The 115,343-nt window shown below is 49.3% G+C and carries 90 protein-coding genes and 3 pseudogenes (2 of these 93 cut by a window edge); 70 read left to right on the plus strand and 23 right to left on the minus strand.

Annotation, left to right across the window (positions count from 1 at the left end; genetic code table 11):
- The 9 genes from BM200_RS09135 to BM200_RS09170 all read left to right on the plus strand — a co-directional run.
- A protein-coding gene (locus tag BM200_RS09135; RefSeq protein WP_091184199.1) for a TVP38/TMEM64 family protein crosses the window boundary here: on the plus strand, positions 1-68 show its 3' end. It extends 544 nt beyond the left edge of the window; 68 of the gene's 612 nt are visible here — the last part of the coding sequence; its start codon lies off the left edge, out of view; it ends in the stop codon at positions 66-68.
- 481 nt (positions 69-549) lie between these two features.
- Entirely contained in the window at positions 550-1,116 is a 567-nt protein-coding gene (locus tag BM200_RS09140) for a 3'-5' exonuclease (RefSeq protein ID WP_175532805.1), read from the plus strand.
- 181 nt (positions 1,117-1,297) lie between these two features.
- Positions 1,298-1,894 (plus strand): hypothetical protein, encoded by a 597-nt coding sequence (locus BM200_RS09145; RefSeq protein ID WP_091184205.1) that lies wholly within the window; start codon positions 1,298-1,300, stop codon positions 1,892-1,894.
- Between the two features lie 887 nt (positions 1,895-2,781).
- Entirely contained in the window at positions 2,782-3,450 is a 669-nt protein-coding gene (locus BM200_RS09150) for a Type 1 glutamine amidotransferase-like domain-containing protein (RefSeq protein WP_091184208.1), read from the plus strand.
- Between the two features lie 338 nt (positions 3,451-3,788).
- Complete coding sequence (locus tag BM200_RS29655; protein WP_139230768.1) at positions 3,789-4,082, plus strand: hypothetical protein; 294 nt, start codon at positions 3,789-3,791, stop codon at positions 4,080-4,082.
- Between the two features lie 125 nt (positions 4,083-4,207).
- Entirely contained in the window at positions 4,208-4,363 is a 156-nt protein-coding gene (locus BM200_RS29955) for a hypothetical protein (RefSeq protein ID WP_175532806.1), read from the plus strand.
- A 78-nt stretch (positions 4,364-4,441) separates the two neighbouring features.
- Positions 4,442-5,029 carry a histidine phosphatase family protein gene (locus BM200_RS09160; protein ID WP_091184213.1) on the plus strand — a complete coding sequence of 196 codons (588 nt, stop codon included), beginning with the start codon at positions 4,442-4,444 and terminating at the stop codon, positions 5,027-5,029.
- Positions 5,030-5,139: 110 nt separating this feature from the next.
- Positions 5,140-5,847, plus strand: coding sequence for a stalk domain-containing protein (locus BM200_RS09165; protein ID WP_091184218.1), 708 nt, complete (start codon positions 5,140-5,142; stop codon positions 5,845-5,847).
- 460 nt (positions 5,848-6,307) lie between these two features.
- A complete protein-coding gene (locus BM200_RS09170; protein WP_091184222.1) occupies positions 6,308-7,198 on the plus strand; it encodes an aldo/keto reductase in 891 nt (296 codons plus the stop codon).
- Positions 7,199-7,439: 241 nt separating this feature from the next.
- Here the strand turns inward: BM200_RS09170 and BM200_RS09175 are convergent, their stop codons facing one another.
- Together BM200_RS09175 and BM200_RS09180 are read right to left on the minus strand one after the other, a co-directional pair.
- Positions 7,440-7,916: a GyrI-like domain-containing protein gene (locus tag BM200_RS09175; protein WP_091184224.1), complete on the minus strand. Its 477-nt coding sequence runs from the start codon at positions 7,914-7,916 to the stop codon at positions 7,440-7,442.
- A 27-nt stretch (positions 7,917-7,943) separates the two neighbouring features.
- Positions 7,944-8,423, minus strand: a complete 480-nt coding sequence (locus BM200_RS09180) for a hypothetical protein (RefSeq protein ID WP_091184227.1) — start codon at positions 8,421-8,423, stop codon at positions 7,944-7,946.
- A 91-nt stretch (positions 8,424-8,514) separates the two neighbouring features.
- On the opposite strand from BM200_RS09180, the gene BM200_RS09185 reads away from it, so the two are divergent.
- Positions 8,515-9,483: a helix-turn-helix transcriptional regulator gene (locus tag BM200_RS09185; protein ID WP_281248358.1), complete on the plus strand. Its 969-nt coding sequence runs from the start codon at positions 8,515-8,517 to the stop codon at positions 9,481-9,483.
- A gap of 22 nt (positions 9,484-9,505) precedes the next feature.
- Here BM200_RS09185 and BM200_RS09190 read toward each other — a convergent pair whose 3' ends face one another.
- Positions 9,506-9,931 (minus strand): hypothetical protein, encoded by a 426-nt coding sequence (locus BM200_RS09190; RefSeq protein ID WP_091184232.1) that lies wholly within the window; start codon positions 9,929-9,931, stop codon positions 9,506-9,508.
- Between the two features lie 201 nt (positions 9,932-10,132).
- On the opposite strand from BM200_RS09190, the gene BM200_RS09195 reads away from it, so the two are divergent.
- Entirely contained in the window at positions 10,133-10,492 is a 360-nt protein-coding gene (locus BM200_RS09195) for a hypothetical protein (RefSeq protein ID WP_091184233.1), read from the plus strand.
- A 422-nt stretch (positions 10,493-10,914) separates the two neighbouring features.
- On the opposite strand, the gene BM200_RS30805 is transcribed toward BM200_RS09195, so the two are convergent.
- The 3 genes and pseudogenes from BM200_RS30805 to BM200_RS30810 all read right to left on the minus strand — a co-directional run.
- On the minus strand, positions 10,915-11,127 hold the full coding sequence (locus BM200_RS30805) for a LysR substrate-binding domain-containing protein (protein WP_091184236.1): 213 nt from the start codon (positions 11,125-11,127) through the stop codon (positions 10,915-10,917).
- Between the two features lie 5 nt (positions 11,128-11,132).
- Entirely contained in the window at positions 11,133-11,543 is a 411-nt protein-coding gene (locus BM200_RS09205; protein ID WP_139230769.1) for a LysR family transcriptional regulator, read from the minus strand.
- A gap of 6 nt (positions 11,544-11,549) precedes the next feature.
- Positions 11,550-11,660 (minus strand): annotated as a pseudogene (locus tag BM200_RS30810) (LysR family transcriptional regulator); the annotation flags it as partial.
- Here BM200_RS30810 and BM200_RS30815 point away from each other — a divergent pair.
- Positions 11,659-11,952: an alpha/beta fold hydrolase gene (locus BM200_RS30815; protein ID WP_091184240.1), complete on the plus strand. Its 294-nt coding sequence runs from the start codon at positions 11,659-11,661 to the stop codon at positions 11,950-11,952. The pseudogene BM200_RS30810 and the gene BM200_RS30815 overlap by 2 nt on opposite strands.
- A 721-nt stretch (positions 11,953-12,673) precedes the next feature.
- Here the strand turns inward: BM200_RS30815 and BM200_RS09220 are convergent.
- Positions 12,674-17,977: an S-layer homology domain-containing protein gene (locus BM200_RS09220; protein WP_175532807.1), complete on the minus strand. Its 5,304-nt coding sequence runs from the start codon at positions 17,975-17,977 to the stop codon at positions 12,674-12,676.
- Positions 17,978-18,710: 733 nt separating this feature from the next.
- Between BM200_RS09220 and BM200_RS09225 the strand changes: the two genes are divergently transcribed.
- The 4 genes and pseudogenes from BM200_RS09225 to BM200_RS09240 all read left to right on the plus strand — a co-directional run bounded on the left by BM200_RS09225 (position 18,711) and on the right by BM200_RS09240 (position 24,489).
- Complete coding sequence (locus tag BM200_RS09225) at positions 18,711-19,448, plus strand: collagen-like protein (protein ID WP_245772958.1); 738 nt, start codon at positions 18,711-18,713, stop codon at positions 19,446-19,448.
- Between the two features lie 598 nt (positions 19,449-20,046).
- A pseudogene (locus tag BM200_RS29660) lies at positions 20,047-20,190 on the plus strand (AraC family transcriptional regulator); the annotation flags it as partial.
- 141 nt (positions 20,191-20,331) lie between these two features.
- Entirely contained in the window at positions 20,332-21,381 is a 1,050-nt protein-coding gene (locus BM200_RS09235; RefSeq protein WP_175532808.1) for a LacI family DNA-binding transcriptional regulator, read from the plus strand.
- Between the two features lie 174 nt (positions 21,382-21,555).
- A complete protein-coding gene (locus tag BM200_RS09240) occupies positions 21,556-24,489 on the plus strand; it encodes a DUF4832 domain-containing protein (RefSeq protein ID WP_091184253.1) in 2,934 nt (977 codons plus the stop codon).
- 133 nt (positions 24,490-24,622) lie between these two features.
- Here the strand turns inward: BM200_RS09240 and BM200_RS09245 are convergent, their stop codons facing one another.
- Both BM200_RS09245 and BM200_RS09250 read right to left on the minus strand, forming a co-directional pair.
- Positions 24,623-25,915 (minus strand): Gfo/Idh/MocA family protein, encoded by a 1,293-nt coding sequence (locus BM200_RS09245; RefSeq protein ID WP_091184255.1) that lies wholly within the window; start codon positions 25,913-25,915, stop codon positions 24,623-24,625.
- 26 nt (positions 25,916-25,941) lie between these two features.
- Complete coding sequence (locus BM200_RS09250) at positions 25,942-27,477, minus strand: glycoside hydrolase family 31 protein (protein ID WP_091184258.1); 1,536 nt, start codon at positions 27,475-27,477, stop codon at positions 25,942-25,944.
- Between the two features lie 235 nt (positions 27,478-27,712).
- On the opposite strand from BM200_RS09250, the gene BM200_RS09255 reads away from it, so the two are divergent.
- The 10 genes from BM200_RS09255 to BM200_RS09300 all read left to right on the plus strand — a co-directional run bounded on the left by BM200_RS09255 (position 27,713) and on the right by BM200_RS09300 (position 45,908).
- Complete coding sequence (locus tag BM200_RS09255; protein ID WP_091184259.1) at positions 27,713-29,047, plus strand: ABC transporter substrate-binding protein; 1,335 nt, start codon at positions 27,713-27,715, stop codon at positions 29,045-29,047.
- A gap of 73 nt (positions 29,048-29,120) precedes the next feature.
- Positions 29,121-29,996 carry a carbohydrate ABC transporter permease gene (locus BM200_RS09260; RefSeq protein ID WP_245772960.1) on the plus strand — a complete coding sequence of 292 codons (876 nt, stop codon included), beginning with the start codon at positions 29,121-29,123 and terminating at the stop codon, positions 29,994-29,996.
- A gap of 20 nt (positions 29,997-30,016) precedes the next feature.
- On the plus strand, positions 30,017-30,847 hold the full coding sequence (locus tag BM200_RS09265; protein ID WP_091184264.1) for a carbohydrate ABC transporter permease: 831 nt from the start codon (positions 30,017-30,019) through the stop codon (positions 30,845-30,847).
- A 118-nt stretch (positions 30,848-30,965) separates the two neighbouring features.
- Positions 30,966-37,331 carry an S-layer homology domain-containing protein gene (locus BM200_RS09270; RefSeq protein ID WP_175532809.1) on the plus strand — a complete coding sequence of 2,122 codons (6,366 nt, stop codon included), beginning with the start codon at positions 30,966-30,968 and terminating at the stop codon, positions 37,329-37,331.
- A 109-nt stretch (positions 37,332-37,440) separates the two neighbouring features.
- Positions 37,441-38,994, plus strand: coding sequence for an ABC transporter substrate-binding protein (locus BM200_RS09275; protein WP_091184269.1), 1,554 nt, complete (start codon positions 37,441-37,443; stop codon positions 38,992-38,994).
- 14 nt (positions 38,995-39,008) lie between these two features.
- Positions 39,009-40,721 (plus strand): sensor histidine kinase, encoded by a 1,713-nt coding sequence (locus BM200_RS09280; RefSeq protein ID WP_091184271.1) that lies wholly within the window; start codon positions 39,009-39,011, stop codon positions 40,719-40,721.
- An 88-nt stretch (positions 40,722-40,809) separates the two neighbouring features.
- On the plus strand, positions 40,810-42,423 hold the full coding sequence (locus BM200_RS09285; protein WP_175532810.1) for a response regulator transcription factor: 1,614 nt from the start codon (positions 40,810-40,812) through the stop codon (positions 42,421-42,423).
- 46 nt (positions 42,424-42,469) lie between these two features.
- Complete coding sequence (locus BM200_RS09290) at positions 42,470-43,321, plus strand: acyltransferase domain-containing protein (RefSeq protein ID WP_091184277.1); 852 nt, start codon at positions 42,470-42,472, stop codon at positions 43,319-43,321.
- A 63-nt stretch (positions 43,322-43,384) separates the two neighbouring features.
- Positions 43,385-44,242, plus strand: a complete 858-nt coding sequence (locus BM200_RS09295; protein ID WP_091184279.1) for a sugar phosphate isomerase/epimerase family protein — start codon at positions 43,385-43,387, stop codon at positions 44,240-44,242.
- 196 nt (positions 44,243-44,438) lie between these two features.
- Positions 44,439-45,908 carry a PAS domain-containing sensor histidine kinase gene (locus BM200_RS09300; RefSeq protein ID WP_091184282.1) on the plus strand — a complete coding sequence of 490 codons (1,470 nt, stop codon included), beginning with the start codon at positions 44,439-44,441 and terminating at the stop codon, positions 45,906-45,908.
- On the opposite strand, the gene BM200_RS09305 is transcribed toward BM200_RS09300, so the two are convergent.
- The 4 genes from BM200_RS09305 to BM200_RS09320 form a co-directional block, all read right to left on the minus strand.
- Positions 45,886-46,692 (minus strand): cytochrome c oxidase assembly protein, encoded by an 807-nt coding sequence (locus BM200_RS09305; RefSeq protein WP_091184283.1) that lies wholly within the window; start codon positions 46,690-46,692, stop codon positions 45,886-45,888. The genes BM200_RS09300 and BM200_RS09305 overlap by 23 nt on opposite strands.
- Positions 46,679-47,179 carry a DUF2243 domain-containing protein gene (locus BM200_RS09310; protein WP_091184286.1) on the minus strand — a complete coding sequence of 167 codons (501 nt, stop codon included), beginning with the start codon at positions 47,177-47,179 and terminating at the stop codon, positions 46,679-46,681. Before BM200_RS09310 ends, BM200_RS09305 begins: the two co-directional genes overlap by 14 nt.
- Positions 47,180-47,246: 67 nt before the next feature.
- Positions 47,247-47,450, minus strand: a complete 204-nt coding sequence (locus tag BM200_RS09315) for a hypothetical protein (RefSeq protein WP_245772961.1) — start codon at positions 47,448-47,450, stop codon at positions 47,247-47,249.
- A 95-nt stretch (positions 47,451-47,545) separates the two neighbouring features.
- On the minus strand, positions 47,546-49,219 hold the full coding sequence (locus BM200_RS09320) for a ribonuclease J (protein ID WP_091184290.1): 1,674 nt from the start codon (positions 49,217-49,219) through the stop codon (positions 47,546-47,548).
- A 157-nt stretch (positions 49,220-49,376) separates the two neighbouring features.
- Here BM200_RS09320 and BM200_RS09325 point away from each other — a divergent pair, with 157 nt between their 5' ends.
- Both BM200_RS09325 and BM200_RS09330 read left to right on the plus strand, forming a co-directional pair.
- Positions 49,377-50,213 carry an SPL family radical SAM protein gene (locus BM200_RS09325; RefSeq protein WP_091184291.1) on the plus strand — a complete coding sequence of 279 codons (837 nt, stop codon included), beginning with the start codon at positions 49,377-49,379 and terminating at the stop codon, positions 50,211-50,213.
- A 421-nt stretch (positions 50,214-50,634) separates the two neighbouring features.
- Complete coding sequence (locus BM200_RS09330; RefSeq protein ID WP_091184294.1) at positions 50,635-51,294, plus strand: SGNH/GDSL hydrolase family protein; 660 nt, start codon at positions 50,635-50,637, stop codon at positions 51,292-51,294.
- Between the two features lie 49 nt (positions 51,295-51,343).
- Here BM200_RS09330 and BM200_RS09335 read toward each other — a convergent pair whose 3' ends face one another.
- The 4 genes from BM200_RS09335 to BM200_RS09350 all read right to left on the minus strand — a co-directional run bounded on the left by BM200_RS09335 (position 51,344) and on the right by BM200_RS09350 (position 55,999).
- Positions 51,344-53,725, minus strand: a complete 2,382-nt coding sequence (locus tag BM200_RS09335; RefSeq protein WP_091184295.1) for an MMPL family transporter — start codon at positions 53,723-53,725, stop codon at positions 51,344-51,346.
- Between the two features lie 49 nt (positions 53,726-53,774).
- A complete protein-coding gene (locus BM200_RS09340) occupies positions 53,775-54,389 on the minus strand; it encodes a TetR/AcrR family transcriptional regulator (RefSeq protein WP_245772962.1) in 615 nt (204 codons plus the stop codon).
- A gap of 234 nt (positions 54,390-54,623) precedes the next feature.
- On the minus strand, positions 54,624-55,427 hold the full coding sequence (locus BM200_RS09345) for an alpha/beta hydrolase (RefSeq protein ID WP_175532811.1): 804 nt from the start codon (positions 55,425-55,427) through the stop codon (positions 54,624-54,626).
- A 254-nt stretch (positions 55,428-55,681) separates the two neighbouring features.
- Positions 55,682-55,999, minus strand: a complete 318-nt coding sequence (locus tag BM200_RS09350) for a cupin domain-containing protein (RefSeq protein WP_091184304.1) — start codon at positions 55,997-55,999, stop codon at positions 55,682-55,684.
- A gap of 203 nt (positions 56,000-56,202) precedes the next feature.
- Between BM200_RS09350 and BM200_RS09355 the strand changes: the two genes are divergently transcribed.
- The 6 genes from BM200_RS09355 (at position 56,203) to BM200_RS29960 (ending at position 62,013) form a co-directional block, all read left to right on the plus strand.
- A complete protein-coding gene (locus BM200_RS09355) occupies positions 56,203-56,700 on the plus strand; it encodes a TRAP transporter small permease (protein WP_091184306.1) in 498 nt (165 codons plus the stop codon).
- The gene (locus tag BM200_RS09360) at positions 56,700-57,995 is read left to right on the plus strand and encodes a TRAP transporter large permease (protein WP_091184308.1); all 1,296 of its coding nucleotides are present in this window, start codon (positions 56,700-56,702) and stop codon (positions 57,993-57,995) included. Before BM200_RS09355 ends, BM200_RS09360 begins: the two co-directional genes overlap by 1 nt.
- 101 nt (positions 57,996-58,096) lie before the next feature.
- Positions 58,097-59,125 carry a TRAP transporter substrate-binding protein gene (locus BM200_RS09365; RefSeq protein WP_091184311.1) on the plus strand — a complete coding sequence of 343 codons (1,029 nt, stop codon included), beginning with the start codon at positions 58,097-58,099 and terminating at the stop codon, positions 59,123-59,125.
- 78 nt (positions 59,126-59,203) lie between these two features.
- Positions 59,204-61,042 carry a sensor histidine kinase gene (locus tag BM200_RS09370; protein ID WP_091184313.1) on the plus strand — a complete coding sequence of 613 codons (1,839 nt, stop codon included), beginning with the start codon at positions 59,204-59,206 and terminating at the stop codon, positions 61,040-61,042.
- On the plus strand, positions 61,023-61,787 hold the full coding sequence (locus tag BM200_RS09375; RefSeq protein WP_091184315.1) for a response regulator transcription factor: 765 nt from the start codon (positions 61,023-61,025) through the stop codon (positions 61,785-61,787). The genes BM200_RS09370 and BM200_RS09375 overlap by 20 nt, the downstream gene beginning before the upstream one ends.
- A 124-nt stretch (positions 61,788-61,911) precedes the next feature.
- On the plus strand, positions 61,912-62,013 hold the full coding sequence (locus BM200_RS29960; RefSeq protein WP_175532812.1) for a hypothetical protein: 102 nt from the start codon (positions 61,912-61,914) through the stop codon (positions 62,011-62,013).
- Here the strand turns inward: BM200_RS29960 and BM200_RS09380 are convergent.
- Positions 61,994-63,412 carry a family 43 glycosylhydrolase gene (locus BM200_RS09380; protein WP_483869916.1) on the minus strand — a complete coding sequence of 473 codons (1,419 nt, stop codon included), beginning with the start codon at positions 63,410-63,412 and terminating at the stop codon, positions 61,994-61,996. The genes BM200_RS29960 and BM200_RS09380 overlap by 20 nt on opposite strands.
- A gap of 321 nt (positions 63,413-63,733) precedes the next feature.
- On the opposite strand from BM200_RS09380, the gene BM200_RS09385 reads away from it, so the two are divergent.
- The 26 genes and pseudogenes from BM200_RS09385 to BM200_RS09510 all read left to right on the plus strand — a co-directional run bounded on the left by BM200_RS09385 (position 63,734) and on the right by BM200_RS09510 (position 95,474).
- On the plus strand, positions 63,734-64,867 hold the full coding sequence (locus BM200_RS09385) for a glycoside hydrolase family 88 protein (protein ID WP_091186213.1): 1,134 nt from the start codon (positions 63,734-63,736) through the stop codon (positions 64,865-64,867).
- Positions 64,868-64,938: 71 nt separating this feature from the next.
- Positions 64,939-66,669, plus strand: coding sequence for a sensor histidine kinase (locus BM200_RS09390; protein WP_091184320.1), 1,731 nt, complete (start codon positions 64,939-64,941; stop codon positions 66,667-66,669).
- Positions 66,662-68,260, plus strand: coding sequence for a response regulator transcription factor (locus BM200_RS09395; protein ID WP_091184323.1), 1,599 nt, complete (start codon positions 66,662-66,664; stop codon positions 68,258-68,260). Before BM200_RS09390 ends, BM200_RS09395 begins: the two co-directional genes overlap by 8 nt.
- 503 nt (positions 68,261-68,763) lie before the next feature.
- Complete coding sequence (locus BM200_RS09400) at positions 68,764-69,696, plus strand: carbohydrate ABC transporter permease (protein ID WP_091184326.1); 933 nt, start codon at positions 68,764-68,766, stop codon at positions 69,694-69,696.
- A gap of 75 nt (positions 69,697-69,771) precedes the next feature.
- Positions 69,772-70,542 carry a carbohydrate ABC transporter permease gene (locus BM200_RS09405; protein WP_245773006.1) on the plus strand — a complete coding sequence of 257 codons (771 nt, stop codon included), beginning with the start codon at positions 69,772-69,774 and terminating at the stop codon, positions 70,540-70,542.
- Between the two features lie 107 nt (positions 70,543-70,649).
- Positions 70,650-72,029 (plus strand): ABC transporter substrate-binding protein, encoded by a 1,380-nt coding sequence (locus BM200_RS09410; RefSeq protein WP_091184330.1) that lies wholly within the window; start codon positions 70,650-70,652, stop codon positions 72,027-72,029.
- 91 nt (positions 72,030-72,120) lie between these two features.
- Entirely contained in the window at positions 72,121-73,938 is a 1,818-nt protein-coding gene (locus BM200_RS09415; RefSeq protein WP_091184333.1) for a glycoside hydrolase family 35 protein, read from the plus strand.
- Between the two features lie 175 nt (positions 73,939-74,113).
- Positions 74,114-75,358: an alpha-L-fucosidase gene (locus tag BM200_RS09420; protein WP_091184336.1), complete on the plus strand. Its 1,245-nt coding sequence runs from the start codon at positions 74,114-74,116 to the stop codon at positions 75,356-75,358.
- A gap of 344 nt (positions 75,359-75,702) precedes the next feature.
- Positions 75,703-76,587: a LysR family transcriptional regulator gene (locus tag BM200_RS09425; protein WP_091184338.1), complete on the plus strand. Its 885-nt coding sequence runs from the start codon at positions 75,703-75,705 to the stop codon at positions 76,585-76,587.
- A gap of 126 nt (positions 76,588-76,713) precedes the next feature.
- Positions 76,714-77,247 (plus strand): GNAT family N-acetyltransferase, encoded by a 534-nt coding sequence (locus BM200_RS09430; protein ID WP_091184340.1) that lies wholly within the window; start codon positions 76,714-76,716, stop codon positions 77,245-77,247.
- Positions 77,248-77,308: 61 nt separating this feature from the next.
- Positions 77,309-78,178, plus strand: coding sequence for a transporter substrate-binding domain-containing protein (locus BM200_RS09435; protein ID WP_091184341.1), 870 nt, complete (start codon positions 77,309-77,311; stop codon positions 78,176-78,178).
- Between the two features lie 39 nt (positions 78,179-78,217).
- On the plus strand, positions 78,218-79,018 hold the full coding sequence (locus BM200_RS09440) for an amino acid ABC transporter permease (protein WP_091184343.1): 801 nt from the start codon (positions 78,218-78,220) through the stop codon (positions 79,016-79,018).
- Complete coding sequence (locus tag BM200_RS09445; RefSeq protein ID WP_091184345.1) at positions 79,008-79,718, plus strand: amino acid ABC transporter permease; 711 nt, start codon at positions 79,008-79,010, stop codon at positions 79,716-79,718. The genes BM200_RS09440 and BM200_RS09445 overlap by 11 nt, the downstream gene beginning before the upstream one ends.
- The gene (locus BM200_RS09450) at positions 79,715-80,467 is read left to right on the plus strand and encodes an amino acid ABC transporter ATP-binding protein (RefSeq protein ID WP_091184348.1); all 753 of its coding nucleotides are present in this window, start codon (positions 79,715-79,717) and stop codon (positions 80,465-80,467) included. Before BM200_RS09445 ends, BM200_RS09450 begins: the two co-directional genes overlap by 4 nt.
- A gap of 47 nt (positions 80,468-80,514) precedes the next feature.
- A complete protein-coding gene (locus BM200_RS09455; protein ID WP_091184350.1) occupies positions 80,515-81,525 on the plus strand; it encodes an LLM class flavin-dependent oxidoreductase in 1,011 nt (336 codons plus the stop codon).
- Positions 81,526-81,549: 24 nt separating this feature from the next.
- Entirely contained in the window at positions 81,550-82,719 is a 1,170-nt protein-coding gene (locus BM200_RS09460; protein WP_091184352.1) for an amidohydrolase, read from the plus strand.
- Between the two features lie 32 nt (positions 82,720-82,751).
- Complete coding sequence (locus tag BM200_RS09465; RefSeq protein WP_091184355.1) at positions 82,752-83,246, plus strand: DinB family protein; 495 nt, start codon at positions 82,752-82,754, stop codon at positions 83,244-83,246.
- Positions 83,246-84,574, plus strand: coding sequence for an LLM class flavin-dependent oxidoreductase (locus tag BM200_RS09470; protein ID WP_091184357.1), 1,329 nt, complete (start codon positions 83,246-83,248; stop codon positions 84,572-84,574). The genes BM200_RS09465 and BM200_RS09470 overlap by 1 nt, the downstream gene beginning before the upstream one ends.
- 32 nt (positions 84,575-84,606) lie before the next feature.
- A complete protein-coding gene (locus tag BM200_RS09475; protein ID WP_175532814.1) occupies positions 84,607-85,800 on the plus strand; it encodes a M20 metallopeptidase family protein in 1,194 nt (397 codons plus the stop codon).
- Between the two features lie 213 nt (positions 85,801-86,013).
- On the plus strand, positions 86,014-87,357 hold the full coding sequence (locus BM200_RS09480; RefSeq protein ID WP_091184361.1) for an LLM class flavin-dependent oxidoreductase: 1,344 nt from the start codon (positions 86,014-86,016) through the stop codon (positions 87,355-87,357).
- A gap of 18 nt (positions 87,358-87,375) precedes the next feature.
- On the plus strand, positions 87,376-89,046 hold the full coding sequence (locus tag BM200_RS09485; protein ID WP_091184363.1) for an ABC transporter substrate-binding protein: 1,671 nt from the start codon (positions 87,376-87,378) through the stop codon (positions 89,044-89,046).
- Positions 89,047-89,067: 21 nt separating this feature from the next.
- The gene (locus BM200_RS09490; RefSeq protein WP_091184364.1) at positions 89,068-89,988 is read left to right on the plus strand and encodes an ABC transporter permease; all 921 of its coding nucleotides are present in this window, start codon (positions 89,068-89,070) and stop codon (positions 89,986-89,988) included.
- 29 nt (positions 89,989-90,017) lie between these two features.
- Positions 90,018-90,905: an ABC transporter permease gene (locus tag BM200_RS09495; protein WP_091184367.1), complete on the plus strand. Its 888-nt coding sequence runs from the start codon at positions 90,018-90,020 to the stop codon at positions 90,903-90,905.
- Between the two features lie 15 nt (positions 90,906-90,920).
- A complete protein-coding gene (locus tag BM200_RS09500; RefSeq protein ID WP_091184368.1) occupies positions 90,921-92,957 on the plus strand; it encodes an ABC transporter ATP-binding protein in 2,037 nt (678 codons plus the stop codon).
- Positions 92,936-94,420: a DHA2 family efflux MFS transporter permease subunit gene (locus BM200_RS09505; protein ID WP_245772963.1), complete on the plus strand. Its 1,485-nt coding sequence runs from the start codon at positions 92,936-92,938 to the stop codon at positions 94,418-94,420. Before BM200_RS09500 ends, BM200_RS09505 begins: the two co-directional genes overlap by 22 nt.
- A pseudogene (locus BM200_RS09510) lies at positions 94,417-95,474 on the plus strand (LLM class flavin-dependent oxidoreductase). Before BM200_RS09505 ends, BM200_RS09510 begins: the two are co-directional and overlap by 4 nt.
- An 87-nt stretch (positions 95,475-95,561) precedes the next feature.
- Here BM200_RS09510 and BM200_RS09515 read toward each other — a convergent pair.
- Positions 95,562-96,602, minus strand: a complete 1,041-nt coding sequence (locus tag BM200_RS09515; protein ID WP_091184373.1) for a LacI family DNA-binding transcriptional regulator — start codon at positions 96,600-96,602, stop codon at positions 95,562-95,564.
- Positions 96,603-97,081: 479 nt separating this feature from the next.
- On the opposite strand from BM200_RS09515, the gene BM200_RS09520 reads away from it, so the two are divergent.
- The 6 genes from BM200_RS09520 to BM200_RS09545 all read left to right on the plus strand — a co-directional run bounded on the left by BM200_RS09520 (position 97,082) and on the right by BM200_RS09545 (position 107,013).
- The gene (locus BM200_RS09520; RefSeq protein ID WP_091184375.1) at positions 97,082-98,023 is read left to right on the plus strand and encodes an ABC transporter permease; all 942 of its coding nucleotides are present in this window, start codon (positions 97,082-97,084) and stop codon (positions 98,021-98,023) included.
- 16 nt (positions 98,024-98,039) lie between these two features.
- On the plus strand, positions 98,040-98,921 hold the full coding sequence (locus tag BM200_RS09525) for a carbohydrate ABC transporter permease (RefSeq protein ID WP_091184377.1): 882 nt from the start codon (positions 98,040-98,042) through the stop codon (positions 98,919-98,921).
- A gap of 76 nt (positions 98,922-98,997) precedes the next feature.
- Entirely contained in the window at positions 98,998-100,611 is a 1,614-nt protein-coding gene (locus tag BM200_RS09530; RefSeq protein WP_091184379.1) for an ABC transporter substrate-binding protein, read from the plus strand.
- 109 nt (positions 100,612-100,720) lie between these two features.
- Entirely contained in the window at positions 100,721-102,199 is a 1,479-nt protein-coding gene (locus tag BM200_RS09535) for a glycoside hydrolase family 32 protein (protein ID WP_091184381.1), read from the plus strand.
- A gap of 15 nt (positions 102,200-102,214) precedes the next feature.
- Positions 102,215-103,114, plus strand: a complete 900-nt coding sequence (locus BM200_RS09540) for an ROK family protein (RefSeq protein WP_091184383.1) — start codon at positions 102,215-102,217, stop codon at positions 103,112-103,114.
- A 137-nt stretch (positions 103,115-103,251) separates the two neighbouring features.
- Positions 103,252-107,013 carry a GH32 C-terminal domain-containing protein gene (locus tag BM200_RS09545; RefSeq protein ID WP_091186216.1) on the plus strand — a complete coding sequence of 1,254 codons (3,762 nt, stop codon included), beginning with the start codon at positions 103,252-103,254 and terminating at the stop codon, positions 107,011-107,013.
- A gap of 61 nt (positions 107,014-107,074) precedes the next feature.
- Here the strand turns inward: BM200_RS09545 and BM200_RS09550 are convergent, their stop codons facing one another.
- Entirely contained in the window at positions 107,075-107,878 is an 804-nt protein-coding gene (locus BM200_RS09550) for a phytanoyl-CoA dioxygenase family protein (RefSeq protein ID WP_091184385.1), read from the minus strand.
- A 177-nt stretch (positions 107,879-108,055) separates the two neighbouring features.
- Here BM200_RS09550 and BM200_RS09555 point away from each other — a divergent pair, with 177 nt between their 5' ends.
- A complete protein-coding gene (locus tag BM200_RS09555) occupies positions 108,056-108,853 on the plus strand; it encodes an AraC family transcriptional regulator (RefSeq protein WP_245772964.1) in 798 nt (265 codons plus the stop codon).
- On the opposite strand, the gene BM200_RS09560 is transcribed toward BM200_RS09555, so the two are convergent.
- Positions 108,837-109,523, minus strand: coding sequence for a helix-turn-helix transcriptional regulator (locus BM200_RS09560; RefSeq protein WP_245772965.1), 687 nt, complete (start codon positions 109,521-109,523; stop codon positions 108,837-108,839). The genes BM200_RS09555 and BM200_RS09560 overlap by 17 nt on opposite strands.
- 236 nt (positions 109,524-109,759) lie before the next feature.
- Here BM200_RS09560 and BM200_RS09565 point away from each other — a divergent pair, with 236 nt between their 5' ends.
- Together BM200_RS09565 and BM200_RS09570 are read left to right on the plus strand one after the other, a co-directional pair.
- The gene (locus BM200_RS09565) at positions 109,760-110,059 is read left to right on the plus strand and encodes a DUF6171 family protein (RefSeq protein WP_091184390.1); all 300 of its coding nucleotides are present in this window, start codon (positions 109,760-109,762) and stop codon (positions 110,057-110,059) included.
- Positions 110,060-110,140: 81 nt separating this feature from the next.
- Positions 110,141-111,619: an alpha-N-arabinofuranosidase gene (locus BM200_RS09570; protein WP_091184392.1), complete on the plus strand. Its 1,479-nt coding sequence runs from the start codon at positions 110,141-110,143 to the stop codon at positions 111,617-111,619.
- 678 nt (positions 111,620-112,297) lie between these two features.
- Here BM200_RS09570 and BM200_RS09575 read toward each other — a convergent pair.
- Together BM200_RS09575 and BM200_RS09580 are read right to left on the minus strand one after the other, a co-directional pair.
- Positions 112,298-113,455: a Gfo/Idh/MocA family protein gene (locus tag BM200_RS09575; RefSeq protein WP_091184395.1), complete on the minus strand. Its 1,158-nt coding sequence runs from the start codon at positions 113,453-113,455 to the stop codon at positions 112,298-112,300.
- 14 nt (positions 113,456-113,469) lie between these two features.
- Positions 113,470-114,543, minus strand: coding sequence for a Gfo/Idh/MocA family protein (locus BM200_RS09580; RefSeq protein WP_091184398.1), 1,074 nt, complete (start codon positions 114,541-114,543; stop codon positions 113,470-113,472).
- Between the two features lie 124 nt (positions 114,544-114,667).
- Here BM200_RS09580 and BM200_RS09585 point away from each other — a divergent pair, with 124 nt between their 5' ends.
- Positions 114,668-115,343, plus strand: the 5' portion of a protein-coding gene (locus BM200_RS09585) for an AraC family transcriptional regulator (protein WP_091184401.1). Its footprint extends 161 nt past the window's final position; 676 of the gene's 837 nt are visible here — the first part of the coding sequence; it begins with the start codon at positions 114,668-114,670; its stop codon lies off the right edge, out of view.

Here is a 115,343-nt window from a genome sequence, read left to right on the forward strand (position 1 = left end):
CGGTCGCTCTATATTTAGGATTTCTTCTACTGGTTTATGTTATATATGTCCGACGAATACGTGCTTAAGATTTTGAAATTGATGCAACAATCATGTCTCTATTGGTCTGAACGTTACTGGTAAGCAAGTTGGTTCCAGTGAAGAAGAGATAGGCAACACAAACTACTTGAGAGAAATTCTGCAAGTTCGTAGATCGGGTTTCGCTTGAAAAGTTGAAGAATACCAACGGCTGACTTGAATAAAATATGCAAAAGAATGCAAAGGAGAGGACTTAAGATGAATGAACCTTTAAAAATCTACACGATACCGACCTGAAGTGATTGCAACTATGCCAAACGCTACTATAGTAGGCAAACAAGTGAAAATATAATAGCTGCAAAAGAGCATTTTGAAAATGACGCAACGGATTTAATATTATAAATCAACCATCGAGCTATCATGATTGATCCATCCTAGTTAATAGATCACGTTTTCCACTAACCCATAAGCCCAAAATAATAAAAAAGACTATCCAGACCCACCAATATATTATTGATTCGAAAAATGTCTATGATAAAGGCCATTGAGTTTGCAAGACAAAAAAGTTATAAGGAAGCAATTCATGAGATAAGCAAGCAATTGAACACAGACGACTGCCAAAGGCAAGCCATCTTGATTATTCAGCAAATGTTAAATGCATATACGGAATATAGCAGTAGCTCAATTATGGATTTCTATGAATTAATAAAAACCACAACTTCATTTCAATTACCTAGGTTCCAAAGTAGAAGTGATGGTCCAACGTTAGCCGAATCTTTTTATAGGGGTACTAAATACTCTGATCTAGCTCTACTTATCAAGAATCAAGAAAAAGTAGGATGCGATCGAACTATTCACCAAGCAAAGGGCAGCGAGTTCAAAAATGTATTAGTCGTTGTAAAACCAAAACCTAATACAAACTATGATGAGAATAGAGATTTGGGTTTCTTGCTGAACCCAGATATAAACAATGAAGAGCACAGAGTTTATTATGTAGCTGTAAGTCGAGCTCAAGAGAATCTTTATCTTTATATTCCGAGCCTATCAGTAACTGCTGCGGGCAGGTTGGACGGGGTTTGTGAAATTAAGTATTTATAAGGTTACTCTCATTTATAAGCAGCTACTTTAGTGAAATGAATAAGGATAACTTTGATGGATGGAATAAAAATAAAGTTGTAGAGTGACTAGGGAGTAAAGGTTGAAGGACTTCATGAATTAAATTTTATGTCGTGGCAATCCAAGCACTACCGACAAAAATTAAACTAAAGGAGCTATGAACTTGACAGCTTTGTCTTTTATCTTTTCTACTTTAGGTATTATTGTCACATTAGTAGGTTCATTAGAAGCCGCTATGGGTTTTATTGGGACAAGAAATAAGGATTTGTTCGGACAAGCGAGTACATATTGGTCATTTAATCCTGAGTTATATGAGTCTCTTGTACAACAACGTGACAAAACAATCGGAGGATTTGTATTAATCTTTTTAGGTACAATACTTCAGTTACTATCTGTTACTGTTAACGGCAAAATCACTGTCAATATTGATAGGGCCTATTATCTGATATTATTGATTATATCGTCGATCGTTATTTTTTTAATTACTGAACTCGTAATTAAGCTAGTTTCAAATCGAAATATTAATTTGTTCTTAGTACCGCGTTATTATAAAGAGTATCGAGCTAATGTAGAAGCACTAAAAGGTGCTACTGAAGAAATCTCAATAAAAAGTAAAAAAGCAAATATAGAGAACTATCTTAATAAATTAGGTAAGAGATTAAGAGTTAATAAAGACAAATACTTCGAAGATCCAAATAAGTTTGAAGTAGAAGTGATTAGAAGGGCAAATAATTATCCAAGTGAATTTAAAGAGGAGTGAAGAATAACTCGAATCGTCACTCTGATGTTAATACGGTATTGTGGATGGATATTTGATGAAATAACTTTACTCGGTTATTCCATTGTGACTTCCATGCACAGATGTTTGAAAAACAGCAATAGCTGTGGCCTCAATCGGACGTATTAATAATCTCAACTCTTCATGTTGAGATATTTGAGTCGATTAGGAGAAGAACTAACATTACCAGACTATTATTAACAGCAGCTGATTACTTGTCAGCTGCTGTTCTATTATGCTAACGGGCGTTTAGTGCAACTTAAAACTTAAGAGTAAATGTGGTATGTATAAGAAGGGGTGTTTAGTTGTCAGTTGTATAAAAAGACTGCCGTTTCTCAACTAAAGTGCATGTTCATTGTTACTATCAGGATAAAGGGGAGTATCTGGTTTATAACTGTTAAATCAACAAAAAGTCTTCTTTTATAGAAGAAATTGTCTAGTTTATTCTTGTAAAACACGCGGTTTTTGGAGCTATTCTGTCTCGTTTATAACCGTTACCCACAAGATTAGTGATGATGAATGAGTAAAGGTTATAGTTGAGACACATTACGGGATAAAGTGAAACAATTTTCAATACAGGTTTGAGACAATTCAGAGAACCAGTAGTGGCAGAAAGCCTTGTTACTACTGGTATTTTTTGTTTTTGTGTATAAGTGTCATGTGACTATGGCGTAACTTGTTCCGAAGTAACAAACTGCGATTTTTAAGCGCGTATCAATCTTGGAAAAGTAAAGTTTTAAGACTGAAAAATATAGAGGGAGGATAATTCAATCATTTTATCGAACACCTAGGCAATGGGGGGAATTACGACACTTTGAAAAGTTTAAAGGAATAAACGGCAAACGCACACAACGACAAGGAGTGAAGTTATGAAATTATTGCTTACATCTGCAGGCATTAATAACAAAAGCATTCACGACGCGCTAGTTGACATGCTGGGCAAGCCGATCGCCGACTCCAATGCCCTATGCATCCCCACCGCGATGTACGGACACCCCTGGGTCGGCCCCGGCGTTAAAGCCTGGGAGTTCATCAGCGGGAATTCCGAGAATCACATGGTCGAACTGGGCTGGAAGTCCGTCGGCGTGCTGGAGCTCACAGCGCTGCCAAGCATCAACAAAGACCGCTGGGTGCCGCTGGTTCGGGAGACGGACGTCTTACTGGTAGGGGGCGGGGACGCTCTCTACCTGTGCCACTGGATGCGGCAGTCCGGACTGGCAGACCTCTTGCCGTCGCTGCAGGCCGTTTATGTGGGAATGAGCGCCGGGAGTATGGTGATGGCACCAAACATTGGGGAATTCTTCGTTGGCTGGACTCCACCTACCGGTGGTGATGAAACGCTGAGTCTGGTTGATTTTGCAATATTTCCGCATCTGGACCACGAGATGCTGCCAGGTAACACCATGGCTGCTGCAGAGAGATGGGCCGCTGGGATGCGAGGGCCGACGTATGCGATTGATGATCAGACCGCCATCAAAGTAATCGACGAAGCAGTCGAAGTTGTTTCCGAAGGGAATTGGAAACATTTTTTGACCTGATTAACTCCGATATGCAGTTAACGGGGGAACAATAGATCAGCTACACGAAAGCAGCCGGAGTATCACGTTCGGCTGCTTCTTTGTTGAACTGAAGGGCAAGATAGTTCCAATATGTGGCAAGATAATGCAAAGACTGATTGATGTGGTTGTTTGGACCTTAATGATTACATCTCGGTTAAAGGAGAGGATACCAATATTTAAGTTTTTAAAGGTTTTGTTTTTATTAACTTTATCATTGTTGATAATTACTGGATATAGTTCTGAACAATCATACAAAACTCCTGAACAAGCATTCGCATCATCAAATATTGAATCCAAAATGGATAATGGGGTCAGGGATGGTTGAAAAGAGTACCGAACCATCAATTTCTTTTTCATGGGCTAATCTAGACCAAATGAAAAAAGCAGGAAAAGGGTACCTTTTATTCTGGGGAAGCGTAAACAACGAAGAGATAGATAGATTACACATCACTTATAATAATGATTGGGATCTTAATGAAGATGCTTTATTTTTTGATTCGGATCTTGGCTTTAGAATTTGGTATGTTGTTTCAACAAATTATTACGGAACAGTACCAGGAATTAAAGCAACGGGCTATGATAAAGAAGGGAAAATTGTATTTCAGAATTAAAATCTACTCATTCTTATTTAAGTTATATATCCTTACTGTTACGCTAACGGGCACGATAGCACAATAAATATCTTTGATGAAGCTGCCAGCACGATCGACAGCCGATCCGGGAATTCATCGGTCTCATGGATCTCGATCAGATCGCGACAACCCGGTTAATTACACAGCCTGCCGGCGAGATCCTGCAGGCTGTTCAGCTAACGAGAACTATAGCTCAACCAATAAAGCTGCAGCAGATTGGAGGATCTGTTGCAGCTTTTGTTGAAGTAAAGGGCAGGTAGCTGAATGAATTCGCTCGTGAATATCACGTTATACGAAATCACAATAAAATAATAAGTTAGCAACTCAAGGAGGATTATATGAAGACCGTCATCTATATGGTTAGGCATGCCGAATCACCATACACTGAAGGAACCGAAAGAACAAGAGGACTCACCATTAAAGGCAAGGGGGATGTTGAAAAAGTTACAGAGATTCTTAAAAAGGAAGAAATAGATGTTATTATATCTAGCCCGTATAACCGAGCAATCCTGAGTGTTGAGGGATTGGCACAATACTTAGGATTAGATATCAAAACATTTGAAGACCTCAGGGAAAGGTATTTTGCTGGAGAAATTATTGATAATGCTGAGTTAATGTCAGCTATTAATGAGAAATTTTATGATTTTGAATATTCTTTACCGGGTGGTGAGTCTAATTTTGATTGCCAGAATAGATCGATGTCCGTGTTGAAAAACATATTAAAAGAACACTCTGGGAAAAAAATAGCTATTGGAACACATGGACTTGTAATGACTTTAATGATGAATTATTTTGATTCAAGTTATGGTTTGGATTTTTTAAATCAATTAAAGAAACCAGATATATATAAATTGATTTTTGAAGATTTAGAATTGAAAGAAGTAATAAGACTGTGGGATGAGGATTTTGGATTAAACTACCACTGAGTCTATGTCAATCCAGACTTACAGTTTTTAACTTCCAATGTGTAAGTATAGGTGCTAATATTTATAAAACAATTAATTTCTCGCTTAATTGTGAAATTATGGAGGTTTAAATGAAGAAAACAGTATTAGTATGTGTAAGTGTAATGAGTGGCGCTTTAATGATTGGTCCAATGAGTTCTTATGGCGCAAATGATGATTATGATGCATATGGTGGAGTAAACGGTTTGCTTTCTGAGGGTAGATTATATGCCCCTCTCCGTAGTATGGCGACGAATAATCTATTCCGATACGATGAACAACTTGATAAATATCTTGAAGTGAAAATAAATTGGAATCAGAAGACAAAAACTGCTTCATTAACTAAGGGCGGGAAGACTTTTAATGCTACTGTTGGTAATGGAGTATTGTTGAGAAATGGTGCGGTGTATGTACAATTTAGAGCTTTAAGTAACTTCTTCTATCCGAACGACTATATCAAATGGGATACATCTACTTTGACAGGAAATTCTGAGCACATTACGGTTTATGCTCGTCCATTGACAGATAATCAAGCATTGACTCTTGCAACAAATGCGATGTCCAATAAGAAACACTGGATTCAATTTCATAAAAATAACGTAGAAATAGGTCTTCCTGAGTCAGAGTATATTCAATGGAATAAAAGTCTTACTAAATTTAAAGCGGTCTTTAATTCAAATGGGATTGTTGGCGATTATGACTATAGCTATGGAATTGGAGCTGAGATGACTAAGAAGGTTAATGATTGGACTATTACTTCATTTAATTATTTCGATAGTACAAGAATATATTATCCTTAATCATCACCTGATCAACCGCTAGCCCGGTCATTAGTGGATAGGCGTTAAAAAAGGAACACTTCTTCATTGATGGTGATGTCCTTACTCGATTACGTGATAATATTTGGTTAAATCGTGAAGCGCATGTACAAGAGAGCCGTATGGGAAAGCATCCCTACGGCTCTTTAATTTTTGGCTTTGTTATACCGTGTGATGTTGATTTTCCTATTAAGCTAACGGGCAGGTTAGTAACAAAATGTTACCTGATGATTAAAACCGCCCGATCTCATATTGGCAATCAAGTTCACTCGAAGGGGTATACTTAGCTAATGAAGAAATCACTAACCTTTCGACAGGTCACTGGCGAAAGTGCATATGTTTGTGTCGCATGGACTATACGGAAAGGCTTTCGCCGGCATGCATGGATGCAATCGATGCGATGATGCCATATCATCGAGACTTATATAAGAGGAGAATAACAATGACAACAATGTTTAATGAGTTTCCACTTACGGTTACAATCGGCGGTGAGTTGACCGTAAACAGGATCGGGTACGGTGCGATGCAGCTGACCGGACCGAAGGTCTGGGGCGAATACCCTGACCGTAATAAAGGGATCGCGTTGCTACGTGAGGTGATCAACCAGGGAGTCAATTTCATTGATACTGCCGATGTATACGGCCCGCACTCCAACGAGGAGCTAATCCGCGAGGCTCTGCACCCTTATCCGGAGAACTTGGTGATCGCCACCAAGGGCGGCTTCGTTCGGGGCGGTCCCGATTACACCGACATGAGTGCCGTAGGAAACCGGTATTACATACGTCAATGTGCGTACATGAGCATGCGGCGTTTGGGTATCGACCACATCGACCTCTACTATTTGCACACACCGACGATGACCGACGTGCCTTTCGAGGAGATCATCGATACACTTGCAGGAATGCGAAAGGAAGGTCTAATCAGGCAAATAGGCCTGTCCAACATCAGTGCAGACCAGCTTCGGATTGCAATGAGCATCACCGAGATCGCCGCTGTCACGGCGCATTACAATATCGGTATCCGGCTTGGAGCAGAGTTGATCAAGGCGGCAGACAAGGCCGGAATCGTCTTCTCGCCGTGGCACCCGGCTGCCGTGCCGTCAGGCGAGGAAGGCAAAAGGTTCCGCGACGTTCTGAACCCCATTGCGGAGAAATATCGCGCCACAATCCAGCAAACCGCTCTAGCTTGGCAGCTGCATCGTTCGCCTCGGATGCTGCCAATCCCCGGGACGACTAGCATCGATCACCTCAAGGAGAATCTCGTTGCTGCAAGCCTCTGCTTGTTGCCGGAAGAGGTAAATGCGATCACCAGGCTTGTCCCTGAAGACGAATGAGGGGTTAAGCTCTCATTTGTTGGTGCTTCAAATAACACTATGTCACGCATCGGTCGGCTATTCGCCCTTGGTTCGGGTCGTTAAGCTAACGGGAACTTTAGCTCAATAAGACAGCACGGCAGCTCACACGTGATGAGCTGCCGTTTTCTCAACTAAGGCAAACTTAATAGTTGAACGTATTCATTTATGTGACTATGAGGATGCAGTGTAATTAAGCAAACGGACAGTAAATTGGCGAAAGTTATTTTTTAACCACAGGTACCCAAAATTCGCCGTAGAAAGTGCCCTCGCCGTTATCTTTGCGATAGGTGGCATTTGGACCGCCGATATAAGCATAATCCGTGATCTGGGATAAGACTTCGCCAAAAGCAAGGTATGTCAACTGATCAAACAAAGTTTCCTTGTCGCCATTTCCCGCGACCACGATGTACTCGCTCTCCGGAAACTCGATAATGCGCGTTGCGTCTGCCACTGACTTTCCAGCTTCCACCGCGAAATAATTCCACGGCTTGCCTTGATAAACCTCGTTCACTGACCATTCGCGCTCATCTTTTGCAGCGTCTTTGAGCTTAGTAAATCGCCCGTCAGCCTTGAGCCTGCCCCAAAACTCGGCTTTTTCCTTTTGCAGAGCTGTCATGTCTTGAAAATTGGACTGGATTGAAAAACCGTAAGCGGTCAATGTGAATGATTTTTTGTGTTCAATTGTGTATTCTGCCATGTGGGCTCCTTTCAAATTACACTAAGATTAGTCTTCAATTTTTTTTGCGCGAAGCCACATTTCACCGTAGAATTCACCGTTTTCAGCTGCTTTGACGAAGGTTGAGTTACCAGGACCTACATATTTGTAGTCTGTAATTTCTTGCAGCATGCCGCCGAAAACTTTGCCTGTGATTTCATCGGCAAGGCTGTCTTTATCAGCGCCTGTGCCAGGCACAACGAGGTAGTCGCCAGCGAGGAATTCGAGGACGACCGCGTCTTCCACATTAAAATCACCCATCACGCCGAAGCCGCGCCAAGCCTTGCCATCGATCACATAATTGATTTGATATTGTTGCCCGTCAGCCAGAGCGAGAAGTTCAGCAAGCTTGCCATTTTCAGTGATTTCAGCCTTTTTCGCTGCCGTTTTTGCTGCATTGCCTGCCCAGTCGTTGAAGTCCTCAAATGATACACCGAAAGCCGTCATTTTGTAGTTTTCCGAGATCGTTTTGATTGAGTAGTTAGACATTTTGTTCTCTCCTTCGTGGATTTACTTTTACAAGATTGATTCTATTTGCCGAATGTATCAAAAAATGATACTTTTTTGATACAATAAAATCATGAAGAAAACAGAACGAGTAAACCTAATCATGCGCTACATCAATAACCGCGCACATTTTACGATTGCCGAGATTCAGAGGGAGTTCAAGATTTCCCGTGCGACGGCGATCCGCGACATTAACGAGATTCAGGCGATGGGTTTTCCACTGACGACCGAGCTGGGGCGTGGTGGAGGTTACCATGTCCTACAAAATCAGTATTTGCCCGCAGCACGTTTCACGCCAGATGAGCTGAAGGCGATATTTATCAGTTTTATCGCTTCGAAAAATTCACAGCTGCCTTATCTGCAAAATCGCCGCTCCATCACTGAAAAACTCATCGGCATCGCGTCGCAAACGCAGCAAGACGAGCTAATCGAGCTGAATAATATTTTGCTTTTCGAAAATACCAATCCTGCTAATCCGAATCTTTTGGAGCTCGATGATACAGCGCCTCCGGAACTAAACCAGTTGATTTCTCTTGCTGTGCGAGATAAGCATTTACGCATGACCTATGAGCCGAGTCCTGGCTGGCCACAGTTACTGGACGTTTTTTTGCTTCATATTTTTAACTCGAACGCCCAGTGGCTGGTCGAGGTTTATGATTTTGATACGGATGAGTTTCGTTATTTGCCTGTTGATTTGCTGCGGGATTCTGCCATTTCTGAGCATGAGATGAAGTACTCTGAGCAAGAGATTTTAAACAAAAAACGGATTGGTGCACGTCAGTCCAATCTTGTCGTGAAGCTTGATACGACTGGGATTCAACGCTTTAAACGCATGCACCCGCCGGGGATTATTTTGTCCTTTACTGGAATGTTTCAATCGAGCGGGATTTTTAATGTTCAGTTGGATGTGACCGATGTTGAGGCGCTGTCTTATTACGCGGATTGGCTTTTGTTTTTGGGGAAAGGAGTCGTGTTTGAGCGTATTCCTGAAGAGCTGCGCTTGATTTTGGAGGATCGTTTAACCAATTTAAGATTTTCTTGAATGAGCAAAAAGAAAACAAGAATTAATAAGCAACCGCCAAATGACTAGATGCTAATAACTCTTGCCGTTCTAATCTTTCCACCTCATCATCATGTAAAGCTGCTCGACGCTTTAGGAGTTCATATGTCTCGCTCCACTCGTCAGGGTATCTTGTTCGTTGAATTCGCTTATTCAGTTCTCCAAGGGCATGCTCTACGTTATTTCTAAATTGTTTCCATATCATCTTAGCTTTGTAATAGTCACCATTATTACGATTAGCATTTACTACGTCATAACAGAGCTTGTCTTTCTTGGATATCTCCATACTAATTTCATCAACTTTAAAAAGAATTTCTCTTTTGAGTTTGGCGTCATTCTCTATAGTTGCGATCATTTCGGCCATAATAGCAATGATATTTTGATTATTTTGAGCTGAGTGATTAATACTTTTAGCGAGTTGGGTAGTCATAGATTTTTCCCTCCTAGTAACGGGGAGCGTTTTATAAGGTGCTATTACCATTCTGGTTTTATATCATACTGTTCGTTAGAAGGGGCTTTTTTTAGTCACTAAGCAAGTGATTAAGAATAATTACATTTCTGGATTTCGTTGTGTTACTCAATAAAGGGGAGATAGTTTGTTATAAAAAGAGACCATTCTGCAAAACGAGAAATGGAATGGGCCAAGGGGGGAAGAGGAAAAGTCATTCGGTATAAAGAATTCCAACCAGGTCAAGGAGCTTGGGCATTATCGTACTTATTGACTGGCAGAGTTAATGAATATGCCGGAAGGGTATTGGCAAACGAGACTGTAGTTATACCTCAATGGTTAGAGTTAAATAGTGTGTATATTGGTGAAGGGTTACCTTATAATCAAAGGTTTGGAATACGCGATAAAACAATTCGACAACAACTGATGGCTGGCGATGGTAGTTACACTGTTGAGGAAATTGTTGAGCTATTAGACTTAGCTCCTTCTAGATTAGATCGAACAATTAAACATATAAGTAACGAAGATGGAATGCGTCTGTAGGGATTGGTTTGGCTCACCAAAGAGTTATTTATTGTTTTCCTTGGTTTGATAGTCATTTTAAACACATTAATCGAGTAAGGCTGAGACATTGTTCAAGTGTATTAAAAACGCACCAGACCATCACAATTATTCCGTCAGACGATCCATCATATTTAGAAAATATTGCTGATGAATTCATATTTCTTTAGGCATCACAAACATCAGGAGAAGACTTCGATAACAATGTATAATTAGCCTTTCTGGATGGAGATAATATTGAAGTCAATTGTTCTGCCGAAGAACGTTGACGTGAAGATATGGACGGTAGACATTCACAAATGTCTACCGTCTTTTCTTTGATATTGGGTGCTAAGATGATTTCCTTGTCTTGTCTAAACGAACGGGCAGGATAGCTTAACATGAAGACTAATTTCATCTGACATTCATTCAATGGGATACCTTTCGCGTATGAATTCAAGAAATATATTCGAAACGGGGGTAAGTCTCTTATCTTTTTTCCAAACTACTCCAATCGAAAGGTCGCATTTCGGTTCATTCACCTTTAACCAGACTAACGGATGATTTTGAAGTCCTAACGTTTTTGGCAACAAGGCGACTCCAAATCCAGCAGAAACCAGGCCGGCAACCGTATCCAACTCATCTACCTGAAATACGGTTTCGGTTGAATCTGCGTTGTTTCGAACAACTTATTGATTGTGAAGCTTAGTCCGCAGGATGATTTTAACCCGATATAAGGCTCCTCCTGCAGTTCTTCCAAACTTATGCTGCTTTTGCTAACCAGTGTCATTAACTCGTGATTGGAACTCTGATGCAATTCGAATCTGACGTCAGCGTATCGTTCCCGGAATGAACCGAGCAAGGATGGAATGAGCTTGGCTCCGAGCATATGAAGGAAACACAGAGAGATTATTCCCGTCGAAGGATTGATTAAATTCGCAATCTCTTGCTTGCTCTTCTCAATTTGCATGACAACAAGCTTGGCCCGTTCCAAAAAAAGGCGTCCATATCGATTCAAAACCAAGTTGCGGCCGCTGCGTTCAAATAAAGTCACGCCTAACTCTTTCTCCAGAGCTGCGATGGAACGACTTAAAGCAGGCTGAGTTAGGGATAGTTCTTCCGCAGCAGCTGCATGTCGAGGAGTCCGGCAATGCTCATGGCCTGCCTTTATTCATGGTGGATCGCAGAGTCACTTATGTTGGAATAAGCAGATTTATTCTGAGCTCGCTTCGGATTTTCGGTTGGTCACTATGGATTTGCGGGGTCATGGTCTTTCGGAGAAACCAAAAAACGGGTATGATGATGCGCAGTTATGGGCGGATGATATTTACGCCATCATTCAGGAGTTGAATTTAATACAGCCGATATTAATCGGTTGGTCGTCGCGGGAATTCCAATTCTCGATTATATCCGTGTTTATGGAGAGAAAGATATTGGGGGCATCTGTTTTGTCGGGGCTATAACCCGGCTAGGCAGGGAAGCTTCTATGGTTTATTTGGGTGGCGCCACGCTGCAGTTTTCAACAAGTTTTTTTTCAGATGAACCGATGATAAGAGTAAATGCACTAGATCAGTGGTTGAAGCAATGTGTTCATCACAAAGAGCTATCACAAGAGGAGCATTATTTCTTTCTCGGATGTAATGTAGTCGTTCCGGCTTATGTTCATCAAGGAATCTTCACCAGGCAAGTGACGAATGACGATCTGTTAGCATCCCTTACCAAGCCAGTCCTAGTAGCACAAGGAATGCACGATCGAACAGTCAATCTTGGAGTCGGGCAGCGAATCGCTGGAATAACTGGGATACGTTAGCTGGTGACGTTCTCAACCAGTCGAAACATCCATACTTGCAGGCGCTGCTGTCCGCTGTTCCAACTCCTGATCCCGAAGTTGCCAGGGCGATGTCGGAGCGGCCGCTGCGCAGTCTTGGAGATGCCAAGCGCCGCAGGGAGAAGAGATGAAGGAATGTAACCTCAAGCTGCAAACTGTACCGTATACTTTCCCATACATGATTTGCAAGTTAGTTCCAATATGTGTATCCCGAGTTTTTGAAGTCAGGCATAGAGGAGAGTGTGGTTAGTGGTTAATGAAAGAAGGCCATCCATTAGAGGATGGCCTTCAAACTGCTGATATGAGCGCACCAGAACATCGCCTTTTGACTCGCGATAATTAGGTCACGGGCTTTATTACTTTTCCATCATTTGAAGCAGATCTGCCAGTACCTTCGCTGTCTCGCCCCTTGTCGTGTTGTTGGAAGGCGCAAAGAGATTGTTCGGCATGCCGTGAATAATACCGGCACGTTGTGCTTTCTTGACTGCATCGATAGCGTAAACGGAAATTTTTGCTTCGTCGCCGAAAGGCGCTGGCATATCCGCTGAATTCTCCAGCTTGTAGCCGAGCAAATCCGTCATACGCACCAGGATGACAGCCATTTGTTCGCGCGTAATATTTTTGTTCGGCGCGAATGTTGCATCGTTCATTCCGAGCACGATTCCGTTCTTGTTCGCCCAGGCGACATAAGGCGCATACCATGCGTTTGCGCTGACGTCGGCAAATGTGCTGCTTGTGTAAGCTGACACGTCCGCTTTGGCAACGCCTGCAATCAGTTTCACGAACTCGCCTCTTGTGATCGCTTTATTCGGCATGAACTCATGCTCGCTGACACCTTGAACGATGTCTTTGTGAGCCAGGTAGTAAATGGACGATTTTGCCCAGTGGCTGTTGGAATCCGTAAAGTCGACCAATTTCTGCGTTGTCAGCACGTACTCCGCAGCTTCGGACGAAGTGAACGGGATGGATACGCGGCCGTCCTCGTCCACCGTGAACTCGCCTTGCAGCACCGGTGTTTTGTCCGCGGCGTGAATGGCGTACAAGAATACTTTCTTATTCTCGTAGTTGTCGCCTGCGTTCACTTGCAGCGTCATTTTGCCCGGCAGAGTGCCTTGATGGTTCAAAGCAAGGCCCAATGCGACCTGCTCCGGATTCACCTGTACAGGTGTCGCTACCTTGCCGATTGATGCTTGAGGAGTAAGCTTCACGCCTAGATCAAGCGAATCCGCGATGGCAGGATTCGTGATGTCTTCAGCGCGAACCGTCCATTGATAATTGCTGCCGACGAATGTCATCGTTTTACCTTGCGCTTTGCTCAATTTCTGGAACACATCGGCAGGAACCGCACTGTTCTTCGACAAATCATAGGTTTCGTCGTCAGTTGATGGATTACCCGGAATGGAACCGGTGCTTTCCCGAACCACCGTTAGAGCGGCGACAGCCTGCAAACCGCCGAATTTGGCCGTGATTTCTTCTTCGCCTGCGTTCACGCCTGTCAGTCTTCCTTCTTCATCTGCCTCCACGTTGCCGTTCTTAAACGTGAATGCTACGTCTTTCGGATTCAGCGCATAGACGGCGCCGTAAGCGTCGGTCGCTTTGATCGTCGGAATGAAGGTATGGCCGACTTTGACGACAGAGTCAACAAGCAGTTCCAGTTTGACCGGCTTCACACCTGCCGGATCAACTGTTTCGACCGCGACGGTGTTGCTCTTGCCGCCTGAGGTTCCCGTGATTGCGGCCGTTCCTAGTGCATGGAAAGTCACAACGCCGTTTTTATCCACGCTTGCGATTTTCTCATCGCTGGAGCTCCATGCGATATTGACAAGCTCATGCGTGTTCAGCTGAGCCACATACTGGCTCGGATATACCCTGAAGTCCCCGTATAGATCCATTTGAACCTGGGACCCGACGATGGCCTTCATTTTGCCGGAAAGAATCGCATCGTTTTTAACATAAACGCTTGATAACAACGGATCGAAGCCGTAATTCATTTTTCCGTTCGCAACCGATATGGTACCATTGCCCAGCAAATCCCCATCCGTGTGAGAGACGTAGGTTTTATTTGCCGCGTTGCCGCCGATAAAGTATTTAACACCGTCTACATCCCAAGATTGCAGCGTATGCAGATGTCCGAACAACGTGAAGACTTCCACGTTCTGATGCTGCTTCTTGTAGTTGCCCAAGATGGACTCCATTTTGGCTACGTCTTCAGGGTTCATCTCGTGCGCGGTGCCGAACGTATCTCTCGAGACGACATGGCTGACGACAAGCACGTTTGGCTTCGTGTTCTTAGCAAGCACTTCCTCCAGATAATGAAATTCCGTAGAGTCGGATTCGGTAATGCTCTGAATAAAGGCGCTATTCAGGAAAATGATTTGCATATCCCCGAATTCAAATTGCATTGTCGGGGAGCCGAAGGTTTTAAAATAAATGTCCAAGGTGTTCTTAAACGCTTCGTGATTGCCGGCCAGTACGAAGAAAGGCTTCGCTCCAAACCATTTCGTGGACTCGGCCGCACTGTCATACTGCGCCTGAGACCCGTCATCGACAATATCGCCTGTGTGAATAATGAGCGACGAGTCGCTTGCTGCAGCCCGTTTAAAGATCGGCTCGGCAAAAGGCGACAAGTGCGTATCCGGAATGACCGAAATGCTGAAGTTATCGGTGTCTTTCGGCTGCGCGATCGAAGCGATGTTCAGTTCATCCGAATACGCAGGCATCTTATTGCCCGCATTGTCTGTCGCATTGATGGTCAGCGTATACTTGCCGTCCGGCAGATTGCTTTGAGGTTCAGCATAGCCCCAACCGGTATTCGCATCGTAGTAGACGGGCAGAACGATGTCGTTAAGCTTGACCGAAATATTTTCGCTCGCCACTTTCGACTTCTCGTCGAGCAGGTTGAACGTTACCCGGGGCTCCGGAATCTTGACTGTCACATCGGAAGTCGGCGTCACCTTCGTGATTGTCGGTGCGTCCGTGTCCGGCGTCAGGTCGACATGATACGTTTTATCGATCCATGGAACCGATTGGTTGGAGGCCAGGTCATAAGCTTCTACAAAAACGTTGTAATCGCCTGCGGCTAAATTCTCGAGTTTGAAGCTGAGCAGGCCTGTTGTTTCATCGAACGTGTACGCCTGATCCGTATTGTTGACCTTGACCGTGATTCGGTCACGATTGACCCCGGACAGCTTGTCTTTGATGACAGTTGAGAAATTGATTGTATTGCTGTACACATTGCTCGACGAAGGGGTGGTTTCCGTAAATTCAGGACCGCTGAAATCCGTCACTTCATCGGTGTATAGGAACTTCATATCGTCGAAATAAATCGAACCCGTGTAAGGCGCCTTCGATTTGTCCGTTTCAACCGAGTACAGATAGTTCAGTCTAATCGGCAGCTGCCAGCCCTGAGGAATGGCTACCTCAACATACTTCCAGCCGACCCAGTTGACGTCCTGGGTTTCGCTTGTCAGGTCCACTGTCTTGTTGGCATTGCTGCCGTCTTTGAAAATCGCTCTAAGCCAAGGTGCTTTGCCGTCTCCGTATACCCAAACTCCGAATTTCTTCGGATAAACGTCGGTTTTATATGTGGAGTCCATTTGCGCGGCGAGTTCGTCCGGCCATTTGCTTCCCGTGTACCAGTGCGGAATCCAGTTTAAGGTTCCGTTCAATTGTTTGGTCCAAAGGGAAAAATCATAGTCCAATTTAAAGCTGTTCTTACCCGAATGCTTGATGTCCGAGGAAAGGCTCAGCATCGTGCTGTTTCCGGCGCTTCCCGCATACTGGTTGACATTGCCGTAGCCGTAACCGCCGAGGTTATAGCCCTCGATCGGATAAGTTTCAAAATCGTCGATGACCTGTTCCTTCAGCCCGACCGAGATGGAAGCCGTAATGGTCTGGCTGCCGATCGTCGCCGTCAGCGTTCCGGAGCCGTGCTCCGCAGTTGCCGTAACAAGGCCGCTCTCGCTAACCGTCCCGATATTTCCTGTTAAGGTCCACGCGGCCTGCGAAGGATCCACGATCACCTTGCCGCCGGAGGCATCAAAAGCGATAAATTCAAATTGGCGCGTTTCGTCCTTCTTCATGACCACGCTGGTGTTGGCCGTAAAAGCGATCGAAGCGAACGAATCCACGACATTCACTTTCGCGCTGCCCTTGACGCCGTTAACGACGGCTGTCACTTCACCGCTACCCGGTTCCTTTGGCGCGGTATAGTGTCCTTTTTCATCGATGGTGCCAAGCGTCGTTTCCCATGTTACCGGATTGGCGGCGTTATCGATGATGTTTCCGAACTCATCCGTTACCCGATAGGAGAAATCGTATCCGGAGCCTTGATAAAGCGTAACGTTCTTATCCACGACCACGTTGCCGACATTGCCAGTCCTGGTTGCGGTGCTGGCGAACAGCAAAGAACTCGTGACCACCCGCGAACTGTTATCACTCGGATGGTTGACGGTAACCGGACGATCGCCGCCTGCTTTGCGGACAATCATCTCGGTCGAGCCGCCGCCGTCCAGGTTCAGCGCATTTATGGCTCCGTTATCTACCAAATATTTGGCGAGATCGGGAAGCGAGGTACCGATACTGTCGTTGAACGCCGTGCTCGGCTTGTCGACCGTCACGACAATAAGGCTTCCGTCCGCTCGGATGCCGAGTGCCGTCCGTGCATTGGGACCTGTCGTGAACGCAGTTTTGTCGGGCATCTCATCAGCCGTCAGCGCGCGCCCGTCACGTACAAGCCACGTGTTGAAGGCAACGGACGTTGCGAGGTTATTGTTGAGCGTCCCGTCAACGAATGAGTCATAGCGGAAATTCACTTCGTCTCCCTTTGCCATCGCTTCGATCGCGGCCTTCTTGTCCCCGTAACCCGCCAATGCGACATACCCTTCGGGAATTTCAAAGCCGTCGGCCGTATAAATGTTCTCAACCGAACCGCTATACTCTTGACCGGGAATAACGCCGGTGAAATTGTCGACGCGAACCAATGCAAATGCGGCATTTCCTTGGGCGTCTCCGTAGAAGTGCGTCAGTTTATGATCTCTTGTAATGTCGGCCGTATCGATGACAAACGCGTTGGACACGCCTTGATTTCGATTGAACAAGTCAACGTCATAATCCGTTTGATTTACTGTTACCGAACCTTCCACATGCAGAGGGCTAATTCCGGGCTTCTTGTCTTGGTTCATATAGAAGCTGGTGCGGTAGGAACCGGATTTCTCGTCCGGTCCCTGGCTCGTAATAAGCTCCCCATCCTTCAGCATCATGCCGAGCGGCATCCCCGTGCTCATATCGTACATATCGGCGTTGACGCCTGCTACAATCTGATTGCCTTTCAAAATCTCCCGCTGCGCTTGATCGCCGATCGTTTCCATAGCATTAACGGTATCCGCCGCCTTGCCGGAAAGGATGGTCGTATAGCTGTCGGCAGGATTGATCTCCAGCTTATTCACTCTCATGCGATTGCCGGTATTGTAATAATTGCTAATATCTTCTTCGGTATATTGAATGCCGCTGGATATTTTCTCATTCGTTAAAACATGCATATTGTCTGTTGGCGCAGATTCAGCTCGTACAGCTACAGAACCAAAGGTCAAATTGAAGGCAGCTGTAACGGTTAAAGCAATCGCCGTTGTGATCTTGTACTTGTTGATTAAATTTCCCACAGGGTCCATCATCCTTACTTTGTTTATTTGTCGTGACTTGATTGTTTCGTGACTCCACTCCTGACATTAGTACGATTCATTTTGTATACGCTGGTGAATTCTCCCTCTCTATGTAAATTCCTAAACCAAGCAATTCTATCAATACTTTGTCAAGGGGATGTCAAAATCATATTAAGTTCTCATGTTACACAGGTTCCCATAAAAATTTCATAGTCAAATAGATAGCCAAGTAGGAAGGAGGGCGAGAATAATAATATGCTGGGAAAATAAGGAGGAGGTTGGGTGGTGGGGGATCAGCTAACTGGGAACATTAGTCCAAAACAAAAACCGGCAGCAGATCAGTGATCCGCTGCCGGTTTTTGTTGAAGTAAAGGGAGTTGAATTAAAACGAACAATCCTATCATTAACCCATTTTTCTATAAATAGTTTTTAGTCTAGCCAATAGCTGGCTATTAGTCCATGCTGATGAAAAACAACTCGCGTACACTGTACAATCTTTATAGGAGGTGTCGTGTTGAGTCCCGCTATAAAAAAACGGTGCAAAAAGAAACCCATTATTGTATGCCATCCAAAGGGCAAAAAAAAGAAACGTCATCCGCATAAGAAGCATGTTTGTATAAAGTGCCCCCCGCTAAACGGACAGGAATTATTAAGAGGACTTGGGGGAGCAATTGCAGAGGCTGGGCCTCAAGGACTTGCAGGAGCGCTTGGACCTCAAGGATTAACAGGCCTTGTGGGAGCAATCGGCGCACTTGGTCCTGAAGGACTTGCAGGAGCACTTGGACCCCAAGGAGCAGCAGGCCTTGCAGGAGCGATTGGCGCGCTTGGACCCCAAGGACTCGCAGGAGCACTTGGAACCCAAGGAGTAGCAGGCCTTGTAGGAGCGATTGGTTCACTTGGACCTGAAGGACTTGCAGGAGCACTTGGACCCCAAGGATTAGCGGGGCTTGCAGGAGCAATTGGCGCAGCTGGAGTGACGGGTCTAACAGGAGCAACGGGACCAGCGGGACCAGCGGGACCAGCGGGACCTGCAGGGCCGACAGGCGGAGTATTAGGCTTTGCGGACTTCTTTGCCTTGATGCCTCCTGACAATGCAGCAACTGTGGCTCCTAATACGGACGTTAGTTTTCCGCAAGATGGCCCAATTAGCGGGACAGCAATTACCCGTTTAAATGCGAGCTCATTTAACTTGGCTGCAATTGGCACATATCAGGTTTTGTTTCAGGTAAACGTAAACGAAGCGGGTCAATTGCTTTTAACGCTAAATGGCGCTGACCTAGCTTATACGGTGGTTGGGCGTGCAACAGGAACATCTCAAATAGTAGGAATGGCGCTTGTGCAAACAACGGTCATTAATTCAGTACTCACAGTTCGAAATCCTGCAGGTAATGCCGCGGCACTCACAATTACTCCATTAGCTGGAGGGACCAGGTCGGATTCCGCACATCTTGTTATTATGCAGATCGCATAGAGGGTAAAAATCTATAATGGCTTAGTTTTTGGACGCATCCTCCGTATACACCTTATAGAAGGGGAGATGGGATGCTCTCTATCTGACATAGAGAGTATCCCTGTTAGATATTTAGCTGGAAAAGGTACATAAATTAGATTGATGAATACAAAGAGTTTAGTGAGTACATGACTGACGGCAGCTGGATTAACCAGTTGCTTTTTTTTTATGGGAGTAACGAGGCACACCGTAACCTTCGAACGGAAGGAGGCGTATAAAAGGAAAACATATGAATGGCGAAGAAGTCGAAGAAAGGGTGCAGAGCTTTGTCGAATAGAGCAAAGAGATTTCTTAAGTTATTTGCCAAAAATCTTAAAGAAGCCAAGGGACCAGGTCAATATAGCGCTAATGGGATTACGGTTATTTGTGTTCATTGTAATTACAATAGATTTGAAAAGGTTATGCACAGTTAAATACGGCTTTGTTGAGTTTCCTTAACCTTGATTTTGCTAATCGTTCAGTGAATCTATTAACTTGCGACCGTTGTGGTTATGTTCATTGGTTTAATAAAGAAATCACGAGAGTATATGACTGAATGGTAACATAGGCACCAGGGCTCGGTGTTTTATTGTCGGGGAAGGGAACGGTCTGGATGGACCGCTTCACTTTCGAAGTTGTTGATGAGCGTGTACCCACAACCAATTTGGAATTGACAACCGATCTGCTCGACGAGCCGATGAACCTCTCGTTTGAGGAAATTTAAAAAGAGAGGATGATGTTAATAGGGGTCTGTACCTTTTAGAGGTACAGACTTTTTGTTGTTTTAAAGGAAATAGCTGGATTACAAGTGAGCTGCGGCGCATGATTGACTGGATACAATAATAAACGATATAATTTCCTTGTTGTGCAAAAATTTTCTCAAGAATGGGAGGGAGCTCATATCAAACTTAAAGAAATTGCAAAAAAAGCAAATGTCTCAATTAGCACCGTCTCCAGAATCATTAACAACCAGGGCAACTTCAGCGAGGAAACCCGCAGAAAAGTATTGGATATTGCGAATGAACATTTAAAGCCGGGGACCGCTCCCTCCAAGCTCGTAGGCATATCCTATAATATAGTCGTGATCGTACCGGGCGATAATGACTTCTTCGATAATGACCCGTCTACCTCTGCGGACTTGAATCACTTAAAGGATGAATTTGAAGCATACGGTCATCAGATTCATATTGTGAAGCATTACACGGACTTGCAGTCCTCTCCGGCCTATAAGCTATTGGGCGAGGAAAAAGTGGACGCAGCGATCATATTTGACCCGTTTGTTGGCGATAAGATGTTTGAAGAATTTAATAGACTCGGAATTCCGTATGTGTTTACGAATGGAAGAACCTATAAGACCGGTCAGAACTATATTGACTACGATAACCGAAAAGGCGCTTATGAGGTTATTCGGTATCTGCATGGTTTGGGGCATCGGCAAATCGGGATGATTGCGGGGCCGAAGAATCATCTGGTTAATTTAAACCGGCTGGACGGCTGCAAAGACGCGTTTCGTGATTTGGAAATGCCGTGGAGCGACACCAATGTTGTAATGGGTGCATTCGATCCCGCGCATGGTTATGAGTCAGCGAAACAATTGATGAGCGATCAGTCGTCTGTAACGGCGATTTTCGCCTTTAACGATATCATTGCTTATGGGGCTATGAAGGCATTGGCTGAGATGAACCTCCGTATTCCCAAGGACGTCTCCTTGGTGGGTTTTGATGATTTAAAGCTATCGGAATTCATGGTTCCGCCATTAACGACCGTTCGACGGTTTAGATATGATATTAGCTCAATCATCGTAAAAGTGCTGACGGAATGGATAACGAACAAGAATATTTCAGAGGTATACATTAGTCTTAAGACCGAGATCATAGAGCGGGAATCATGCTCAAAAGTGGCGAACAAGCTGTAACATGCTCTCTCCCGAATGAACCAAATAGCCGTTCTCAGATCATTCGCTGATCTGGGGACGGCTATTTGCGTTTTCAGTGATTGACGAAGTAATCGATGGTAGAATATACTAAGAACGCAAAATAGTTGCGCAACTTATTTGCATAAATTTTCACTACTCGAGGAGGGATGATTGATGAAGGGCATTTATTCAAGTCCATTTGTGAAAGCGTTTACGGTACTGTTGTCATTCGTGTTACTGACAGGAGGTTCATTTGCACTGCCGTTTCCTGGCAAAGCGTCGGCAGCGGTTGGTCCAATCACTGCGAATTTAACGGAAACACAAGAGGCGTTCAAAAATCCTCTAAAGGGATTTAGGCCTACTCGCTTTATGAATGACACAGGGTTTTCCAATCATGAATACGGTACTGTGTTTAAGCACTACATCAAATACACCGATTTGGAGAATGCGGCGTCCGACTCCGTCCAGAAGATTAAGGATTGGAGCAATACGGCGTGGGCTGGGATTGAAAGTCAGAATAAAAAGGTCATCCCTCGCGTATTCATCGTCTACCCGAACGGAGGAGAGTATTGGCCGCAAGGCGTTCCTCATGGAGACGTGACTACACAATGGACGACGGAAACATTGAAAAGCCGTCTGACGGCTTTCATCCAGAAGCTTGGTCAAGCTTGGGATAATGACCCGAGAGTCGCCTATATCGAGTTAGGTTTGTGGGGGAATTGGGGAGAGCATCATATTTGGCCGGATAAGCTTGCCGACGGGACTGACCGGATGCCGCTCACCTTCCAGACCGCGTTAGGCGACGCTGCTTCGCAAGCTTTCCAAAACAAGAAAGTACAGGTGAGGTATCCCGATACCTTCCAAAATTACAACTTCGGATTCCTGTGGGATTCATTCGCATTAATCGATGACCTGTCAGGCGGGGAAGGCATTGTTGCAAGAAATGTCTGGAGAACGCAGGTTAACGGAGGCGAGGTTGCCTACGATTGGGGACAGAAGCAAATTCAGCCGGGTGATTCTCCCAATGACACGTTAAGCGATCCGAACCATCGGAACTATGTCATCGACTGGATCAAAAAAACACATACAACAAGTCTCGGATGGATTGATCTGTACGATGCGGGCAATTCCGCCGTTTCGCAAGGAGCCGCTTTAATGCAGAAGGAATTCGGCTATCGATTCGTCATCAACCAGGCTACATATTCCGGCAGCGTGCAGCCAGGGGGGGCGATGAACGTGTCCTTTTCCGTTGTGAACAAAGGGGCGGCGCCGTTCTATTATAACTGGCCTGTGGAAGCCAGCTTGCTGAGAAGCGATCGTACGGTTGCCTGGAAAGGCATTTTCAACGGCGTGGATATACGGAACTGGATGCCGGGTGACGATTGGAACGCCGCGACGCGTCAATACAATCAAGCGCCTGCCGTTCAACAAGTCTCCGGTGCATTTACCATTCCATCCAATATGCCGGCGGGAACATATACTTTGGCACTTTCCATTCTGGACCCTTACGGTTATAAGCCAAGCGCCAGATTTGCCAATACGAATTATTATACAGGCGGCAGAACTCCGGTTGGTAAAGTGGGCATCGGTATGGATCCCGCTGACCAGAACATCGGGCCTTTCGATCAGCTGAAGCCGGATAATACGCTTTCGTATAACCTGACCCAAACGCCATATGACGGCGGCTATAGCGGCGGAGGAAGCGCGGATACTCAAGCGCCAACGGTTCCAGGGAATCTGGCAGTAAGCGGGACGACTTCAAGCAGTGTCAGTCTGACATGGTCGGCTTCAACCGACAACGTAGGTGTGACCAGTTATGATATTTACCGCGGAGGCGCACTCGCAGGTTCCGCAAACGGCAATACCTTTACGGATACCGGCCTAAGCCCCAATACGAGTTACAGCTACGCAGTCAGAGCCAAGGATGGAGCGGGGAACGTATCCGGCGCAAGCAGCTCTGTTAGTGCGACCACTAACGCTTCCGGCGGAGGCGGTACTTTGACGGCCTATGAAGCAGAGGCTGCTGCGAATACGCGGACTGGGGCAGCGATTATTTCCTCGTGCAGTACCTGTTCAGGAGGCTCGAAAGTGGGGTATGTCGGGAACAATGACGGCACTTTGCAATTCAACGGAATAAGTGCGTCGGCAGCAGGAACGTATACGATGACCGTGTCTTACCTCAGCGGCGAGGCTCGTTCCGCTCAAATACGAGTGAACGGTGGATCGCCTTCTACACTCAACATGCCGAGCACGGGAAGCTGGACCGCAATTGGCACCGCTACGGCGCAAGTACAGCTGAATGCAGGCAATAACACCATCCATTTCTCTAATCCGACGGGATGGGCACCTGACTTTGACCGCATTCAGATTAGCGGCGGCGGTAGCAGCGGTGATACGCAAGCGCCAACGACCCCAACCAATCTGAGCGTGCCTGGAAAAACATCGAGCAGCGTCAGCTTAGCATGGACCGCTTCGACGGACAATGTCGGCGTTACGCAGTATGTCATCTACAGAAACGGAAATCAAGCGGGCACGTCAGCTTCAACCAGCTTCACGGATACCGGATTAAATGCCAACACGGCATATACGTATACGGTGAAAGCGAGAGACGCAGCGGGTAATCTGTCGGCGGCCAGCGCAGCGGTTAATGTAACGACAAATGCCGGAGGCGGAACCAATGTCTTGCTGGTGGATAACTTCGACAACTCGCCAAGCTGGCCGGGAAGCAACGATCTTGGCAAATGGTCAGGCGCAAACAGTTTCCTGAACAATGCAGGCGTAATTGACTCAGGGGCATTGAAGCTGGAGTACAACAACAACGGATGGTTAGGCACGGATATTACCCAAAACATCGGCGGTTACTCGAAGATGGTGATTCGCATCAAAGGCGCAAATGGCGGCGAGCAGAATCATATCCAGCTTACGCTCGGCGGAGTGACCCAGACACTGGCGGATTTCAGCGGGGATGCGATTACAACAAGCTACAAGGATGTGGATATCGATTTGGTGTCAAAAGGGGTAGATCGTACCACCCCTGGCCAATTGACGATGACATTTTGGCACGGAGGCAACAGCTCCGTCTGGATAGACGAGATTCGTTTCGAATAATACAGGGCAAACATGAAAAGAGAGGCAGCATTATGCGGCCTCTCTTTTTAGCTGATTTTAGTGGAGTAAATCCAACGTAATGGAGTTGCAATCGACATAGTCCCTATCATTTAGGCGAATCCGGAATAATCCCTTATTTTACTGCAGTATCGCTTAGAGAGGATGATGCAAGAGATTGACGGAACAGCTTCATGTCTACAACGGCGCCGCCATTCAGCCTGGATTCCTCGGCAGCGAAGGCCATGAGATGACTTTCCAGAGAGGCTTGCGCTGAGGTTAAGGTATCGATATAACGTTCATTCCGGAGGTCGGACAGAAATTGCCGCATGATCCCGTCGTCGCCGCCTTGATGTCCGCTTTGGCCGGTTGGAATTTGAATGACAGACTGCGTGCCGGTTGAGAACTCAAACAGATCGATACGGCCGCTTAACAAATCGCCGCGAATTTCTCCTTTGGTCCCCATCACCTGGACGATACGATTAATATCACGCGTAAACCCGCTCATGCTGAACATAACGGTAACGCCATTTTCGAATTCCATATTTACCGTTTGATGATCCACGACATTATTATCCGTCCGATAGACGCATTTGCCATAGGGACCTCCCAGTATGGCGTTCATTCGATTCGTTTCGGTAGGCGGATCCGCTATGAGTGCTGCAAAATGATTGGATTCAATGTCCTGCATATAAAATCGTAAGGCCGAATAAGGACAGACAGATTCAACTGCGCAGCCATCCGTACATCGGTCAGTCGAGCCCGCGGGCGCATTGTCGATCCGGAAATGGCTTAACGAACCAAAGGAACTGACCTTTGTGCAGTCTGCATCCACAATCCAGCGGATCAGATCCATGTCGTGGCAAGACTTGGCTAATATCATTGGACTTGATAGAGCATCGTTCCGCCAATTGCCTCGAACAAAGCTATGGGCGTAGTGGAGGTAACCGACGTTTTCATTATGTTGAATGGACATGACGTCTCCGATAGAACCGTCACTGATGAGCTGCTTCATTTTTTGCCAAAAAGGGGTGTATCTCGAAACGTGACAGATCGAGAGCAAACGCCCTTCTTCGCGAGCGACTTTCTCCATTTCGACGCATTCATCAGGGCTGTTGGACATCGGTTTTTCAAGTAAGACATGATACCCCTTACGGAGTGCGGCAACCGTAGGCTCGTAATGCATCTGATCCTGCGTGCAGATAAGGAGCGCATCACAGAGCTTGGGCTCGTTCAAAAGCTCTTCCCATGTGGAATAGAGCTGCTCTGAAGTCAGGTTTAAGGCATCCGCAAATCTTTGTCTTCTCTCTTCGTTTGGTTCGGCAACGGCGACCACTTCTACCTCGCGGGGAAACCTCTGAACATACGGCATATAGGACAAGAAACCTCGTGCTCCTGCTCCTATTACAGCTAATTTGATTGTTTTCATAGGCTTTGATCTCCTCAAAGTAAGGATTATATTTTTCGATACCATGGCAAGCGAGAAAGAGGCGCCTGAACTTCAAGCTGGATAGGGCCTTCGACTACGCTTTCGTCATCTCCGAGCCATCGGCCTTCCGGGAATTGGATCATGCGAGCCGTCTGTCCTTTGGCCAACACCGGGGCCACAAGAATAGAGTCGCCAACCATGAATTGATCCTGAATTGTATGATAGCCTTGGCGCGGAAAAACAAATTCCATGCTGCGCATGATAGGAAGACCGGTTTCCGCTGCTTCGCTTGCAAGCTCGGAGAGCAGTGGGCCTAACTTCGTTCTGATCTGGACGGCGTCCATGCACCAGGACAATTCCTCGCCGTTTAATACTCGCCAAGGCGCCATGGAAAACTGCATGGCAGGAAATAGTGCCGAACCTTGCACATAACGAACAAATAGTTCGGAATCAAAACGGAATTCCGGTGAATTGATGTCTCCATCGAGCCCTCCGCCAATCATATCCGGGCAATTATACGCATAGCCCATGAGGCCTTGAGCAATCGCATTAGGAATCAATCCCCCAAGTCCAGTCGCATCCCAGGCATGCGCTTTATCGCGTTGCCGCTGGATGAGCGCTTGCCCTCCAAGCTTCCAACACATGCGCAATTCGCTGAGGGAGTATCCGATGCCGAGTCGAGCGTATGATTCGCAATCTTCCATGGGAAGGACGGGACGCGACCATGCGACTTCCTGCGAAACGTCATTTAGCAGGCCGGGCAGTATGGGTTCTCCCGCGTCAAGCTTGAATCCGTCAACTCCGTAATCTTGGGTCAGCCTGTCCAGCTGCTGCTTGAACCAAGCGGCTCCTTCCCCGCTTGTATAGTCGACAACCGCGCTATAGCCATTCCACCATCTCCGCAGGACAGGTGCTCCATCCGCATGCTTCATTAAGAGGCCCTTGCCGAGTAATTGCCGGAACGTGATACTGTCGGGACTCACATACGGGCATACCCAGAGCATGATTTTAAACCCTAACTCGTGCAGAGTCTCTATCATCCCGGCGGGATCGGGGAATCGATGCTTGTTAAAGTCCCACGTTCCGTAGTCTTGCATCCAGTTATCGTCAATGATTAACACGCCTGGGGGGAAGCCGTGCTCAATAATAGAATTCGCATAATTAAGAAGTTTGTCCTGTGTCGGTTCGTAAAACATCTCTACCCATGTGCAATATTGAGGCGCCATAAAAGCCAGCTTGTCGGGCGTAACGCCGGAAGGCGCGAAATGGTTGCTGCAGGCATGGCGGTAAGCGCCTTGAAGGGTAACATGGCCTTCTTCGATCGCGAGCTTTTGTTTATGATCGATAGTAAGGTAGCCATCATTAAAGGTGAAGGCAAACGGCTCCTCGCACCAAATATATCTTCCCCTATTAGAAAGCAATAAGGGGGCAGCTTGATTATCATCCGTCAAACGCAAATCGCGCGAATGCGGCCGATCGCCAAACGGCATAAGATGTCCTTCATTTATAACGCCTCCCCACCAGAATTCTCCTGGCTCTCTTTGCAATACAGTGATCGTCATCGCAGACACTCCCAATCTGTGTTATGAAATAATTTGCGCAATTATTTATTGATATTATGGATGAATCCGTATTCGAATGCAAACCTTTTTTCATCTTAATAATTAGGCATAAAATCTTAAAAAAGAGGCATTTAAAGCGGTTGTACAAATCGATTAAACTTAACGTGTAAAGAGGCAGAACGGTTTGCAGTTTACGCAAATTTTTGCCTAAACAAATTCATTAGGGGGATGTCAAATGGTGAAAAGAAACAAATTTTCATTCACGCTAGCGCTTGTCATGATGGTTCTGTCCTTAGTAACGGCTGCATGCAGCAGCAACTCGAACAACACGCCGAATAACAAACCGGACAACAGTGCAAGCAGCAATGCCGGGGAAGCGACTGAAGCACCCAAAAAGAACGTAACGCTTACCTATGCCATTTGGGATAAAATTCAGCAGCCGGCAATGGAAGCCATTGCTACAGAGTTTACGGCACAAAATCCCAATATTAAGGTGAAGGTCGAAGTTATTCCGTGGGGCGATTATTGGACAAAAATGTCCGCTGCTGCTCCTGCCGGAACGCTGCCTGATGTTTTCTGGATGCACGGAGGTCAATTCGTCACCTATGCAACGGGCAAATTCATCGAGCCGATCACAAGCAAGGTTGAGGCCGGAGAGATTGATCTGAATAATTATGCAGCGAACCTTGCTTCCATTTATACGCTGAACGGCGAGAACTATGGCATCCCTAAGGATTTTGACACGATCGGCTTGGCCTACAACAAAGAGCTGTTCGATCAAGCGGGCATTCCTTATCCGGACGACACTTGGACTTATGCAAAGCTGGCCGAGGTTGCCAAGCAGCTGAGCCAGCCTGACAAAGGCATCTATGGATTTGGAGCAAAGATGGATACGCAAACCGGCTATTGGAACGATATTTTGGCTAACGGCGGTAAAATTATTTCCGATGATATGAGCAAGTCGGGGTACGATGATCCGGCTTCCATCGAAGCTTTGCAAGCCCGTTATCAAATGACGGTTGACGGCGCTTCTCCAACTCATCAACAAATGACGGATATGGAAGCAACAGAGATGTTCAAATCCGGCAAATTAGCGATGATCTTCGACGGATCATGGCGGATCAGCGATATTGATAGCAGCGACATTATTAAGGGGAAATGGGATTGGGCGAAATTGCCTATGGGCAAGGCGAAAAGAGCCAATATCATTAACGGCCTCGGCAACGTGATGTCTGCAAGCGGTAAAAACAAGGAAGAAGCTTGGCAGTTCCTGAAATTCCTGGGATCCCAAAAAGCAGCTGAAATTACGGCGGAAATGGGTGCCGCTATCCCGGCATTCAACGGCACGCAGGACGCATGGCTGACGTCGAGACCGCATTTGAATCTGAAAGTATTCACCGAACAAGTTGCGGATGCAACACCGTATCCAAGCGGTTCGATGGCGTATCCGGTATGGTTCGCGAAAGAGCCTGAGATTATGTCCCAGGTATGGGGCGGAGCCCTCTCGGTGGAAGAAGGCGCGAAGAAAGTCGCTGAGATGATGAATCAAGCAATCGCGGATACGAAATAAGCGTACTGAACAAAGGTAAGAGATTCAGGAGACGTTCCTAGCGATTAGGAACGTCTCGAATGAATAGGGAGTGGTGAAATTGAATTCCAGAAGCAGATATGTGTGGGCCTATTTCATGATTGCGCCAACTCTCATAGGCACATTGGTTTTCTGGGGTTGGCCGGTTGTTCAATCGATTTTGCTGGGATTCCAGCATTCTTCAAATTTCGGAACCGTTAACCATTGGGTTGGATTTGATAACTATGTCAAGTTAGTCCATGACGAAGAGTTTTGGCAGAATTTACGCAATACCCTGCTTTATGTGGCTATGTTTGTGCCTGTTACGCTGGTGCTCTCTACCTTGTTTGCCGTCCTGCTAAATACGAAGATTAAAGGGGTTTCCCTTTATCGTGTTATTTTTTTCTTGCCTCAAGTGACCATGCCCGCCGCGGCAGCGATGGTATGGGTTGTCTTATTCGCCCAGGACTTCGGACTTATCAACCATTTATTGGGGACGCGTATGGCATGGCTGTCTAATGGCCATTATGCCATGCTCGTGCTCGTTATCGTTGGCGTGTGGGGGGCAATCGGCATGAATATGCTGCTGATTCTCGCAGGCTTGCAAGGGATACCGAAATCCCTTTATGAAGCGGCGGATATTGACGGCGCCAAGAGATTTAACAAGTTTAGATTCATTACGATTCCCATGTTAACGCCAACCCTGTTTTTCACAAGCATCATTCTATTAATTGGAGCTACGCAAATCTTCGACTCTATCTATCTGATTATCGGAAAGACGAATGTTGCGCTTCCGTCGGTTCGCTCGCTTGTTTATGCCTATTACCAGAACAGCTTCATTTATAATGATCGCAATTATGGCGCTGCCATTATCAATGTATTGCTGGTGATTAACCTTGCGCTGACAGGCATCCAATTTGCATTTCAGAAAAAATGGGTCTACTACGACTAAGGAAGGGGGAAGACCTAAATATGCACAGCTTATCGCCTAAGAAGATCAACCTGGTTGTTCATATCATTCTTATTATCAGCGCCATCGCCATGCTCGTTCCATTTGTATGGATGGTACTGACTTCGCTGAAGACAACGACGGAAGCTACGCAAATTCCAATCCGTTATTTTCCGGATGCCCCCAGCTTAAGAGGATATATTGAGGCGATCAAGCAATCGGAGTTTCCGCATTATTACCTGAATACGGTTATATCAGCGGTAATGAAGACCGTATTTCCGGTTATTTTTAGTTCGATGGCGGCGTATGCCTTTGCCCGGATACGGTTTCCGGGAAGCTCTCTGCTCTTTATCTTGATTCTCTCGGTCATGATGGTGCCAAATCCCGTTTTCTATACGCCGCAATACATGATGATGAGTGAATTGGGACTCGTTAATACCGTTACCGCGCTTTGGATTGCCTCGTTAATCAGCCCTTTTGCTACTTTTCTTCTAAGACAATTTTTTATGGGTATATCCAAGGAATTGGAAGAAGCATCCGTTCTGGATGGCTGCAATCCGTTTCAAATTTATTGGCATATCATGCTTCCTTTAGTCAGGTCGGCTTTGGTAGCCATTGTTATTATTCAACTGCAATGGGCATGGAATGAGCTGCAATGGCCGCTTATTATTAATAGCTCTCCAGAGAAGATGACCTTGTCATCAGGCATAGCGACGCTAGTATCCATGTTTGGGACCGATTACCCGGTGTTAATGGCAGGTGCCTTTATGGCTGTCGTTCCGATGATTATCCTCTTCTTTATATTCCAAAAACAATTTATTGAAGGCATCGCCTTCAGCGCGACAAAAGGATAAAAGGCATCCGGACTTCTTCGAGTCCGGATTAACCTGTTTTTCTCACTGGATGTTGGCCATAGGCAGAAAAGTAAACCTCTTATTGACAGCGCTTTCAAATAGGAAGAGGAGGATTTTGATGAAGCTATTTTCCGTGCACGATATTGGGAAGACATCATTCAAAGTTATGCTCATTGTAAGCTTGTTATTGGGCACGCTCTTTGGGAATGCCGCGAGCAAAGTAAGTGCGGATCCGAACCCGGCGCGCGTACCTGCTAATCCGTATCCCAGCCCAGCGGTGGATAGTGCTCTAACCAAGCATGATCTGACCTATGCCCCAAGCCCGCTGGACAATCCGCTGAAAGGATTCGCGCCGTTCTATCCGTGGGAAACGGAGACTTCCTTCCCGCACAGCTTGGAATGGTATTATGTCCCGCTGAAAGCGGTGATGAATGGCCCGAATTCCTATACATTCGATGCTGGTCTTGAGCCGGCGCTAAATGCCATTGCGGCAAGAGGGAATCAGGCGGCGATTAGAGTCTATCTTGAGTATCCGGGAAAAGAGGATGCCATACCGGCGTTTATTCACGATAGCAGCGTTGCCATGCGTCATAACGATACCTTTAACCAAGATGAGCCTGATTATGACGATCCATTAATGGTAACGTATTTGACAAACTTTATTAGAGCTTTCGGAGCAGAGTATGACGGAGATCCGCGCATTGGATTTATTCATATGGGCCTCGTTGGTTTATGGGGGGAGTGGCATACTTACCCTTACGATGAAGATGCTGCAGACGGATTGCCGAACTACATGCCGAGTACGGAAACGATCGGGAAGCTTTTCACCGAATATGATGCGGCCTTCGATTACACGAAGATTGAAGTCCGATATCCCGGCCTGCCTGGCGCATCGGAGTACAACATGGGCTATCATGATGACTCCTTCGGATATAAGGAAGGCGATCCGCTGCAAAGCGTGACGCAGCCGGAGAGCATGGGCGGAGCCTATTATTCGTTCTTGACCAAGATGCTGGAAGCCGGTTCGGAGAACAAATGGATAACGGAATCGGTTGGCGGAGAAGTGCGTCCGGAAATTCAGAGCAATTTCTTTACCGGCGGCGCTAATGTGGATGACGCCATGGATGATATTGAATTGACTCATGCGACGTGGATGATCAACCAAGGCGGTATCAGCAACTATCATGCTAATGACGCTGCCGTTGCCGCGGGCGTGAGAAAGATGGGCTACGATCTGAATGTGAAGAGCGCCTATTATAATGATATTGCTCAAGGTGACCCGCTTAAGGTTGGCGTAACCATTCAGAATAACGGCGTTGCTCCCTTCACTTATCCTTGGAAGGTAGAACTGGGAGTAAAGAATGCATCAGGAAAGCTTGTGAAAGAGTGGGATACAACCTGGGATATGACAAAGGTAATGCCTTTGGAGATCAGAACGTATCCGGAATGGAATGTATCTGGTGATCCGAAATATGTTCCATTCGGTGAACCCTATTATTTCGATACGACTATTGCTGCTCCGGACTTGAATGACGGTTACTACTATTTAGTGATGAAAGTCGTTAATCCGTTAGAGGAAATGAGCAGCAAGGCGAAAAGAGTAGGATTTGCGAATACGGATCAAGACAGCGAAGGTTGGCTGAATTTGGGGTCAGTGCGGATAGGGGATTGCGCTTCACCTTGCTTGGAGCCTCCAACTTCGCCGCCGGCCCCGCCAAAGCGCCTGCTTGTGGATGATTACGACGGGACTCCAGCCTGGTCCGGAAGCACTCAAAATGATCTGAACCAATGGACGGGATCAAGCAATTTTGCAAATGGGAGCGGCGCTGGTGTTGTAGAAGACGGCGCATTAACGCTGCAGGTTCAGAATATGTCACGGATGGAGACCAATATCGGAAGAAATCTTGCAGATACGAGCAAACTGGTCATTCGGGTGAAAGGGGCCGCCGGAGGCGAAGAGAATCAGGTCAATGTCAGTATTGGCGGCGTGACGAAAACACTTGGTCAATTCAGCGGCGATACGATAACGACAAGCTATAAAGATCTCGTAATCGACTTGCCTGCTCAAGGAGTAGATCTATCGCAAACGATCTGGAGCATTGCGATCTCGCAAGCTGCTTGGGGGACTACAGGAACGATCTCTATCGATGAAATCTACTTTACGGATAAAGTTGAATCAGATACGGATCCTGGTACGGATCCAGGCACTGATCCTGGTTCAGGTTCAGACAAACCGGGGCTCATAGACGATTTCGAATCCTATGCGGATAACGCTTCTCTTGGGCAAGCATGGACGGAAGCGTGGTCCGACAAGCCGGGCTCCGTTACGAGAGTGCTTGGCCAATCGAGCGGAAGCAAGGGCCTAAAGCTTTCGACTGCAATTGCCGATTCAGAGTGGTCGAATATTATCCATTCCATTCCTTCAGGCAAGAGAGATTGGTCCAAGTATGACGGACTAAGCTTCTGGGTGGACAATACAACAAACGACAATAAAAATTTCAGCTTGAATGTCGCGCTTCAAACGCCTGCAGCCAAAGGCGAGTTTGGGTTAAAAGAAGGCGGGTCAGCTTTAACGATCTCACCTGATGGAAGCTGGCACCCTGCGGCATTTAACGGAAGCTCGCTTAATGTGCCCGCGGGTTTCAAAGGCGTTGTGAAAATCGCTTGGGATCAATTCGTTCAATCCGCATGGCAGTGCGACGGTGTTCAGGCAGAATGCGCAGCGGCGCTTGATTCAAGCGAAGTAACCGGGCTTCAGTTCGGATACCCGCCAGCGGGCTATAGTCATAACGTCATCACCATCGATGACATTATGCTCTACCGGGCAGATAAAATATTGGACGATTTCGAATCGTATGCGGACGATGCTGCTTTGCACAATATTTGGCGGATAGACTGGGAATCCGGAGAGCCGTCTACGCTTCGAACGATTGACCAAGTGAACTTCTCGAATGGCAGTCAATCGATGAAATTTTCCGTGTCCCCTCCTCCGGGCCAATCGGCATCCGATTGGGTAAACATTAAACGCATGGCATTTAACGGGACAGATAAGGATTGGTCCGCATTTGACGGACTCACATTCTGGGTCAACAATATATCGCCAAGCAGCAAAGCTATGGACCTGAATATCTCGCTGGTAACAGATGCGCCTAAAGGTGAGTTCTCCTTGAAACAAGGAGGAAACGTACAGCTCTACGATGCGGAAGACGGCTGGAAGTCAACCACCCTTGGCGGAGGCTCCCTATCTATCGCTGCAGGTTACAAAGGAATGGTTCGAATTCCTTGGAGCGCATTCGTCCAGTCGGCATGGCAAGGCTGCAATGCTTGCGACGCCGAGTTCGACTCGAGCAAGGTTCTTCAAATTCAATTCGGCTTTGGACCAAAAAATCAATCTGACAATGTTCTCAGCATCGACCAGATTGGCCTCTATGCACTAGCCGGCAGAACAAGCGGATCAGGAGGAGGCCCAACAACAGATCCTGTTGACCACCCGGCTCCGCCAGCTTGGGCATCACCAGCAGGAACGCAGGCACTTGCGTATCAAAATGCTCCTGTAGATAATCCGTTGAAAGGCTTCCTGCCTTTCTACGATGCAGCTGAGGAAGCTTATTTTACAGAAGGCGATGATTGGCGAGACCGGCCGACACAGCTGCCTTACAGCTTGGAGTTCTTCTACCTTCCGCTTAATAAACTGATGAACAACCTGAATGACTTTAATTGGACGGAGCTGGACAAACGGCTTGACGCAGTAGCGTCCAGAGGCAATCATGCCGTATTTAGGGTCTATCTGGATTATCCGAATAAGCCTTCGGGTATACCGCAGTTCCTAATCGATGAAGGGCTTGAGACGTATGCCTATTCGGAATACAACAATGGTAAGGATGCCACGAGCTTAGCGCCGAATTATAATGACGAGCGTTTAATGGGAGCCTTAGACAATTTCATTGGGGCGCTTGGAGCGCGATATGACGGCGATCCTCGCATCGGATCTTTGATGATCGGATTGATTGGCTTCTGGGGGGAATGGCATACCTATCCTTATGACGGGAATATCAAATCGCCAAACCTGATGCCGTCCGATGCTAATCTGAAGCGGGTTCTTACCGCTATGGACGATGCGTTTAACGAAACGCAGCTCGTGTTGCGATATCCGATGGACAACAGCATCTTAAAAACCAAAAATTTCGATGTCGGCTATCATGATGATTCCTTTGCTTTCCAGACGCTTCCGCCAAGCCTCGGAGGGCAGGGCTGGCACTTCTGGGGAAGAGTCAACGACGCAGGGGTAACGGATTTCTGGAAAACGAACAGCATGGGCGGAGAGATGAGACCGGAAATTCAAGTGAAGATGTGGAACAATGATCCGCCAGTATACAATGAACCATCGACGCCAATCGAGGGTGCCCAAGGTGAAGATTACTACACAAGTCTGGGCTTGACCCATGCATCCTGGTTAATTGCGCAAGGAATATTCCAAACTCCGCTGGAGTCCGCGGCATTAGCAAGAGCTACGGAAGGATCACGCAGCATGGGCTATGAATATTATGTGCCCGCTGCCTATCTGGATGCATCGGATGGAAGCTTGAAGGTAGGAGTAGAGCTTGAGAACAAAGGAGTAGCGCCGTTCTACTACAACTGGAAGGTAGAGCTTGCTGCCAAATCAGAAGATGGCATTGTAAAAGTATGGGAACCGGGTTGGGATCTGAAAGACGTTCTTCCTAATACGAATGGATTCGATAACAATAAGCTGTTTGAATCCACTAGCAATCCGGAATTAAGCAATGGAAGTTATCAAATAGTAATGCGTTATGTGAATCCGTTAGAGCAAATCAATGCGGACGCCAAGAAATTCCGCTTCGCTAATGCGGAGCAGAATAGTGACGGTTGGCTGAGTCTGGGTCGTGTAGACGTATCGAACAGTGCTGCCGAGGCCCCAATAAGGGTTACGGGTTTAACGGCGAATACGGCCGGCCAGATACAATTGTCCCCAGACTCCAGCGCCCAAGTTAATGTTTCAGTCGTTCCTGCAGATGCTAGCAATACTAGAGTAGTGTGGTCTTCGGCTAACCATAAAGTTGCCTATGTATCTGCCACTGGCCTGGTCAAGGCTGTTGGCGTCGGCAGTACCGTTATTACGGCTAAGTCGTCTGACGGCAATGTGGAAAAGCAATTTCAGGTGACGGTTGCGTCTGGTTCAACTTCGAATCCGTCCACTGGGGGCACTACTTCTGAACCAGCTCCAGAGTTTACGGAGAACGGAATCAAGCTGGGACAAAATGCGGTAACGATTACTCCGTCAACAAATGGCGTAACCGAAGCAACCATTGACTCGAAGAAGCTTCAAGATGCCTTCCGTGCTCTTCACAACCATTCAAAATCGAATTCCGTTATTATCGAATTGAAAAATAACGGCGGAAGCGTGAAGGTCAATGTGCCGTCATCTGCACTTGCGGGGAATGAGCTGCTGGATGCATCAATCCTTGTACAGACGGATTTCGGAAGCTATAAGGTTCCTGTCCAAGCTTTAGGCCTCACAGCATTAGCGCAAAAGCTGGGCGCAAGCCCTGAAGAGATGACGATAAGTATCGTCATCGACAAAGTTGCAGGCCGTACGTCGGATCTGTTGGCTGAACAGGCAAGTAAAGAAGGGCTGACCTTGCTTGCCCCTGCCCTGGATTACAAAATTTTTGCTCAAGCAAACGGACAGTCAATCGAAATAACCAGCTTCGGCAGCACCTACGTCGAGAGATCAGTTAGGGTGCCGGGAACCATTGATCAAGCGAACACGACCGCACTTCTATTCGACCCGGATACAGGGACATTCACCTTTGTTCCATCGGTACTTCAGGATAACGGGGGACATTCCGAAGTTGTAATCAAACGAAATGGGAACAGCATTTATGCGGTGGTATCTAGCTCGGGCAGCAAAACGTTCGCTGATCTGAAAGGCCACTGGGCAAAATCGGATATCGAGCTGCTGGCCTCCAAGCGGATTATAAACGGTACCGCGCCTAACCGCTTCTCACCGGACAAAGCGATTACTCGCGCAGAGTTCACGGCCCTGCTTGTTCGCTCCCTTGGACTCCGTACTCCGGCTACGTCCGCCGCTTTTAGCGACGTAGCCATGGGGGACTGGTTCGCTGACGCGATTGCAACAGCGGTTGATGCGGGAATCATTAACGGCTATACGGATGGTTCATTTAAACCAAATGAACGAATCACCCGTGAACAAATGGCCGTTATGTTAGCCAGAGCTCTGAACTATGTGAACAAATCGGTTCAAGTAAATGAAAATGTTCTAGGCAGCTATACGGATAAAGGCTCGATTAGCGCTTGGGCTAAATCTTCGATAGCGGAATTGCTAACTGCTCAAATAATGAAAGGGAAATCGGAAACGACAATCGATCCCGCTGCGATTGCAAGCCGAGCTGAAGCCGCTGTTATGATCAAACGGTTCTTGCAGTTTGTGCAATTTATGAACTAAATATTGGAATGAATAATGGAGCACATGAGGTTAGCATGCATGTGCTCCTGTTCTATGACGGAAGCGTATTCACGTTAATAGAATTAGTGTAGACTAGCAGGGAGACTCTATGGTGAAGGGGAAGCGTTATAAAATGAAGCCTGCTGCTGTTATTGGTACGGTTGCGATACTTCTCGTATTTCTTGCGTACATCTTATTTAACCACTATTTTGGCCCAGGCCTATCAGGTACGCAAGGGTCCCATAATGCCGATACATCGGATAACAAAGGAGAAGACAAGCCAGAAACATTTGTCACGTTAAAAGTGATCATGCCAGGCGACCAATCGGCTCGCATGGGCGACTTCGTTGAGAACGAACTGAACGACCGGCTGAAGAAAGATTTGAATATGAATCTTGAACTGACGTATATCCCATGGTCGAACTACCAACAAAAACTGGAGCTCGCCTTATCCACGGGAGAAGATTACGATTTGTTCTGGTACGGCGCACCGTTTGTCTCTGTCTATTACACCAAAGGTTATATTCAACCATTAGATGAGCTTCTGGTCCAATACGGACAGGATCTTATTCAACATATACCCGATGAGAATTTCAAGCAGAACCGAATTGACGAGAAGCTTTGGGCGATACCGTCTCAAGCCTTTACGTCCGCCGGGAAATTCTCCTCTGTCATGGTCCGCCAGGATTTGCTGGAGAAGGTCGGCATGACAGACATCAAGACAATCGCCGATTTAGAACGGTTTTATCAAAGCATGCACGCGATAGATCCTAGTTATTACGGTTATTTGGAAACCGATCGCGGGCATGAATTGTTGTGGCGCGAATTAACGGATCGAAACTATTCTTCATTGGACGAGCGAATGTTATTTATGGTGGATGAGGATTCCGGAGAGATATTAAGCTATGTGGAATCTGACTTATACAAAAAAGTAGCTCAATTACGCGAGTCATGGGTGAATATGGGGATGATTGACAAGAATCTTGTAGGCAATCCTGCTGCAAAGATTGATCAGGAGAATGCGGGCAAGCTCCTTTTCCGTGTAGGTGCGGTCTCCAGAGCGATGGAAAATCTGCAAACGGCGCGGAATGCCGATCCGAATGCGAGACTCCGCGAGTATTATCTTGCAAAGGAGAAGCCAAAGTATATTACCACTCCAAGCAATGAAGCCTTTATGATTACTTCCGCATCGGAAAATCCCGAACGCGCGATGATGTTTATGAATTGGATTCTGCATAGCAAAGAAAATTACAATTTTATTATTTATGGGGTAGAGGGAAAGGATTACGAACTGGACAACGGTAAAATCAAGCAATTGACCAATGATCAGCTGATGTACGAATGGATGTGGCGGAACAAGGACTATTTTATCGCGCCTGCCCGTGTAGAAGATGACATTATCGTTGATATGCTTAAGAACGACGAGAATTCTCGCATTTCCAAACTATTCGGTTTTCATTTCAACGAGGCTCCGGTTAAGAATGAAATTGCGCAAGTCATGGCGGTCTATAAGGAAAAATTCGAGCCTATCACTTTTGGATTGGCCAGTTATGATCCATATTATGAGGATGCCATCGCAGCTCTCAAGAAGGCAGGCTTTGACATTGTTTTTTCCGAATTGAAAAAGCAGTTCTCGAAATTCCAACTCCAGGCCCGAGGTTGAGAGGACGATCGATCATGAGCAGATTTAACATATTCACCAAGTTGATAGCGACTTTGTTAATTTTACTTATCCCGATCCTGCTCCTGTTTGCCGTGTCCAATCGAACAAGCACGGATGTATTGACGGACGAGATTATTAAGGTGAAGCGATATCAAATTGAAACGTTCGCCAATCAATTGGATGAGTTGTTTTTCCGGCTGGATACCTATAAGAAAATGCTGTACGAAAGCACGGATGTGCGAAATTTAGCCTATCCTGATTTGCTTGACGATGTCTTAGGCAAATATCGAATCAATCGAACCGTTTCTGAAGAAATCAATCGGCTTGCCGGTTATGGCGATTGGAAAGCGGTGATTGCCGTTCTCTATCCTAAGACCGGAATCGTCATCAAAAGCAACTCCAGCCTGAATGCGCTTCCGAAAGAACTTCCCTCACAAGATACCTTTTGGCAATACTATTCCGATTCCAATGAGGAATACTTCATGGAAGTACTGTCCTACCCCGAGAATTCATTGGAGTCAGGCGAGGCGCATATGCGAGTCGTGCTTAAATTCGGCGTCGGGGCGCTTCGAAGCGCCTTATCCGAATTTAAAGCGAATGGTTCGGGGGATCCGTTTCTATACCATCCTGGAGCAGACCCTATTTATAATTACTCGGTTAATGTGAAGCAAATTGACGAATTTCTACCCCGGCTTAAGGGGATTGATCCCTCGAAAGAAAGCGGATATATGTTGCTTAAATCCGACAAAACGAAGTATCAGGTTCATTATCAAAAACTGGAATCATTAGGCTGGTATCTTGTTGACTACGTACCAATCAGTCATATTATGGCGCCAATCAGCCGGAACCAGACCATGTTTTATGTCATAAGCGGCATGCTTCTGTTTATGGGGGCTTATCTTGCCTTTGTGATGTATCGCAATATTCAGATTCCCTTCCGGAAAATGATCCGGAACATGAATTTGATCGAAAAAGGGATTTATTCCGTACGGATGACAGACAAGCCCAAAGGGGAATACCGGTTTCTTTATGACCGATTTAACTCCATGGCGTCAAAAATAGAAGAACTGATTGTGGATGTGTATAAAGAACAGCTTCGGTCGAAGGATGCGACGCTCAAACAGCTGCAATCGCAGATTAACCCGCACTTTCTGTACAACACGCTTGCTTATATCAAGAGCATGATTGAGCTGGGTGAAAACAAAGCCGCCATTTCAATGACCATGAATTTGAGCAAATATTACCGATATACGACCAAGACGGGAAACAAGATGGTAGGGCTGAGAGAGGAACTGGACTTAATTCATTTCTATTTGGAAATCCATTGCATGCTCAGAGACGACTTTGAATTTCATATCGAGATCGAGCCGCAGATGGAGGATCTCGAAGTTCCAAGGTTAATTGTACAGCCGCTTGTCGAGAATGTGATTCTGCATTCATTCAACAATCATTCGGAATACGGAATGATTCAAATAAGGTGCTGGAGTGAAGATGGGATGAACCATGTGGCCGTTGAGGATACGGGCACTGGAGTGGATTATTCCATGATCGAGTCGATCCGAAAGAAGATCTATTCGAGCAGTGAAGAGATAGAATCCGGGCTAAAAAATGTTCATCAACGTCTGCGGTTAATGTACGGCGGCGACTCAGGCTTACAGCTTAGTCAATCCCATTTAGGGGGACTTTGCGTCCAATTAAGTTGGAGCAGTAAGGAAAGTGTATCCTGATCGAAGCCGAATGCTTTCGAGGTAAGAATCATCACACACAGCCTGAATATGGCTGTAAGGGTGACAATTCTTTTTAGGGGGAATGAATGTGTACGAAATATTGATCGTGGACGATCACACACACCTGGTTGACAGTCTGGCGATCGGACTGCCGTGGGAGCAAATGGGGATCTCCAATGTTTATAAAGCCTATTCCGGCGAAGAGGCTCTGGAGCTGTTGAATTACCGTTCCGTTGATATTGTCGTAACGGATATCCATATGAACGGAATGACCGGGCTTGAATTGATCGCCCGAATAAACGAGAAATGGAAAAACACGAAGGCGGTTATTATAACCGGCTATGATGAATTTCAATATGCGAGAGAAGCGCTTCAACAGCAGGTATGCGATTATCTGCTCAAGCCGGTATCAAACGAGGAACTGGAGCAAACCCTTCGCAATATTATTGAACGGATTACGGAAGAAGGAAACGAGCTCTTAAATCAGCAGAAATTTGTTTACCGTTTTCGGGAAAGCTTGCCCAAATTAAGAGAGATGTTCTTGTTTGACTTAATATCCGGCAAAAATTACCCCCTGTCAGATTTGAAGGATAAGATCCATTTATATGGGCTTCCCTTTTCTGTTGACAGGGAGGCCATCCTCTTATGCATGAGAGTGGAGGAGGATTATTCGAATACGGATCTTTATAGTCTCTCGTTGATCGAATATGCCATGTTTAACATTGTAGAAGAAGTTTTCACGAATAAATTTAATGTGATGTATTGTAAAGATTCGCATGATTACCTGATTTTCCTGGTGCAACCCAATCAAGCAGAACCATCGGGCAAAGACAGCTCTGCTTCGATAGAAGATTTGGCAAGACTCTCCCAACATCAAATCAAATTGTATTTAAAGTCGAAAGTTTCCATTGTACTGAGCAATTCGGGAGGATTCCCAAAAGACATCATGCCGATGTATCACTCAGCTTTATCGATCTATACCGATTATATCGGCTATCAGACGGAAAGTTTTTTTCATGTGGCGCAAACAAAGGAAGTTTTCGACATTCAGCCGCTTGCGGAGCTTTATCGTTCCCAAACGTTTATGGAGTTAATTGATTTCGAGCAGTGGACGGCATTTGAGAGCAAGCTGAACCGGATATTTGATGAGCTGGAAGGCGCAGGCAGCGGAGCCCGCGAATACGGGGTTGAAATCTACGTCACCTTGCTGCAAGCATACTCCTATTATTTGCACAAGAAAGGGAAACGGATCTTTGAGGTGTTTGGAAGAGATATCGAGAAGATGTTGAAAATTGATGCCAGTTGGAGCGTGGAGCCGTTAAAAGAATGGGCCTTCGGCAGCTATGTTCAAATCAAAGCTTACAGCGACAGACGTTCGGACAATATACGATCTGACTTAATGGAACGAATCCGCCGATTCATACAAAACAACATCATCGACATAACCCTTCAAACGGTAGCCGACCATGTCAATCTGCATCCTGTCTATGTATCCAACCTATTCAAGCAGGAGGCAGGAGAAAATTTCTCGAACTATGTGCTTCGCCTGCGAATGGAGAAAGCGGTTCAATTGCTCAAGCACAAGGATCTGAGGATCAGTCAAATCGCGCATGAAGTCGGCTATCAGAAGCCGCAGTATTTCATTAAGTTGTTTAAAACCCAATACGGGATGACGCCTCAAGAGTTCAAGAACAGCTTGTAGTGCGGACATGCGGGGACAGAAACAAGTCTGGAGGAGTAATCTATTTATGCATTTAAATGAGTTTTGTAAAGGAATTCAATTAGGAGAGGAAGCCAGCCGAATCATTTTTGATTTCCGCCTAGAAGAAGAGGAATATGCGAAGTTAAAACAGCATTTTCAAACGGACCGCCATTCGTTCTTCCGTTATGTTACGGGAGCAGCGGGATACAGGCAAATGCTGTTGTATCTTTTTGCGAGATTTGCTGTGGATGCTTATGAAGAATACCGGATTCGGGGTATTGAAGATCAGATATATTTCGATACCTTCAAGGATATCCGGATTTGGAGCGAGGTCTGCTACCGGGATTACGGCGAGTATGGCATAGAAGAGTACAACTGGCTTCAGGAGCATGTCAGGCTCCAATTATTTCGTTTGGGGAGACTGCAGTTTCAACCCGTGGCATTTGACGGAGAGAACTTGAAGGCAGGAGAATACTCGGTGGAAAAGCATCAGCTCGTGCTGAATATTCACATTCCGGAGGGGGAACCTTTAACTCCGCAAGAGGTGTCTCATTCTTTCCTTTTAGCCAGGAAGTTTTTCAGGGGAATTCCCGCTGTTTATATTTGCCGCTCTTGGCTGCTATACCCCGGTCTAAATAAGGTATTGAAGGCGGAGTCGAATATCCTGAGGTTCCAGCAGCTATTCCGTATTTATGAAGTGGATGAAGAATCAAGGGAAGCGGAGCAAAGAATTTTTAATCGGCTGGAGACAAGTCCGGATAAATACGGGGAAGAAACGAGCTTGCGGCGAGCAGCAAAAGCCCTATTAAGCAATAGCGGAACACTTGGGAGCGGATGCGGCGTCCATATACCGTGCCTGACAACGACAGGAGATTGGCCGGATGCGGCGACTATTTAATCGTGCTATTATTTAATAGACATTTCCATTAATGAGTCAGCCACACTGGGAGGAGATTCAGCAATGAAATTTGGGGTAAGCACTTATAGCTATTATCAAGCGTTGCAATCAGGGGAGATGGACGTTCTTGGTGTCATTGATACCGTAGCGGAAATAGGCGGGGAGCATGTCGAGATTGTTCCGCTTGGTTTTAATTTGACCGAAAACCCGCAATTGATCGAAGATGTTCGCCGCAGAGCGGAAGAGAAGGGCATTATCCTCTCGAATTACCTGATTGGCGCGAATTTTGCCGGCAAGAGTGAAGCGGAATACGAGCGGGAGATCGAACGCGTAAAACGGGAAGTGGATATCGCGGCGAAGCTTGGCGTCTTATTGATGCGTCACGATGTTGCTTCGTCACCTGACACCTCAATTCGTCATTTCAATAACGAGCTGCCCAAGCTGGCCGAGGCTTGCCGCCGAATCGCGGACTACGCGGCTGCGAAGGGCATTACGACTAGCGTGGAGAACCATGGCTATTTTCTGCAGGCAAGCGACCGCGTGCAGACACTCATCCATGCAACGGACCGGACGAACTTCAGAACAACTCTGGATATAGGCAACTTTCTTTGCGTTGACGAGAATCCGGCCTCTGGCGTTTCGAATAACATAGCATACGCTTCAATGGTACATATTAAAGATTTCTATGTGCGTCATCCCGAAAGCAACCTGGGAGAGGGCTGGTTCCGTTCCGCCAATGGCAATTATTTGCGGGGGGCTATCGTTGGTCATGGGGATATCGACATGCGGCGCGTGCTTGGCATCGTTAAGCAATCGGGCTATGACGGCTATATTTCCGTCGAGTTCGAGGGTCTGGAGCCTTGCCGATTTGCCGTGCAGCAGGGCCTCAACCAATTGAAAAAGATTTGGGGAACACTTTAAATTTCAGACTTCGAATAATGGAAGATAACCTTTTCAACAAAGAAACAAGCTGGCTTTCGGTATTATACCGGAGCCAGCTTGTTTCGTTTGCTCTGCCATTAGCCGGCTAGGTAAATTTGTTTTCCGCTATTCCATTTTTAAGTAGAAGTGTATAATCACTACTATAAAATATAGACCGGGAATGTAGGGGGAAACCATGTTATCACTTAGAGATCGCTTTAAACACGAGCTTTTTGTGAATCAGAATAGCGAGCTGACTCAGCTGATGTTAAACCGCATTTTGAATATGAAATCGGAATTCGTCTGTATTACAACTTTCCATGACGGCGAATTTGTTTATGCCAATGATCCGGTTTTTCAACGGTTAGGTTATGGTGATGACGAGCTGTTTGAGCTGGATGTCTTTGACTTGGGAATCTGGACAAATGTGGACCAGAGAGAGAAGATTACATCTGCTTTGCTGGACGGAGGAATCATTCAGGATTTGGAGATTGACGTTAAAGACAAGAACAATAATGTCGTAACCTGCGTGCTGAATCTGGAACTGATACACATCCTGGATATGCCATGCATACTCATTGCCGGAAGAGACATCACAATCGTTAAAGCTATGGAAAGAAATAAATATGAGGAAATGAAAGAAGAGCTGCTGCAGACCATCCGTTTGGTTAACGGCTTTGTTGTACAAATGAAGATGAGAGAAGACGGCGAGCTTTATTACGTCCTGGCCGAAGGGAGAATGGCAGAAGAGATCGGATATACCACCGCAAACAGCTATGGCAAAACGGTTCGGGAAATTTTCCCCCATCTCTACGAGAAGGAAGGAAAATATTACGATCAAATTCTCCAAGGCGAAACGATCAGTTTTGAAACCGAGATGTATGGGAGAAGTCTGTTTAAGACCCTTAGTCCTTATTACAATCAAGGAAACGTTACGGGAATCATAGCAACTGCAGTAGATATATCCGAGCGCAAAAACATGGAAAAGATGCTGCGCTTATCGGAGATGAATGCCGCACTCGGCGAACTGGCTGTCGGGGTGGCGCATGAAATACGTAATCCTCTGACGGGTATTAGAGGCTTTGTCCATCTCATCGGGGAAACCTTGAGAAGAAACGGTATCGTGAAAGAGCAGGAATATGTGAGCTTGATTTTAACGGAGTTGTCCCGGATCAATGAACTGGTCAGCGAGATGTTATGGCTTCGCAAGCCCAAAGAGAGCAGTATGGAACGGATAGACATGACGAAGTTAATTCATGATATTCTCCCGCTCATTCAAGTGGATACGAATATGAAAAATATTCATTTGGATACTTACGGGATTGCTCATAGTAAATCGGTTATAGCCAATATGTCTCTGTTAAAGCAGGTCATTCTTAATCTGTGTAAAAATAGCATTGAAGCCATGGAGACAGGAGGAACGCTGGTCCTGGGTCTTAGAGAAGGGCATCAGTCGGTGACCATCTTTGTACAAGACTCCGGCCCCGGAATCTCCGCTGAAGTGATGGACAAGCTGTTTACTCCATTTTTCACGACGAAACAGACCGGTAATGGCCTTGGCCTATTCATTTCCAAGCAAATTATCGTTGAAATGGGCGGGGAATTGGCGATTTGCTCCACTTCAACAGGCACAGTAGCGTCCGTCACTTTTCCGGGGGAAATATAGGAGTGTTCAATTGGCCGATTCGGGGTTTGGCTGCTCTAAACCATTGCAAACAAAGGATGCAGACAAGAGCAATATCCATGACATCTCCGCCATAATACATAAGCAAACCAGCGGTTTCGGCTTGAGTTAACGGAACTCCATGAGGCGGGTAAGCATAGATGTGCTTGGAAAGAATGCCATGGCTTGCGGAAGCCATTACGAATACGGCTGCCCGAAGCAAGAAAGGGACCCGGTGGCGGATCGGATCGATATAGATCAATGATATTGTAAACAGATAGCCTGCCAAGAAAATATGAATATGCACGATCAGATAGATAGGGATACTCTCGTGCATAAGAGAGAACAGATCAGTCATGTATAAGCACCAAAGCCCTCCCATATGAAGGGATGATGCAACAACGGGATGGGTTAATAGGCGCGATAGCCAGCTCCCGAGAAATCTTGAAAACCGTCTTGCCGCAGGTGGGGCAAGTGTTCGCAGTAAGAGGGTCATCGGCGCAGCCATCGCCATAAGCAATGGTGCCAGCATTCCCAATAGCATATGGACAGCCATGTGAGCTTCGAAATGGACATGGGCACGATTGGCCAGGGGACCGGATACGCAAATTGTCGCCATAAGAGATCCCAAAGTCCAGCAAAGTGTGCGGCTGATCGGCCACGGCTTGTGATACCGATTGGATAGCCTTGCAGCAAGGATATACAAGACCAAAGCGAGCACAAACGGAAAGGCCAGAAACAGCTGGGGTATGATCCCGCCGATTGGATGAACGTTATTCGTGGTCATAGGTGGAGGCTTCTCCATGCTCGTGTCTGCCGCGCGAACGAACCGCAAGAAATAGACCGTTTAATATCATTAAACAGGCCGCTATATTCCAAATCAGATCATAGATAAATACATGGTCTACATAACGAATTTGGTGCAGCCGCATCAGCTTGTGCTGGATGGTTCCGTCGTATAGTTGAAAAAAACCTGCCCCGAGCTGGACCCCTCCGCACCATCTGCTAAGCAATAGGGCATGTTTTCTTCGGAGATCAGCCAGAATAAACAGTCCGCCAATAGTCGCGATCCAGCTAAAAGCATGAAACAATCCATCCGAGGCGAGTCCAATATCCGTTGTAGACTTGTCGTAAAAATGGTGCCAATGCAAGAGTTGATGGAAAACCGTCTCGTCTATAAAGGCAACCATGCCAAGTCCAAATAAAATGCCTGACCATAGATTACGGCTTTTGTAAGGGATATCCTTGGACCTCTGTTTTGTGCGATTACTCATCTGGTTCCCCCTTTGATGGTTTTAAAAAATCCGCGGGGTCCGCGGATTTTTCATGTTCTTATTCAACTTACTCGCTTTGCGTTTCGACGATTTCTTCCAGAACAGAGGAGTGCTCGTGGCTGGCTGCAAGAACCTCTTGATCCGTCTGGTTAGTGCCTTGCATCGCTTCGGCAGCTTCTGCTTGGCGATTTAATTGCTTTTCCACTTGTCCAATTCCATGTGCACCTTGATGGCCGCGGCTGCTTGTCAATTGTCTCTCCACCTTCCTCATTGTCATACCGCCGACAGGATCATCGGCCTAGGGTAGTATATCCAAGAACTCCCTTTTTCATCAGGCAGGGCAGGATGATCTTGGTATGGCCGCCGCTAGACCAGAATGATGATGGGCAGAATCATGGGTCTTCGCTTCGTCTTGGCATACAAGAATTTCCCGACCGATTCCTTAATGCTTTGCTTATAGAGATTCCAAGGCTTATGGAGATTGTTATCCTGAAGCTGTTCCATTTCGTTTAACGTAATCCGGTGGACTTCCTCCATTAAACCTTCCGATTCTTTCACAAATACAAATCCGCGGGAGATAATATCCGGTCCCGATACGATTTTATTGTCCGATTTTCCAACCGTAATAACGATGATTAGAATCCCGTCCGCAGACAGCACCTTGCGATCGCGCAAGACGACATTTCCTACATCGCCTATTCCTAGACCGTCGACGTACGTGTCGCCATTGGATACCTTTCTTTCCTGTAAAGCCTCCGACCCGGCGAAATCCACAACGTCTCCATTGTTCAGGATATAAATATTGCTCGCATTGACCCCGACGGATTCGGCTAACTGACGGTGCAGATGAAGCATACGGTATTCGCCGTGAATGGGAATAAAATATTGAGGCTTCATTAAAGTGAGCATCAGCTTCAGCTCTTCCTGACTGGCGTGGCCGGATACATGCATTCCCGTACTTGAGCCTGGGCCGTAGATGACGCTTGCCTTCCTCTCGAACAGATTATCCACGATACGCGCCACATTGCGTTCGTTCCCCGGAATAGGGGAAGAGGCAAAAATAACGGTATCGCCCGGGTGGACGGCAAGCTGCCGGTGATTGCCGCTGGCAATACGTCCTAACGCAGCCATTGGCTCTCCTTGACTGCCTGTACACATAACGGTGATTTCGTTTCTCTTATATTTGTTCACATCCGCGATATCTACCAGCATCGTCTGAGGCATATTCAGATAGCCCAATGTGGAGGCAATGTCAACAACGTTGACCATGCTTCTGCCGGCTAAAGCGATTTTCCGATCCGTTTTGGCCGCGGCGTCTATAATTTGCTGAAGCCTATGGACATTGGAGGCGAAGGTTGTGATATAAATCATCCCTTCCGCATTGTAGAAGGCTTCCTGAATGTTAGCTCCGACCAGACGCTCGGAAGGAGTAAATCCCGGACGCTCTGCATTGGTACTCTCGGACAAGAGGGCTAATACGCCGTTTTTCCCGATTTCCGCCATTTTGTGAATATCGGCATACTGGTTATTGACCGGAGTCAGATCAAACTTGAAATCTCCGGTATGAACTACCGTCCCTTGAGGCGTGTGGAAAACAACCCCGAGGCAATCCGGAATACTATGATTGGTGCTGAAAAAGCTGATCGGCACGCTGCCCAAGGTGATCTCGGACTGTGAATCAATCTGGTGAAGAGTTGTCGTGCCAAGCAATCCATGCTCCTTCAGCTTTCCCTTTATTAAGCCGAGCGTTAACCTCGTTGCATAGATTGGCATATTCAACTGCTTGATCACGTAAGGGATTCCGCCTATATGATCCTCATGACCATGCGTAACAACGAGCCCTCTTACTTTGTCCTCATTTTCAATGAGATAACTGATATCCGGTATGATGACATCGATGCCTAACAAGCTTTCATCCGGAAACTTTGAACCGCAGTCTACAACAATAAGATCATCACCGCATTGAATGACGTACATGTTTTTCCCGATTTCGTTAACCCCGCCAAGCGGGATAATTGATAATTTATGATTTGTTGTCATGAACCATCCGCCAATCCATTTTTGTTATTTTTTCCTTGTTCCGTTGGTTTTCCCGTTCCTAAGGCCCATTATTCTTGGCGAGAATTGATTAATAGGCGAAGTTTAGGTATGATATAGGAACAAATGTTCCTATTATTATTGAAGAGAGGGGATTGCCATGGTCATCGAAATCAGAGATATCGTATCCAAGAGCATCCTAAGCGAAGCCAAGGGATACTTGGATATAGGCTTTACCCATTCCCTTAATCCATATAGCGGATGTGCGTTTGCCTGCAAATATTGCTACGTCAGAGAGATGCCCATTCAGAAATTCAAGCAAATCCCATGGGGAGAATGGGTAGATATCAAATCAAATGCGGCGGATATATACCGGAAGGAAGTAATCAAGCTTCGCCGGAAGAACAAGCCGATTCATATCTTTATGTCCTCGGCAACAGATCCTTATCAGCCCATCGAGCGGGAAGCGGGAATTACCCGGCGGATTTTGCAGGAAATGCTGGAGTATCCTCCCGATCTGATTCAAATTCAGACGCGAAGCCCGCTTATATTGAAGGATCTGGACATTATCGCGGAGCTTAAGGACAAATGCGAGGTTCTAGTATCGATGACGATAGAGACGGATCGTGAAGATATGAAGCAGCTGTTCGCCCCTTATGCGCCAGGCATCAAGCTGCGTTTGAAGGCGCTGAGAGACGTTCATGATGCCGGAATTATGACGCAGGCTGCTATCTCTCCCGTGCTGCCGTTTACGCCTGATTTTCCGAAGACACTCGAGGGGATAGCTGATCGGATCTGGATTGATACGCTTAGCATCGGAGATGGCTCAATGGGGAAAAGGTCGAAGCGGCTGGGGATGCCCCAGCTGTTTGATGATCATGATCTTACGGATTGGTACCGGAGTGATATTCATGTGCGGGTGGAGACGTATTTCCGCTCCTTCTACCCGACAGAGATGATTCATGTGTCGAAGAGCGAGGCATTTCCACTCCGCTAGCAGAGAAGAAGAGACCGCCTCATAAGGGATTCACTTGCTAAAGAAACGGTCAAGGAGCGGCTTCTTTTCGGTTTGTCCTTAAGGGGTTTGATTGACAGGTTAATGGCAAAACGGAGCATTTTAATGATTCTGGAGAAGCGATAGCGTTCGCTTTTGTGAAGGGATTCCAACCCTACCTCGTTAATTCAAGGAATCCCTGAGCAATGGCGATTGGAAGAACATTAAAATGCGTAGTTTGCTATATAACCCGAACAGGGGTGTCCCATTGTCATTTTCATGGTACACCTTTTTGTGTATCCCGATAGAAAGAAGTCTGCTATTATGCATTGAAAAAGGCAGAACCTGCCATTAAACTAGGAGTTGATATGGACGGAATGAATCAAAAAGCACAGGTTGTTTTATAAGAGGGGGAGGAAGACCAATGTTGTTGGGACAAGAAGCGAAGCTGGTCATGATTGGAGATTCCATTACGGATTGCGAACGGGCAAGACCTAGAGGTGAAGGGCTGTTCGGAGCTATTGGCAAAGGTTACGTTTCGCTGGTAGATGCCCTGCTGACGGCGACATATCCGGAGCTCGGCATTCGCGTTGTGAACATGGGGTCAAGCGGCAATAACGTTCGCGACCTGGAGGAACGCTGGCAGACGGATGTGCTGGATCTGAAGCCGGACTGGCTGTCGATTATGATTGGCACTAACGATGTCTGGAGGCAATATGATATGCCGGCTCAAACCGAGCAGCATGTCTATATAGAAGAATATGAAGAAAAACTGGAGTCGCTTGTGAAGCGCACGCGGCCACAGCTGCAAGGACTGGTGTTAATGACGCCATTTTATATTGAGCCCAATGAGGCAGATCCGATGCGCAGCACGATGGATCAATACGGCGAGGTCGTCAAGCGGATTGCTTCCAAGTACGACGCCAGGTTTGTTGATACGCAAGCAGCGTTTAACCGGGTTCTCGCTCATATTTATCCGGCAACACTGGCATGGGACCGGGTTCATCCGAATATGTCGGGACATGCGGTTCTCGCTCGAGCTTTCCTGCAAGTGATAGAATACGATTACAACCGCGGCTTGTAAATAGGGAAAGGGACCACTGACAGCAGTGGTCCCTTCTTTGTCTAACGGCTTAGTGAGCCCGACTAGGTTTAGCCTTAATGTCTTTATTATCTTTTGCGCTTGTAGACTTGTTAAGCTCGGCAATCAGCTTGTCGCCTTCGACGTCGAGGTTCGGCAAGATGCGGTCGAGCCATTTTGGCATACCCCATGCTTTGTCGCCAAAGACAGCCATAATGGCCGGAACAAGCGCCATGCGAACGAAGAAGGCATCGATCAGAATACCGATGGTAAGGGCAAAGCCGATCTGCTTCAGCATAATATCTTCCGTCAGGATAAAGCCGGCGAAGACGGAGACCATGATGACGGCAGCTGCCACAACGACGCGGCTTGCTTGCTTGTATCCATCGATAACACTCGAAGTTCCTTTATGCCCGTGCACGTAAGCTTCCCGCATGGAGCTGACAAGGAATACTTGATAGTCCATTGCAAGACCGTACAGAATGCCGGATACCATAATCGGCATAAAGCTGAGAAGCGGGCCGCCGGTATCAAAGCCAAACAAGTCATGCAGCCAGCCCCATTGGAAGACCGCCGTTGTAACACCGAAGGTAGCGAGAATACTAAGCAGGAAGCCAATCGTAGCTTTCACCGGAACGATAATCGACCGGAAGACGAGCAGCAGAATGATCAGCGACAGGATGAGAATGATGCCGATATAGATCGGGAACACCTCGGCCAGCTTCGCGGACATGTCAATGTTGATCGCGGTGAAGCCGGTCACGCCTAGCGTCACTTTATTGTTTTGCGAGATGCTGGAGTCATGATCACGAAGCTCCTGAACGAGATTGTTTGTTGCTTCGTCCGTTGGACCAGACTTCGGAATGACACTAATGATGCCGATGTCCCCGGTTTGGTTAATCCCCATTGGAGAAACGACCGCGACATCGTCATGCTGCTGGATATCCTGTACAAGCTTGCCCAGCAATTCTGGCGTAACTTTGTCGGAAGAGTTCGCAGGTTCAGCAACCAGAAGCAACGGAGAGTTAAAGCCTTCCCCAAAGCCAGCCGAGATGGCGTCATAACTTTGTCTTGCTGCCGTATCCAGGTTCGCCGTGTCGCCGGAAGGCATGCCAAGCTTCATATCGGCAGCAGGAATGGCTGCTGTACCAAGGATTACGATAACACCAAGAATCACGAGCCAGCGGCGTTTCACCACTCCGTTCGCCCAGCGGTGTGCCGTTCCTTGACGGGCTACCTTCTCTTGCTCTTTGTTTTTCTGACGTGCTTTGTCCGAGCAGATTCGCTCTCCTACAAGACCAAGCAGTGCCGGCAGCAGCGTCAGCGCTACCAGGACGTTAATGAAGACACTCGCTGCAGCGACCAGCGCCATCGCAGTCAAGAAATCAATATTCATAACAACCATGCCGCATAATGCGATAATAACGGTTAGTCCGGCGAAGAATACCGCACTGCCGGCAGTGCCGACCGCTCTGCTCGCCGCTTCGCGTGCGCTTAAACCTTGATCCATGATCATGCGGCGCTGACGGTTCACGATAAATAGGGAATAGTCGATGCCGACTGCCAAACCAACCATCATGGCAAGAGCTGGAGTGATATCGGTCATCGGAATGAATTTGGAGAGGGAATAAGCGCCCCCTACACTAATGCCTACACCAAGAAGTGCCGTCACAAGCGGAAGACCGGCTGCAACAACAGAGCCAAGCGTAATAAAGAGAACGACCGCTGCAACCACAATGCCGATGCCTTCGGTAGCGCCTATTGCGGGCTTGCCAACAAGCGTGTCGCTTGGCAATGCTTTAATCCCCAAGTTTGCTTGCTCAACAGCCGTAACGTCATCAACGACCGAGTCAATAACCTCTTGCGGCAGCGACATCTGCTGAACGGTGAACTGGAATTGGAACAAGGCTACGTTGCCGTCGGACGAGATCATAACGCCAGGCACCGGATTGCCATCCACGATCAGAGGACCATATGGAGCCTGCTGAGCTGCAGATGTCTGATCCGTGTTTGCGCCTTGTGCGTCTTGTGTGTCTTGTGCGCCGCCGGCAGCAGCTCCGGATTGAGCAGCGTCAGTAGCTGTTGCACCAGCCGCCGCAGCTATTTCAGCCGGATTAATGACATAGTCAATGCCATACACATCATTGATCGATTTCATAACGGCGGCTATGCGTTCCGGGGTATCCAGACGTTCGCCTTGAGGAGCCGTGAACACAACGCTCGCTTGCCCGCCGGATGCTTCAGGCAGTTCTTTGGCCAACTGGTCTAATACCTTTTGCGCTTCGGTGCCTTTAATCTTCATCTCAGAGCTGGTGTGAATGCCATTAATGCCAATCAAGGCACCAACAATACCGAGAATAGCGACCCAGGCGATGATGAAATGCCAGGGCTTGTTATAAGCGGTTTTGCCTATTTTGTACAGGAAAGTAGACATAACAGTAAGTTTCTCCTTTTATATAGGGGATAATATGGCAGTACTGCAATCAGAAACCGTTCTTTAAGTAACCGAACATTTCGTCTAAATATTGATCCAGAGGGATGGAATCCGGCGACTCCTCGCTTGCCTGACCGGGGAACAGGATGTTGCTGCTGCCATACATCATGGGAAGCGCAGCGCCATATGCGGCGCCAACGAGCAGCTGGATGTATCCTTTCGGATAATGTTCCTCGAATAGATCAAACAGTAATTGCTGGGCAAGCCCTTGATGGCTGTGAAGAGCGCTAAGGATATAAGGCGCGAGCGTAGAATGCTTCTCGGAGAGCTTGACGAGATCACGCGTTTTTTTGAACAGTCCAGCGGTAAGCTCCATCCTGACCAGATGCTCCATGACTTCTAGCGGGGTGGAGTTTTCCGGCAGATTCTCGAACAGATGCTGAACCTCATCCACATTATTGAACGCAGAGGCGCCCATTACAACCGCTTCCTCCTTACAGGAGAAATGGTTCGCAAACGTTCTTCTCGAATATCCCGCACGCTGTACAACATCCTCAACAACAAAGCCATCCAGTCCAAGTTCCATCGCCAGATCAAACGCGGCTTCGGCCAGTGCATTTGCCGTTGCCTCTCTTTTGACATCACGCAAGCTTTGTTTGTTCATGGTTCTTCGGCCGTATGCCTTCACCTCGATTCTATTAGCTGTATTTATTATATTATTGCCCAATGGGCAATAATGCACAATGGGAAGAGTTTGACGGTTTTGTGGCAGAATGGAACCCGGGTCATCCGATCGAAGCCGATGTACTATTCTTGTTGCGAACGCCCTGTTTATGTGATGACCAACAACATTCAATAAAACGAAAGACCAGGGAATCGTTTTCCCTGGTCTTTCCCGTTACTCCACACCAAACCCGATTGAATCGAGCCACTCCACGCATAAGTTGAACCAATGGGCGCAGTGCGGATTAGGCGTATTCACTTCGGTGTTGCACATGGACAGCCCGTGCTGTCCTTTATTAAAGATATGGCATTCGAAAGGTACCTGATGTTTGCGCAGAGCGCTGATTAGGAGCAAGGCATTCTCGACTGTTACAGCAGGATCATCCTCCGTGTGCCAGATGAAGGTCGGAGGCGTTTCGCTGTTCACCCGCTTGTCGATTGAGAAGAATTCGGCCGCCGCATCATCCTCGTGAGAACCGCTCAGGTTATAGAACGAACCCCGATGCGCGAATTCGCCGGAGGAGATGACGGGATACCCCAAGATTATGGCATTAGGCTTCCCAATATCCCGGGTGCGGTTCAACCGCTCCATTAGCGCGGGTTCATTCCACATGGTTCCTGTTGATGCCGCCAGATGTCCGCCTGCCGAGAAGCCGCATACCGCAATTTTATCCTCTGCAATACGCCACTCCTCTGCACGTTCCTTAAAAAGTCGAATGGACTCGAACGCTTCGATCATGGGCTGCATATCCCTTGCGTCTTCCCCGCAGGAATATCGCAGAACAGCCGCGTGATAGCCGGCATTGTAGAAGGCAATGGCAACCGGTTCTGCTTCCCGTTCGGATACGATTCCGTACCCTCCCCCTGGAGTTATCAAAATAATGGGACGTGCTTTGTCACTCAATTCCATAATGTCATGAAGATAGACGGTAAGAGCAGCCTTTTTGCCGTGCTCAAGTTTAATCGTTTCCAGCTTCATTATGATCATGTCCTCCTGATATCGGATCTTGAATCGATAACAACACTCTCCAAGTTTAGCGCATAATCAGGCTGGCTTCTCGCTCGATTTTGTGCATTTTAAGAGGACCTAAGCAGATTTTGTCCTAAGCTAGATAAGCCCGATTCCGGCTATGAACAGGATTCCGAACGCCGTAGGATAAGGGGCTCCCGAGACTTTCTCGGCAGTCTGAGAGAGAGGGTGCCCGACATGGGCACCCTCTCTATTTCTGCAAACTAACGCTTCAGCAAATCCTCGCGCACCGGCGTGAACACATCGAGCAGTACCGATGCTTCCAGCGCGGTTACCCCATGCCTCGCTTCGCTCGGAATGCAGATGGTATCGCCTGCAGCGAGCACGGTTTCCACGCCGTTGATGCGGAAAGCGATCCTTCCCTTCATGCAATAGCTCATCTGTTCATGCGGATGGCTGTGCTCATAGCCTTCAGCCCCCGGTTCAAAATGCACCTCCATCATCATCAGGCTGTCGCCTGCCTGCTTGATGCACCGGGTAACGCCCGGCTCCGCATTTTCCCATACTCCGATATTACTCATAGCCTGTTCACTCTCCCTAACCTTGATGTCTTCATGCCCATACGTGAAGTGTAGCGCAGTTTGCCTCGTCTTGGCAGTGCTAATCAGAAGGAACTAAAAAAACCACAAAAAATTATAAAATTACTCAAATACGGCTCACCGGCTCACACCGCTACAATAAAAGCGCAGGCCATCGTGCCTTACAAACCGTAGGGGGAGGATAAATGAAAACGCTTAAAAAAATTGCGCTGGCTATCGACACTGTGCTGGAATCCATTACGCTGATCGGTCTATTGACGATGATCATAGTCGTAACGGTGCAAGTGTTCACCCGCAAGGTGTTCAGCTTTGTATTTCACAGCTCGGAAGAAATTACGATGCTGCTGATGGTCTGGTTTTCGTTCCTCGGCATCGCATTTGGCTTCCGGGAGCATCTGCATATGGGGATTGATTCTTTTACATCCAAGCTGCCGAAGGCTGTTAACCTCGTACTGGATAAATTGATAGGCTTAACGATCTTTGCCTTTGGCGTGTACCTCATCTATTACGGCTGGGACTTTACGAAGCTGATGAGCGAATCCGAGCTTCCGGCAACCGGCTGGCCGAATAGTCTCTTGTATCTTGTCATGCCAATTACCGGCGTGTTGGTCTGCATCTACGCGATTCTTCAATTAATAGGAATCGACACCAGAAGGCACCGGCAAATAGGAGGGCATGAATAATGGACAGCACGGCAATTGCCACATGTATTCTGGCGGGGAGCTTTATCCTGTTCGTCCTGCTGAGATTTCCGATTGCGCTTGGTCTGGCAGGCTCCTCGATTCTCACTTTACTGTATCTGAAGGTGCCGCTCGCGACCGTCGGGCAGACGATGATTCAAGGCATGAACTCGTACTCCCTCTTAACGATCCCGTTCTTTATTCTGGCCGGGCAGATCATGAGCGAGGGGAAAATGGCGCTGCGCCTCATTAATCTGGCTCAGCTATTTGTGGGAGGCATCCGCGGCGGGCTGGCTATGGTGAATTGCGTGGCCTGCATGTTTTTTGGCAATATATCCGGCTCGGCGATCGCGGACGTGTCCTCCATCGGATCGGTTATGATCCCGTCAATGAAGAAGAAGGGATACGATACCGATTATTCGGTGGGGGTCACCGTATCCTCAGCCATTCAAGGCGTTGTTGTTCCTCCCAGCCATAATCTCGTATTGTATTCCCTTGCGGCAGGCGGAGGGATCTCGATTACAAGCCTGTTCCTTGCAGGAATTGTACCCGGCATTCTGATGTGTATTTCGCTAATGGCAACCAGCTACGTCTTCGCTGTAAAACGCGGGTATGAGAAGGGGGACCCCGTATCCCGCAAAGATATTCCGCGTATTCTGCGCGACGGCTTTATGTCGCTGCTCACGGCGGTTATTATCCTTGGCGGCATCTTTTCCGGCTGGTTTACCGCAACGGAGAGCGGAGCGATCGCTTGTCTTTATGCATTTGTGCTGACGTTCTTTATATACCGCGATATTCCGCTCAAGCGAATGACCGTGATATTAAAAAGAACGTTCCGGACCGTATCGATGGTATTGTTCCTGATCGCGGCCTCCGCTGCGTTCAGCTGGGTGCTTGCTTATTTGCAGGTACCGGGCATGATTACCGATTGGATGCTTACCATCTCGGATAATCCGATTCTGATCCTGCTTATCATTAACGTTGTCCTGCTGCTGCTTGGCGCGCCGATGGATATGGCGCCGCTCATCCTGATTATGACGCCAATTCTTCTGCCTGTTGTGACGTCTATCGGGATGGACCCGGTTCATTTCGGCATTATCCTTATGCTGAACCTTGGCATCGGCCTGCTTACCCCTCCGGTTGGTACCGTATTGTTCGTAGGCGCGGCAATTGGCAACATCTCTATCTCGCAGGCGACCAAAGCGATGATGCCGTTTTTCTACGTGTTATGTATCGTCCTTCTCATCCTGACCTATATACCGGGAATTGTCATGTGGCTGCCGAATTTGGTCCAGTAGCGGCTTGCAGTTGGAATGATTTACATGAAGTAAATCATGTATGCGCTTTCCATGAGGGAAAGGCGTATCGTATAATTCAAAAATAGAGGAGCGATTATGTCATGAACAAACGTACATGGGGATCCGTTCTCGCCGTATCCATGCTTGCCATTATACTTGCTGGCTGCAGTTCCAATACGAAAGAAACGATTGACAGCACGAATGCGGGAGCCAGCGCCTCCGAAGGACCCAAGTATACGTTCCGCCTGGCGGATACGCATCCGGAGGGTTATCCGACGGTAGTTGGCGACCGGAAGTTTGCGGAGCTCGTGAATGAAAAGTCTGGGGGCCGAATCAAAGTGGAGGTATTCCCAGCCTCCCAGCTTGGTGAAGAAAAGGCCGTTATCGAGCAGGTTCAGCTTGGCGCCATTGAGCTTACCCGTGTCAGCACAGGCGCGATGGGCGGCTTTAATAAGGAATATGAAGTATTTAGTCTTCCGTATATTTTCAACAGCGACGAGCATCTGTGGAAGTTCCTCGAGAGCGACAAGGGTTCAGCTCTGCTCGACAGCCTGGAATCCTCCCGTATGAAGGGCCTTGCGTATTACAGCTCCGGCGCCCGTAATTTCTATTCGACGAAGCCTCTTGCCGGCATCGCGGATATGAAGGGGCTGAAGGTACGCGTTATTCAAAATAAAGTGAATATCGATCTGATGGAAGCGCTTGGAGCGAATGCAACGCCGATGGCTTACGGTGAAGTGTTTGGCGCTTTGCAGACCGGAGTTATTGATGCAGCAGAGAACAATTATCCGAGCTATGATACGTCGAACCACTACCAGCAGGCTAAAAACCTGATTTTGGATCAGCATCAGCGCGTTCCGGAAGTGCTTCTAATCAGCAAGATTACTTGGGATAAGCTTTCGGATGCGGATAAAAAGATCATTAGCGAAGCGGCGCAGGAGTCGGTAGCGACGCAGCGCGCGGAATGGGACCGGTTCGAGAAGCAATCGGAGGAGAAGATTAAAGCAGCCGGCGTCACGATTACCGAAGTGACGGATTTCACCCCTTGGAGAGAAGCGGTGAAGCCGGTTATTGAGAAGTACCGCGCGGATTACAGCGATATTCTGGACGCGATCAAGAAAGCCGAATAACAAGTGAAGCGAGGCTGACTCCCGGTTTCCTTCTGCTCGGACGGATTTGGCGACGCGTCAATTCAGGGGGAACCGGTTATGCGCCTCAAACAATCCTATCGCTTCGGGCAAGCGCTGTTTAAAATACTGTTTTTGAAGGATCGGCCGCTGTCCGTTAAGCTGCTCGTATTTTTGGCCCTGCTTGTAGTTGTGCCCTTAACCGTTGTTGGACTGATCTCCTACAGCAACTCGTCGGCAAGCCTGAAGGACGCCGCCAGCCGCAGCAGCTGGCAAATTATCGAGCAGGTGAAATCGCATATCGAGTACTACATCCGTGATTTCGAGATTGACTCCATCAAGCTGCTGAATCAGCCGGAGATGAAGAGTATCGTCATGACGGGCAGTCCGGATGAAATCCAGAAGGCCCGTCCCTCTATTGTGCAGCTGTTTAAGGATGTCGCTTATTCCCGGCCTGACATCTCCCGCATCACCTTGCTGCTGGAGAACAGGGCTATATTTGATTCCGGCAGCGATACCGATATGCGTTATGCTGCTCAGCTGGAGCGAGAGCCTTGGTACGATACCGTTCCGATGAACGGAGATATCAAGCTGATCAGCCGTCTGTCCAGCCGAAGCGGAAGGGATTCGGAGCCGGTCATCTCGATTGTGAAGCGAATTATTGATTCCCGGACACTGGAGCCTGTCGGCATGCTGATCATGGACATTAACTTCAAGCGGATTCAGGAAATCGCCTATAACGTTACCGTTGGCCGTTCCGGCTATATGGCGATTCTGGATGAAAAGGGGCTGTACATCTATCATCCGGATCCATCCATGATTGGCCAAAAGGCGGATTTCCGTTACACCGACTGGATGCTGCGGCAGGACGACGGTTATTTCCAGAGCGGAAAAGGACCGTTTTACACGTTTAACCGCTCCTCCTATTTGAATTGGCATCTGGTAACCATCATGCCTAATGAAGAGTTGAACCGGGGCGTTGCTTATATCGGACGCACGATCTGGCTTGCCGTGCTGATTACGCTGCTGATGGCGTATTTGCTGGCGGTTGGCTTTGCGGCCAGTATTGTTGCTCCAATTCGCAAGCTTCAGTTTTTCATGAAGCGGGTGAAGGACGGCAATTTCTCGGAGCGGGCAAAGGTTGAATCCAAGGACGAAATCGGTATTCTCACGAATGACTTCAATCAGATGGTCGAGAAGGTGGAGCAGTTGATGAAGGAGGTCTATACCGCCAAGCTGCGGGAGGCTGATCTGTCGCTCAGGCAGAAGGAATCGGAGCTTAAAGTGCTGCAATCGCAGGTGAACCCGCATTTTCTGTATAATTCGCTGGAAACGGTGAGGGGCATGGCGCTTGAGCATGGCATTACGGATATTTCCAAGCTGGTCACCTCCCTTGCAAAGATGCTCCGCTATAATCTGGGGCATGCATCCCCGGTTGTAACGCTTCGCGAAGAGCTTGCGATCTGCAGTATGTATCTGGGCATTCAGAAGTACCGTTTTGAGGATAAGCTGCATTTCCGGTTTGAGGTGCCCGATGAGGCGCTCGAGCAATACATTCCGAAGTTCTCGCTGCAGCCGCTGGTGGAAAATTGCGTCATTCATGGCACAGAAACGGGTACTTCCAGAGTGACGATTACGATATCCGCTATGTTAAACGGCTCTGATTATACGGTTATGGTGGAGGATTCGGGCTCCGGAATAGAAGCCGATCATTTGCGGCATATCGAGCGCGATTTGCGGGAAAAGGAGCTGTCGACCGACGGCGCGCATATCGGCATTATTAATGTCCACCGCCGCATCATGCATCTGTGCGGGGAGCGGTACGGCTTAAGGCTCGCCAGTAAATCCGGGAAAGGGACTACCGTTACGATAACTTTGCCGCTGAAGGAGGAAGGCAGTCATGACGCGATCTCCGTATAGCGTACTAGTGGTGGAAGACGAGCGCTGGGTAAGGGTCGTTCTGCGGGAGGTGCTCCGGGAGACGGGGCTTCCTTTTCAGATTGTGCAGGAATGCACGAACGGTCTGGAAGCATTGGATTGGCTGCAGGGAAATACAACGGACATTGTGCTGGCGGATGTGAAGATGCCTGTGATGGACGGTGTTTCCTTTATCGAGCAGCTTGCCGGATTAACGAATAGCCCTTCCGTTGTCTTTATAAGCGGTTATGATGATTTCCAGGCGGCGCGCAAGGCGCTGCGCTGCGGGGTTATTGATTATCTAATGAAGCCGGTTGAAGCCGAAGAGCTGGCGGAGACGCTTGGCAAATGGATGAAGGAGCAAGAGCGGAAGAAAGAAACAGACCGGAGCACCGCCGCTCTATGTACGGAGGAAGGACATGGCGAGATTATGGAGCGGGTGCTCCGGCTCATTCATGAACGTCCCGGGCATGTCAGCTTGGCAGGAATTGCAGCCCAGGTTCATATGAATGCCAGCTACTTAAGCCAATACTTCAAGCAGCATACAGGTCGCAACTTTACGGATTACGTGGCGGGGCTGCGGCTCGAAGAAGCGAAGATGCTGGTTGCCCGCACCTCGCTGCGCATCTCGGAAATCGCGGAAAGGCTGGGGTACAGCGATATCGCCTATTTCAGCAGCACGTTCAAGAAAACAACCGGCAAAAGCCCGCTCGATTTCCGCAGGCAGGAGCAAGTGCTGCGGCATTAACAACTTCCGGCGTCTGAAAGCCCGGCGTTCCTTCGGGGACGCCGGGCTTTGGTGCGGAAATGAGATCATTCGCCGGAATAAAGTCTATTGTCTCTACCTGGAGTGGGCGGAGGGCACGTATCCGATGCCGCACGGAGTCATCCATGTCCGGCATAAGCGTGCGGTGGATGGAAGCATCCGCACGGAATATACCGTCCCAGCCGGTGTTAGCTGCCCAGCACTTTAACCTCCCATAGGGTTGGGGTATACCAGTTGCCCGGATTATTCCAGAGCACGGCGTTAACGAGCTGAATTCTTATATACCGCGCTGTAATGTTAAGGGTGTCGGTTGTGAAGCCGTACGTTTTATTCGACGTCCGGTCAATGGTCGTGTAGCTGGTGCCGTTGGTGCTGTATTCGATTTTATACTGGTGATAGCCCTCTGAGCCTTTTACCATATACCAGGAAATATCAATCTCCCTGACATTCTTGGAGGAGCCCAGATCGACCTGCCACCAGGAAGGCCAGGTAGCGGCGGATGCCTTCCAGCTTGTTTGGTAGTTGCCGTCATTGGCGTTGCTCGGCGCGTAGCCGGAGGCGGATGAGCTGGCGGTTGCTGTCTTGCCCTGCGACAGATTGGTCAGCGTGGAAGGATAGGTGATGCTGCCGGTGGCCGCATCCAGATTCCAGCTGCTGTACCATTCCAGAGAGGCCGTGCCGCTTGAGCCGTTTAAGGTTAACGGCAGCCAGATATACCTGGAATCTCCAAGCGCGCTCGAATTCCACCTGTCTGCCATATACAGATACGAGGTCGCGGACGTTCCTTGAATTGGCAGAATAAACGTTGATTGTGAAGCAAAGGTTGACGGGTTCCCTAACGGCGCAACGGCCGTCCATGGACCGGCCATCGAGGTGGCCGTCGAATATCCGCCCTGATTCGGATACCAGCCGGATGCCTGCGAGGTAATGAGGAAGTATTTGCCGCCTTGCTTCACAACGGCCGGAGCCTCTCTGTAGCCGTTATCCGAATACCAGGTTTTGAAGGAAGCGACGCTGAGATAATCGGAGCTGAGCTGGAAAATTGCCATCGTGTCATTGGCCCCGCCATTTTTGTTGGAAGCGGAGACGAGGTAGGCGGTTCCGTCATCATCCTTGAAAACGGTCATATCCCTGGATTCATAATTCATCGGCCGGAAGCTGCCGTGATATGTATAGCTTCCGCAGACGGAGCTGCTCGACGCAACGGCTACACGGCCGAGGCTGTAATCCGTGCCATTTTCATAATGCATCCACATGACGTATTTGCCGGTCGAGGAGTTATAAATGATTTTCGGGCGTTCAACTTTGCTTGAGGCAAGCTCTGCCGCGGATGTATTCTTGAGCGGATAGCTGACCCATGCCCAATTTTTCAGGTCAGTCGAGGAATAGCACACGACATTCGAAAAATTATGCGAGTTGTTCAGCCTATCCTCGCCAATCCAGTAATAGGTGGAGCCGGCTTTAATAATGCTTCCTCCGTGGGCTTGAATGGTGCCTCCGGTTGTATCGTACCATACCGGTCCATTCGTAATGTTAACGCTTGCAGCATGACTCGCGTTAGGCAGCGCCGCAACAAACAGGGCTAACAGTAAAGCCACACTGACCATAAGCTTGGATAATCGGCTAACTTGACTCATCTTTTAACAGCCTCCGCTCTCATCGGTTTTGTTCCTATCGGTTGCACAAGAATCATGAAACCCGTTTCATCACTCCCTTCAGCTGGTCAAGACGGTTTGCTGCACGCCGGCCGACTGTACTATGTTTACAAGCGCTTTCACGGAATATGACTAGTTCATTGGGAGTGTTTTCAGGAATCGAATATGGCGGAAAAAGGTCAAAATTTTACACATGCCAGGCAAAAGTTGTCGCTCTTCCGGCGCCATCATTCGATTACGATGGGAGAAAGCCAGACGAAAGGGCGAGTAGATATGTGGAAGATAGCGATAGAAGAGGCAATCGCCACCATAACGCGCAATATGAATAGATTCGGAGAGGCCTACCCTCATGTAGGGGATGGCGGTCATTATACGTTAATAGAGAATAACGATTGGACCAACGGATTTTGGAGCGGGCTGCTGTGGCTGGGCTATGAGTATTCGGGAGAAGAGAGATTAAGTGAGGCGGCAAGGAAGACAACAGCATGCTTCCGCCGGAGGCTGGAGGACAATGTCGTTCTGGATCATCATGATATCGGCTTCCTCTACTCGTTATCCGCCAAGGCGCAATGGATCGTGGAAAAAGACGAATCCGCCAAGCGGCTTGCCTTGCAGGCGGCCGATAGAATGATGAAGCGTTGGCGGGAGCCGGGAGGCTTTTTCCAGGCATGGGGTCAAAAAGGGGATCCCGTGGAGGGCGGTAGGATCATCATCGACTGCCTGCTGAATCTGCCGCTTCTCTATTGGGCCTCTGAGCAGACGGGGAGTCCAGTCTACCGGGAGGCTGCCAAGGCACAGGCGGAGAAAAGCAGAAGGTATCTCGTAAGAGGGGATGACAGCTCCTATCATACGTTTTTCTTCAACCAGCTGACCGGGGAACCGGTTGGCGGCGCAACCCATCAGGGATATAGCAACGGCTCCACCTGGTCGCGCGGGCAGGCGTGGGGGATTTACGGCTTTGCGTTGTCGTACCGTTATACCCGTGATTCGCTGTTTCTCGAAACATCAAAAAGGATGGCGGTTTACTTCCTGCAGCATCTGCCGGAAGACGGCGTCGCTTATTGGGATTTTCATCTGCCGCCGGGGCAGCAGTTGTACAGGGACAGCTCGGCCTCCGCTATTGCCGCTGCGGGCCTTGTGGAGTTATTGTCGCATCTGGACGAACAGGATGCTTTGTATTCCTGTTTGCAGAGCGGCTTAATACGTTCGATGAAAGCACTGGTGCAGCATTATTCGACGATTGGCGATAAGGACGCGGAAGGTCTTCTGAAGCATGGCTCCTATCATGTGCGGGGCGGGCAGGCGCCGGATGATTATATGATTTGGGGAGACTACTTCTACCTGGAAGCTTTGCTTCGGCTTGAGAGAGGAATAAGCGGCTATTGGCATGAGAGGGAACGGAGCTAGCCAATCATTGGAGATGTTCCCGCTTAAGGGATACTGATACAATGAAGGTATATCGTATGGGGAGAACTGCCATGACGAGATTGACCTACTACCGAAGAATCCAACTGTCCTTTCTCTTATTTATTATTTTTCCGATTCTCGCCGTTTCCGTTATTTCATATACGCTATTAAAACAAAACATGATAGAGAAGTTTCAGATCAGCAACAGCAGCATGCTTAACGTTATTGTCGGGGAAATTGACCGGACGATCGACGATGTGACCTTCGCTTCGCATTATATTGTGAATGATAACGAATTACGGGCTTCCCTCAACCTGTTTGCGGATACGGGCAGGCTTAATACGTATACCGACTATACGCGGTTTATGCGGATCAAGGACAGCTTTTCGCTCATCACGTCAAAGCCGCTGAACAACAGCATTCATATGTATCTGGTTAATCGCGCGAACTTTATTTTGTCGCCGGATTCGGAGAATTTGGCGGCGATCAACAGCAAGCTGGTGCCGCTCCTTAAGAACGTGAATGCTTCGAAGCCGATCGTTCTGCAGTACCTTGGCCTCCTGCAGGATAGTCCGGATGAAGAGGGCACCTATTATCTTGCCAGAGTTATTGGCGATGGCGGCGGCAAGCCCTATACGGCTGTTCTGCTTGTTGGCATTGAGGCCTCTTATTTCGAAAAGCTGCTGGAGAGAGTCGAATTCGGGCAGATTGCCCTGTTTGACGGGGACGGCAAGCGGATTGCCGGCAGCCCGGATGTCGTACTCCAATCAGGAAGCAAGTCAGAATCGGATTTCCGGTCGCAGATTACGCTCGACAAGAGCGATTGGAAGCTCGCCTATGAGACCTCCGAGGATTCGCTTTTTGGCCAAATCTCACGAGCCTTTTATATCGGTATCGGGCTTGTTCTGGTCTTTACGCTGCTGTTTTCGATTATTTCGCTCTTCTTTGCCAGAAGACTGCATAGTCCGATTCAAAAGCTGCAGCGGGTCGCCCGCCAGTTCGCCTTGGGCAACCGCGATATGCGGCTTGAGGTGAAAGGCAAGGACGATATTGCGGAGCTCAGCCATTCCTTCAACCAGATGCTCGATGAGATCGAGGTGCTCATTACCAACATTGAGCAGGAGCAGGAGCAAAAGCGCGTGATGGAGCTTGAGGCGCTTTTTATGCAGATCCGTCCGCATTTTCTGATCAATACTCTTAATTCGATCAAATGCAGTCTTATTCTTAGCAAGGACCAAGTGCATAGCGGCATTGTCGACTCGTTAATGAATCTGCTGCGGGCCTATCTGAAGGTTAATACGCCATCCTCGCTGGAGGAAGAGTGCCGGCTGCTTGGTTATTACGTCGATATAATGAAGGTCCGAAGCGAAATGCCGCTATCCATTGAAGCCCGCATCGAACCGGAGCTGAAGAGCTTTATTGTGCCGAAGCTGGTTCTTCAGCCTATAGTCGAGAATGCGATTGTGCACGGTCTGGACGAGAAAGACGAGCTTCATATCGTTGTTCATGCTTACCGGGAGCAAGGCCGTATTTATATGACCATCGAAGACGATGGCTGCGGCATGGACGAAGAGCAGCTTGCCTGGCTAAACAGGCAATTAAACGCTTCCCCGGACATAGACCCGGACGCGGAGGATTATGTCCCTTACGAGCGGGTAGGGCTGAGGAACGTCATTCAGCGTCTCAAGCTGACGTACGGCTCCGCGGAGATGAAGCTGCGCTCCAATGCCGCAGGCGGCATTACCGTTATTTTGGCTATTCCGATTCCAAGTCCGTCCGGACAGGAGGTATCCCATGTATAAAGTCATGCTGATTGATGATGATGTCCCGATGCTTAAAGTGCTGCAGCAGATGATTGAATGGGAGCAGCTTGATTTGCATGTGGCCGGAAGCACGTTCTCGAGCGTAAAGGCACTGCATCTGTTCAAGGAGACGATGCCGGATATCGTCATTACGGATATCGGGCTGCCGAAGAAGAACGGAATCGAGCTGGCCGCGGAATTTGTGTCAATAAAGCCGGGCGTGAGAATTATATTTCTGACCTGCCACGAGGAATTTCATTATGCCCAGCAGGCGGTGAAGCTGGATGCCGACGATTATTTGATCAAGGATCAATTGACGGCCGACCAGTTGGAGGAGAGCCTTCGCAAATCGGTTACCCGTCTGAAGGGACGGAAGACGGAAGAAGGCGCGGGTTCCGATGCCTATAGCATCGAGCTGCAAAAACGCGCGTTATTCCAGATGATTATGGACGGGACGGATCTGGAAAAGACGCGTGCTTATGCGTCCCGCATTGGGATCGAGTGGCCGTATGCGTGCTTTATGATGGGGATGATTCATCTTCGTTATTCGGATTACGAGCTGCTCTATAACCGGAGCAACATTCCGCTGATCCGTTACGCGATTTACAATATTGCCCTGGAAATTGCCCAGTCCTATAAAGGGATTACGCCGTTTATCGATCAGGAGCATTTTATGGTGCTGTACAATTACCGCCAGAACCTGGCGGGGAATGATCAGGCGTATCTGCATTCGTATTTGGACGAGCTGCTTCGTCAAGTGACGGCCTACCTTAGGCTTACGCTGCAGGCCGTTCTCGTCACCGACAAGCTTGTCCTGCAGGCGGCCGGTTCCGTCTACCAGCAGATTAGGAGCGGCAAGCCGGAATTTTACCGGATAGGCCAGGTGGCCGCGGCTTCGTCCTCGCAGCTGCTCGGCCAGCTCTTTTACCCGTTACCGCAGGACTTTAACGCGGCATTCCGCGGCGGGCTTGAGCGCACTATTCTGGAGAAGAATGCCGAGGAGATGCGCGGCGTATTGCTCCGCTTCGGACAGGAAGCGGCAAACCGCAGGATCGAGCCGGAGGAATGGACGGAGGCGCTTGTCCAACTGCTTCGCGAAGCCGAAATCCTGTTTCCGCGGAGAAAAGCGGAAGAGGATGTCTACTCTTATATCGGCGCGGCAAGAACGATGGAGGACGCGCTGGAGCTGGCGATTGGCCGGCTGGAGCGTCTCGCCCAGGAGCAGTCTGGCCATGCCGGAGGCTCCGCCAAATCGCGGGAGCCGCGGCTTCAGGTCATTCAAGCCTTTATCGACAATCATCTTTCGGACAACATCACGTCTATCGATATCGCGCAGTACCTGTATTTGAACCCGAGCTACTTCTCCCGTTATTTCAAGCGTCTGACGGGGCTTAGCTTCACGGACTATGTGCACCAGTACAAAATGAAGATCGCCGCCAACATGCTGAAGAGCTCCGGCCAGACGCTCGAGACGCTTGCCGTTGGGCTTGGTTATTCCGACCGCGCGTATTTCTCGAAGGTGTTCAAGAAGTATATCGGCTTCACACCAAGCCAGTTCAAGCAAAAGCATCAGCTGGTCCGCAAACTCTAATGTCACTAACAATAGTATTAACTGATCGGTAACCCCTCTTTCTAAAATGCCGCTCCTAGCAGCGGCATTTTGCATGCTTGGGTCATTTCTGGTTTTTACGTTGCAGCGTCATACAGCATAATGCCGCCTATTGACCTAGTAACACGAATTATGTTGTATTTTTTGCAGTATATTTCTCTCAAAACTGCCTAACAAGCCCAATTCAGTCCATTATGCTGCATTTCGTACATCGTACGCACCCGAAGTGCACGATTTGAGCGTATTAGGGTGTAATTTATGCAATGTAGGTTGAGTGGGAGGGGCTGATAAGAGTAGTCTAGCCAATACCCAAGCCATTGCTTGATCCGGAAAAGGCCGTGCCTAGAGCGCGGCTTTTTCACGTAACCGGCACTTATCTCGCCCTCAAAAAGGTCAAAATCCTCCCTGTATCGGGTCAGAATACTTCGCTTACAAACCGGCTAGATCCATTATTATGATCTCAACATAAGAGTTGAGGTGATTGTATGGAAGTCGTCAAACAAACGGCGGGCACCGGCCATGCGGCTGCAGCCAAGAAAAGATTTTGGACGCCGTCACGCAGAGAGGCGCTGGTCGGCTGGTTATTCCTCATTCCCGAAATTGTCGGGATGCTGCTGTTAAACGTCTTTGCCTTAGGGTTCTCCTTATATTTGAGCTTCTCCAAATGGGACATGTTGTCCGGCCTTCCCGGTATCGAATGGATCGGGCTTGGCAACTACAAGGAGCTGTTCCATGATCCGGCCATTCTGGAGGCGCTGAAAAACAATCTGCTGTACACCGTCATGACGGTGCCGATTCCAATCGCGATTGCGCTGGTGCTGGCCGTTGTTATCAACAACAGCGTTTTTCTGAAAAGCTACTTCAAGGTTGTTTTCTTTATCCCGTACATCTCGTCGATCATCGCGATTGCCGCGGTATGGAGCGCCTTGCTGCATCCGTCCCTCGGCCCGATTAACCAGCTGTTGATGCAGCTTGGCATAGACTCGCCGCCCAAATGGCTGGTGGATCCGAAGACCTCGCTGCTCTCCATCGCGATCATCGGCACATGGGCGAGCCTGGGTTACACGATTATCATTTATACGGCCGGTCTGACCAACATCTCGAACGAGATTTACGAGGCTTCCGAGATTGACGGAGCGTCTCCGCTGAAGAAGTTTTTCCGGATTACGGTGCCTCTGCTGCGTCCAACGACCTTTTTCCTTGCGATTACGATGCTGATCGGCTCATTTAAGGTGTTTGACATCATCTCGTATCTAACGGAGGGCGGTCCTAACAATTCGTCTACCGTACTGGTGTACCGGATCTACGAAGAAGGCTTCCGCAATTATGATATGGGCTATGCCTCGGCGATCTCCTGGCTGCTCTTCGCCATTATCGGCATCATTACGGCGGCGACGTGGAAGCTTGGGAAGGAATAAGAAAAGGAGGGATTACCTGTGACAACAAAGCTGTCAAAAAGCATCATTACTGTCTTGCTGGGAGCATTCTCTCTGATGTTCCTGACCCCGCTGGTCTGGATGGTCTCGTCTGCCCTGAAGTTCGAGAAGGATGTCATGCGCTTCCCAATCCAGTGGATTCCGGAGAAAATCAACGTAATCTACAACTTCAAATCGGTCTGGATGGGGCGCGTTCCGTTTTACGATTTCTACTGGAACTCCCTGAAGGTTGCCATCATCACAACGGTTATTACGCTGCTGATCTCGTCGATGTCGGCTTACGCGCTGACGAAGCTGCGCTTCCGTGGACGTCACATGATCTTTCTGGCGATGCTGTCCTTTATGATCATTCCGGATCAAGCGACGCTGATCCCTCGGTTTCTCATCATCCGCTGGCTGGGGCTTTACGATACGCATGCCGCGATTATTCTGATGAGCATGTTCTCGATCTACTTCACGTTCCTGCTGCGGCAGTTCATGTCCGATATCAGCGATGAATATTTGGAGGCGGCGCGCATCGACGGGGCTGGACATCTGCGGACGTTCTTCTCGATTATGATTCCGCTCTGCCGGCCGGTGCTGGCGACAGTGGCGATCATCAAGTTCATCTGGACCTGGAACGATTACCAGAATCCGCTTATTTTCCTCCTGAGCAAAAAGCTGTACACCATTCCGCTGGGCATTACGCTGTTCCGGGATGATTACACGAATAACTATGCGATTATGATGATGGCAGCATTGTCGGCGATTATCCCCCTTCTGGCTATCTTCATTATCATGCAGAAGCAGGTCATTAACGGGATTGCGCTAGGCGGCGTGAAAGGGTAAGGTAGTCAAAAAAGTACTCGTTACACCTCAAAATTATACACTTGGCAAAATGGGACGATCGTTATACTGGGTGTGTAGTCATTATAAAGTTCTAGGGGGAAGCAGAAATGAAACAAGCAAAACGCAAGTTTACGGCGGTGGCAGGCTTGCTGCTGGCCGGCACGGTTGCGCTCAGCGCATGCGGAGGCAACAACTCGGCGAATTCGGGTAGCGAAGGCTCATCCGGATCAGGCAAGTCGGAACCCGTAACGATTAAGTATTACAACTGGGATAACGAAGCCCAAGCGGTGACAACCGACGCGATGCTGGACAAATTCATGACGGAGAATCCGGATATTAAAGTCGAGCATGTCGTGCTGGTACCGGGCGATTCCGTTGAAATGCTGAAAAAGCTGGACTTCCTGATCTCGTCGGGCGAGGCGGTTGACGTTGTAGCCATGCCGAGCCTTGGGGCAGTCTATGAACGTGCGACAAGAGGAGCGCTTGCTCCGTTGAACGATTTCTATAAACAAGAAAATCTGGTGCCGGAAGACGAGTATTATGTAAACCCTAAAATTGACGGCAACTATTACGGCATGCAGCTGACTTCAAGCTTCAACTACGTGCTGCTGAATAAGGATGCGCTCGATGAAGCGGGCCTGCCGGTTCCAACCTACGGCTGGACCTGGGATGACTATCGCGACTATGCCAAGAAGCTGACCAAAGGCGAAGGCGTGGACAAGCGCTACGGTACGTACTTCCATACGTGGGAGCTGTACATGAACGCGCCGGCTCAGACGGTGATGAAGGATCCGTTCCGTTACGAAGACGGCTCAACGATCCTGTCCGACCCTTCTTACAAATACTTCTTCCAGCTCCGCAAGGATATGGAGAACGTCGACAAATCGGCCAAGCCTTATGCCGATGTGCTTGCAGCCAAGCTGAATTACCGGACGGAATTCTTTAACGAGCAGGCAGCGATGATTCTGACGGGCAGCTTTACGATTCCGGATGTAGGCAACCAGGAGCAGTACCCGCATACGTTCAAGACGGCATTTGCACCCGTACCTCTGCCTCCAAAAGGCGCCGAGCCGAAGGATTACGAAGGAGGCAAATATTTCACAAGCGGAAACTCGGTTGTTATGGGGGAGAACTCCAAGCATAAAGATGCTTCGTTTAAGCTGATGCGCTTCATGACAACTTCGGATTTCGACAAGCGCACCGAGTTCTCCGGCTGGAAAAAGGCGGACAACAAAGCGATGCTGGACCGCATCATTGGCGAGAACAAAGAGCTGTACGACGTGGATTCGCTGCAAAGCACGCTGTTTGGCGACGACATCAAATACCTGGACGCCTCCAGCGTCATAACGGTATCGACATCCGAACTGACCAAGGTTATCGACGACGGCTTCAGCAAGTTTATGCTAAGCAACGAATCGATCGACGATGTGCAGAAGTGGATGGTTGATCAAGCAACGAAAATAATTAATGAGAAAGAAAGCAAATAATCGCTCATAAGCTAACGGAAGAGAGCTTCGGAGACAACCTACCGGTTGCTCCGGGGTTTTCTTTCTTTACTGGGCAAGTGGAGGGATCGAAGTGAGCCGGTTAACGTGGAAGGATCAAAAGTATTGGCTGGACGGCGAGGAGGTCCTGATTTTATCTGGGGCGATTCATTACTTCCGGGTTGTCCCGGAGTATTGGGAGGACAGGCTGCTGAAGCTGAAGGCGTGCGGCTTCAATACGGTGGAGACATACATTCCTTGGAACCTGCACGAGCCCCGGGAGGGAAGCTTCCGCTTCGACGGGATTGCGGATGTCGTCCAGTTTATTAAGGCGGCAGGCAAGCTTGGTCTGCATGTGATTGTCCGTCCGAGCCCTTATATTTGCGCGGAGTGGGAGTTTGGGGGACTGCCTGCCTGGCTGCTGAAATCGTCCATGGGACTGCGCTGCATGGATAACGAATACTTGGAAAAAGTCGACCGCTACTATGACGAGCTGATTCCGCGCCTGCTGCCGCTGCTGGATTCGCAGGGTGGTCCCGTCATCGCTATGCAGGTTGAGAATGAATATGGAAGCTATGGCAATGACACTGCTTATTTGGCTTACTTGCGGGATGGCTTGATCCGACGGGGAGTCGACTGTCTGCTGTTCACCTCGGACGGCCCAACGGACGAGATGCTGCTAGGCGGCACGGTAGAGGGACTGCATGCAACGGTTAACTTCGGTTCGCGGGTAGAGGAGTCCTTCGGGAAATACCGGGAGTACCGGCAGGACGAGCCGCTCATGGTGATGGAGTACTGGCTTGGCTGGTTCGACCATTGGCGGAAGCCGCATCATGTACGGGATGCAGCGGACGTTGCACAGGTATTGGACGAAATGCTGCAGCAAGGGGCATCCGTAAATCTGTACATGTTCCATGGCGGGACGAACTTCGGTTATTACAGCGGAGCCAACTACGGCGAGCATTATGAACCAACGATAACAAGCTATGATTACGATGCGCCTCTTACGGAGTGGGGGGACGTAACCGACAAATACAAAGCCATTCGCGGCGTGCTCGAAAAGCATGGCATACCGGAAGGAGCACCGTTCCCCGCTCCGATTCCTAAGAAAGCGTACGGCAAAGTCGCTTTGACGCAGCGGGGGGAATTGCTGGATCAGCTCGAGCAGGTATCCGCTGGACAGATACAATCCGTCAGTATCCGGCCTATGGAGCATTTCGATCAGGCGTATGGTTTTATTTTGTATTCGACGCAGGTTAAAGGGCCAAGAACCAGACAAAAGCTGCATCTTCGCGAGGTGCGCGACCGAGCTCAGGTATTCCTGGACGGCAAGTTGATTGGCGTCGTGGAGCGGTGGAATCCGCAGCCAATCGAGATCTCGATTCCAAGAGAAGGGGCAAGACTGGACGTGCTCGTTGAAAATATGGGCCGCGTCAATTATGGGCCTTATCTGCGCGATCATAAAGGAATAACCGAAGGCATTCTGATCGATAACCAGTTCCAGTCGAACTGGACAGTTACCTTGCTGCCGCTTGAGTCTGAGCAGATCGCTCGGATCCAATATGGAGCCGTGCAGGAGCGGGAGCTAGCCAAGCAGCCTGATGGACGTCCGGCCTTTTATCGGGGATTTGTTGATGTTGACGAGCCTGCGGATACGTTCCTCCGGTTTGACGGCTGGCAAAAGGGAATCGCCTGGATCAACGGCTTCCAGCTTGGCCGGTATTGGGAAGCGGGACCGCAGCGCGCGTTATATGTGCCGGGTCCGTTGCTGCGCAAAGGGGAAAACGAAATTATTATATTCGAGCTGCATGGCATAAACGGACTTCCCGAAGTAACGTTAACGGACGTACCCGACCTTGGTGAGACGGCTGCGGTTGACGAGCAGGTGTTGAACTTTGTGCAGGAAGAATAGGCAGAGAGCGGGCAGCATCCAAGCCTGATCGGAAGCCCTGATGCTTAGTCGCTAGAATCATTACGAAATCTTGAATTGAGGCCGAAGAACGGCTTGTTAATTAGGATGAAGCTAAGATTCTAAACAGCTGGCACCAGCTGTAATCTATTCGATGTTGAGAGGACGGAACAGGATCATGCATTCTTTTTTAAATAGACCCCTTCCAACAGAGCATCAGCTACTGTGGCAGGACTTCGAGCTTGGATTTTTTTGTCATTTCGGGATGAATACGTTCTGTGATCAAGAATGGGGTGACGGGAGTGATTCGCCTCGTATATTTAACCCAACAGAGCTGGATGCCCGCCAGTGGGTACGTACAGCCAAGCGAGCGGGCTTCCGATATTTCGTGTTGACTGCAAAGCATCACGACGGCTTTTGCTTATGGCCAACGTTGACAACGGATTATTCTGTTGCTTCCAGTCCCTGGAAGGAAGGCGATGGCGATGTCGTGAAGGAATGCGCTGAGGCATGCCGTGAGGAAGGAATCGGATTCGGACTATACTTATCGCCATGGGACCGTCATGAGCCTTGTTATTCGGATAAAGCAGCCTATGATGACTTCTATCTGCGGCAATTGGAAGAGCTTATAACCGGTTATGGACCGCTAGTAGAAATATGGTTCGACGGAGCGGGCTCTGAGGGCAGAGAGTATGACTGGAGCCGGATTATGAGCCTGGTCAAGCAGCATCAGCCCGGTGCCATGATTTTTAATATGGGAGCACCTACAATTCGGTGGGTTGGCAACGAGGACGGAGTGGCACCGTATCCATCATGGAATACGGCGGAATCGGCAAGAGTCAGCATGTTCAGTGATGCCTCCTTAAACTGGCTGCCTGAGACTCCAGGCTGGGTTCCGGCGGAATGTGACGTGCCAATTCGTAAAGATCGCTGGTTCTGGCATCCCGATGAGGAAGGACTTCTGCTGTCCCTGGATAGTCTGATGGATATTTATTATCGTTCCGTCGGCCATGGCGCGACTCTTCTACTGAATGTGGCGCCGGACAATCGCGGGCTTCTGCCAGATGCTGACGTTGAGCGGGTAATTGCGTTCGGTGATGAGATTAGCCGCAGGTTGGGCAAGGCCCTTGCACAAACCGTAGATCAAGAAGGCCAATTCATTATTCTTGGACTTGAGCCAAATACGGTTGTAGAGCATGTAGTAATCATGGAGGACATTCGATACGGAGAATGTGTGCGAGCCTATGTAATAGAGGCATGGTACAGTGGGGAATGGAATGAGATTATTCGAGGCAGCGCGATCGGGCATAAGAAGATTGATCGTATCGCACCTTCTTCAATAGATGGTTTGCGTTTACGAATATTAGAATCTGACGATAAACCCAAAATAAGATCGTTTGCAGTATATGGAAGCAACGAATGACCGGTTATTAGGATGAACCTTGTGTATTCCATGCTCGTCCTCCACAAGAAAATCGCGAAATTGCCCACAATTTGCTGAAGAAAGCTGCAAAGGATCAAAATCGAAAAATAGCGTTGCAGGGCTAGCCCTTTGCAACGCTATTTTTTATGAGAATTAATTCTTATTTTACTGATGCGAGCCGTTTCTCCAGCGAGCAAACCCCTTAGTGAGCGGCCTCTTTTGACGTTAACTTGAAGTTTTTTACAATCCCGCTATTCCCTAAATCCGATTAATCCTATAAGATAAAATTAATTTAATTTCAAGTATAGATAAAGTCTATCGATAAGGTCGCGGAGGGATTACCTATGAATATTGAGAACATCGAAGCTTTTGTGTATGTCAATCATTACGGCAGCTTTAATAAAGCGGCGGAGGTGCTCTTCCTCTCCCAGCCATCCGTTACCGCCCGCATTCAGACGCTGGAGAGGGAGCTCGACTGCCGGCTGTTCGACCGGCTTGGCAAGCAAATTATGCTGACGGAGAAGGGCAAGCAGTTCCTGCCGTATGCTCAGCAGATTCTTCAAACGATTCAAAAAGGCCGTCTCCATCTGCAGGAGAAGGGAGCCCGTCCTCAGGAGCTTCGGATCGGAAGCACCGTATCGGTCTCCAATTATCTAATTCCCGATCTGCTGCCGAGATTACATCGGTTATTCCCCCGATTAACCTTCAAATTAACGACGGCTCCTTCGGATGATCTGGTCAAAAAGCTGCTCGACCGGGAGATCGATCTCGCTTTTGTAAGAAAGCTTGTTCATCCATCCTTACAGTCGTTTTCCTACTATGAAGATCCTATCCGCCTCTATGTCTATGAAGGACATCCCTTCGCCGAGGAAGGGCGGGTGTCGATCGATGTCATCCGTGATCAGCCGCTGGTTTTCTTCGAATGCGGCTCGCTCGACTGGCTGCGGCTTCACCGCGTATTCGAGCATTTGGAGCAGCCTCCCCATATCGTTTTTCATGCGGATAATTCCGAAACGGCCAAGAAGCTGGTGCTGCAGAAAGCCGGCATCTGTTTCCTTCCGGGCTTATGCGCGAAGGAGGAAGTAAGCAAGGGCAGGCTCATTCCGATCGAGATTGAAGAGACGAAAGGGATATCTCTGCAGACGAATCTGGTTGCGCTGACCGGAGAGAATGAAGAGTTTATTCAAGCGTTGCTGCCAAAGAACAATTTAAGCTTTTACAGCATTTAGATTAATCAATCGATCAATAGAGAAAGTCTATTAGCGCGGGTAGGCGGATAGATGATACATTTATATCATCTTAATCCTTACTAAGTTTATAGGAATTATATTATTAGAGTGATGAGGGGTGTAACTATGAGTGAATTGTTTAGGCAAGCCGGTGTGGAAGATGCAGAGCGTCTGCGCGAAGTAACCTATGAAGCCTATTCGCTCATTCGGGAGCTGGAGCTGAAATGGCCGGCGGCGAATGCCGATCTGGATCAAATACGGGACAACATTACACAGAATGAATGTTACGTGCTGGAGGCGGACGGCATCATCGTAGCGACCATTACGTTGTCGAAGACCGATGAGGTCAAGGCGATTACGGACCTGCCGTTTATTAAATGGTTTGCTGTCCATCCAAGCGAGCAGGGCAAAGGGTACGGAGATAAGCTGCTCAACTGGGTCGAGAATACGATCATTCGCGACAAGGAAGGCGCACCTGCCGTGACGCTTGGAACCGCCGAGAAGCATCCATGGCTGCTGCCGATGTACCAGCGCAGAGGCTATGAGAGCATCCGATCCTTCGATGCGGGCAATGGCGACGGACCGATGCATCTGCTCCGCAAGATTGTAAACCCAGAGCTGTTCGAGCAAGTAAACGGAGAACAAGCGGCAGCACAGTAAGCCCGGCAAAATCGGGGGGAAGACCTACAAATAATCGATGAAAAGACGGGGGTATCTCAATATGAAGAAAAAAGTGTTAGTCTTTACAGCTGCATTATCGTTAGTTCTGGTGGCAGCAGGCTGCGGCTCGAACAATAAATCGGACAATACGCAAGCGCAAAACGGCAATAAAGCCGCTGCGAATGCTTCCGCTTCCAGCAATGCCGGCGGCGAGGTGAAAAAGGTTGTCATCGGTACAGGTACCGGCTTCCCGCAAGTATGCTTTATCGACGAGAACGGCAAGCTGACAGGCTTTGATGTCGAGCTTATTAAGGAAATCGACAATCGCCTGCCGCAATATGAATTCGACATTCAAACGATGGAATTCTCGAACCTGCTTTTAAGCCTGGAGACAAACAAAATCGATCTTGTTGCGCATGAAATGGAGAAAAATCCGGAACGCGAAGCGAAATACCTGTTCAATACAGAGCCTTATGCGCACTGGAGAAATAAAATTATTGTCCCGCAAGACAACAACACCATCCACTCCCTTGATGATCTGGCAGGCAAGAAGGTGCTGGTTGGCGCAACAAGCGCACAAGCGCAAATCCTTGAGAACTACAACAAAGATCATGACAAAAAAATCAACATCGTGTACCAGAACGGTGCAGCCAATGATACGGTCAGCCAACTTACGACCGGCCGCGTAGACGCTACTTTAGCAGCAGACTTTACGTTGTCGCTGATTGATCCGCAAACCAAGCTGAAGACAACCGGCGATGACCTGTCAGAGGCGGATATCCTGTTCGTGCTTCGCAAGGGCGATCCGGCAAGCCAAGAGCTGTCCGATGCGGTGGACGTTGCTCTGAAGGAGCTTAAAGCAGACGGCACGCTTGGCAAATTGAGCACGGAATGGCTGGGCGGCGACTTTACGGCTGACAGCTCCAAATAGACTTGTGATTTAGAGAGTATTGAGAGGTGAGACCGCAGGATGGAGTATGGCTTCGATATTAATTATGTCTTCGATTTTATTCCCAAGCTGCTGAGTACGCTGAATATTACCCTGTTAATCGTGGCAGGAGCTATTGGGCTCGGACTGATCATCGGATTCCTGGTAGCACTTCCCCGCCTTTACAACGTACCGGTGCTTCGGAATGTATCGATGGTATACGTTTCCTTCTTCCGGGGTACCCCGATTCTCATTCAGCTGTTTCTGTTCTATTACGGGCTTCCGGAAATTCTGAAGCTTGTCTCTGTCGATATTTCGAAGGTTCCCGTCATTTATTTCGTTATTTTAACGTTTGGTCTTAATGTTGCTGCTTATGTATCGGAGACGATCCGGGCAGCTGTACAGGCGGTTAACCGGGGGCAGGTGGAAGCCGCTTATGCCGTTGGCATGACCGGGTACCAGGCCTTTACCCGGATCGTGCTGCCGCAGGCGGTCGCGATTGCGATTCCGGTATTCGCCAATCTCGTTATTGCGATGCTGAAGGATACTTCGCTTGCCTTTACGCTAGGCGTAATGGAGATGACGGGCAAGGCTCAAACGCTTGGCTCCCTATCCCAGCATTTTATCGAAACCTATATTGCTCTGGCCCTTATCTATCTCGTTATGAGCATTGCGCTGGAACGGCTCATGCTTGCAGCAGAGCGCCGCTTATCCCGCCATCTGCGCCGGGATTCCAATGAGAAGAACCGGTTCTTTACCAGAAAACGCAAACGGCTCACCTTGGGTCGCCTGACCGGTGAACTCAAGCTGGACAACAAGGAGGTGCCTCGCTATGAAGCTTGATCCTTCCTTTATATGGACCGCGTTTCTGCAGCTATGGTCAGCTGTTCCGACTACGCTGCTCATAACGCTGGTATCCGTATCTGTCGGATTTGTAATCGGTACTATAACGGCACTTGCCCGGATTTACCGGATTCCGGTGCTGTCCCAGCTGTCGAGCGGTTATGTGACCTTTATCCGCGGAACACCGATGCTGACGCATCTGCTTCTTATTTATTTTGGTCTGCCGATGCTTGTAGACGGCCTTTCGACGCATTACGGTCTTGGGTGGAATTCCGCCAAGATCCCGATGATCGGCTTCGCTTACATTTCATTCTCCATTACGGCCGGCGCCTATTTGTCCGAGGTTGTCCGCTCCGGCTTGCTTGCGGTTGACCGCGGACAGATGGAGGCAGCCTGGTCGGTTGGCATGACAACGCCGCAGGCGCTTCGCCGGATTGTGTTTCCTCAAGCATTGGCGGCAAGCCTGCCGAATCTGTCGAACTCGGTCATCGGTATGCTGCACGGCTCGACGCTTGCTTTTACCGTGTCGGTTGTTGACCTGAACGCCAAGGCGCAGATCGTGGCTTCAACGAATTGGAAGTTCTTTGAATCCTACGTGGCTGCGGCTTTAATCTTCTGGGGATTAACGATCCTGATTGAACGTTTTACCGGCCTTATTGAGAAAAGAATCCGCGTGTACAGCAAGGGAGGGGTAGCATGATCAAGCTAAGCGGTATCCGCAAGTCGTTTGGACGCCATGAAGTGCTTCAAGGCATTGATCTTACCGTTAATAAAGGCGAAGTCGTTGCCATTCTGGGGCCAAGCGGCTCCGGCAAAACAACGCTTCTGCGCTGCATTAATTATTTGGAGAAGCCAAGCGATGGAGAGATCCGGATCGGCGATTTCTCCCTTGACGTGAGGCATGCGGGTAAAAAAGATATCTATGCGCTGCGCCAGCGCTCGGCCATGGTCTTCCAGCAATACAATCTGTTCAGCCACAAAACGGCACTCGAGAATGTAATCGAAGGGCTGATTGTAGTGAAGAAGGTAGGCAAGGAAGAGGCGCGCAAACGCGGCATCGAGCTGCTCGAGAAAGTTGGCCTCGGCGCTAAGCTGGACGCTTATCCGAGCCAGCTGTCGGGCGGCCAGCAGCAGCGTGTCGGCATTGCGAGGGCGCTTGCGCTTGAGCCTGAAGTGATTTTGTTCGATGAGCCAACATCCGCTCTGGACCCTGAACTGGTAGGCGAAGTGCTGGCGGTTATCCGCCGAATTGCCAAGGAAGGCATTACGATGATTATCGTCACCCATGAGATGGGCTTTGCTCAGGATGTAGCGAATCATGTGGTGTTTATGGACGGCGGGGTTATCGTCGAAGAAGGGGATCCAGCCGAGCTGTTCGGCAATCCGAAGGAAGAGCGGACCAAGCAGTTCCTGAAGCGTTTTACATCGGAATACAGCTATTCGATCTAGTAGTCGGGCCTATCCGGACTTTTAATTCTTTTTAGGAGGTAAACGGCATGTCCATTACAATAAGCATTTTGGATCAAAGTCCGGTCTATCCGGGCGAGACCACAACAGAGGCATTCGCTCATACGGTAGCTCTGGCACAAAAAGCAGAAGCGCTTGGCTTCCGCCGGTTCTGGGTATCGGAGCATCATGATTCCGAGTATGTAGCGGGCTCTTCGCCTGAAGTTCTGATCTCCTATTTGCTTGCACGCACGAATCAAATCCGCATTGGCTCCGGCGGTATTATGCTGCAGCATTACAGCCCTTATAAGGTAGCGGAGAACTTTCATGTTCTCGCATCGCTTGCCCCTGGCCGGGTTGATCTTGGCGTAGGGCGTGCCCCGGGCGGACTGCCGCGCAGTACGCAGGCGCTTCAGCGTAACCTCGTAAACCAGCAGTCGCTTACGGACAAAATCATTGAGCTTCGCGGCTACGTGGATGGACGCACCGATGAGGAAGGACCGCTTGCCGGACTGAAGGCGACGCCGATCCCGGCTGTTGCACCGGAGCTGCATGTGCTGGGTGCTTCTGCTGACAGCGCAGAGCTGGCTGCAAGCCTTGGCCTGCCTTATGTATTCTCCCTCTTTATCGGAGGAGACGAGCAGGCGGCTATTGATTCGGTTATTAAATACAAGAATGCCTTTAATTATGAATTTGGATCTGCCCCGCAAGCGATTCTGGCACTCTCTGCAATCGTCGCGGATACGGATGAAGAAGCGGTCAGCCTGATTCCTCCGCAAAAGCTGGTGAAAGTGCATTTGGCCAGCGGGCGCAAGGTCACCCTTGGCACGGTTGAGCAGGCGGAAGCCTATGGCCAGCAAGCCGGCGAGCCGTACACGATTGAAGAGAAAGAGCCGCTTATCGCAGCAGGCTCGAAGGAAAAGGTGCGCAGCAAGCTGCTTGCCCTGCAGGAAGCTGCAGGGGTAGATGAGTTTATTGTAACAACCAATATTACGCCGTTCGAGAAACGGATCCGCTCTTATGAGCTGCTGAGCGAGGCGTTTGCCGAGGTAACGGCTTAACCGTTTGGCGCAGGAGGTGGACAAATGAGTAACGAAACAAGGACCCGCAGCGCTGCTGCGCTGTCAGGCCGTTTGACCGATATCCGCAGGGAGCTGCACCGGAATCCGGAGCTGTCCCATGAGGAGTTTGAAACAACCATTCGAATCCGGAATTGGCTTGAAGCAGCCGGTATCCGGATCGCGAGCTACGCTCTGAAGACAGGCGTCATCGCGGAGATCGGAGCGGGCAAACCCGTTATTGCGCTTCGGGCTGATATCGATGCGCTGCCGATTCAGGAGGAGACGGGCCTGCCGTTTGCTTCGGCTGCCCCGGGCAAGATGCATGCCTGCGGACATGATTTCCATACGGCAGCGATTATCGGAGCCGCTTACTTATTGAAGGAACGCGAGCATGAGCTTAAAGGCACTATCCGGCTGATCTTCCAGCCGGCAGAAGAGAAAGCGAAGGGCGCGCGGCAAGTTATTGCCAGTGGGGCATTAGAAGGTGTGCAGGCGATATTCGGCCTCCATAATAAGCCGGATCTGCCCGTTGGCACCATTGGCATTAAAGGCGGTCCGCTTATGGCGGCTGCCGACGGTTTTGTTGTAGAAGTAGCAGGGCACGGCTCTCATGCGGCCGTTCCGGAAGCCGGTAATGATCCGGTTGTAACGGCATCCCATATCGTGACCGCGCTGCAGTCGATTGTCAGTCGTAATGTAGGAGCGCTCGACAGTGCCGTTATCAGCGTGACGAAGCTGAACAGCGGTACCGCATGGAATGTCATACCGGAGAAGGCTGTGCTTGAAGGCACCATTCGCACTTTTGATCCGGACGTCCGCCGCCGGGTGCGTGAACGGTTTGATCAGGTAACAGCGGGTGTTGCCGCCGCTTTTGACACAACGGCAGTTGTCCGCTGGATTGAAGGTCCTCCTCCGGTTCATAACGATGAAGGACTGGCTGAGCTGGCCTGGCAGGAAGCCGAGCAATTGGAGCTGCTTCCGGTCAATCCTGTACCTTCGCTGGCAGGAGAAGACTTTGCGGCTTACCAGCAGCTGGTGCCGGGGCTGTTCGTCTTTATAGGAACGGACGGACCAAGAGAGTGGCATCACCCTGCATTTGATCTTGATGAACGCGCGCTGCCGGTGGCAGCTGATTTCTTTGCCGGAACGGCTATTCGGGCACTTGAACAATTTGCGGCTGAGGAACCGGTCTAGTACCGGGAAGCCCATAACATGGAGGGATTCGAATGAGTGCAATCGATATTCAAGCCTACCTGGATACGCATCTGGAGCTGACTCAGGCGATCGCAGGATTAGATGATGTTCAGCTGAAATGGAAAGAAACCGAAGCGAAATGGAGCGTAACCGAGGTGCTCTCTCATTTGGCCGATCACAATATTGTCGTGTCCTTCCGCATTCGTGACATCCTAGCGGATACGAAAGCCCAGCTTCCTGCTTTTAATCAAGACCTTTGGGTGTCAGGTCAGCATTCCAATGACGGCAATGCATCCGATATTTTGAACGCGTTCTGGGCGCTGCTGCAGTACAACGGCCTGCTGTTTGGCCGGCTGAGCGAGCAGGATCTGGATAAGACGGGCATTAACTTCAAGGGCGAAACAGTCCGTGTCCGTGACATTATTCAAGGCTTCACGAAGCATGTCCATCATCATCTGGGGCAGATCGACAGGATCAAAACAGCTTACCAAGCGCACAGCAAGGTAGCTCAAGGAGGCAATGTATAATGGCGGCACGCAAACAATTAAAGCTGGGCGCGATGCTTCATGGCGTCGGCAGCAGCACATCGCTTTGGAGACATCCGGAGATTCCATCCGATGCAAGCGTGAACTTCGAGCTTTACAAATCATGGGTGGAGAAAGCCGAGGCAGGCAAGTTTGACTTGGCGTTTATTGCGGATGGTCTGTATATTAATGAAAAATCGATTCCGCATTTCCTGAATCGCTTCGAGCCGATCACCATTCTAAGCGCGCTGGCCGCAGTCAGCAAGCGTATCGGTCTTGTTGGCACGCTGTCCACTTCGTACAGCGAGCCATTTACGGTTGCGCGCCAGTTCGGTTCGCTTGATGTGATCAGCGGCGGCCGTGCCGGCTGGAATATCGTTACTTCCCCGCTTGAAGGCTCCGCTCTGAACTACGGCAAGAAGGAGCATCCGGATCATGACAAGCGTTACCGGATCGCGACGGAATATCTGGAAGTGACGCGCGGCCTCTGGGATTCCTGGGAGGATGATGCTTTTGTCCGCGACAAAGAGTCCGGCGTATTCTTTGATCCGGCCAAGATGCATGCGCTGAATCATGAAGGCGAGTTCTTCTCGGTGAAAGGCCCTCTTAACATTGCCCGCTCGAAGCAGGGGCATCCGGTTATCTTTCAGGCGGGAGCATCCGAAGTTGGCAAGGATTATGCGGCGAAGCATGCGGATGCGATCTTCACCGGCCATGATTCGGTTGAAGACGCGGCCGCGTTCTATCAGGACGTGAAGCGCCGTGCGGCGGCATTCGGTCGTAACCCGGACAATGTTCTGGTCTTCCCGGGCATCGGTCCGATTATCGGCAGCACGGAGGAAGAGGCGGAGCGCAAATATCAGGAGGTTGTGGACCTCGTATCGGCGGAAAATGCGCTCATCTACATGGGACGATTCTTCGAGCATCATGACTTCTCCCAATACGATCTGGACGCGCCGTTCCCTGAGCTGGGAGATCTCGGCCGCAACAGCTTCCAAAGCGGTACGGACAAGATCAAAGCGAATGCGAAGGAGAAAGGTCTGACGCTCCGTCAGGTGGCCTTGCAGGTTGCAACACCCCGTCCGATCTTCATCGGTACACCGGAACAAGTAGCAGGCCGGGTACAGGAATGGTTCGAAGCCGGTGCCGCAGACGGATTTATGGTGGGTTCCTCGGTGCCGCACGGGCTTGAGGATTTTATTGAACAGGTTGTTCCGATTCTGCAGGAGCGCGGTTTGTTCCGCACGGAGTATGAAGGTGATACGCTGCGCGGCAATCTTGGCTTGCCGATTCCGGCTAACCGTTATGCGAAAGCGGCTGAGCACGTTTGAGCCTGAGTACAAATAAGGAAGCAATAGCTGAGATGCTGGCGTATGCAGGCTCGCTGCATGAGGAGCTTGTCGCGATTCGCCGCGACCTGCACCGCCATCCGGAGCTGCTGTACGATACCGATCGTACAGCGGCATTGGTCGCACGGCTGCTGCAAGAATGGGGGATCGACGTCCAAACAGGCGTCGGCCCCCATTTTGGCAAAGGTGTAGTTGGGGTGCTTCGCGGCGGACTGGAGGGCGACCGGTCGATCCTGCTGCGGGCGGATATGGACGCTCTACCCATTACGGAATTAAATGATATTGATTATAAATCCGAGATCGATGGTGTCATGCATGCCTGCGGCCATGATGCCCATACCGCTATGCTGCTTGGCGCTGCTAAGACGCTTTCGGCCTATCGGGACCACTTCGCCGGTGAAATCCGGTTTGTCTTCCAGCCTGCCGAGGAAGGGGCAATGCGAAGTCCGCTTGACGGACGCCTGCTCTCCGGCGGGAGGGATATGATCGAGGCGGGAATACTTAATGGCGTTGACCGCTGTTATGCCCTGCATGTATGGCCGGAGCTTGATGCGGGAACCATCGGCATCCATCCGCATTATGCGATGGCGGCCTCTTCCCATTTCCACGTGACGTTTCATGGGACAAACGGGCATCACAGCTCGCCTCATCTTGCGGCGGATGCCATTCAGATGACGGCAGCCTATATTGCCGGAGTGAATGGCATGATGGCGAACGGTATTGATCCGCTGGAGCAGGCTGTACTAGCATTTGGAACCGTGCGTGCTGGCACGGTGATTAATGCAATTGCCGAACAGAGTGTCATTACCGGGACATTCCGTGCCTTCAGCAAGCAGACGGTTGCTGCCATTACGGCAGGTCTGGAAAGACATGCACAAGCGGTGTCTCTTTCCTACGGCGGCTTCTACAATATTGCCCTTCGCGAGGGGATTGCCGTCGTGAATGACAGCGATGCGGTTGAAGAGGTTGTCCGCGCGGGTGCAGCCGTGTTAGGAGAAGAGAATGTGCTGAGGCAGCCTACGCCAAGCCTGGCTGGTGAGGATTTCGGCTGGTACTTGGACCAAGTGCCGGGAGCCTTTATTTTGCTCGGCTGTCGTAATGAATCGCGTGGATTTCAAGATGGACTGCATCGTCCCAAGTTCAATCTGGATGAAGCGATTCTGGTTCATGGAACCAGACTGCTTGTTCAGCTTGCTGCCGGATCATAGAGATGGGGAAACACCGATCGCCATTGGCTTTTGGTGTTTTATTGCTTTTATAGCTTAACCCATAGATGATTACTAACTGTCGATAGAAGACATTTATATGATATTGTGCAGCCGGAAGCCGGGTGTTAGAGTATTGCCAAGATTAATCCCTATTAAACAAATGGGATAAACGTAATTTTGAGACAAACAAATTTGGATAAGGGTGGAGTGTATATGTCGAAGAAAAGAGCGCTGAAATTGGGAGCTATTATTCATGGTGTTGGAGGAAGCAGCTCAGGCTGGAGACATCCCGATATTCCGGCGGATGCAAGCGTCAATATCGGCTTCTATAAGCAGCAGGCTCTTAAGGCAGAAGAAGGCAAGTTCGATTTCCTCTTTATTGCAGACGGTCTGTACATTACGGAAAAATCCATCCCTCACTTCTTGAACCGCTTCGAGCCTATTACGATTCTGTCGGCACTTGGCGCCGTTACATCCAACATAGGCCTTGTGGGAACCTTATCGACTTCGTATAGCGAGCCGTTTACGGTAGCACGTCAATTCTCGTCCATCGATCATATCAGCGGCGGCCGCGCAGGCTGGAATGTCGTTACTTCCCCGCTTGAAGGCAGTGCGCTTAATTTTGGAGGCAAACCGCATCCCGAGCATAGCGAGCGTTACCGGATTGCAGAGGAATATTTGGAGGTCGCGAAGGGCCTTTGGGATTCCTGGGAGGACGACGCTTTTGTCCGTGATAAAGAAAGCGGTGTGTTCTTCGATCCCGAGAAGCTGCACCGGCTGAATCACCAAGGCGAGTTCTTCTCCGTGCAAGGACCGCTCAATATCGCAAGATCGAAGCAGGGCCAGCCTGTTGTCTTCCAGGCAGGATCATCTGAAAGCGGACGTAATCTTGCCGCTAAGACAGCGGATGCCGTATTTACGGGCCCGGAATCGATCGAGGATGCGAAAGAGTTCTACCGCGATGTGAAGCGGCGTATCGCAGACAATGGCCGGAATCCGGAGCATACGCTTATTTTCCCGGGCATCGGACCTATTATCGGACGCACGCAGGAAGAGGCGGAAGAGAAGTACCGTCAGATTGCGGATCTGGTGACGATCGAAAAGGCGCTCGACCACCTGGGAAGATTTTTCGAGCATCATGACTTCTCGCAATATGAGCTGGATGCACCGTTCCCGGATCTTGGCGATTTCGGCTCCAACAGCTTCCGCAGCACAACCGACCGGATCAAGCGCCGCGCCAAGGAGCAAGGGCTTACGCTTCGCGAAGTCGCTCTGCAAGCGGCTACTCCGCGCAATGCTTTTATCGGAACGCCGGAATTTGTAGCCGATAAGGTACAGGAGTGGTTTGAAGAGGAAGCGGCGGACGGGTTCATTATTGCATCGGCTACACCACGCGGGTTGGATGATTTTGTCGAGCTGGTTGTACCGATTCTGCAGGAGCGCGGGTTGTACCGTACCGAGTATGAAGCAGATACGCTTCGCGGCAATCTTGGCATTCCGGTTCCGGAGAACCGTTATACAGCAGCTCGCAAACAAGCCGGCGTTACTGTTAACTAACCCATTAGGAGAGATACCATGAATAGAAGCAGATTCGTAAGAAGACCATTCCAAACTTCGACTGCCTTGCTGCTGGTACTAACACTGTTGCTGTCAGCATGCGCGTCGAATAAGGGAAGCAACAATAACAGTGGTCAGCCAGCAGCGCAGCAATCTGATGCGCCAGCTGCAACGGAAATCAAGCAAGGGGGAGTGCTCACTTACGCGCTGGCCACTTCGCCGGATTCGCTTGATCCTCACCGCAGCGGGCTCGCTGTTGCCGTGCGCGTCATTCGTACGATCTATGATTCGCTGGTTGTACAGCTGCCGGACAATTCCATCAAGCCTTGGCTTGCCACCTCATGGGCAATCTCGGATGACGGATTGAGCTATACCTTCAAGCTTCGTCAGGACGTGAAGTTCCAGGACGGTACCCCGTTTAATGCAGAAGCGGTCAAATATAACTTCGACCGTATTCTGGATCCGGCTACGAAAGCGGCCAATGCGGCTGCCTTGCTCGCACCGTACCAGTCGTCGGAAGTCATTGACGAGTACACGGTTAAGCTGAACCTGGCTACTCCGTCACGCGCTTTCCTTGGCAATCTGAGCCAGGCGCTGCTTGGTATCGTATCCCCGACGGCGGCGAAGAAGGACGGTGACCAGTTTGGTCTGAATCCGGTGGGTACGGGACCATTCAAGTTTGTGAAATGGGAACAAAATGCGGAAATCCAGGTGGCGAAAAACGCTGACTATAACTGGGCGCCGGAGCTTGTAACGAATACCGGTGCGCCTTATCTGGACGGTATTATCTTTAAGATTGTGCCGGAAGAAGCCACCAGGATCGGCAGCGTGCAAAGCGGCCAGGTATTGGCGGCAGAGACGGTTCCTCCGCAAAATATCGTTGCCTTAAAAGGCGATTCAAAAGTTCAGCTGCTTGAAGCCAATACGGTTGGTCTGCCTTATACGCTGTTCTTCAATCAGGAGCATGCGCCTTGGAACGATGTAAAAGCCAGACAGGCGGTACAGCTGGCCGTTGATGTCGACAGTATTGTGAAGACCTTGTATCTGGGTACATATGACCGTGCATGGTCGCCGCTTACACCGGGCACCTTCGGCTATGATCCAACGCTTGAGAATGGCGTGAAGCCTGATCTGGAGAAGGCGGGAGCGCTGCTTGACGAGATTGGCTGGGTAAAAGGGGCGGACGGCATCCGGGAGAAGGATGGCAAGAAGCTTACCTTGCATTACGTGGACGGAACGCCAAACCGCGAGAAGCGCAACGATATTGCGGTTATTATCCAGCAGCAGCTGAAGGCGCTTGGCATTGCCGTTGAAGTGGAGATTACGAAGGATGTCCGGACGGTTGTCTACACAAACGGCGATTATGATCTTTATGGCAACAGCCAGGTGAACTCCGATCCAAACGCGCTGTATCCGTTCTATCACACAACCGATCCGAAAGCCCAAAAGTCGCTCACTCGTTTATCCAATCCGGAGATCGACAAGCTGCTTGAGCAAGGACGCGTAGAGACGGATGATACCAAACGCGCGGACATTTATAAGCAAATTCAGCATTATATTATCGACCAGGCTGTCATTCTTCCGATTTACGTATTCCCGTATACGGTAGCAGCGGATAAATCCGTGCAAGGACTCGTGTTTGATTCGCTTGGGTACCCGTTGTTTAACGGAGTCTCGATTAGTTCTTAAATCTAAGGGAGGCGGCTCGCCATGTTTATAGTCGGACGTATTCTCTCCTCCTTGCTAGTCATTGCGGGCAGCTTGGTGCTAGTATTCGCGATTCTGTATGTGCTCCCCGGCGACCCGACGGACAACATGATTGATCCGTCGGTTGCCACAGCCGAACAGATAGCAAATCTGAAGCAACAGCTTGGTGTTGATCAGCCCTTCTATATTCAGTTCACCCGGTATATAAGCGATATGGTGCGGGGAGATTTCGGGAACTCTCTACTGAATTCCGAGCCGGTATTGGATAAAATACTGGAGCATTTCCCCGCAACCCTGGCGCTGACGGCGGCAAGCGCGCTGGTCTCGATTACGATCGGCCTTGTCCTCGGCGTTCTGTCCGCTATTCACCGTAATGGCCCTATTGATTTTATTGCCCGCCTCGTCGGATTGTTCGGCATCTCGATGCCGACCTTCTGGTCGGGCATTCTGCTTATTGTGCTGTTCAGTCTGCAGCTCGGCTGGTTTCCTGCTATGGGCTCTGACGGATGGAAGACGATTGTGCTTCCGGCGCTCACGCTTGGCATAGTTGGGGCTGGCTTTATTGTAAGGATGGTGCGGAGCAGCATGCTGGACATTATCGATGAGCATTTTATGCTGACGCTGCGTTCCAAGGGATTATCCGAGCGGGCTGTTATGTATAAGCATGCACTGCGCAACGCGCTGATCCCCGCGGTGACGATGATTGGCATGCTGATTGGAGAGATGCTGGCGGGCACGGTTGTTATCGAGACCGTATTCTCCCGCCAAGGTATTGGACGGATTATCGGAGATGCGTTAATGGCGAAGGATTTGCCGGTTGTGCAGGGCGTTATCTTTATCACCGCAGTGATCTATGTCCTGGTGAACCTGCTGGTCGACTTGTCCTATTCGGTTATCGATCCGAGAGTAAGGCGCTCTGCGTGAAGAGAAAAGGAGAAAGGAGCTGAGAACCTATGCGTGAAGCGGCTACGGCAAGTACGATCTGGTACAAACGAAACCGCGCTGCGGCAATCCGTTTCAAAAGACTGTCGGCGAACAATCTGTTTCTGATCGCAGCGGCTGCAGTTATCTTGTTTATCGCTGCCTGCGCGGTTGTACCGTCCTTCATCGCACCCTATTCCCCTACCGAGATGTTAACGGACAGCATTATGCAGCCGCCTAGTGCTGCGCATGTGTTCGGGACGGACTATTTTGGCCGGGATATATTCAGCGTTGTTGTATATGGCAGCAGAGATTCCCTGTTTATCGGTTTCGCTTCCGTTCTTGTCGGTGGGCTGGCAGGCGGAGCTATTGGCGCTTTGTCCGGTTATGCGGGAGGCTGGATTGACGCGGTGCTGATGCGCTTCAACGACATTCTGATGACAATCCCGGGCATTCTGCTTGCGCTGGCTATCGCGGGCGCGCTTGGCAAAAGTCTGTTTAACATTGTGCTGGCCGTGGCCGTAGCCTCGATACCGGGTTATGCGCGTATTATGCGTTCCCAGATTATGAGTATAAAAGGGCGGACGTTTATTCTGGCCTCACAGGCGGCCGGCGCTTCACCGCTCCATATTTTCTGGAAGCATGTACTGCCAAACTCCCTTTCACCGCTTCTTGTTATGGCGACTATCGGCATAGGGACGTCGATTCTTACCGGTTCGGGTCTTAGCTTCCTTGGTCTTGGCGTTCTGAAGGAAGTGCCGGATTGGGGAACCTTGCTGTCTCAGGGACGCGGTTATTTGACGGTTGCCTGGTGGATCTGTACCTTTCCGGGTCTTGCTATCACGATGTTTGTACTGGCTGTTAATATGATCGGCGACAGGCTGAGAGATCGTCTTGATCCGAAGAGAAGCGCGAGATAGGAAGGGGGAACCGTATTGGAAGCTTTGTTAGATATCCAGGAGCTGTCTGTTGGTTTCCGGACGAAAAACGGCCTGCTGGAGGCCATTACGAATATATCCTTCTCGATACAGCCTGGTGAAACGGTATGTCTCGTTGGCGAGTCCGGCAGCGGCAAGACGGTTACTTCCAAGGCTATTATGCGGCTGATCGATTACGAGAACGGCTCGATCACCCGCGGAAGCATAGTCCTGCGGGGACGGGATATTGCAACGCTGCCTGAAGCAGAGCTGCGGCAATTACGCGGGAAACGGGTGGCCATGGTCTTCCAGGAACCAATGGCTGCGTTTGACCCCGTCTTCACGATCGGGCAGCAAATTGTCGAGACGATTATGCAGCATGAGCGAGTCAGCCGGCGTGAAGCATGGGACCGGGGGATAGAGCTGCTCAGCCGCGTTGGGATACCGGAGCCTGCGATCCGCATGAAGCAATATCCCGGCGAGCTGTCCGGCGGCATGCTTCAGCGGGCCATGATTGCGATGGCGCTCTCCTGCAGTCCGGAACTGCTCATCGCCGATGAGCCAACAACGGCCCTGGATGTGACCATTCAGGCTCAAATCCTGAAGCTGCTCCAGGAATTACAGCAGGAGCTTGGGATGTCTATTCTCCTTATTACTCATGATCTTGGCATAGCCGCCGAGATGGCGGATCGTATTGTCGTTATGTATGCCGGCCGGATCGTCGAGCAGGGTACAGCGGCAGAGCTGTTTGCGAGGCCGCGTCATCCGTATACGAGAGGACTGCTGCAATCAATTCCGCCACTGGACAGTGTAAGGGGAGAACGGTTGTATGCGATTCAGGGGTCTATTCCCTCATTAGCAGCGCTGCCGGTCGGCTGTTTGTTTCATCCCCGCTGCGAGTATGCGACGGAGCGCTGCAAGGAGGAAGCACCTCCGCTCGTTGAAAGCAGCGGCAGCGGCGTGGCCTGTTGGCATGAGGAGCGGGTTGCCGCTGCAGTTGTTAAGGCAAGTCATTCTAACTCTATTCGAGTTCGAGTGGAGGAGCTGCTTGAAGGGAATTCAGTCGATGCTGCCTCCCGCAAGGACAGCGAGATTCTATTTGAAGCAGAGCATCTGCATAAATATTATCCGGTGAAGCGTAAAAGCTTTACCGCTCCACGTACGTTCATCCGGGCGGTAGACGATGTTTCGTTCTCCATTCGGAGAAACGAAACGTTTGGTCTCGTAGGCGAATCGGGCAGCGGCAAATCTACGCTTGGCAGGATTCTTTTACAGATGGAGCAGGCTACTTCGGGGAAGGTGCTGTTTCAGGGCAAGGATTTGACCGGACTTAACGGCCCGCAGCTTCGTCCGTTAAGGAGGGATATGCAGGTCATCTTCCAGGATCCGTACGGCTCCTTGAACCCGAGATGGACGATTGGCGACAGCATTGCAGAGCCGCTTAAGGTGCATGGCGAATGGTCCGCCAATGAGCGCCGGACACGCGTAGAGGAGCTGCTGCAGCTGGTTGGCCTGGATCCGTCGAGCTCCGGCAAATACCCGCATGAGTTCTCCGGCGGCCAGCGGCAGCGCATCGGCATTGCCCGGGCAATTGCGCTGAGCCCAAGCTTTATTCTTGCCGATGAGGCGGTATCCGCCCTTGATGTGTCGGTTCAGGCGCAAATCGTAAATTTGCTTCAGGAGCTCCAGCAGAAGCTTGGGCTGACTTATTTGTTCATCGCGCATGGCTTACAGATTGTAAGACATATTTCGGACCGGATCGGCGTTATGTATCTAGGCAAGCTTGTTGAAATTGCACCTAGTGATGAATTGTTCCGCCAGCCTGCTCACCCTTACACGAAGCTGCTAATTGAATCCATTCCGCAGCCCGTTCCGGGTCAGCATAGCAGCTCTGCCTTTATCCAAGGCGAAATACCGTCGCCGGCCAATCCGCCAAGCGGCTGCCGGTTCCACCCCCGTTGCCCGTTCGCAACGGAAAGATGCAGGAAGGAGCAGCCGGAGCTTCGCCCATTGGGCGAGGATCGTTTTGCGGCTTGCCACTATACTCTTATATGAAGCAAATGGAGCAGCAGGAGCCGGCGGCTTCCTATCCGGCGTTCTGGCCGGTGCTGGCAGCTATATTTATAGGTTCCTTTGTCGGGATGTATCATGTTGTTTCCCTTAACGTATCACTCCCCGGATTTATCCGGATATTTGACACAGAGCTGCAGACAGTCCAGTGGATGATGACGGGTTTTACCCTGGCCAGCGGCATTGTAATTCCAATAAGCGGTTATGCCATGGAAAGGTTCGGCTGCAAGCGGGTGTTTCTATTCGCAATCGGCGGAATTACAATCAGCTCGTTTCTATGTGCTCAGTCTTGGAATATTGAGGCACTAATTGCCTTTCGTATTATACAGGGATTATTCTGCGGGCTTATCCAGCCGGTGTCGCTCGCTTTAATTTACCGGTCGATCCGGGTGGAGAAGCAATCCTTTGCCCTTAGCGTATGGTCATTCTCCACGGTGCTGGGGACGGCCATCGGCCCGTCGCTCAGCGGCTGGCTGCAAAGCTTTGACTGGCATCTTATTTTCCTGATTACCGTACCGGTTGGAATCGTAGCGTGGATTGTAGGTACGGTTGTGCTTCCAAAGGATTTGGCCAACGTTTCCGCGAGATTGGATTGGCCCGGATTGCTGCTCGCAACGGCGGGAAGCCTTGCGCTTCTTCTGCTGTTCGGTAATATGAACGTTTGGGGCTGGGACAGCTTGCTGACCTGGACCATGCTGGTAGCCGGAGTTGGCTGCTTTGTTCTCTTTGTTTGGCAGGAGCGCCGCAGCGATCATCCTCTATTGCAGCTTCGGCTGCTGCTTAACCCGAGGTTCGCATTAAGTCTTATGGCATCGCTTATCTTATCGTTTGGCCTCTATTCGGTGGTTTATTTCATGCCTTTGTTATTAGTCGAGATGAAAGGCTTATCTCCGTTCCGGGTTGGTCTTTTGTTCCTTCCCGCAGCGGGATGCTTAACGGTCGCCACGTTTGCCGCGGGCAGGTGGTATAACAGAGTCGGACCGGCAAAGCTCATTATGATCGGCTGTTCGATCTTGGTCGTAAGCACCTATTATTTCAGCCGGATGCCGCCGGAGACCAGTCTGGTTGCCATTATGATCTGGCTTGCCGTCCGCAATACCGGCACGGGTCTTGCCTCAACGCCTGCAACTAATGCGAGCATGTCGTCTGTTCCGCAGGAGTGGATCGGACATGCGTCGGCTTTGCTGAATTGGTTAAGACAGGTGTTCAGTGCAATGGCGCTAGGGGTATGTACCTCGATGTTTTACTGGCGGATGGGGATACATCAGGCGGAAGCAGGCGGCGTAGGAGAGGGAACTAGCCAATACCGCCTTGCTTACATGCATAGCATTCATGATGTTTTTCTCGTATCAAGCATCATAGTGGCCTGTGCAATTCCAATTGCGCTGCTGCTTGGCAGACGAATGACGGCGTCGCTAACGACACCGAAGGAGAGTGAAAGCTTATGAAATTTATATGGTTCAGCCTGGTTATGAATTTGATGAATCCGGTGACCGGCGAACGGTTTACAACAAGCGAGAAGATTGAAAATATAATCAAGCAGGCGGAACTTACGGAGAGGCTGGGCTTTGACGGATATGGGATCGGGGAGCGGCATGGAGCCCCATTCCTTTCTTCGTCGCCGCCGCTGCTGCTTACCGCGATTGCGGCAAGAACCTCCCGTATCCGACTGCTTACGGCTGTAACCGTTCTTAGCGTGCTCGATCCGGTAAGGGTGGCTGAGGATTATGCGACACTTGATCACCTGTCCGGCGGAAGGCTGGAGATGATTATCGGGAAAGGCAATGATCCCCGGCATTATCCGCTGTTTGGCATCACGGAGGAAGAGCAGTGGAATTCGTTGGAGGAGCGATACGAATTGCTGCGGCGTTTATGGCAGGAAGAGGAGGTCACTTGGCAGGGCCAGTACCGTCCGCTGCTTCATCAGGTGACCACGCAACCAAGACCGCTGCAGAATCCGATTCCGATCTGGCACGGGAGCGCGTCGAGTACCCGGTCTACCGAGCTTGCTGCCCGTTACGGCGAGCCGATATTTTCCTCGAACAGCTTCCATCCGCAGGCGAAATATAAAGATCTGATCGATCATTATCGCGAGAGGCTGGCTTTCTATGGGCATGATCCGCAGAAAGCGGTAGTTGGTGCCGGTGCAGGCAGCTTATATATTGCGAATACGACGGAAGAGGCTATCAAGCGGTATCGCCCCTACTACGAGGCATTCCAGCGACGGCAGCTGCCCAGCATAATCAATCGCCGTTTACGTCATTGGAAGACAATATCGCCAGAGGTCCAAGCTTGATCGGAAGTCCGGAGCAGATTATTGAGAAAATATTAAACTATCAGGCGGCCTTCGGCCATCAGGTGTTGTCCCTCAGTGTAGACGGCTTATCCGAAGCAGAGCAGCGCGAGCAGATGGAGCGGTTCGCTGCGGACATTGCCCCCGTGCTGCGCCGGGAAGTGCCAAGCACCGTGTGGGAGGAGCAAGGGAAGGGAATACCGGTATAACCCTTTTTATGAATAACGAAAAGCCCCTATCCCAGGATAGGGGCTTACTGTTGTTTCCGCTAGCCGGTTTAAACCGGCTCCTCAGCTTTATCGAATCCCCGCAGTAGACTCCCTGACAAGCGGTTTCGTAAAGATATGCGACACTTGATAAGGCTGTTCCGGATCATTAATTCTAGAGAGAAGCATTTCTGCAGCCTTCACGCCCATTTCGTTGCTGTATATATGAACGGTTGTAAGATGGGGCTCGACAATCATTGACTCCGGCCCGTTATCGAAGCCGCAGATTGCGACATCATGAGGAACGGAGATGTTCTTGTTCTTAAGCACCTTCATGAAACTGACGGCAATAAAATCATTGGCACAAATAAAGGCGGAAGGCAGGTTCTGCATCTCATTGAGGCGTTCCTCCAGCCAGGTCGGCTTAGAAAAGAAGAGGCGGTCATCGTCTACTATACATTGGCCAAGATCAAGCGGTATTCCGGCTTCGCTGAGAGCACGGTTGAATCCCAGCCAGCGTTCATTAAAGCTGAGACAGTGGTTATAATCCCCTATAAATCCGAAGCTGGAATATCCGCTTGCGATCAGCTTCTTTGTAAGCTGATAGATACTGTGCTGATTTTCCATCAGAAGAATATCCGCTTTGAATTCGGGATAACATACCGTGGAAGCGCAGTCTATAAATATAGTAGGCACGCCAAGGCTTGTAATAATTTCGCTATAAGCCGGGTTAAACATTTCAATACAGATAATGCCGTCTACATTCGATACATCGAAATTGTTAGGCAGCGATAATGAGTCCTGATCCATTTCTCTAATAATATGAAAAGACAGATTATAGCCCTCGGCGCTGATCCGCTTCTCCAAGCCGCTGATCAGCGTTGAGCCGAAATGGGAAGTATTCGGAAGATTAGCCGTCAATAACGCGATATTCCCTGAATTTTTGGATAAAAGCTGCTCGCTCTCCAGATAAGAAAATTGCTTGTATTTTAACTCAATGGCTTTTTTGATTACTTTATTGCGTGTTTCCTCCGGAATTTCACTTCTGCCATTTAATGCCTTGGAGGCGGTATTCCTGGATATGCCAAGCGCGTCGGCGATATCTTGAATGGTTACTTTTTCCTTTGTCATGCAGGTTTGCTCACCTCTTGCGATCTTTGTTCTCCTATTAATGTGATTTTGTAAACCAAATTCATTCATATAGGTAACACAAATGTATAATAGTTTGCGACAAATAGCAATGTAAATCTTACAAATGCACAATTATATTTACAAATGTATCAATTGAATATGGTCATAAGTAATTTAAAATGTGCAAAATAAGTGTGTAATTCCTTTTGGGGATGATATATTACTTAGACTTTTATTGAATCCTTCGTCCTATTTCCAATTAAAACCAACCTTATGTCAAAAGTGAAGGAGTTTTTATTTGATTTTTGAACAATTTAACTTTCCAAATGCGCAATTTATTTTTTACAAAATGTATTGACGTTTGCATGGTCGTTTGATAAATTGTAAATGCAGCAAGCAAACAAAAAGGCTAACAATGAAAGCCCTTACTGCACAAACATAGAACACTTTTGTAAATGGACGGAGGTAAGTCTAACACAATGGAAGCCAAACAGGCTCAAGCAGCAGCAAAGTCCGGTAACGCAACCCTTGATTATTGGAGGAAGCATTACTTTCTCTACATCCTGATCGCTCCGGCACTTATTCTGACACTGGTATTCAAATATGGTCCGATGTATGGGGCCGTTATTGCCTTTAAGGACTTCAGTCCGATCAAGGGCATCATGGGAAGCGACTGGGTAGGGCTGTATAACTTCGAGAAGTTTCTGTCGTCACCGAATTTCGATGTTATTTTTATGAATACGCTTAAATTAAGCTTTTTCGGCCTTATTCTCGGATTTCCGATCCCCATTCTTCTTGCACTTATGCTGAATCAGATCAGGCATACCGGCGCTAAGAAAAATATTCAGCTATTCTTGTACGCCCCTAACTTCATTTCGGTTGTTGTTGTGGTCGGGATGCTGTTTATCTTCCTGTCCCCGACAGGTCCGATTAACCATTTGATTACCCTAATAACAGGCGAACCCGTGATGTTCATGTCGCGTCCTGAGTATTTCCGTGGCATCTACATTTTGTCGGATATTTGGACCGGAGCGGGCTGGGCTTCCATTATATATGTAGCTGCGCTTGCAAACGTTGATCCGGAGCTTCATCATGCGGCCAATCTGGACGGGGCAAACCTGCTTCAGCGCATCCGGCATATCGATCTGCCGACGATTCGCCCTATTATGGCGATTGTATTTATTTTAGCGGCCGGCGGTATTATGTCGATTGGTTTTGAGAAGGCTTATCTGATGCAGACAGCCATGAACCTTCCGACCTCGGAGATTATTCCAACCTATGTGTACAAAATCGGGTTGCAATCCGGTGATTATGCTTATTCTGCGGCAGTTGGATTATTTAATTCCGTGATTAACGTCCTGCTTCTTATTACTGTTAATTTCATTGTCAAAAGGCTGAACGAGGGCGATGGCCTCTACTAAGAAAGGAGATGAATACATGGCTATCAAGCATTCCAGACTGGATCGCTTACTTCTTATATTAAACGGAATCTTCCTGACGCTTGCAGTACTCGTCGTCGTTATTCCTCTGCTTTACGTGGTGGTCGCTTCCTTGATGGATCCGTCCGCCCTGCTGAGCAGGGGCTTGTCCTTCAAGCTCTCGGACTGGTCTCTTGAAGGGTATAAAAAGATTTTGTCCAATCCGGCGATGATTCGCGGCTTCGGAAATGCCGTCTTCTATGCTGTTTCTTTTTCCGTCCTGACGGTTGTCGTCTCCGTCTGTGCCGGATACTCCCTGTCGGATAACCGGCTGAAAGGGAAGGGGTTGTTCATGACCCTATTCATCATCACGATGTTCTTCAGCGGAGGGCTTATACCTACTTATTTACTTGTGAAAAATCTGGGCCTGCTCAATACCGTATGGGCTGTCATTATACCGGGCGCCGTAAACGTATGGAATATCATCCTGTCGCGGACCTTTTTCAAAGGAGTGCCTTTGGAGCTGAAGGAAGCAGCCAATGTGGATGGAGCCTCGGAGATGCGGATCTTCATGCAGGTCGTCCTGCCGCTGTCGAAGCCAATCGTCTTTGTTCTTGCTCTGTACGCTTTCGTCGGGCAGTGGAACTCCTACTTCGATGCGATGATTTATCTTGATAATCCGACTCTTCATCCGCTTCAGCTTGTCCTTCGTTCGATTCTGATTCAGAACCAGGTCGATCCGGGCATGATCAGCGATCAGCTGGCGGCAGCTGAACTGAAGCGATTGTCGGAAATTATCAAATATGCAGCTATTGTTGTATCCAGCTTGCCGCTTATTATTATGTATCCGTTCTTCCAGAAGTACTTCGAGAAAGGTGTCATGGTCGGTTCCCTCAAGTAGGGACAGATCTTCACATACGCATGGCCATGCGAGAGATAGAATTTATTCATTCATTATTATTGGGAGGTCATCGGTAATGAGTACAATGAACAAGTCCAAATTAGTGACCAGAACAGCCACAGCTTCGGCTCTTGCTTCAATCCTTCTTCTGTCAGCCTGCAGCGGCGGAGGCGGAGGCAGTGCTGCCAGCAAGAAACAGGATCCGAGCGGGAAAGTAACCCTTAATTTTATTACGCAGAGCTCTGCTATTGCACCGGCTGATCCGAATGACAAGCTTGTTAATAAAAGGCTTGAAGAGAAAACGAATGTTCATATCAACTGGAAGAACTTTACGAACGATGTCTTTGTTGAGAAAAGAAATCTTGCTGTAGCAAGCGGCGATCTGCCGGATGCGATCTTTAATGCAGATTACAGCGATTATGAGCTTCTGAAGCTTGCTAAGGATGGTTCGATCATTCCGCTTAACGATCTGATTGATCAATATATGCCTAACTTCAAGAAAGTACTGGAAGAGGCTCCTGAGTATAAAAGCATGATTACCGCTCCGGACGGCAAAATTTATGCCTTCCCTTGGATTGAGGAGCTTGGAAGCGGCAAGGAAAGAATTCAGGCCGTGGACAGCATGCCTTGGATAAACGTGGAGTGGCTGAAGAAGCTTAATCTGAAGATACCGACCACAACGGAAGAATTGAAGAAAGTGTTGATTGCCTTTAAGACACAGGACCCGAACGGCAACGGCCAAGCAGATGAAATACCATTGTCCTTCATTAATAAGCCAGGTGCAGAGGATCTGGCCTTCTTGTTCGCTTCCTTTGGATTAGGCGAGAATCCTGACCACGCGGTTGTATCGAATGACGGCAAAGTTATTTTTACAGCTGCGGATGAGGGCTACAAGAAAGCAGTTTCCTTTGTGAACGAGCTCTACAAAGAAGGCCTGATCGATATTGAAGCTTATACCCAAGACTGGAGCACTTATCTGGCGAAAGGTAAGGATCAGAAATACGGACTGTACTTCTCGTGGGATAAAGCGAATATTACCGGTGCAAATGATTCCTATGAAGTAATGCCTCCGATTGCAGGACCTGACGGCGAGATTAATGTAACAAGAACAAACGGCCTTGGTCTTGGCCGCGGCAAGATGGTTGTTACAAGCGCGAACAAGAACCTGGAAACAACGGCGAAATGGGTCGATCAGCTCTATGATCCGATTCAATCGGTACAGGATAACTGGGGAACCTACGGCGATGATAAGCAGCAAAATATTTTCGAATACGATGAAGCAAGCAATATGCTGAAGCATCTGCCGCTTGAAGGTACAGCACCGGTAGAGCTTCGTGAGAAAACAAGCATAGGCGGACCACTCGCGATTCTGGATTCCTACTATGGCAAATATACGACTATGCCGGATGATGCGAAGGGCCGGATGGATATTATCAAAAATATTATGGCTCCGCATATGAAAGCTGACAATGTGATGCCTAGCGTATTTAACTCTATTGAAGAGCTTGACCGTCTTACAACGATTGAAACAGATCTGTTCGCATACGTGCTTAGAATGCGTACCGAATGGTACCAGAATGGCAAAGTTAGTGAGCAATGGGATGATTATCTGAAAGAGCTGGACCGTCTTGGTCTGCAGGAATGGCTCAAGATCAAACAAGGCGGTTACGACAGAGCGACCAAAGGTTAGTTGCGTTCCGCAGCGGAAAAGGGCCGTGTTCCGGCAGGGGGAACCTGCCGGGCAGGCCTTCTTTTTTGAATGAAAGAGATAAAAACAGAAGCAAGGGAGAGGAGCTATCATGTCTATTATGGCTAAACAAAACTTCAGAGGTGCGTACCATATCTCGCCTCAAGTGAACTGGATGAACGATCCGAACGGGATGGTCTATTACGAGGGCGAATATCACTTATTTTATCAGCATTATCCTTATGGAGACACTCATGGACCTATGTACTGGGGGCATGTGGTGAGCAAGGATCTGGTCACTTGGGAGGAACTGGACATTGCTCTGGCGCCGGATGAGCATGGCATGATTTTTTCCGGCAGCGCAGTAGTCGATTGGAACAATACATCGGGGCTGTTCCCGGATGGCCCGGGATTGGTTGCGATATTCACCCACCATCTGGAGGTCCAAGGGAGCCATCCGATTCAACGTCAGAGCTTGGCTTACAGCACGGACAAAGGAAGAACCTGGGTGAAGTATGCCGGCAATCCGGTGCTCGCGCATGAGACGTTTGTCGACTTCCGCGATCCGAAGGTTTTCTGGCATGAGGAGACGAATCGCTGGGTAATGATTATTGCCTGTGGCCAGACGGTATGTCTCTATCATTCTCCTAATCTGATTAACTGGACACTTGGCAGCGAGTTTGGTGACGGAATCGGATCGCATGACGGCGTATGGGAATGCCCGGATCTTTTCCCGCTGGCTATCGACGGGAATGCTGCGAATTCGAAATGGGTTATGATTGTGAGCATCGGTGCGGATCCGGCCTTCGCGGAAGGATCAAGAACGCAATATTTCACCGGAGATTTTGACGGAATTACCTTTACGCCGGATGCTGCTTCCTCGGAAGTGAGATGGGTGGACCATGGACGCGACAACTATGCCGGTGTCACATGGTCGGATATTCCTGAATCGGATGGCAGACGTCTGATGATTGGTTGGATGAGCAATTGGCAATATGCCAATCAGACACCTACCGAAGGCTTCCGGGGAGCGATGACGGTTGTAAGGGAAATGTCGCTGGAAACAAGAGAGGGAGTTGTTACCCTGGTGCAGAAGCCGGCTGCAGAGCTGGAATCAATCAGGAAGCCTGTTCTTGCGCTGCAAGGAGCGACAGCTGCTGAAGCAGAACAGATGTTACAAAAGCTGCAGCTTGTCAGTTATGAACTCCATGCCGAGCTTTCAACGGATCATTCGTCTGGCTTTAGGATCCGGACCGGGGCGGCTAACGGGACAGTTGTTGGTTTCGATGCTGCAACGGACTGCGTTTATGTAGACCGTACCAACTCGGGCGAGCACAGTTTCCATCCGCTATTCCGCAGCATTCAAGCAGCGAAGATTGTATCTGCCGGCGACAGCATAGATCTCCGCATCTTTGTTGACGCTGCATCTGTGGAGGTATTCGCTAATAACGGGCAGGCCGTTATTACGGATCTCATTTATCCGGATGCAGATGCGACGGGCATCTCGTTCTTCTCGGAGCAAGCTAATGTGGTTCTCTCTTCCTTGAGCATTTATGAGCTCATTCCGCATACTGCGGGCAAGGGCGAATAAGAGGAGGCACAGGTTATGCGTATTGGAGCGGTTGAAGCAGGCGGTACCAAATTTGTTTGTGGTGTTGGCAATGAGCATGGCGTGATCGAGCATTCAGTCAGCTTTCCGACAGAGCAGCCAGAGGTGACGCTGGGCAAAGTGATTGACTATTTTCGGGAAAACCAGGTAGAGGCCATTGGCATTGGATCGTTCGGACCGATTGGACTTCATCCGGGTAGCCCTTCGTATGGCTTCGTGACAACAACGCCAAAGCCCGGCTGGGCAGATTTTGACTTCCTCGGAACATTGAAGCAGCAATTTGATGTTCCTTATGGCTGGGATACCGACGTTAATGCGGCTGCCTATGGAGAAGCGGTATGGGGTGCTGCGAAAGATTTGCAGAGTTGTCTGTACTATACGATTGGTACTGGCGTTGGTATCGGGGTATATGCTGAGGGCCAACTGGTCCATGGACTTGTCCATCCTGAAGGCGGACATGTGCCGGTCAAGAGGCACCCGGAAGACAGCTTCCAGGGGTTATGTCCTTATCATGGCGATTGCCTGGAGGGCATGGCGGCTGGTCCGGCTCTCGAGGCCCGTTGGGAGCAGAAGGGGGATCAGCTTCCGGCAGACCATACGGCATGGGAAATGGAAGCTTATTATATCGCCCAATCCATTACCGGAGCTATCCTGATGCTCTCGCCGCAGAAGATTATACTTGGCGGTGGCGTTATGAAGCAGATGCAGCTGTTCCCTCTTATCCAGGAAGCGGTGAAACGTAATTTGAACGGCTACGTTAGTGCAGCCGAGATTACAGAGCATATCGACCGCTATATCGTACCGCCGGGACTAGGGCAGCAAGCCGGGTTATGCGGTGCACTGGCGCTTGGTCTGCAGGCTTATCAGCAGGCGCATGCGAGGGAAGGTGCATTGTAACAGACAAGAACAGCGGGTTTGCCGGGGCAGTTGCGGCAATCCCTTGGTTCTTTTGCGGGATATGAGATGTGAGCATCTATAAGAAAAGAGGGATGATGATGAAGGGAAAGAGTAGGTCGAAGAGTTGGGCAGCAGCAATGATGCTTTCAAGTGTGCTGGCTATTTCCTCCGTCGCAGCAACGGTTAATCCTGCAGAAGGCTGGGCGGCTAATACCAAAGCAGATGCAAGCATACAGGCGGAGACAGCTCCGGACAATCTTGTAAGCGCAACCAACACAGAGACGAATTTAACAAACTGGCAGGTGAAAGGAAGTGGACATCTGGAAAATACAGAGGAGGGATTACTGCTGACATCCAATCCGAAGGAGAATGTAATGGCAATATCCGGTGTTGCGGCGGATAACTTCGTATATGAGGCGGATGTGAAAGTAACCGACATGAAGGCGGATGCCACGTTGGTGTTCCGATCTAATGAAGATGGCTGGGCTTCTTATATGCTGCAAATCGTTCCAGCTGCAGGACTTATTCGCCTTAGAGATGCGGCAAGTGATACAGCATTGAAGGAAGAACGGCAGGTTGAACTCCAAGCAGGCGAAATTTATCATCTGAAAGTCATTGCAAGCGGAAGCCGCTTGAAGGTGTACTGGGATAGCCAATACAAGCCTGTTATCGATGTAAATGACACCGCTTACACAAAAGGTTTTCTTGGACTAAATGTATGGGACGGCTCGGCATTATTCCAAAATATAAAAGTGAGCGAGCTGAAGAGTAATCTGGGGACGGCTGTTTATACCTCAGGCAGCTGGGAGCCGGATCTGAAAGGCTGGCAAGGAGCAGCTGAAGCCGGGTCGGCCGTTCAGGTCTATAGTCAGGAGGCGGCAGACTTCGTGTATGAAGGCGATATCTCCTTTGATTCCGGGCAGTCTGAAGCAGCCCTTGCTTTCAGGATGAATGATGCAGGTACACAAGGGTATTTGGCTTCCTTGAAGAAGGAAGGCAGCGGCGTTGTTGCACGTCTAATGACCATGGACGGCACCGTAATCGGTGCTTCAGGACAGGTATATCCGACGCAGGATGAGGCAAGGCATCATCTGGAGATTACAGCCAACGGCAGCCGAATGACCTTATATGTAGACGGCTACGCGGACGCGGCCGTTCAAGCAGTCGACAGCCGCTACACGAAAGGGCATACAGGGCTGGCCGTCTTGGCAGGCAATGGTTATTTTCAAAATGTGTATATGGTTCCGGCCTCCGACTATTACACGGAAAATTACCGTCCGGATTATCACTATTCACCGGCCCGCGGTTCTGCGAGTGATCCTAACGGGCTTGTCTATTATGAAGGGGAATACCATCTGTTTCATCAGGATGGAGGGACCTGGGCGCACGCGGTCAGCGATGATCTAGTACATTGGAAAAGGCTGCCGATAGCCTTGCCTTGGAATGATAACGGGCATGTCTGGTCCGGCTCGGCGGTTGCTGATCTGAATAATGCTTCCGGTCTTTTTACAGGCTCGGGAGGAAGTGGCTTGATAGCTTACTATACCTCTTATAACCCTGACGCTTATAACGGTAATCAGCGTATCGGGCTTGCCTATAGCACCGATCAAGGACGGACATGGCAATATTCGACTGAGCATCCGATCGTTATTGAGAATCCAGGCAAGCAGGGCGGGGATCCGGGCGGCTGGGATTTCCGCGATCCGAAGGTGGTCAGAGATGAGGCCAATCACAGGTGGATCATGGTTGTTTCCGGTGGTGATCATATCCGCTTCTTTACCTCGACAAACCTGATTGACTGGACACATACTGACAGCTTTGGATATGGCGGTTATGTGCGAGGCGGCGTATGGGAATGTCCGGACCTGTTCGAATTGTCTGTGGAAGGGACAGAAGAGAAGAAGTGGGTGCTGATGATCAGCACCGGTGCCAATCCCGCAACAGAAGGCTCCGATGCGGAATATTTCATCGGCGAGCTGACGGTAGAGGGCAAATTTGTTAATGATAATGCGGCAGGAGAAGTACTAAGAACCGATTACGGTAAGGAATTTTACGCTTCGATGTCCTTCTCGGATTTGCCGGATAACCGGAGAATTATGCTTGCCTGGATGACGAATTGGGACTATCCGTTTGCCTTTCCTACTGAAGGCTGGAAGGGTGAGCTTACGATTCCAAGAGAGCTGACGCTTCGGAACACAAGTGACGGTGTGCGGCTTGTTCAGGCTCCTGTTCATGAACTGCAGTCTTTACGCACGACGATGTATACGGCAACGAATAAGCGGGTAACGGCAGACAGTGCCAATCTTCTTAAGGACTTGTCGGCAGGAGCCTTTGAAATCGAAGCCGAGATTGAGATCATGGCCGGCAGTGCTGTAACGGAATTTGGCTTTAATGTAAGGGAAGGGGCCGAAGGCAACAAAACGCTTGCGGGCTATCGTGTCCTAGATCAACAAATGTTTATTGACCGGAGTCAATCCGGCGTGACGGACTTCTCCAGCAAATTCTCTACTTATCAGGAAGCACCGCTCGAACAGGCAGCCAAGAGGGTGAAAATGAATATCTTTGTAGATGACTCCTCGATTGAGCTGTTTGGCAATGACGGTGAGGTTGTGTTCTCCGATGTTATTTTTCCCGATCCGGCAAGTCGCAGCATGAGCTTCTATACGAAAGGCGGACCGGTTACGGTTGTATCACTAAAGGTACATGCGCTAGCAGATACCTGGAATGAGCTGAAGGATGCTGGCACCCGAATTGTCATGGACACGAGTGACAGAGAGCTTGGCCCCGGTCAAAGCGAAACGCTGTATGCGGCGGCTGATGGGGGCAAGAGTAAAAAGCAGCGGCTGAAGTGGGTATCCAGTAATTCTGGGGTAGTGAGAATTAGCTCATCAGAGCAAGGCAAGGCAATACTTAAGGCAGGCAGTCCGGGAGAAGCCATTATTAAAGTGTCCACCCCGGATGGCAAAGCTTACGCGAGTACAGTGGTCCGGGTGTATGCCGGGCAATTCGTTACGAATCTGACCGGCTGGAAGCCGGACCTGTCGCTGCCGAGCTGGGTAGTGACGGAGAATGGTATTCGGGGCAGCTACTCGAGCGATGCGAATTATATCGCCCAAGAGACGGCAGGCAATTTCAGCTATGCAGCGGATGTAACGCTTGGCAAGGAAGGGGGGGCAGGTTCGGTTCTGTTCCGTGCAAGCGCTGACGGTCGCAGCGGATATTACTTTAATCTTGATCCGAATATGAAGGCATACCGGCTGTTCTATAAGGTTGACGGTGCTTTCGAAGACCGGATGGTGCTTGCGCGTGTACCTGCTTTCCTGCAGCGGGGTGTTACTTATCATGTGAATATTGAAGCAAAAGGCCCTCATCTTATCATCTCCGTCAACGGACAACGCATCATGGATGTTCAGGACGGAAGCTTTGCAGAAGGACATTTCGGCATGAATGTGTTTGGAGGCCAGGCGTCCTATCAGAATGTTATGGCTAGCAATATGGAAGGGGCTGATCTGACTTCCGCTGTCTTGACGAACGAAGTGACAGGCAAGTCCCTCTATGTTAACGGGCAGCAGAATGGTGAGCCTGTGGTCATTCAGGCGGGGGGAACTTCCGCATGGACGTTTGTACCGACAGGTGATGAACAGGGCTCCTATTCGATTCGGGCGGAAGGCGGAAAGGCGCTTGACCTCAATACAGGACAGAATACGATACAGCTCTACAGTTACCTCGGCTACAATAACCAGCGGTGGATCATTACCCCGAATTCGAATGGGACAGTAACGATTACATCCGTTCACAACGGCAAGGCGCTTGAAGTGTCGGAGGATGGTAAAGCACTTACGGTGAATGATGTACTAGCAGGGCGGTCGCAGCAGGAATGGAGAATGGAACAATTATAGACTGGGAAATGTTGGATAATAGGGGAGGCAGCGATCAGTGTGATCGCTGCCTCCCTTTTATTTAATGATAAGCAGGCGTCTCAATTCCGCAAGGTCCGCCGTCCGGATTGGCTTCCAGCGACAGCTCCGTGCCGTCCGCTTTGTAGAGCGGGTTATACCAATGCGAGATCGAAAGCGCGCTGCTGTTCGCATAGTGGGAAATAAACGCCCGCCGGAAGCGCTCCTTCGACTTGTTGCGGTAAGAGCCGTGAATCAGATTGCCGTTAAAGAACAGGATATCGCCAGGCTCCATGATAGCTGCGATTGGCTTATCTTCTTTTGGCGGCTTCACGTAGTGAGTGGTGAACGATTCGTTAGAATCGGACTCTTCCGGACAAACGATGTCATACGTATTCGTCTTCGGAACGAGCAGCATGCAGCCGTTCTCCTCGTCGCAGCGGTCGATAGCCGCCCATGCCGCAATACAGTTGCCGGGCTCCACCTTCAGGTAGAAGTTATCCTGATGCAGTGCTTGACCGCGCGATCCCGGAGGCTTGTAGTAGAACATGCTTTGCGCAGCTAATGCTTCCTCTCCGTACAAATCATGCATAATATCGAGGACGCCCGGATGCAGCATATAGCTTTTGCTCAGCTCATTGAAGCGGTGCGGGTGCATGACCCGAGGATAGCGGCGAAGCGGATCCTCTTGCTCTCCATTCAGGACCGGCTCGAAATAGCCGGGTACCGGCGTATGGCTGATTTTCTCGAATTCAGCCTTGATTTCCTCAATCTCTTCTTTGTTCCAGACGCCGCGTACAATAACATAACCTTCGGTTTCAAACTGCTTCATTTGCTCTTCCGTGAGCACCTTAAGTGACTGGTTCATTTGTATTGCCCCTCTCCTTGGTGGTTGCTGCTTCTTGTCTCTAATTGTAAGGAGTATCGGGGAAGGGTTGAAGTCGGAATTATGCTCATTACTGCTTGGATTCTGCTATGTGACTGGACGAATGGCGCGCCGCGCAGTACCCTTAAGGTAATAAGATCATGCGGGGTGGAAGCTTTGGTGGATGAATCGGCGGATGAATTAAAGAACGGCGTTTTTACAGGATATTTTCGCGAAAATGATTCCTATACCATTGCGCGTCCAGCCGGAAGAGAGGACTGGCTGCTGGTTTATACGCTGGAGGGGCAGGGGTATTTCCGGACGCCCGCAGGAGAGAAAATAAGCAAAGCAGGTGAACTGATACTGCTCCGTAAAAGGATTCCTCATACTTATGGCACCGTAAAAGGAGAGACGTGGAACTTTATGTGGGTGCACTTCAACCGGCTGCCCGAGCTGTCTTTGCTGCCGGATGAGGAGATCCTGCACTGCCCGCTGCCCTCAAGCGAGCTGCAGCGCCGGGTGCTTCGTACATTCCGGTCTCTGCTGCATGACTCGAGGGGACAGGGCGGATTCTGGCAGGAGCTGTGCGACAATCAGCTAAGTGCCTTGATTCTGCTGATGGCCGGCCAGCTGGCGGATAAGCTCGATTACCGGGTCAGCCAGGTGATACGGATCTTGTCCGCGCAAATGCAGGAGCCATTATCCATTAATGAGCTGGCGGCGCGGGTAGGTTTGTCTGCTTCCCGGCTGTCGCATCTGTTCAAGGCAGAGACCGGCAGGTCTATTGTCGATACGCTCAATCATATGCGCCTTGAGCAGGCGGCGCTGCTTATGCTGAAAGCTGGCCGTACAGCAGGAGAGGCGGCCTTTGACGTTGGTTTCCAGAGCTATAATCATTTCGCCGCCTTGTTCCGCAGGAGATATGGCTGCGGGCCGGCGGAGTATAAGCGAAAGACGGATTTTACACCCTCGCCTTGAACTGGCTTGGCGTCGCGCCAACGAATTTCTTGAACTGCCGCATGAAATGCGTCTCATGCTCGTATCCGCAGCTTGCGGCGATGGCCGAAACGGATAGGGTACTGTTCTTGAGCAGGTATTTGGCGAGCTCCAATCTGCCGTTAATCATATCGTTAACAACGGAGCAGCCGAAAATATCTTTATAGAGATGCTGAAAGTAAGATTTGCTGAGGTGAACGCGGTCAGCCAGCATCTCTACTGTCACATGGCTTTGCGGCGAGTTATACAGCTCGTCCCGCAGCTCGGAGAACTGCCTGATGTAACGCCCCGGTCTCTCGGGATGCTGGGAAAGCTCATGCAGATTGCTCAGCTTCATCAGAAGCGACCGGATGTCGGTATCCAGAATCCGGTCCCTCAAATGCCCGCCCTGCTTCTGAACCCGGTGAAGCTCCATAATACTTCTGGAGATCAGCATCGGATCAACCGCCTGGACAGGCGTATCAAGCGGGAAATTCAATTCGGCAAGGAGATCCTTTAATTCTTCCCCCCGGCAATGAAACCAATCGTTAATAAAAGGCAGCTCAAACTCTGCATAGGAATGGGGCGTCTCCGGCTGGAACAGGATAAACGAATCGCTGTCCACGAGGATACGTTCACCTCTTATAATCACTTCGGATTTCTTCTTGAACAAGACAAAAGCATAGTCTCCCGAACCATGCGGCCGGATAATCGAAATGCCGTTCGGATGGACAAAGCGGTAGCCGCAGCTGTCTAATCGAATGATCGAAAACAGCTCCTTTCATCAAAAAAAGCAGGATAGGTCAGTTTTTTCTCATTATAGTGAATTGTAGGCGCTTTCTCAATCCCATACAATCTTTAGTAGAGGCATTAAAAATCGTCCTGTTCGTGATGGGAGCTGAAGCAAACATGACAATCACAGAATCTGTCAGCAAGAGAGAACGGGATGGCTGCAAGGGATGCTCGGCTGACGTCCGGGTGACAGGCGAACAGATCGAGCGACTTTTATCCAAAATAAAAGCCGATGCCCGTGTGTCCGATGAGCTTTATGCGAAGCGGCTGTCAGCATGCGGGGGTTGTGCGAGCTTGGCTTATGACACGACTTGCATGCATTGCGGCTGTCTCGTTCAGGTTCGCGCGAAGCTGAAGGACAAGGGATGCCCTCATCCTCAGCAGGCTGTTCGAGAGCAATGGGAAGCTATCTACTAAGTTCTTGCTTACGAAGTAAGAATCATCACGAACAACCATCCGGTTGTTTGTGTAATAATTCTTTTTAGGAGGAAATAAAGGATGAATAAAGCGGTTGTACATACGGACTGGAGTATTGGCACCATTAACAAGAACATCTATGGCCATTTTGCAGAGCATCTTGGCAGATGTATTTATGAAGGCTTGTGGGTAGGGGAAGATTCGGATATTCCGAACACGGACGGTCTTCGTAATGACGTCATTGAAGCGCTGCGCAAGCTGAAAGTACCTGTTCTGCGCTGGCCGGGCGGCTGTTTTGCCGATGAATATCACTGGAAGGACGGCATTGGTCCACGCGAGACGCGGAAGAGAATGGTTAATACCCATTGGGGCGGCGTTGTTGAGAATAATCATTTCGGTACGCATGAGTTCTTCCGTCTATGCGAGCTTGTTGGAGCGGAGCCGTATATTTGCGGCAACGTAGGCAGCGGATCAATTCAGGAAATGTCTGAATGGATGGAGTACATGACCTTCGACGGCGATTCCCCGATGGCGAATCTGCGCCGGCAGAATGGTCAGGAAAAGCCTTGGAAGCTGAAATATTTTGGCGTTGGCAACGAGAACTGGGGATGCGGCGGCGAGATGCTTCCGGAGCATTATGCGGATCTGTACCGCAACTTCCAGACGTATGTCCGCCAATACGGCGACAATAAGCTGTACAAAATCGCAGGTGGAGCAAATTCAGACGATTACCGTTGGACTGATGTGCTTATGAACAAGGCAGAACGCTTCATGAGTGGTCTGAGCCTTCATTATTACACAGTGCCAGGAACTTGGGCTGACAAAGGCTCTGCAACTGAATTTGACGAGAACGACTGGTTTGTGACGATGAAAAAAGCTGCTCATATGGACGAGCTGCTCACCCGACATAGCACGGTGATGGACCGTTATGATCCAAACAAACGTGTTGGCCTTATTGTGGATGAGTGGGGAACTTGGTTCAATGTCGAGCCGGGCACGAATCCGGGCTTCCTGTACCAGCAAAGCACCATGCGTGATGCACTAGTAGCCGCGGTTAACCTGCATATTTTCCATAAGCATTGCGACCGGGTGCAGATGGCGAACATTGCGCAAATGGTTAACGTCCTGCAGGCGGTTGTATTGACCGAAGGCGACAAGATGCTGCTTACGCCTACGTACCATGTGCTTGAAATGTACAATGTTCATCAAGATGCGGAGTCGCTTGCGATTCACGGCCAGTTCGGCAAAGTTAATGCCGACGGCAAGGAGCTTGATCAAGTTGGCGTTACCGCGTCCAAGAAAGACGGCGTAATCCATGTCAGCCTGTACAACCTGCATCCGTCCGAGCAGTCGGAGATCAGTCTCGAGCTTCGCGGCACTGAAGGAAGCTTTAACTGCACGGGCAAGCTGCTTGCCGCGGATAGCGTTCAAGCGCATAACACCTTTGAAGCTCCGGAAACGGTCAACGTGAAGCCGTTCTACGAAGCGAAGATTGAGGATGGCAAGTTGAGCCTTAATCTGCCTGCCGCTTCGGTTGTAACATTGCGAATCGAGCAATAATCGAGCGAAACTAGAAGCCGTTAAGACCCCGCCAGGGTCTTAACGGCTTTTTAAAATTACCCCTCGCTAGCTGATTAAGCGGTGAAAGTGGCGGATTCGCGGGCGCTTAAGGTCCCTGAGGGACCTTAAGTCAGCGTAGGAAGCCTCTGCGTGGTGATTTAAGGCCCTTTAGGGACCTTAAATCGCAGGGATTGTCCGAATAAATGGTGAAAAGGGCGAGTTCGCGGGCGCTTAAGGTCCCTGAGGAACCTTAAGTCAGCGCCTGACGCCTCAGCGTGGCAAGTTAAGGCCCTTTAGGGACCTTAAATCGCAGGGATTGGCCGATTAAACGGTGAAAATGGCGGGTTTGCGGCGCTAAAGGTCCCTGAGGACCTTAAGTCAGCGTAGGAAGCCTCTGCGAGGCAAGTTAAGACCCTTTAGGGACCTTAACTCACAGAGATCGGCCGAATAAATGGTGAAAAGGGTGGGTTCGCGAGCAGTTAAGGTCCCTAAGGGACCTTAAGTCAGCGCCTGACGCCTCAGCGTGGCAAGTGAGGGACCTAAACTCGTCGTATGATTCCTCTCCGTGGCTAGTTAAGGCCCTTAAGGGACCTTAACTCGCAGGATTGGCCAAATAAATGGTGAAAAGGGTGGGTTCGCGACCCTCGCAGGGTCTTATTTCAAACAGCGTCAAGTCTGTTAACCTTTCAAGTTACTCCCTGTCGTAATGGCACGGTCTTGGAAGTTCTCGACGGAGGCGCTTTTCTCGTAGAAATGCGGGACGTTGTCCTGAATGCCTTTCCGTGTATAGAACGGGTCATCGGCGCGAAGCGGGAAGGTTACCTTTTCCCCGGTGCTGGCCGACTTGTAGATGCCGAGTATGAGCTCCAGCGTTGCACGGCCGCTATGTCCGTCAATTAATAACGTTTCACCGGACTCAATAGCGGTCAATACATTATTGATCTGACCGACATGCCCTTCATAGGCTACCTCCGGCAAATGATCATAGTACGCTTGAATCTCCGATGAGAGAGCCTGATTAGGAGTGGGGAAGCCGTTATCCATCGAGCTGGATGCAACCAGCTTCCATGGAGCGGAGATTCTTGCCTGTTTGCCTTGGAAAATAAGCTGCTGTTCCTCGCCATGATGGACAACGGAGCTGGTAATCTGCCCAAGCCCGCCGCCGGCGAACTTCAGCATGGCAATCGAGAGATCCTCAACCTCCGCATTATCATGCGAGGTATTGCTCATAAAGGCCTGCAGCTCGGTTGGCCGGCCCATCATCCAGAGCAGCGCATCGATATGATGCACGGCATGATTCAGCGTGCAGCCGCCGCCTTCTTTCTCCCAAGTCCCTCGCCACCACAGATCATAATAGCAATGGCCGCGCCACCAGTAGGAATCTACCTGCGAATGGACAACAGGGCCAATCATCCCGCTGTCCAGCACAGCCTTCAGCTTCATCATTGGCGTGCGGAAACGGTTCTGGGCGACAATCGACAGCAGCTTGCCGCTTTCCTCCGCCGCCTTGTTCATCGCATCACATTCCTCGAGCGAAGAGGCCATCGGTTTTTCCACCAATACATGCTTGCCCGCCTGCAGAAATTCCACGGCCAGCTCCGCATGGGTGTAAGGAGGGGTACAGATCGAGACAAGATCGATATCCTGCCCGAGCAATTCCCTATAATCGCCGTAAGCCTTCGCTTCGGCAAGCTGGCTTTGCGCAATGCGGTTCTCTGCCTTGTCTTTATAAATATCCGAGACAGCAACTACCTGGCATCTCTCCGGGAACTTCAGATAAGCGTCAATATGAGCCCTGCTGATTGCTCCGGCTCCAATAATAGCGACTTTTAACATAACAAGATCATCTCCTATTCCATGCGGACTGCAAGATTTTGGGATAATACGCTAAGCTCGGCAACCTTGAAGGCATGCTCCTGCGTCATCGCATTCTCGGTACGGTGGATGCAGTCGAGAATAAGCTGGCCGAAGAACGGGAAGCCAACCTGACCTCTGACGGAAAAATGATATTCTCCCTCGTGATTGGCCATATACACCTGATCCCCTTCGGGACTGCGGGCAAGGTCGACGTATTTGCGGATTTCGATATAACCGTCTGTTCCGAGAATAAGCGTCCGGCCGTCGCCCCATGTGCTGAGACCGTCAGGAGTAAGCCAGTCCACGCGGAAGTAGGAAGCGGCGCCGTTATCGCCCGTCAGCATCACATCGCCGTAATCCTCAAGCTCGGGATATTGCTTATGATGGTAGTTGGCAATTCGGGACTGCGCGACGGTCGCATCTTTGGCCCCTGTATAGTAGAGAAACTGCTCGATTTGATGGCTGCCGATATCGCACAGAATACCGCCGTATTTCTCCCGTTCAAAGAACCATGCCGGTCTGGACTTGGCATTCGTCCGATGTGGTCCCCAGCCCATGACCTGAACAACCCGACCGATTGCCCCTTGCTCTATCAATTGACCCGCGAACACGGCGCCTTCGTTATGGAGCCGTTCGCCATAGTAAACCATGTATTTGCGTCCGGTCTCAGAAGCCACCCGCTTGGCGTCTTCAAGCTGCTCCAAGGTCGTCAGCGGTGCTTTGTCGGTAAAATAATCCTTGCCTGCCTGCATGACCCGAAGGCCAAGCGCACAACGTTCGAAGGTAATAGCCGCCGATGCAACCAGCCGGATGCGGGAATCTGCGAAAATCTCTTCTTCTGATGCGGCTGCTCTTACATGAGGATACCGCTCTACAAATCTAGCTACCTTCATCGGATCGGGATCATACACGGAAACAAGTTCTCCGCCTGCTTCGATTAGTCCGTTGCACATGCCGTAGACATGTCCGTGATCCAGAGCAATTGCTGCAAACTGGAATTCCCCGGGCGCAACTACCGGATTTGGTTTTCCTTGCGGTGCATAGTTCATGCCATCTGCCGTATTCAAGCGACTAACATCTCCTTTAGTGGAATTGCTTCTAGAATATATGGAAAATGAGCTGCTTTGTCGTTCGATTTTGCGGTAAAATGTTTGTATCTTGCGGTAATCTCGTGAAGGGCGGGAAAACAGGTTGATACAGACAAAATGGTTTCAGTACGAGTATCGCAGAACGTCAACGGAATACTTCCGCGAGGTCTTTCATGCCCATTCCCAAATGGAGCTTACGTATGTGCATGAGGGCCGGGGGCTGCTCATTATCGACGGGAAATCGTATTCGATCGAGCCCCATACGCTGCTTGTTTTTCCGCCGTTCCAGATGCACCGGATTCAGATTCAGGTGACGGAAGAGGAGCCTTTTATTCGAAGCGTGCTGCTGTTCGAGCCGGCTGTTCTGCATGGCTACCTGAATGATTTTCCGAGTTTGAAGGGCTTCTTCCAGCGGTTAATGCTGCAGCAGGCGAATATCCATCCGGTGAATGCAATGGCGGAGACGGAGCCGTTTGTGGCTCTGCTCAAGCAGTTCAGTACGGCAATGCTCAACATGAGAGAGGCGGATTTCGAGGAGAATATGGGCGTCTTCCTGCTCAGTCTTGTGCATCAGCTGAAACAAAGCCCGGATGGGGAATCTGCTTATCTGAAAAAACATAACCACCGCGTAGAAGACATCATCGGGTGGATTGAGAAGCATTATATGGAGCCGTTCCGGCTGGAGGAGCTGGCAAGCGTGCTTCATTTGTCTCCGTACCATGTAGCTCATCTGTTCAAAGAATCGACGGGTACGACAATTGTTGCGTATACCCAGGCGA

This window comes from Paenibacillus catalpae (genome assembly GCF_900112695.1).
GTDB classification, from domain to species: Bacteria; Bacillota; Bacilli; order Paenibacillales; family Paenibacillaceae; genus Pristimantibacillus; species Pristimantibacillus catalpae.

Coding starts and splice junctions, on each gene's coding strand:
- BM200_RS09400 (WP_091184326.1), top strand. CDS start 68,764: ATGGAAGTCGTCAAACAAACGGCGGGCACCGGCCATGCGGCTGCAGCC.
- BM200_RS09180 (WP_091184227.1), bottom strand. CDS start 8,423: ATGTCTAACTACTCAATCAAAACGATCTCGGAAAACTACAAAATGACG.
- BM200_RS09175 (WP_091184224.1), bottom strand. CDS start 7,916: ATGGCAGAATACACAATTGAACACAAAAAATCATTCACATTGACCGCT.
- BM200_RS09160 (WP_091184213.1), top strand. CDS start 4,442: ATGAAGACCGTCATCTATATGGTTAGGCATGCCGAATCACCATACACT.
- BM200_RS09385 (WP_091186213.1), top strand. CDS start 63,734: ATGTGGAAGATAGCGATAGAAGAGGCAATCGCCACCATAACGCGCAAT.
- BM200_RS09140 (WP_175532805.1), top strand. CDS start 550: ATGATAAAGGCCATTGAGTTTGCAAGACAAAAAAGTTATAAGGAAGCA.
- BM200_RS09350 (WP_091184304.1), bottom strand. CDS start 55,999: ATGAGTAATATCGGAGTATGGGAAAATGCGGAGCCGGGCGTTACCCGG.
- BM200_RS09195 (WP_091184233.1), top strand. CDS start 10,133: ATGGAATGGGCCAAGGGGGGAAGAGGAAAAGTCATTCGGTATAAAGAA.
- BM200_RS09305 (WP_091184283.1), bottom strand. CDS start 46,692: ATGACCACGAATAACGTTCATCCAATCGGCGGGATCATACCCCAGCTG.
- BM200_RS09355 (WP_091184306.1), top strand. CDS start 56,203: ATGAAAACGCTTAAAAAAATTGCGCTGGCTATCGACACTGTGCTGGAA.
- BM200_RS09565 (WP_091184390.1), top strand. CDS start 109,760: ATGACAATCACAGAATCTGTCAGCAAGAGAGAACGGGATGGCTGCAAG.
- BM200_RS09575 (WP_091184395.1), bottom strand. CDS start 113,455: ATGTTAAAAGTCGCTATTATTGGAGCCGGAGCAATCAGCAGGGCTCAT.
- BM200_RS09410 (WP_091184330.1), top strand. CDS start 70,650: ATGAAACAAGCAAAACGCAAGTTTACGGCGGTGGCAGGCTTGCTGCTG.
- BM200_RS29655 (WP_139230768.1), top strand. CDS start 3,789: ATGGTTGAAAAGAGTACCGAACCATCAATTTCTTTTTCATGGGCTAAT.
- BM200_RS29955 (WP_175532806.1), top strand. CDS start 4,208: ATGGATCTCGATCAGATCGCGACAACCCGGTTAATTACACAGCCTGCC.
- BM200_RS09465 (WP_091184355.1), top strand. CDS start 82,752: ATGAGTGCAATCGATATTCAAGCCTACCTGGATACGCATCTGGAGCTG.
- BM200_RS09550 (WP_091184385.1), bottom strand. CDS start 107,878: ATGAACCAGTCACTTAAGGTGCTCACGGAAGAGCAAATGAAGCAGTTT.
- BM200_RS09515 (WP_091184373.1), bottom strand. CDS start 96,602: ATGACAAAGGAAAAAGTAACCATTCAAGATATCGCCGACGCGCTTGGC.
- BM200_RS09250 (WP_091184258.1), bottom strand. CDS start 27,477: ATGACGATCACTGTATTGCAAAGAGAGCCAGGAGAATTCTGGTGGGGA.
- BM200_RS09330 (WP_091184294.1), top strand. CDS start 50,635: ATGTTGTTGGGACAAGAAGCGAAGCTGGTCATGATTGGAGATTCCATT.
- BM200_RS09450 (WP_091184348.1), top strand. CDS start 79,715: ATGATCAAGCTAAGCGGTATCCGCAAGTCGTTTGGACGCCATGAAGTG.
- BM200_RS09240 (WP_091184253.1), top strand. CDS start 21,556: ATGAAGGGCATTTATTCAAGTCCATTTGTGAAAGCGTTTACGGTACTG.
- BM200_RS09380 (WP_483869916.1), bottom strand. CDS start 63,412: ATGGTCAGTGTGGCTTTACTGTTAGCCCTGTTTGTTGCGGCGCTGCCT.
- BM200_RS09170 (WP_091184222.1), top strand. CDS start 6,308: ATGACAACAATGTTTAATGAGTTTCCACTTACGGTTACAATCGGCGGT.
- BM200_RS09150 (WP_091184208.1), top strand. CDS start 2,782: ATGAAATTATTGCTTACATCTGCAGGCATTAATAACAAAAGCATTCAC.
- BM200_RS09295 (WP_091184279.1), top strand. CDS start 43,385: ATGAAATTTGGGGTAAGCACTTATAGCTATTATCAAGCGTTGCAATCA.
- BM200_RS09290 (WP_091184277.1), top strand. CDS start 42,470: ATGCATTTAAATGAGTTTTGTAAAGGAATTCAATTAGGAGAGGAAGCC.
- BM200_RS09185 (WP_281248358.1), top strand. CDS start 8,515: ATGAAGAAAACAGAACGAGTAAACCTAATCATGCGCTACATCAATAAC.
- BM200_RS09190 (WP_091184232.1), bottom strand. CDS start 9,931: ATGACTACCCAACTCGCTAAAAGTATTAATCACTCAGCTCAAAATAAT.
- BM200_RS09345 (WP_175532811.1), bottom strand. CDS start 55,427: ATGAAGCTGGAAACGATTAAACTTGAGCACGGCAAAAAGGCTGCTCTT.
- BM200_RS09455 (WP_091184350.1), top strand. CDS start 80,515: ATGTCCATTACAATAAGCATTTTGGATCAAAGTCCGGTCTATCCGGGC.
- BM200_RS09280 (WP_091184271.1), top strand. CDS start 39,009: ATGAGCAGATTTAACATATTCACCAAGTTGATAGCGACTTTGTTAATT.
- BM200_RS09540 (WP_091184383.1), top strand. CDS start 102,215: ATGCGTATTGGAGCGGTTGAAGCAGGCGGTACCAAATTTGTTTGTGGT.
- BM200_RS09265 (WP_091184264.1), top strand. CDS start 30,017: ATGCACAGCTTATCGCCTAAGAAGATCAACCTGGTTGTTCATATCATT.
- BM200_RS09570 (WP_091184392.1), top strand. CDS start 110,141: ATGAATAAAGCGGTTGTACATACGGACTGGAGTATTGGCACCATTAAC.
- BM200_RS09335 (WP_091184295.1), bottom strand. CDS start 53,725: ATGTCTACTTTCCTGTACAAAATAGGCAAAACCGCTTATAACAAGCCC.
- BM200_RS09530 (WP_091184379.1), top strand. CDS start 98,998: ATGAGTACAATGAACAAGTCCAAATTAGTGACCAGAACAGCCACAGCT.
- BM200_RS09525 (WP_091184377.1), top strand. CDS start 98,040: ATGGCTATCAAGCATTCCAGACTGGATCGCTTACTTCTTATATTAAAC.
- BM200_RS09315 (WP_245772961.1), bottom strand. CDS start 47,450: ATGAGGAAGGTGGAGAGACAATTGACAAGCAGCCGCGGCCATCAAGGT.
- BM200_RS09545 (WP_091186216.1), top strand. CDS start 103,252: ATGATGCTTTCAAGTGTGCTGGCTATTTCCTCCGTCGCAGCAACGGTT.
- BM200_RS09520 (WP_091184375.1), top strand. CDS start 97,082: ATGGAAGCCAAACAGGCTCAAGCAGCAGCAAAGTCCGGTAACGCAACC.
- BM200_RS09300 (WP_091184282.1), top strand. CDS start 44,439: ATGTTATCACTTAGAGATCGCTTTAAACACGAGCTTTTTGTGAATCAG.
- BM200_RS09440 (WP_091184343.1), top strand. CDS start 78,218: ATGGAGTATGGCTTCGATATTAATTATGTCTTCGATTTTATTCCCAAG.
- BM200_RS09270 (WP_175532809.1), top strand. CDS start 30,966: ATGAAGCTATTTTCCGTGCACGATATTGGGAAGACATCATTCAAAGTT.
- BM200_RS09325 (WP_091184291.1), top strand. CDS start 49,377: ATGGTCATCGAAATCAGAGATATCGTATCCAAGAGCATCCTAAGCGAA.
- BM200_RS09405 (WP_245773006.1), top strand. CDS start 69,772: ATGTTCCTGACCCCGCTGGTCTGGATGGTCTCGTCTGCCCTGAAGTTC.
- BM200_RS09395 (WP_091184323.1), top strand. CDS start 66,662: ATGTATAAAGTCATGCTGATTGATGATGATGTCCCGATGCTTAAAGTG.
- BM200_RS09360 (WP_091184308.1), top strand. CDS start 56,700: ATGGACAGCACGGCAATTGCCACATGTATTCTGGCGGGGAGCTTTATC.
- BM200_RS09495 (WP_091184367.1), top strand. CDS start 90,018: ATGCGTGAAGCGGCTACGGCAAGTACGATCTGGTACAAACGAAACCGC.
- BM200_RS09425 (WP_091184338.1), top strand. CDS start 75,703: ATGAATATTGAGAACATCGAAGCTTTTGTGTATGTCAATCATTACGGC.
- BM200_RS09165 (WP_091184218.1), top strand. CDS start 5,140: ATGAAGAAAACAGTATTAGTATGTGTAAGTGTAATGAGTGGCGCTTTA.
- BM200_RS09390 (WP_091184320.1), top strand. CDS start 64,939: ATGACGAGATTGACCTACTACCGAAGAATCCAACTGTCCTTTCTCTTA.
- BM200_RS29960 (WP_175532812.1), top strand. CDS start 61,912: ATGCCGCACGGAGTCATCCATGTCCGGCATAAGCGTGCGGTGGATGGA.
- BM200_RS09470 (WP_091184357.1), top strand. CDS start 83,246: ATGGCGGCACGCAAACAATTAAAGCTGGGCGCGATGCTTCATGGCGTC.
- BM200_RS09375 (WP_091184315.1), top strand. CDS start 61,023: ATGACGCGATCTCCGTATAGCGTACTAGTGGTGGAAGACGAGCGCTGG.
- BM200_RS09245 (WP_091184255.1), bottom strand. CDS start 25,915: ATGAAAACAATCAAATTAGCTGTAATAGGAGCAGGAGCACGAGGTTTC.
- BM200_RS09310 (WP_091184286.1), bottom strand. CDS start 47,179: ATGAGTAATCGCACAAAACAGAGGTCCAAGGATATCCCTTACAAAAGC.
- BM200_RS09485 (WP_091184363.1), top strand. CDS start 87,376: ATGAATAGAAGCAGATTCGTAAGAAGACCATTCCAAACTTCGACTGCC.
- BM200_RS09275 (WP_091184269.1), top strand. CDS start 37,441: ATGGTGAAGGGGAAGCGTTATAAAATGAAGCCTGCTGCTGTTATTGGT.
- BM200_RS09365 (WP_091184311.1), top strand. CDS start 58,097: ATGAACAAACGTACATGGGGATCCGTTCTCGCCGTATCCATGCTTGCC.
- BM200_RS09460 (WP_091184352.1), top strand. CDS start 81,550: ATGAGTAACGAAACAAGGACCCGCAGCGCTGCTGCGCTGTCAGGCCGT.
- BM200_RS09420 (WP_091184336.1), top strand. CDS start 74,114: ATGCATTCTTTTTTAAATAGACCCCTTCCAACAGAGCATCAGCTACTG.
- BM200_RS09255 (WP_091184259.1), top strand. CDS start 27,713: ATGGTGAAAAGAAACAAATTTTCATTCACGCTAGCGCTTGTCATGATG.
- BM200_RS09320 (WP_091184290.1), bottom strand. CDS start 49,219: ATGACAACAAATCATAAATTATCAATTATCCCGCTTGGCGGGGTTAAC.
- BM200_RS09370 (WP_091184313.1), top strand. CDS start 59,204: ATGCGCCTCAAACAATCCTATCGCTTCGGGCAAGCGCTGTTTAAAATA.
- BM200_RS09475 (WP_175532814.1), top strand. CDS start 84,607: ATGCTGGCGTATGCAGGCTCGCTGCATGAGGAGCTTGTCGCGATTCGC.
- BM200_RS09480 (WP_091184361.1), top strand. CDS start 86,014: ATGTCGAAGAAAAGAGCGCTGAAATTGGGAGCTATTATTCATGGTGTT.
- BM200_RS09535 (WP_091184381.1), top strand. CDS start 100,721: ATGTCTATTATGGCTAAACAAAACTTCAGAGGTGCGTACCATATCTCG.
- BM200_RS09430 (WP_091184340.1), top strand. CDS start 76,714: ATGAGTGAATTGTTTAGGCAAGCCGGTGTGGAAGATGCAGAGCGTCTG.
- BM200_RS09490 (WP_091184364.1), top strand. CDS start 89,068: ATGTTTATAGTCGGACGTATTCTCTCCTCCTTGCTAGTCATTGCGGGC.
- BM200_RS09340 (WP_245772962.1), bottom strand. CDS start 54,389: ATGAACAAACAAAGCTTGCGTGATGTCAAAAGAGAGGCAACGGCAAAT.
- BM200_RS09435 (WP_091184341.1), top strand. CDS start 77,309: ATGAAGAAAAAAGTGTTAGTCTTTACAGCTGCATTATCGTTAGTTCTG.
- BM200_RS09445 (WP_091184345.1), top strand. CDS start 79,008: ATGAAGCTTGATCCTTCCTTTATATGGACCGCGTTTCTGCAGCTATGG.